At 67.7% G+C, this 81453-nt stretch carries 82 protein-coding genes; 41 read left to right on the top strand and 41 right to left on the bottom strand.

From position 1 onward, the window contains the following. Nucleotides 1–122: 122 nt before the first annotated feature. A complete protein-coding gene (locus QRN16_RS21410; RefSeq protein WP_285189861.1) occupies nucleotides 123–1541 on the bottom strand; it encodes a DUF1254 domain-containing protein in 1419 nt (472 codons plus the stop codon). Nucleotides 1542–1649: 108 nt separating this feature from the next. Between QRN16_RS21410 and QRN16_RS21405 the strand changes: the two genes are divergently transcribed. Further along, on the top strand, nucleotides 1650–2699 hold the full coding sequence (locus QRN16_RS21405; protein ID WP_373428318.1) for an ABC transporter substrate-binding protein: 1050 nt from the start codon (nucleotides 1650–1652) through the stop codon (nucleotides 2697–2699). Between the two features lie 24 nt (nucleotides 2700–2723). Here QRN16_RS21405 and QRN16_RS21400 read toward each other — a convergent pair whose 3' ends face one another. Next, entirely contained in the window at nucleotides 2724–3092 is a 369-nt protein-coding gene (locus QRN16_RS21400) for a DUF202 domain-containing protein (protein ID WP_222639995.1), read from the bottom strand. Beyond that, complete coding sequence (locus QRN16_RS21395; RefSeq protein WP_285189858.1) at nucleotides 3089–3463, bottom strand: YidH family protein; 375 nt, start codon at nucleotides 3461–3463, stop codon at nucleotides 3089–3091. The genes QRN16_RS21400 and QRN16_RS21395 overlap by 4 nt, the downstream gene beginning before the upstream one ends. Nucleotides 3464–3544: 81 nt before the next feature. Between QRN16_RS21395 and QRN16_RS21390 the strand changes: the two genes are divergently transcribed. The 3 genes from QRN16_RS21390 to QRN16_RS21380 are packed head-to-tail and all read left to right on the top strand — an operon-like array spanning nucleotide 3545 to nucleotide 6260. Continuing rightward, nucleotides 3545–4891, top strand: a complete 1347-nt coding sequence (locus QRN16_RS21390) for a DUF1254 domain-containing protein (RefSeq protein WP_285189856.1) — start codon at nucleotides 3545–3547, stop codon at nucleotides 4889–4891. Continuing rightward, on the top strand, nucleotides 4888–5229 hold the full coding sequence (locus QRN16_RS21385) for a helix-turn-helix domain-containing protein (RefSeq protein WP_222639982.1): 342 nt from the start codon (nucleotides 4888–4890) through the stop codon (nucleotides 5227–5229). Before QRN16_RS21390 ends, QRN16_RS21385 begins: the two co-directional genes overlap by 4 nt. Further along, nucleotides 5226–6260: an MDR family NADP-dependent oxidoreductase gene (locus tag QRN16_RS21380; protein WP_285189854.1), complete on the top strand. Its 1035-nt coding sequence runs from the start codon at nucleotides 5226–5228 to the stop codon at nucleotides 6258–6260. The genes QRN16_RS21385 and QRN16_RS21380 overlap by 4 nt, the downstream gene beginning before the upstream one ends. A gap of 24 nt (nucleotides 6261–6284) precedes the next feature. On the opposite strand, the gene QRN16_RS21375 is transcribed toward QRN16_RS21380, so the two are convergent. The 6 genes from QRN16_RS21375 to QRN16_RS21350 form a co-directional block, all read right to left on the bottom strand. Then, nucleotides 6285–6998, bottom strand: coding sequence for an alpha/beta fold hydrolase (locus QRN16_RS21375; RefSeq protein WP_285189852.1), 714 nt, complete (start codon nucleotides 6996–6998; stop codon nucleotides 6285–6287). A gap of 58 nt (nucleotides 6999–7056) precedes the next feature. After that, nucleotides 7057–8988: an oxidoreductase gene (locus tag QRN16_RS21370; protein WP_285189850.1), complete on the bottom strand. Its 1932-nt coding sequence runs from the start codon at nucleotides 8986–8988 to the stop codon at nucleotides 7057–7059. Continuing rightward, nucleotides 8985–10586 (bottom strand): MFS transporter, encoded by a 1602-nt coding sequence (locus tag QRN16_RS21365; protein WP_285189848.1) that lies wholly within the window; start codon nucleotides 10584–10586, stop codon nucleotides 8985–8987. Before QRN16_RS21365 ends, QRN16_RS21370 begins: the two co-directional genes overlap by 4 nt. Before the next feature lie 123 nt (nucleotides 10587–10709). After that, complete coding sequence (locus QRN16_RS21360) at nucleotides 10710–11672, bottom strand: type 2 periplasmic-binding domain-containing protein (protein ID WP_350310223.1); 963 nt, start codon at nucleotides 11670–11672, stop codon at nucleotides 10710–10712. A 31-nt stretch (nucleotides 11673–11703) separates the two neighbouring features. Beyond that, entirely contained in the window at nucleotides 11704–12075 is a 372-nt protein-coding gene (locus QRN16_RS21355) for a hypothetical protein (protein WP_222639947.1), read from the bottom strand. Further along, the gene (locus tag QRN16_RS21350; RefSeq protein WP_285189844.1) at nucleotides 12072–12470 is read right to left on the bottom strand and encodes a nuclear transport factor 2 family protein; all 399 of its coding nucleotides are present in this window, start codon (nucleotides 12468–12470) and stop codon (nucleotides 12072–12074) included. The genes QRN16_RS21355 and QRN16_RS21350 overlap by 4 nt, the downstream gene beginning before the upstream one ends. 86 nt (nucleotides 12471–12556) lie before the next feature. Between QRN16_RS21350 and QRN16_RS21345 the strand changes: the two genes are divergently transcribed. From QRN16_RS21345 to QRN16_RS21280, 14 genes are all read left to right on the top strand, one after another. Further along, nucleotides 12557–13711, top strand: a complete 1155-nt coding sequence (locus tag QRN16_RS21345) for an acyl-CoA dehydrogenase family protein (protein WP_285189842.1) — start codon at nucleotides 12557–12559, stop codon at nucleotides 13709–13711. Nucleotides 13712–13781: 70 nt separating this feature from the next. Continuing rightward, the gene (locus QRN16_RS21340) at nucleotides 13782–14570 is read left to right on the top strand and encodes an enoyl-CoA hydratase/isomerase family protein (RefSeq protein ID WP_027504435.1); all 789 of its coding nucleotides are present in this window, start codon (nucleotides 13782–13784) and stop codon (nucleotides 14568–14570) included. Between the two features lie 55 nt (nucleotides 14571–14625). Then, a complete protein-coding gene (locus QRN16_RS21335) occupies nucleotides 14626–15030 on the top strand; it encodes a Zn-ribbon domain-containing OB-fold protein (protein ID WP_027504434.1) in 405 nt (134 codons plus the stop codon). Further along, a complete protein-coding gene (locus tag QRN16_RS21330; protein WP_285189838.1) occupies nucleotides 15027–16178 on the top strand; it encodes a thiolase family protein in 1152 nt (383 codons plus the stop codon). Before QRN16_RS21335 ends, QRN16_RS21330 begins: the two co-directional genes overlap by 4 nt. Before the next feature lie 31 nt (nucleotides 16179–16209). Continuing rightward, nucleotides 16210–17418, top strand: coding sequence for an acyl-CoA dehydrogenase family protein (locus QRN16_RS21325; RefSeq protein ID WP_285189836.1), 1209 nt, complete (start codon nucleotides 16210–16212; stop codon nucleotides 17416–17418). After that, nucleotides 17415–18386 carry a phosphotransferase family protein gene (locus QRN16_RS21320; RefSeq protein WP_285189833.1) on the top strand — a complete coding sequence of 324 codons (972 nt, stop codon included), beginning with the start codon at nucleotides 17415–17417 and terminating at the stop codon, nucleotides 18384–18386. The genes QRN16_RS21325 and QRN16_RS21320 overlap by 4 nt, the downstream gene beginning before the upstream one ends. Nucleotides 18387–18438: 52 nt before the next feature. Further along, nucleotides 18439–19641 carry an acyl-CoA dehydrogenase family protein gene (locus tag QRN16_RS21315; RefSeq protein ID WP_042575773.1) on the top strand — a complete coding sequence of 401 codons (1203 nt, stop codon included), beginning with the start codon at nucleotides 18439–18441 and terminating at the stop codon, nucleotides 19639–19641. Further along, the gene (locus QRN16_RS21310; protein WP_502944035.1) at nucleotides 19638–20399 is read left to right on the top strand and encodes an SDR family NAD(P)-dependent oxidoreductase; all 762 of its coding nucleotides are present in this window, start codon (nucleotides 19638–19640) and stop codon (nucleotides 20397–20399) included. Before QRN16_RS21315 ends, QRN16_RS21310 begins: the two co-directional genes overlap by 4 nt. 13 nt (nucleotides 20400–20412) lie before the next feature. Beyond that, a complete protein-coding gene (locus QRN16_RS21305; protein ID WP_155956915.1) occupies nucleotides 20413–21195 on the top strand; it encodes an SDR family NAD(P)-dependent oxidoreductase in 783 nt (260 codons plus the stop codon). Continuing rightward, entirely contained in the window at nucleotides 21195–22289 is a 1095-nt protein-coding gene (locus tag QRN16_RS21300) for an alcohol dehydrogenase catalytic domain-containing protein (protein ID WP_285189827.1), read from the top strand. The genes QRN16_RS21305 and QRN16_RS21300 overlap by 1 nt, the downstream gene beginning before the upstream one ends. Beyond that, complete coding sequence (locus tag QRN16_RS21295; protein ID WP_027504427.1) at nucleotides 22286–23803, top strand: class I adenylate-forming enzyme family protein; 1518 nt, start codon at nucleotides 22286–22288, stop codon at nucleotides 23801–23803. Before QRN16_RS21300 ends, QRN16_RS21295 begins: the two co-directional genes overlap by 4 nt. 69 nt (nucleotides 23804–23872) lie before the next feature. Beyond that, nucleotides 23873–24496: a TetR/AcrR family transcriptional regulator gene (locus QRN16_RS21290; RefSeq protein ID WP_027504426.1), complete on the top strand. Its 624-nt coding sequence runs from the start codon at nucleotides 23873–23875 to the stop codon at nucleotides 24494–24496. Between the two features lie 92 nt (nucleotides 24497–24588). After that, on the top strand, nucleotides 24589–24924 hold the full coding sequence (locus QRN16_RS21285; RefSeq protein WP_027504425.1) for an EthD family reductase: 336 nt from the start codon (nucleotides 24589–24591) through the stop codon (nucleotides 24922–24924). Continuing rightward, the gene (locus tag QRN16_RS21280; protein ID WP_502944034.1) at nucleotides 24921–25937 is read left to right on the top strand and encodes an MBL fold metallo-hydrolase; all 1017 of its coding nucleotides are present in this window, start codon (nucleotides 24921–24923) and stop codon (nucleotides 25935–25937) included. The genes QRN16_RS21285 and QRN16_RS21280 overlap by 4 nt, the downstream gene beginning before the upstream one ends. Nucleotides 25938–25940: 3 nt before the next feature. Here the strand turns inward: QRN16_RS21280 and QRN16_RS21275 are convergent, their stop codons facing one another. From QRN16_RS21275 to QRN16_RS21255, 5 genes are all read right to left on the bottom strand, one after another. Then, nucleotides 25941–26705 (bottom strand): SDR family NAD(P)-dependent oxidoreductase, encoded by a 765-nt coding sequence (locus QRN16_RS21275; protein WP_222626941.1) that lies wholly within the window; start codon nucleotides 26703–26705, stop codon nucleotides 25941–25943. A gap of 10 nt (nucleotides 26706–26715) precedes the next feature. Then, a complete protein-coding gene (locus QRN16_RS21270) occupies nucleotides 26716–28374 on the bottom strand; it encodes an ABC transporter permease (protein WP_027504422.1) in 1659 nt (552 codons plus the stop codon). 62 nt (nucleotides 28375–28436) lie between these two features. Beyond that, nucleotides 28437–29603: an ABC transporter ATP-binding protein gene (locus tag QRN16_RS21265; RefSeq protein WP_222639902.1), complete on the bottom strand. Its 1167-nt coding sequence runs from the start codon at nucleotides 29601–29603 to the stop codon at nucleotides 28437–28439. Between the two features lies 1 nt (nucleotide 29604). Beyond that, nucleotides 29605–30390, bottom strand: a complete 786-nt coding sequence (locus tag QRN16_RS21260; protein WP_285189819.1) for an SDR family NAD(P)-dependent oxidoreductase — start codon at nucleotides 30388–30390, stop codon at nucleotides 29605–29607. A gap of 52 nt (nucleotides 30391–30442) precedes the next feature. Further along, nucleotides 30443–31477 carry an ABC transporter substrate-binding protein gene (locus QRN16_RS21255; protein WP_285189816.1) on the bottom strand — a complete coding sequence of 345 codons (1035 nt, stop codon included), beginning with the start codon at nucleotides 31475–31477 and terminating at the stop codon, nucleotides 30443–30445. A gap of 603 nt (nucleotides 31478–32080) precedes the next feature. Here QRN16_RS21255 and QRN16_RS21250 point away from each other — a divergent pair. Then, entirely contained in the window at nucleotides 32081–32182 is a 102-nt protein-coding gene (locus QRN16_RS21250; protein ID WP_285189814.1) for a helix-turn-helix domain-containing protein, read from the top strand. Between the two features lie 45 nt (nucleotides 32183–32227). On the opposite strand, the gene QRN16_RS21245 is transcribed toward QRN16_RS21250, so the two are convergent. Then, complete coding sequence (locus QRN16_RS21245; protein ID WP_204866019.1) at nucleotides 32228–32599, bottom strand: VOC family protein; 372 nt, start codon at nucleotides 32597–32599, stop codon at nucleotides 32228–32230. Nucleotides 32600–32660: 61 nt separating this feature from the next. Between QRN16_RS21245 and QRN16_RS21240 the strand changes: the two genes are divergently transcribed. Then, on the top strand, nucleotides 32661–33119 hold the full coding sequence (locus QRN16_RS21240) for a MarR family winged helix-turn-helix transcriptional regulator (RefSeq protein WP_285189810.1): 459 nt from the start codon (nucleotides 32661–32663) through the stop codon (nucleotides 33117–33119). An 18-nt stretch (nucleotides 33120–33137) separates the two neighbouring features. On the opposite strand, the gene QRN16_RS21235 is transcribed toward QRN16_RS21240, so the two are convergent. Next, a complete protein-coding gene (locus QRN16_RS21235; protein WP_056446440.1) occupies nucleotides 33138–33965 on the bottom strand; it encodes a helix-turn-helix transcriptional regulator in 828 nt (275 codons plus the stop codon). Nucleotides 33966–34051: 86 nt separating this feature from the next. Here QRN16_RS21235 and QRN16_RS21230 point away from each other — a divergent pair, with 86 nt between their 5' ends. Further along, nucleotides 34052–34732, top strand: coding sequence for an SDR family NAD(P)-dependent oxidoreductase (locus tag QRN16_RS21230; RefSeq protein WP_285189808.1), 681 nt, complete (start codon nucleotides 34052–34054; stop codon nucleotides 34730–34732). Nucleotides 34733–34785: 53 nt separating this feature from the next. Here the strand turns inward: QRN16_RS21230 and QRN16_RS21225 are convergent, their stop codons facing one another. Continuing rightward, nucleotides 34786–35640: a helix-turn-helix transcriptional regulator gene (locus QRN16_RS21225; RefSeq protein WP_027504415.1), complete on the bottom strand. Its 855-nt coding sequence runs from the start codon at nucleotides 35638–35640 to the stop codon at nucleotides 34786–34788. A 175-nt stretch (nucleotides 35641–35815) separates the two neighbouring features. Here QRN16_RS21225 and QRN16_RS21220 point away from each other — a divergent pair, with 175 nt between their 5' ends. The 5 genes from QRN16_RS21220 (at nucleotide 35816) to QRN16_RS21200 (ending at nucleotide 40675) form a co-directional block, all read left to right on the top strand. Then, entirely contained in the window at nucleotides 35816–36754 is a 939-nt protein-coding gene (locus tag QRN16_RS21220; protein WP_222650895.1) for an SDR family oxidoreductase, read from the top strand. A gap of 80 nt (nucleotides 36755–36834) precedes the next feature. Then, nucleotides 36835–37299 (top strand): hypothetical protein, encoded by a 465-nt coding sequence (locus QRN16_RS21215; protein ID WP_285189803.1) that lies wholly within the window; start codon nucleotides 36835–36837, stop codon nucleotides 37297–37299. Between the two features lie 158 nt (nucleotides 37300–37457). Continuing rightward, a complete protein-coding gene (locus QRN16_RS21210; protein WP_285189802.1) occupies nucleotides 37458–39308 on the top strand; it encodes a putative bifunctional diguanylate cyclase/phosphodiesterase in 1851 nt (616 codons plus the stop codon). A 99-nt stretch (nucleotides 39309–39407) separates the two neighbouring features. Further along, the gene (locus tag QRN16_RS21205; RefSeq protein WP_222639852.1) at nucleotides 39408–39788 is read left to right on the top strand and encodes a BlaI/MecI/CopY family transcriptional regulator; all 381 of its coding nucleotides are present in this window, start codon (nucleotides 39408–39410) and stop codon (nucleotides 39786–39788) included. Next, a complete protein-coding gene (locus tag QRN16_RS21200) occupies nucleotides 39785–40675 on the top strand; it encodes a M56 family metallopeptidase (protein WP_222639849.1) in 891 nt (296 codons plus the stop codon). The genes QRN16_RS21205 and QRN16_RS21200 overlap by 4 nt, the downstream gene beginning before the upstream one ends. 23 nt (nucleotides 40676–40698) lie before the next feature. Here QRN16_RS21200 and QRN16_RS21195 read toward each other — a convergent pair whose 3' ends face one another. The 4 genes from QRN16_RS21195 to QRN16_RS21180 all read right to left on the bottom strand — a co-directional run bounded on the left by QRN16_RS21195 (nucleotide 40699) and on the right by QRN16_RS21180 (nucleotide 47607). Beyond that, on the bottom strand, nucleotides 40699–41181 hold the full coding sequence (locus QRN16_RS21195; RefSeq protein ID WP_222639846.1) for a DUF2231 domain-containing protein: 483 nt from the start codon (nucleotides 41179–41181) through the stop codon (nucleotides 40699–40701). A gap of 48 nt (nucleotides 41182–41229) precedes the next feature. Further along, on the bottom strand, nucleotides 41230–45642 hold the full coding sequence (locus QRN16_RS21190; RefSeq protein ID WP_285189796.1) for a non-ribosomal peptide synthetase: 4413 nt from the start codon (nucleotides 45640–45642) through the stop codon (nucleotides 41230–41232). Between the two features lie 117 nt (nucleotides 45643–45759). Beyond that, nucleotides 45760–47103 (bottom strand): MFS transporter, encoded by a 1344-nt coding sequence (locus QRN16_RS21185; protein ID WP_285189794.1) that lies wholly within the window; start codon nucleotides 47101–47103, stop codon nucleotides 45760–45762. 153 nt (nucleotides 47104–47256) lie between these two features. Then, nucleotides 47257–47607 (bottom strand): VOC family protein, encoded by a 351-nt coding sequence (locus tag QRN16_RS21180; RefSeq protein ID WP_285189792.1) that lies wholly within the window; start codon nucleotides 47605–47607, stop codon nucleotides 47257–47259. A gap of 226 nt (nucleotides 47608–47833) precedes the next feature. Here QRN16_RS21180 and QRN16_RS21175 point away from each other — a divergent pair, with 226 nt between their 5' ends. From QRN16_RS21175 to QRN16_RS21165, 3 genes are all read left to right on the top strand, one after another. Next, a complete protein-coding gene (locus QRN16_RS21175) occupies nucleotides 47834–48070 on the top strand; it encodes a hypothetical protein (protein ID WP_222639806.1) in 237 nt (78 codons plus the stop codon). A 76-nt stretch (nucleotides 48071–48146) separates the two neighbouring features. Then, nucleotides 48147–48359: a hypothetical protein gene (locus QRN16_RS21170; RefSeq protein ID WP_285189786.1), complete on the top strand. Its 213-nt coding sequence runs from the start codon at nucleotides 48147–48149 to the stop codon at nucleotides 48357–48359. A 38-nt stretch (nucleotides 48360–48397) separates the two neighbouring features. Continuing rightward, complete coding sequence (locus QRN16_RS21165; RefSeq protein WP_285189784.1) at nucleotides 48398–49351, top strand: ABC transporter substrate-binding protein; 954 nt, start codon at nucleotides 48398–48400, stop codon at nucleotides 49349–49351. 52 nt (nucleotides 49352–49403) lie between these two features. Here the strand turns inward: QRN16_RS21165 and QRN16_RS21160 are convergent, their stop codons facing one another. Together QRN16_RS21160 and QRN16_RS21155 are read right to left on the bottom strand one after the other, a co-directional pair. Then, entirely contained in the window at nucleotides 49404–50363 is a 960-nt protein-coding gene (locus tag QRN16_RS21160) for a phosphoglycerate dehydrogenase (RefSeq protein ID WP_285189782.1), read from the bottom strand. A 38-nt stretch (nucleotides 50364–50401) separates the two neighbouring features. Further along, entirely contained in the window at nucleotides 50402–51238 is an 837-nt protein-coding gene (locus QRN16_RS21155) for a helix-turn-helix transcriptional regulator (protein ID WP_285189781.1), read from the bottom strand. Nucleotides 51239–51337: 99 nt separating this feature from the next. Here QRN16_RS21155 and ilvD point away from each other — a divergent pair, with 99 nt between their 5' ends. Beyond that, a complete protein-coding gene (gene ilvD / locus QRN16_RS21150; protein ID WP_285189779.1) occupies nucleotides 51338–53176 on the top strand; it encodes a dihydroxy-acid dehydratase in 1839 nt (612 codons plus the stop codon). 13 nt (nucleotides 53177–53189) lie between these two features. On the opposite strand, the gene QRN16_RS21145 is transcribed toward ilvD, so the two are convergent. The 7 genes from QRN16_RS21145 to QRN16_RS21115 all read right to left on the bottom strand — a co-directional run bounded on the left by QRN16_RS21145 (nucleotide 53190) and on the right by QRN16_RS21115 (nucleotide 60064). Continuing rightward, nucleotides 53190–54239, bottom strand: a complete 1050-nt coding sequence (locus tag QRN16_RS21145) for an ABC transporter substrate-binding protein (protein WP_285189777.1) — start codon at nucleotides 54237–54239, stop codon at nucleotides 53190–53192. Between the two features lie 46 nt (nucleotides 54240–54285). Beyond that, nucleotides 54286–54960 carry a hypothetical protein gene (locus tag QRN16_RS21140; protein ID WP_027504400.1) on the bottom strand — a complete coding sequence of 225 codons (675 nt, stop codon included), beginning with the start codon at nucleotides 54958–54960 and terminating at the stop codon, nucleotides 54286–54288. A 137-nt stretch (nucleotides 54961–55097) separates the two neighbouring features. Then, nucleotides 55098–56249: an SGNH/GDSL hydrolase family protein gene (locus QRN16_RS21135; protein ID WP_027504399.1), complete on the bottom strand. Its 1152-nt coding sequence runs from the start codon at nucleotides 56247–56249 to the stop codon at nucleotides 55098–55100. 53 nt (nucleotides 56250–56302) lie between these two features. Next, entirely contained in the window at nucleotides 56303–57226 is a 924-nt protein-coding gene (gene bla / locus QRN16_RS21130; protein ID WP_285189773.1) for a class A beta-lactamase, read from the bottom strand. Next, nucleotides 57223–57492 (bottom strand): metal-sensitive transcriptional regulator, encoded by a 270-nt coding sequence (locus QRN16_RS21125; RefSeq protein WP_027504397.1) that lies wholly within the window; start codon nucleotides 57490–57492, stop codon nucleotides 57223–57225. The genes bla and QRN16_RS21125 overlap by 4 nt, the downstream gene beginning before the upstream one ends. Nucleotides 57493–57552: 60 nt before the next feature. Then, nucleotides 57553–57972, bottom strand: coding sequence for a DUF302 domain-containing protein (locus QRN16_RS21120; RefSeq protein WP_027504396.1), 420 nt, complete (start codon nucleotides 57970–57972; stop codon nucleotides 57553–57555). A 25-nt stretch (nucleotides 57973–57997) separates the two neighbouring features. After that, nucleotides 57998–60064, bottom strand: a complete 2067-nt coding sequence (locus QRN16_RS21115) for an MMPL family transporter (protein ID WP_285189864.1) — start codon at nucleotides 60062–60064, stop codon at nucleotides 57998–58000. Nucleotides 60065–60428: 364 nt separating this feature from the next. Here QRN16_RS21115 and QRN16_RS21110 point away from each other — a divergent pair, with 364 nt between their 5' ends. Together QRN16_RS21110 and QRN16_RS21105 are read left to right on the top strand one after the other, a co-directional pair. Next, nucleotides 60429–60860, top strand: coding sequence for a DUF6153 family protein (locus QRN16_RS21110; protein WP_056446472.1), 432 nt, complete (start codon nucleotides 60429–60431; stop codon nucleotides 60858–60860). Between the two features lie 85 nt (nucleotides 60861–60945). After that, the gene (locus tag QRN16_RS21105; RefSeq protein ID WP_285189770.1) at nucleotides 60946–61578 is read left to right on the top strand and encodes a DUF305 domain-containing protein; all 633 of its coding nucleotides are present in this window, start codon (nucleotides 60946–60948) and stop codon (nucleotides 61576–61578) included. A 57-nt stretch (nucleotides 61579–61635) separates the two neighbouring features. On the opposite strand, the gene QRN16_RS21100 is transcribed toward QRN16_RS21105, so the two are convergent. The 3 genes from QRN16_RS21100 to QRN16_RS21090 are packed head-to-tail and all read right to left on the bottom strand — an operon-like array spanning nucleotide 61636 to nucleotide 63493. Further along, nucleotides 61636–62046: an arsenate-mycothiol transferase ArsC gene (locus QRN16_RS21100; RefSeq protein WP_285189768.1), complete on the bottom strand. Its 411-nt coding sequence runs from the start codon at nucleotides 62044–62046 to the stop codon at nucleotides 61636–61638. Further along, on the bottom strand, nucleotides 62046–63134 hold the full coding sequence (arsB, locus tag QRN16_RS21095) for an ACR3 family arsenite efflux transporter (RefSeq protein ID WP_285189766.1): 1089 nt from the start codon (nucleotides 63132–63134) through the stop codon (nucleotides 62046–62048). The genes QRN16_RS21100 and arsB overlap by 1 nt, the downstream gene beginning before the upstream one ends. Further along, nucleotides 63131–63493, bottom strand: a complete 363-nt coding sequence (locus QRN16_RS21090) for an ArsR/SmtB family transcription factor (protein WP_285189764.1) — start codon at nucleotides 63491–63493, stop codon at nucleotides 63131–63133. Before QRN16_RS21090 ends, arsB begins: the two co-directional genes overlap by 4 nt. 129 nt (nucleotides 63494–63622) lie before the next feature. Here QRN16_RS21090 and QRN16_RS21085 point away from each other — a divergent pair, with 129 nt between their 5' ends. Together QRN16_RS21085 and QRN16_RS21080 are read left to right on the top strand one after the other, a co-directional pair. Beyond that, nucleotides 63623–65128: a SulP family inorganic anion transporter gene (locus tag QRN16_RS21085; protein WP_285189762.1), complete on the top strand. Its 1506-nt coding sequence runs from the start codon at nucleotides 63623–63625 to the stop codon at nucleotides 65126–65128. Between the two features lie 79 nt (nucleotides 65129–65207). Continuing rightward, complete coding sequence (locus QRN16_RS21080; RefSeq protein ID WP_222646663.1) at nucleotides 65208–65591, top strand: MerR family transcriptional regulator; 384 nt, start codon at nucleotides 65208–65210, stop codon at nucleotides 65589–65591. A gap of 1 nt (nucleotide 65592) precedes the next feature. Here QRN16_RS21080 and nhaA read toward each other — a convergent pair whose 3' ends face one another. The 3 genes from nhaA to QRN16_RS21065 form a co-directional block, all read right to left on the bottom strand. Continuing rightward, the gene (nhaA, locus tag QRN16_RS21075; RefSeq protein WP_027504387.1) at nucleotides 65593–66915 is read right to left on the bottom strand and encodes a Na+/H+ antiporter NhaA; all 1323 of its coding nucleotides are present in this window, start codon (nucleotides 66913–66915) and stop codon (nucleotides 65593–65595) included. Nucleotides 66916–66940: 25 nt separating this feature from the next. Then, entirely contained in the window at nucleotides 66941–68728 is a 1788-nt protein-coding gene (locus QRN16_RS21070) for a BCCT family transporter (protein ID WP_374197695.1), read from the bottom strand. 147 nt (nucleotides 68729–68875) lie between these two features. Further along, on the bottom strand, nucleotides 68876–69748 hold the full coding sequence (locus tag QRN16_RS21065) for an alpha/beta fold hydrolase (RefSeq protein ID WP_285189754.1): 873 nt from the start codon (nucleotides 69746–69748) through the stop codon (nucleotides 68876–68878). Between the two features lie 174 nt (nucleotides 69749–69922). Here QRN16_RS21065 and QRN16_RS21060 point away from each other — a divergent pair, with 174 nt between their 5' ends. Continuing rightward, the gene (locus tag QRN16_RS21060; RefSeq protein ID WP_285189751.1) at nucleotides 69923–70282 is read left to right on the top strand and encodes a VOC family protein; all 360 of its coding nucleotides are present in this window, start codon (nucleotides 69923–69925) and stop codon (nucleotides 70280–70282) included. 58 nt (nucleotides 70283–70340) lie between these two features. On the opposite strand, the gene QRN16_RS21055 is transcribed toward QRN16_RS21060, so the two are convergent. From QRN16_RS21055 to QRN16_RS21040, 4 genes are all read right to left on the bottom strand, one after another. Next, nucleotides 70341–71201 carry a helix-turn-helix transcriptional regulator gene (locus tag QRN16_RS21055; RefSeq protein WP_285189749.1) on the bottom strand — a complete coding sequence of 287 codons (861 nt, stop codon included), beginning with the start codon at nucleotides 71199–71201 and terminating at the stop codon, nucleotides 70341–70343. A 62-nt stretch (nucleotides 71202–71263) separates the two neighbouring features. Next, nucleotides 71264–72310 carry an NAD(P)-dependent alcohol dehydrogenase gene (locus QRN16_RS21050; RefSeq protein WP_285189747.1) on the bottom strand — a complete coding sequence of 349 codons (1047 nt, stop codon included), beginning with the start codon at nucleotides 72308–72310 and terminating at the stop codon, nucleotides 71264–71266. A gap of 81 nt (nucleotides 72311–72391) precedes the next feature. Then, nucleotides 72392–73054 (bottom strand): SDR family NAD(P)-dependent oxidoreductase, encoded by a 663-nt coding sequence (locus tag QRN16_RS21045; protein WP_285189744.1) that lies wholly within the window; start codon nucleotides 73052–73054, stop codon nucleotides 72392–72394. A 28-nt stretch (nucleotides 73055–73082) separates the two neighbouring features. Then, nucleotides 73083–74300, bottom strand: coding sequence for an MFS transporter (locus tag QRN16_RS21040; RefSeq protein WP_285189742.1), 1218 nt, complete (start codon nucleotides 74298–74300; stop codon nucleotides 73083–73085). 233 nt (nucleotides 74301–74533) lie between these two features. Between QRN16_RS21040 and QRN16_RS21035 the strand changes: the two genes are divergently transcribed. Genes QRN16_RS21035 through QRN16_RS21010 form a run of 6 tightly spaced genes read left to right on the top strand, consistent with a single transcriptional unit; the run spans nucleotide 74534 to nucleotide 80689 of the window. Next, nucleotides 74534–75700, top strand: a complete 1167-nt coding sequence (locus QRN16_RS21035) for a VOC family protein (protein WP_285189740.1) — start codon at nucleotides 74534–74536, stop codon at nucleotides 75698–75700. Beyond that, entirely contained in the window at nucleotides 75697–76632 is a 936-nt protein-coding gene (locus QRN16_RS21030; protein ID WP_285189738.1) for a fumarylacetoacetate hydrolase family protein, read from the top strand. The genes QRN16_RS21035 and QRN16_RS21030 overlap by 4 nt, the downstream gene beginning before the upstream one ends. Then, a complete protein-coding gene (gene mhpA / locus QRN16_RS21025) occupies nucleotides 76629–78176 on the top strand; it encodes a bifunctional 3-(3-hydroxy-phenyl)propionate/3-hydroxycinnamic acid hydroxylase MhpA (protein ID WP_285189736.1) in 1548 nt (515 codons plus the stop codon). The genes QRN16_RS21030 and mhpA overlap by 4 nt, the downstream gene beginning before the upstream one ends. Continuing rightward, nucleotides 78166–79368: a cytochrome P450 gene (locus tag QRN16_RS21020; protein ID WP_285189734.1), complete on the top strand. Its 1203-nt coding sequence runs from the start codon at nucleotides 78166–78168 to the stop codon at nucleotides 79366–79368. Before mhpA ends, QRN16_RS21020 begins: the two co-directional genes overlap by 11 nt. Continuing rightward, a complete protein-coding gene (locus tag QRN16_RS21015) occupies nucleotides 79365–79562 on the top strand; it encodes a ferredoxin (RefSeq protein WP_027504376.1) in 198 nt (65 codons plus the stop codon). Before QRN16_RS21020 ends, QRN16_RS21015 begins: the two co-directional genes overlap by 4 nt. Continuing rightward, nucleotides 79559–80689: an NAD(P)/FAD-dependent oxidoreductase gene (locus tag QRN16_RS21010; protein WP_285189731.1), complete on the top strand. Its 1131-nt coding sequence runs from the start codon at nucleotides 79559–79561 to the stop codon at nucleotides 80687–80689. Before QRN16_RS21015 ends, QRN16_RS21010 begins: the two co-directional genes overlap by 4 nt. A gap of 60 nt (nucleotides 80690–80749) precedes the next feature. On the opposite strand, the gene QRN16_RS21005 is transcribed toward QRN16_RS21010, so the two are convergent. Continuing rightward, a partial coding sequence (locus QRN16_RS21005; RefSeq protein WP_285189729.1) for a manganese catalase family protein occupies nucleotides 80750–81453 on the bottom strand: 704 nt, incomplete at its 5' end.

Here is an 81453-nt window from a genome sequence, read left to right as displayed (position 1 = left end):
AGTGCGCTCGATCCACTCGCGGACGCTCGGGTCGTAGGTCAGATCGATCGCCATGGTGGTTCCCTTTCACATGGTCCACGAGCGTTCGCTCGGTGGGGTCGTGCTGAGACGTGGTTCGAGGCTCACGGGCCCGCAGGTGACGGAATCCTCGACGGATCGACAGGCGGCGGTGACCAACGTTCGGTCACCGCGTCTTCGTGAGGTCGATACATGCGTAGTACCAGGAAGAACGGACGTGGTGGGGCGGGAAGCCAGAATTCCCGACTATCGAGGTCATCGGGTCTCGCGTACCCGACCACGATTCGAGAGGGAGTGAACACCACACCGTCCGGCGAGGTGGTCGATCCGACGGAGAACACGTCGCCGGGTGCGTCGTACAGCCAGCCGGTATCGGCCTCGTACAGGGTGACGCTCCAGAACGCCTCTGCGGGTGGGGGTTCGGAGAAAGTGATCTCGTAGGTGCGGCCTCCGAGGCCCGTCAGGGCGTTCCCGTCCGAGTCGACGTACGTGTTGTACGAGCAGTTCTCCTCGACGACGTTGGCTCCGAGCCCCACGAAGTTCATGACGGCGCGTGCCACGAAGTTGTGTCCGTGTGCGCCCTTGTCGAGTACCCGCGTCCATCCGGACGCCGTGCGTCGCCCGAGGCGTGATCGGGACGTGTCGAGCAGGGACATGGCGCGTGTGAAGCCGAGGTCGGCGCCTTGTGACACCACCTCGTCGAGATCACCGACCTCCGGCGTACCGGGACCGACGTTCAGCTGACGGAACTGGTGAACGTGCGACACATCCTGCACCGGAACACCGTTGACGGCCACCACGGCATCGAGGGCCGTCAGGAACGCGGCGGCGGACGACTCCACCTCCTCCCGGAGCAGCACGGGCCACGAACGGGAGCGGGGAGGTGGACCGGTGAGGACGACCGAGTCCTGCAGTGTCCTGACCGTGTCGATGTCGGGAGCGCCGTGAACCTGGATGCGCATGAGCAGCCACATCAGCGGGGTGGACACGGGAAAGGACACGACGTCGGACGACCGCGCGGTGTCGGGGTCGTCCTGGCCCGGCGCGATCACCACGATCCTGCGTGGGCCGTCCGGATGCGTCCGCGCGCTGACGTTGCTCACGTTGCTGTGGGCGTCCAGGAATTCGAGGGTGTAGTACCTGCCACCGAAGTCGGGTAGCTCGATGGTCACCGGTCCGTCGGTCAGATCCAGCCAGGCATTGGAGTAGACCGTGTCGACGTTCGGAACCCGGAACTGGCGGAAATCCGAACCGGCCGTGCTTCTCTCGTGGACCAAGGTGTTGACGGACCACGGTGCACCGTCGGCATCCGGAGCGCACTGTGCACACATGCTCGCGTACTGGTAGACGGCGGGCGCGCCGTACAGCACTGCCTGCTGCGCGAGCACGGACGCGAATGTGAGCGCCTCGTCGGGGGCCACGGGTCGGACGTCGTCGGACGTCGATTCCTGGTACTGGTCGGTGCGAGCAGGGTCGTACGGCGTCGGGCCACTCACGGTGGCCGCTTCTCGTCCTCGAGTCATCCGACACTCCTTCACCCGGCGCACCGACCTGTACGCGACCCCGCCATCGCTCTTGACTCTGCCCACCCTACTTGGTGAACTGAGGTCAGTTCAACAAAGGAGATGGACATGAGTGCTCTCGGTAGATCGATCCGGACGACCACGATCGCTGTGGTCGGGGTGGTGGCGCTGACGATGACGGCGTGCGGCAGCAGCGGTGGAGGGGGTACCTCTCCGGTGGAGGGGAGCTGGGACGACGTCGTCGCCGCGGCGAAGTCCGAGGGGTCGGTGATGTTGTACTCGAGCCAGAACACCACGATCCTCGACAGCGTGAAGAAGGCCTGGAGTCAGACGTACCCCGAGATCACTCTCGATTTCGTTCGCGGAACGGACGCGGATCTGAATCCTCGTGTCGAGACCGAGAACAAGACCGGCAAGGGCACTGCGGACGTACACGTGGTCACGGACACGGCATGGATCGCGTCGGCGGCGGAGTCCGGCGCGTACTCCCAGTCTCTGAAGGGCGACGCGTTCGACGATCCGGACTACGGACGGGACCGCAGCGTCAAGAACGACAGGTTCTTCCTCGACGTCGCCGCCACCTTCGGCATGGGGTGGAACACGGGTACCGTGCCGACCGGACTCACGGATCCGCGCGATGTCCTGCGCCCCGAGTACCGAGGCAAGGTGGGCGTGGTCAACCCCGTCGGCATCGCGTCCTACGTGGATCTCTACCGCTTCTACCGCGAGAACTTCGGCGACGATTTCGTGGATCAACTCGCCGAGCAGCAGCCTCGTATCTACCCGAGCTCGCTGGGGGTCGCGCAGGCACTCACCTCCGGTGAGGTCGTCGTCTCCCCCATGGTCCAGCCTCTCGTGCAGGAGGTCGCGTCCGGAGCTCCGGTGAACTGGGCGCTCCCGACGCCGTCGTGGGGAACACCGTTCTACGGTCACGTCACGTCGGTCGCGCCTCATCCCAACGCTGCGCAGGTTCTGGCCGACTTCCTGGTCAGCCCCGAAGGTCAACGGGCGCAGGCGATCGGGGTCGCGACTGCGCTGCCCGGTATCGACGGCGCGACCGCCGACGCCCATGACATCGCCGGGCCCGATCCGACACAACTCACTCCCGAGTTCATCGAGCGGGAATCACGTGAGTGGGAGCAGAAGTTCCAGGGCTGACCGAGCCACGGAACGGCCCCGGGCTCAGTGCCCGGGGCCGAACGTCACGGTGCGGGCCACGATCAGTGCCAGGACGCCGAGACTCGCAGTGAGGACTGCCAGTACGTGAGCGCGCGCCGGGATTCCTCGCGGCGCGTCCGGGCCGGCGTCCGCGCGCCTGCGCTTCCGTCGCCGAACGATGTCGACGACGAGCGCAGCGACGGCGCCGGTCAGTACGACGCCGGCGGCTACAGCCGTCGGTACGTCACCCTGGTGGGTGGCCAGGCGCAGACCCACCAGGGCGCACACCGCCACCGAGCACTCGGTGCGCCGCCAGGCGAGCGCCGTCCGTTCGACCTGGAGACCACCGTCCCCGAGTGCGCCCGCTGGCCTGTCCTCGGGTGGTCCCGTCACGAGAAGACCGACCAGACGACCAGCGCTGCGGCCACCGCCAGCAGGACGGCCAGGGGTGCTCCGACACGAGGGGACGGAAGCGGCCGATTACGGCGCAGGCTCGATTCGACTGCGCCCCAGGCCCACCACGCGTGCAGCGGCAGAACGACGGAGCATCCGATCAGCAGCACCGATGCGATGCGTGCGGGCGTCGTGTCCCCTCCGACCTCGAACACGTCGAGCGCGACTCCGGCTGCCATGAACGCCAACGATGTTCGAATCCACGCGAGGTACGTCCGCTCGTTCGCCAGGCTGAACCGTGCGTCCGGTTCGGCACCGACGGCGTAGACCCGGCGCGGGCGCCGACGATCGTGCGCCTCCTCCTGGGACATGACTTCTCCTGACGGTCGAGGGCTCGCAATGTCACTAAGAATCCCTAGCCTAATCGAACTCACTTCAGTTATGGTCGTGGTGTGACTGCACCCGACTGCTCGGATGGTGGCGACGAGCTGTTCCGCGACGCGCGCGCGCTGCAGATCTGGGGATTTCCGCTCGTCTTCGCTCAGCGACTGCGTCTCCGGTTCACATCCCCGCTGGAGCCTGACGTGGACCGGCCGCTCACATCGGCGGGTGCAGCGCTGAACACGATGGGCCATCAGCGCAGGTTGTCCGATCCCACCCTCACCGCAGGAGTGGCTCCCAACGTGGACACGCTCTACTCACTGGCCTTCGTCGACCTCGATGTCGGGTCGTTCACGCTTCGAATGCCCGATCTCGGTGACCGCTACTACTGCATTCAGCTAGGTGAGGCCGACTCGACGACCATCGCGGTACAGGGTCTGCGGACACACGGGAGCCGTTTGCCGACACTGCATATCGTCCGCTCGGGCAGCGAGGTGGTCATGGCGGACGACGAACTACTGGTGGCCTGCCGAACACGTCATGTCATGGTTGCAGTGCGCATCCTGGTGCGACCGGACGATGCCGAGGATCTCCGGCGAGTGATCGCCGTGCAGGACGCCATCGTGCTGGACGGGCCGCGTGCGCCCGGAGCTGCGTGCGACGCTGCCACCCGCACGCTCGTCCTCCGTGAACGCGATGACGAACTACGCGATCCGGAAGCCTTTCTCGACTCGCTGGACCACGCCGTCGCCGGTGTCGCGGCGGCGGACGTGCCACCCGCGGTCCGCGAGAGCTTGGCGCGACTGCGTAGAGCGCTGCACGCAGGGGAACAGTTCACGCGAGCACGTTCGCAGTTCGCAGCAGGGTTGTCCGACGGCCTGGATGCGATCGCCGACCGGGTGAGGTCGCTGGGCCGGACGACGAACGGCTGGTCGGTCAACGAACTCGGCACGGATTTCGGCGACGACCATCTTCTGCGCGCGGCCGTCGCGTTGTCTCAGATCTACGTCAACCCGGCGGACGAGGCGCTGTACCCGGTGTGTGAGGTGGACGACGGTGGGCGCCCCTTGTCGGGTGCGCATTCCTACGACATCACTTTCGCTGCCGGCGAGGCGCCGCCGGCGCGCTTCTTCTGGTCCCTCACCGTCTACCACAAGCGAGGACTGCTGTGCGAGAACTCGATCGGCCGATATGCAATCACCGACCGGACGCCCGGCGTGACGGTGGCGCACGACGGATCCCTGACCGTTCGACTCGCGTCGACCCCGCCCGCGGAAGGGACGAGCAACTGGCTCCCGACTCCGTCCGGAGACTTCCGGTTGATGCTGCGGCTGTACGGACCCTCGGACCGGGCGTGGAGCCCGCCAGTCGTGCGGCGGACGCCCGCCAGGTCGTCTCGGACCGTGGGGGACCGATGACCGACACGCGATCCGGAGGGATCGAACTCGGACCGGTATCTCGACGGGTGTTGTGCGAGTTCGCATCCTGTGGCCGCGGACCCCTGCCGAGCACCACCGCGGTGGCCCGTGCTCTCCACATCAGCGAGCCGCACCTACGGCGCCTGCTCGCCGGTGAGTCGACCACTCTGGGTGCTCTGCGTGCTCGACACGACGCCGCCCGCGCGGTGGAGGCGCTTCGGCGCGGCGAGGCCCTGGACATCGTGTCGGCCCGATTGGGCTACTCGGAACCACGGGCGTTCCGGCGCGCCTTCCGGCGGTGGACCGGCATGACGCCGAGTGCGGTCGGTGCGGCATGACCGGGGTGACCTCGACCCGTCATGTCGTGCTGCGATCGTGGCCGAACGGCGCACTGACGAGTGGCGATCTCGAGGTGGTGGAGGCGCCGGTGCCCGAGCTCCGGGCCGGCGACGTGCTCGTCCGCAACACGTGGCTCTCGATCGATCCGTCGATCCGCATCCGGCTGTCGAGGCAGACGCCGGGAGGCTACCTCCCCCCCTTCGCGCCGGGGCAGGCACTGGAAGGTCTCGCTCTCGGCGTCGTCGAACGATCGGAAAGCTCCGCTTTCGCTGTCGGTGACATCGTCACGCACACACTGGGTTTCCGGGAGCACGCCCTCATCTCGGCCGACACCGCGACGATCGGCGGCTACGGGTCGCCCACCGTCGTCCGTCCGGGTGGTCTGCCCGAGCAGTGGTTCCTCGGCCCCCTGGGCAGTTCCGGGCTCACCGCGTACGCGGGGATGATCGGCATCCTCGACGTGGGGCCCGCGGACACGGTGTGGGTGTCCTCCGCGGCCGGCGCGGTCGGTGGTCTCGCGGCGGGACTCGCGGTGGCACGAGGGGCCACCGTCATCGGCTCGGCAGGATCCGCGGCCAAGGTGGCTCATCTGCGCGCGGCCGGCCTGGCCGACGCCTTCGATCATCACGAATCGCTGCCGTCGGCGTTGGCCGCCGCGGCGCCCGACGGCATCGACGCGTACTTCGACTGTGTGGGCGGTGATCACCTGACTGCAGCGATCGACGCACTCCGACCGAACGGACGTATCGCGATGTGCGGCCAGATGTCTCAGTACGACGCGGCCGACGCGCCGAGTCTTCCCGGCAACCTGTTCCAGTTCGTGTCGAAGAATCTGTCGATGCGGGGGTACCGGGCCGGATCGTTCCTGCACCTCGAAGCCGACATGCGCGCGGAGATCACCTCCCTCATCGACGCGGGCCGTCTCGGGTACGACGAATGGGTGCTCGACGGACTCGATTCGGCCCCGGCCGCACTGGTCTCGATGCTGGCAGGGGAGAACATAGGTAAGACGCTTGTCCGACTGGGATGACCTCGCGGGCGTCACCGTCGGAACTCAGTCGGCGGAGAGGGAGTCGAGCAGCGTTGCGAGGCGGTCGGGGGCGCTGATCATCGGCATGTGTCCGGAGTCCATGTGCACGACGTGCCCCGACCCGGCTCCGGCGCGGACCAGTGCGGACGAGGCTTCCTGCAGTTCCGGCGGGTAGCACGTGTCCCTCGCCGTCCGGATGTAGGTGCGGGGGACGTCGACCCGGAGGCCGGAGAGATCGACGGCCTCGGTGAGCAGCGCGCCGGAGTCGTCGACGAGCTGCTGGAGTGTCCACGCGGTCTGCTCGTCGTCCATGTCGTTGCACAACATGGCCTGTGCCCCCTCGGGGCCCTGGACGTATCTGCCGTCCACGATGGAGGCCTTCACGATGTCGCGAACCGCAGGATCGATCCCGTCGATCACCGCCGTTCCGTCCGGCGGGACCACCGCGGCCAGGAAGACGACGTGCCGGACACGGTCCTGCAGCCTGTCGAGAACGCGAGGGACCGACACTCCGGCGAACGAGTGGGCCACCAGCACGATGTCGGTGACATCCTCACGCTCCACGTCCGCAACGATTGCGTCGGCGCAGTTTTCCAGGGTGACGGTGCGCAGGTCGATGTCTGCGCGTTCACCGCGGCCGGGAAGGTCGACCGCGACCACGCGACCGGTCAACCGCGGTACGAGGCGGTCCCAACACGACGCGCCCATTCCGGCACCGTGCACGAGTACGAACGACATGATGTGTCTCCATTTCTTTCGTGATGTGCCGCTGCTGCGGTTCAGCGGCATCGGGATTCTAGAGTTCTGCGCCTGTTCGATATCCCTCTGCGATCGCGTGACCGATGCGCCGTGGTGTGACGCAATCTCCGATGACGCTGACGGTGGAGCTCGAGTCCAGTCCGAACGACGACAGTGCCACTCGCGGCTGGTGCCACACGATGGCGGCGTCCTCGTAGGGCAGGTCGCCGGCCCCGAAGATCGGGCGCAAGGTCACCGGATCTGCCGGGTCGTCGGGAACGTGAAGGGCATGCGCGACCTTGACGTCGACCCCTGCGTTACCCAGTCGATCGAGCAGCGGTCCTGCACTCTCGGTGGGGATTCGGGACGCGAGAGCCGTGAGCGTCGTGGCCACGGTGACCTCCCAGCCCCGCTGCGCGAGTGCTTCGGCTGCGCTGTACGCCGGCCAGAAGCCGTCACCGTCGTCGAACACCACCACCCTGCCCGCATCGGCCGAGACGCGGCCGAGCAGAACGTCGTCGACGCTGTAGGCGGTCCGCGTCCGGAGGGATGGGGTCACGTCCGCGGGACGCGATCCGGTCGCCACCACGATGTGGTCCGACGCAGAGCGAATCTCGTCCAGATCGTCCTGGCCGATTCCGGCCGACAGGTGAACCTCGACCTTCAGCCGACGCATCTCCCGTTCCAGATAGTCGACGATGTCGATGAGTGTCGCGCGATGGGGCGCCGAGGCAGCCACCCGCACAGATCCGCCGAGGGCACCGCTCTTCTCGAACACCGTGACTCGGTGGCCCCTCCCTGCGGCCACGCGAGCGGCTTCCAGGCCGGCGGGGCCGCCGCCGATCACGACGACGTCCTTCGTCGCGCGGGCTCGTCGACCGACGTCGACGTGTCGACCGCGCCCGATCTCGGCATTGACCGCGCAGTGCAGATGCGGGTCGAAGGCCCTGCAGTCCTGGTTGACGCCGAGGCAGCCGCGTATCTCGTCGAGGCGACCGGTTCGGGACTTGTTCGGCAGTTCGGGGTCCGCGATCAGCGCCCGCGCCATGCCGACCATGTCCACCTGTCCGGTCTTGATGGCGTGGTCCGCAACGCCCGCATCGCGAATCCGCTGTCCGACGAGAGTCGGTGTCCCGGTCGCCGATCGGACCCTCGCAGCCGACGGGATCGCGACCGCGTCCGCGCCGGTGGAATCCTTGACGTACTTCCCGCGGGTGCCGTGGGTGATGCTGAAGTAGTCGACGCCGACCGCGGCCACGTTCTCGGCGATGCGAACGCAGTCGTCGATCGACATTCCGCCGGGGATCTCCTCCTCCCCGCTCAACCTCACTCCGAGCACGAGCCCCGCGGGCATCTCCGACCGCATCGCCTCGATCACCATGCGGGTGAAGCGCATTCGGCCGTCGAACGAGCCGCCGAAATCGTCCGTCCGTTGGTTCGTGAGCGGGGACATGAACTGAGCGGGGAGGTACCCGTGCGCAGCATGGAGCTCCACCCCGTCGACGCCTGCTCGCACCAGGTTTCGCGTCGAGGTGCGCCATCCCTCGACGATGTCCTCGATCTCCGCGACCGACAGTTCGTGGGGTGGGTAGGCGTCGCGCGCGGTCTTGATCGCCGAGGGCGCGGAGGGTGGCGCATCCGATTCGCCGCCGATGAATTCACGTCCGAGATGGCAGAGTTGGCCGATGAATCGTGCGTCGTGTCGATGCGCCGCCGACACTTTGGCCGCTGTGCTCGGAATGACCTCGACCCGGTAGGCCTCGATCAGCTTGCGCGATCGCAGCGTCGTCGTCGGGTGCACGACCGTGGCACCCCCGATGATCAAGCCCACTCCACCCGCGGCCAGACGCTCGACGTGCTCGGTGTCCCTGTGGGTGGGCACACCGTCGACCGCCATCGACGTGCCCGCCGGGAGCGCGACCAGTCGGTTCTTCAGCGTGAGTCCGCCGATCCGGATCGGTGAGAAGAGGTGGGGAAAGTGGTCGTTCATGCGGACTCGGTTCTGTCGGCGGGTGTTCTGGGGCGGACGAGGACTCGAACACGCGGTTCCTCCGCCAGGTCGAGCGCGAGGTCCGTTCGGACGAGCCGTTCCGGAACGGTGAGACGCACGGTCTCCTGGGCGGAGTACTCGGCCCAGTTCCGGAAGGTGCAGAACTCGACGTACGTCGAGGCGGAGTCGCTCACCCTGGTCAGCGCCCATCGCGATGCGCCGAGGCGCAGGCGCGACGACCTCAGACGAGTCATGGCGTGGACGAAGTGGTCCGCCCGCTGCGGACGGACCACGTACGTCGTCTCGACGACGATTGTCGCGCCACGATGACCCGGTTCGAGTTCCGGCGGTCCGGCGGCACCGGACGGGTCGGGCGCGATGGAGTCGCTGGGCAGAATGCCTCGGCGCAGCAGTCCGATCGACGACACCGACATCGCGACGGCGGAGAGTGCGACAGCGGAGACGAGCCCCATCGTGTCGGCGAGGAGCCCCCACAGAAGGGCACCGACCGCTTGGCTGCCCTGGAACGTCAGCATCACGACGGCGATGACTCGGGCCTTGATCCACGGTGGCACGACCGCGTGCGTCGCGATCATCCACGTGCTCTGCACGCCGACCCAGGCCGCGCCGACCATCACCAGTAGAGCGACCACGACCGGCATCCACGGCACGAAGGCGAGACCGAGCAGAACCAGTGCGTACGCGGCAGAACCCAGGGCTGCGAACACGTTCCAGCTCAGGCGTCGTCGCAGCGGCATCGAGGCGATGGTGCCCGCCACCGCGCCGACACCGATCGCCCCGGACAACACTCCGAACTCGAACGTCGTCACGTGGAGCATCTCGTACGCCACGAGCGGCAGCAGAGCCCACAGGCAGCTCGCCGGCAGGCCGAACATCACGACACGGAACAACAGTCTCCGCGTCCATCGCGAATGACGGATGAACCGCAGACTCGTCGCCACCGATTCGAGAACCGACTCGGTCCTGGGAACTCGCCCGGACCGAGGCGGGATCTGACCGGCCGCCAGGACGACGCAGATCGCGAACACGACCGTGACGAGAGCGAAGGTGGAGGTGGCGCCCCATGCGGCCAGGAGTGCCCCGCCGAGTACCGGACCGATGGCGCGTGCACCGTTGAAGATGGCGCCGTCGATCGCGGGCACGACGGTCATCATCTCGCGGGTCGCCAGCGTCGGCAGCAGCGATTGCCAGACGATCGCCACCGACGCCAGACCGCACCCCGACAGGAACACGGCCGCCATCAGAACCGGCATCGTCGCGAGGTCGAGGACCTGGAGCACCGTGAGCACTGCCGACGTGACCAACAGACCGATCGCCGTGCCGGTCAGCAGAGTTCGATGGCCGGCGTGCTCCGCTATCGCGCCGAGGGGGAGGGAGAGCAGAAAGAAGGGCAGGCTGGCGGCGAACTGGACGCCCGACACTGCGAACGCGGATTCTCCTGCTCGGGTCAGGGTCCACTGGACCGCCAGAACCAGGATCCAGATGCCGATGGCGGCGCCGAGTTCGAAACCCAACATCATGCGTAATCGGCGCACACGCAACGGCGTCAGGAGTGTGACGGTCGGTGGTCGTGTCATGGCCTGTGCCCCTTCGCCGCCCGCCGGCATCACCGGATGAAGCCCGACGTCACCGGATGAAACGCTGTTCCCACTCCGCCTGGTACTCGGTGACCGCTGCGGGGTCGAGGTCCGCGGGGTCGGTCAGTGCGATGTCCTGTGCGCGTCCGACCGACTCCGGGATGTTCGGCAGCACACTCGCGTACCCCTTCGACAACGCCTGCTGGCCCTCGGGGGAGACGAGGAAGTCGGCGAGAAGTTGCGCTGCATTCGGGTGCGGTGCGGACGCGAGAACATGGGAGTAGTAGGGGGCCCCCACGCCGGGTCCGGCCTGAACCACCCGACGGGTGCGCCTGCCTCCTGCTCGCGCACGAGGGGTTGGACCATCGGCGTGGCGATGATCTCTCCGGACCCGAGGCCCTGTGCGACGGCCAGAACACCGGGATAGACACGTGGCTCGTTCTGCGCGAGTTCGTCGGTGTAGTCGGGTGACCAGTTGCGGTCGAAGAACCGGAACTGATCGGTCACGGCGGCGAAGCCCGCAGGATTGACGACGCCGACACGTCCCCGCAGTTCGGGAGCCAGGAGATCCTCCGGACTGTCGAGACCGTCCGGCAGTGCCGTGGTGTTCCAGCCGAGCCCCAGAACGGCGGCGCTGGTGAGGAAGAGCTTGTCGTTCACCACGCTGGTGTCTCGACCGTAGTCGGGGTTGTCGAACGAGGGGCCGACGACGTTCACCGAGTACTCGCCCGAGTCGGCGGCCGCGCGGATCCACGCGGGGTCGGTGGTCATGTGGACGTCGCCGATCCCGCGCCCGGACTTGTGCTCCGCGTCCACGCGGGGGTTCAGCTCGACGTCGGAACCTCGCGTGAACTCCACCGTGATGCCCGGATACGTCGCTTCGAATCCGGCTTTCACCGAGGCGAGGTTCTCGGGGTGCTGCGACGAGTACAGGTAGACGGATCCCTCGTCCTTCGCCGCGGCGACCACGTCGTCCCACGTGCCCGACACCGGTCCGGTCGCTGTCGCCCCACCGCTGCAGGCCGCCGACAATCCGACTGCGGCTGCCGATGTCAGCGCCGCGAGCGTACGACACCACGTGCTCATGAGGGTCTCCTGTCAGTTGTGGTCGACGGCGTCAGTCGAATGCGAGTTCCGGTGTCCGGCAGATGAGCAACCGGCGTATCGAGCCGGCCGCGTCGACCGACGCGGTCGCGTTGAAGGACGCCTCGAAGTCGCCGTCTCGCGTGGTCCGCCCCAGTACGAGTTCCACGTCGCCCACCCGGGATCCGACGTCGATGTGATGAACGAGGGTGCTCTTCTCACGCTGGGCGAGGTAGAGGACGAGTCCCTCTCTGTCGCCGACGAATTCGGCGGACGCTCCCTCCCCACGGGAGAACTGCACGGACATCCGGAAGTCGTCCGTGATCATGGTCAGCACCCGGTCGGGATCTTCGGAGTCCATGTACGAGAACCATGTTCGCAGGATTGCTGTCGCATCAATCGTCATCGTCGTGCTCCCGTCGGGTCGGTCGAGGGCGCGTCGGAACCGGCCCACGGCACCAGTGCGTGGTCGGGATCGAACGACACCTGGTAGCGGTCGATCAGTCCGTTCTCGTCGAGGTGCATCGCCGCGACGAAATATCCCGTCACGACATCGCCGTGCTCGGTGACGGCTCCCTGGGCGAACTGGACGTCGCCGTCCTGTGCGCGTCGCAGCAGCCGATGCTGCCGGCCGACAGGGGGACGTCCGGTGAGGTAGTCGAGCATCGCGGCGCGACCGGTGCCGGCTCGGGCTCCCGTCGGGACGATCATCACGAAGGAGACGTTCTCCGCCAGCATGTCGGTCGCCTGCTCGAGCTCACCGCTGTCGAGGGTGGCGTAGTAGGACTCGATTCGAAGCATGAACCGAACTTAGTTCAAGAAAAGTCCGCATGTCTTCCATTTCGCCGATACTCTCGAAACAGAACTGAACTCGACTCAGGAGTGTTATGTCTGCAGCGATCGACGACGTCACCTACTCGCCCTGGCCGGAGGCGGAGCCCGCGGGCCTGATTCCCGGGCCGGAGCAGACCGATCTCCGGTCCGCGATGCGCGCAATACTGGCGCGGCACCGTGGGCGAGACGAGGGGGACCCGACGGCACTGTGGCGGACACTCGTGGACGACATGGCCGTGACCATGCTGTCCGTTCCCGAGGATCGTGGCGGCCTCGGGTACGGGATGACGGACATGGCCGTGGTCCTGGAGGAGTGCGGCCGAGCGCTCGTGTCGGAGCCGGTGCTGTTCGCGGCCGGTGTCGGCGTGCACGCGCTGCTCCGAGCTCCGGCCGGAACTGTGGACGAGATGCTGTCCGGTGCCCTCGCCGGTGAACTCCGCGTCGCGGTGCACCTGCCCGTGTCGCAGACGCGACGAGCTGCCACGCAGGTGATCACGGCCGACCAGACGGCAGACGGGTGGCGTCTGAGCGGTGTCGCGACCGACATCGTTCACGGTGCCTCGGCCGATGTCGTCGTGGTCGGGGCGCACACGGCGGACGGCGCCCGAGTGTTCGCCGTACCCCTCTCCGACGCGGTGCGCGCCGTCCCGCGGACGGTCATCGACCCGACGCGGCCGCGCGCCGACGTGCACCTCGACTCGGCAACGGCGTCCGTGCTCACCGAGGTGGCGGACACGGCCTCCGCTCTCGACGACCTGACAGCGCGAGCGACGATCGGGCTGGCGAGCGAGCACACGGGAATCGCCGATCGCATGCTGGAGATGACCGTCGAGTACGTCACCACCAGGCAGCAGTTCGGTCGGCCCGTCGGCTCCTTCCAGGCCGTGAAGCACCGACTCGCCGACCTGCTCCTCTCTCTCGAACGAGCGCGATCGGCATCCCGCTTCGCTGCTGCGCTCCACGACAGCTCCCCGGACCGTGCCGCGCTCGCGGTCGCGATCGCCGGCGCCGTGTGCACGGAGGTCGCGTCCGAGTCGGTCGCCGAGGCGGTGCAGCTGCACGGTGGCGTCGGCTTCACGTGGGAGCACCAGGCGCACAGATACTTTCGCCGAGCTACCGGTGACGAGGCGCTGCTCGGCGATGCGGTGTACCACCGCCGCCGCATCGCCGACCTCATCGGGCTGAACCCGGTTCGATTCGAGGGTTGACGCGCTCGACCCCATGCCGTAAAACTGAAGTGAATCCAGTTCAAATCGTGACGCAGCCCAAGGAGATCCCATGATCGACACCGACCACATCCTGCTCGAGAAGGACGGCGACGTCGCTCGCGTCTGGCTCAACCGCCCGCACAAGAAGAACGCGGTGACTCCGGAGCTGCTGTACCGACTCGACGAGATCATCGCCGAGGTCGACGCCGACCCGAACCTCAAGGTCCTGGTCCTGCGCGGTGTGAACAACACCTTCTGCTCGGGGTTCGACCTCGACATCCTGCTGTCCGACTACGTCGGCAGTACCAACGCCATGGACGTGGCCGTGCTCTCGGCCAAGGTCTGCGATCGCCTGTACTCCATGAACACTCCGTCCGTCGCGGTCCTCGAGGGCTACGTCACCGCCGGTGGGTTCGAGCTCATGATCTCCTGTGATTTCGCCATCGCCGACGACGACGCCAAGATCGGCGACTTCCACATCCGCCGTGCACTGTTCGGCGGTGCGGGCCCCATCTACCGCCTCCCGCGCATGATCGGCATCCGCAAGACCAAGGAACTGATGCTGACCGGCAAGCTGCTCTCCGGTGTCGAGGCTGCGGACTTCGATCTCATCAACGCGTCCGCGCCGGCAGCCGAGCTGGACAAGACCGTCGAGGAGTTCATCGCGCAGCTCACCGACAAGAGCCCGTTCATGATGAAGCTGACCAAGATGACGATCGACCGCGGCCTCGACGCGGACATCCAGTCCCTCATGGTCATGGAGCATCTCGCCGTGGGCAACGCCCTGCAGTCCGAGGACGGGCGAGAAGGCGTCACCGCGTTCCTCGAGAAGCGTGAGCCGAAGTGGGTCGGTCGCTGATCCTCAGCGAGACACGAACGAGGAACGACGGTCGGCGGGGAGCGGGAGGATCACGATGACGAACGGTCTCGGGACACAGCGGGTGGTGTTGCAGGGCAGTAGATGCACTGTGTGCGGCACGGTCGCGTACCCGGCGTCGAGTCTCTGCTCCCGGTGCGTCACGCCCACGGCAGAACCCGTCGACCTGAGTACGTCGGGCACCGTGTGGGCCCACACGGTGCAGCGCTTCCCGCCCAAGTCGCCGCCGTACGTGCCACCCGCGGGCGGGTTCACCCCGTTCGCGGTCGGCTGGGTCGAGTTGAGCGAGGGCATCCGCATCGAGGCGATTCTCGACACCGAGAACGTCGACGATCTGCACGGAGCGCTCGTCCACCTCACGGCCGTCGTGCCGGTTCCCCGGTTCGAGGTCGTCGCGGCCGGCCCGTCGTCCGCACCGAGCACACTGGGAGACACCGTATGAGCGAGTCCGTGGTCATCGTCGGAGTGGGATTGTCGAAGTTCGGTCGCCAGCCCGGTGTCAGCGGCCGAGCGATGGCCGTCTCGGCCATCACCGCCGCGCTCGCCGACGCGGGCATCGCCTGGCCGGACGTCGATGTGGCGTTCGGCGGCAGCGACTCCGCGGGCCTCGCCGACACGCTCGTCAGTGAACTCGGTTTCACCGGACTGCCGTTCACCAACGTGCGGAACGGCTGCGCCACGGGCGGCAGCGCCCTGTTCTCGGCGGTCAACGCCGTTCGTGCAGGATCGGCGTCGATCGGCCTGGCCGTGGGCTTCGACAAGCACCCGCGTGGTGCTTTCGATCCCACGCCCGCGGAGTGGGGTCTGTCCGAGGGGTACGGCGAGGCGGGTCTGATGGTGACCACGCAGTTCTTCGGCGCGAAGATCTCCCGCTACATGCGGCAGCACGGCATCACCCCGGACACCCTCGCGCGCGTCGCCGAGAAGTCCTACCGCAACGGCGCACTCAATCCCAATGCGTGGCGCCGCGAACCCATGTCGGCCGAGGCGATCGCCTCCGCCGACATGGTGAACGATCCCCTCACGCGGTACATGTTCTGTTCTCCCGGCGAAGGCGGTGCGGCCGTGATCGTGGCCTCACCCGAGGTGGCCGAGCGGTTGACGGGCCGGCCGATCCGCTTGCGCGCCATCACCCATCGGACGCGGCGATTCGGCTCGTTCGAGGTCTTCAGTCCGTCCGTCCAGGGCATCGGCGAGCCGACCAGCGTCAGCGCGGATGCCGCGGCAGCCGCGTTCGAGCAGGCCGGGATCTCCCCGTCGGATGTCGACGTGGCCCAACTGCAGGACACCGAGAGTGGCGCCGAGCTCATGCACATGGCCGAGTGCGGCTTCTGCGAGCACGGCGAGCAGGAGCAGTGGATCGCCGAGGGAGCCACCGAGATCGGCGGACGTCTACCCGTCAACACCGACGGTGGGTGCATCGCGAACGGTGAACCGATCGGCGCCTCCGGTCTGCGCCAGGTGCACGAGGTGGTCACCCAGTTGCGCGGGGAGGCCGGCGATCGTCAGGTGCCGGGCGGGCCGTCCATCGGCTTCACCCATGTCTACGGGGCACCGGGCATCAGCGCCTGCACCGTTCTGTCCGTCTGAACCAGTCCGATCCGACCAGCGAGGTCAGTCCATGAGTACCAGCACCGTGTCGTCTGACGTCCGAGCATTCACCGCCGAGGCGACGGCGTGGCTCAGCAGCATGGCCGCACCGCGGACCAGCACGACGTGGGGCGAGGGCTCCGACTCGGTGGCCGTCTTCGAGAACTGGACGCCCGAGGAGGAACGCCGGCACACGGACGTCATCCGCGACTACGAACGGCGGAAGTTCGACGCCGGCTGGGGTCCGCTCGACTGGCCCGCGGAATACGGTGGACGAGATCTCCCGCTGTCCCACGTACTCGCCTTCCGCCGCGCGGAGGACCGGTTCGATGTCCCGCGCCGCACCGAGATGTTCTCCGTGACACAGCAACTGGTGGCGCCCACGATCGAGAAATGGGGCACGCCGGAGCAGCGCGCCACGTACGTGCGAGCGATGCTGCGCACCGACCTCATGGCCTGCCAACTCTTCTCGGAGACCGAGGCCGGTTCCGACCTCGCGGCCGTCCGCACCCGCGCGGTCCGTGACGGCGACGGGTGGGTGCTGAACGGCCACAAGGTCTGGACGTCGGGAGCCACGGTCTCGGACATCGGGGTGGCAGTGTGCCGCACCGATTCCTCGGTGCCTAAGCACAAGGGCCTCACAGTCTTCCTGGTCCCGATGGACGCGGAGGGCGTCTCCGTCCGCCCCATCCGGCAGATGACGGGTGGCAGCTCGTTCAACGAGGTGTACCTCGAGAACGTGCGGCTGACCGATGCGCACCGTCTCGGCCCGGAGGGGCAGGGGTGGCAGGTCGCTCTCACCGTGCTGGCGGCCGAACGACTCGACGGTGGCAACCTCGGACTGGCGAACGCCGACCGTGCCGTGGAACTGGCACGCAATCTGGGTCGGCCCCTCACCGAGATCGAGCTGGATCAGGTTGCCGATCTCGTCGTGCACAGCCATGTTCAGCGCGTCACCGCCATGCGCGTCGCCGGCGTCGTCGTCTCCGGACGCGATCCCGGCCCCGAGGCGTCCGTCGGCAAACTGCTCGCGACCACCACGATGTCCCGGACGTCGGCGGCGGTCCGGCGGATGCTCGGCTCCGATCTGGTGTCCGACACCGGTGAATGGGGCACGTTCGCCTGGACGGAACACGTCCTGGGCGCGCCCGGATACCGCATCGCCGGCGGCACCGACGAGATCCAACACAACATCATCGCCGAGCGCGTTCTCGGCCTTCCCCGAGAGCCGAGGCCGTGACCACCGACGACACGACACACTCCGCACTGCAGCAGCGCGTCGCCGCGAAGCTCGAGACCGGTGGCCTCGGCTCGCTGCGCAGCTTCGATCCACTCCTCGGCGGACACTCCGGCCTGACCTACCGCGTGCGGACCGACGACGCCGAGTTGGTGGTCAAGGCCGTGCCCGCAGGGCAGCGCCCCGTCGGGCGCCACGACATGCTGCGGCAGGCGACCATCATGCGGGAACTCGCGGGTACGTCGGTGCCGGTGCCCACGATCGTGATGGTCGACGACACCGAGCCCTCCTGGTACGCCATGACATTCGTCCGCGGTGAGTCGCTCGAGCCTGTTCTGGACGATCCGGCCGTCGACCCGGAGCTGGCGGCCGCGCGCATGCGGCGTGCGGCGGCGGTCCTGCCCGAGCTGCACGCGGTCGATCACCGAGCTGTGCCCGACGCCGGTCCCACGCTCTCACCGGGTGACGAACTCGCCCGGTGGGCTCGCACGCTCGGCGCCGTTCCACCGGAACTGGTCGAGGGCGGAGACAGACTGCTGAGCCTTCTCGGTGCCCGCGTCCCGGATGCGGTCTCGTCGACGCTGGTGCACGGTGACTATCGCCTGGGCAATCTGATCGCGGACGGTACCGAGCCGGTCGCGCTCATCGACTGGGAGATCTGGAGTGTGGGCGACCCCCGTGTCGAGCTGGGGTGGTTCCTCGTCTTCGCCGATGGCGACAACTTCCCCGGTGTCGGGCGGTCCGTCCCCGGTCTGCCGAGCGCCGACGAGTTGGTGGAGATCTACGCCGGTGCGGGACGCGACCTGCCCGATCTGCCGTGGTTCGACGCCCTGGGACGACTCAAGATGGCCGCCATCATGGGGCACAACCTGCGTCGTCACCGGGAGGGCCGTCATCACGATCCGGACCAGGAGAAGCTGCCCGCCACCATCTCTCGGCTGATCGACACCGGAACCGCCCTGCTCGCCTGAGCTCCCTCGTCCTCGTATTCACCCGCTCGATCCGCCCTCCAGGAGGCCAACCGTGGACTTCTCCTACAGTGCTCGTACCGACGCGCTGCTCGAGACCCTCGAGACATTCATGACCGATCATGTTCTGCCCGCCGAGAAGGTGTACGACGCGCAGATCGCGGCGAACACGAACAAGCACGAGCAGCCGGCGGTGATGCGCGAACTGCAGGAGACCGCGCGCTCGCAGGGACTGTGGAACCTGTTCATGACGCACGACGGGCTCGGGGCCGGACTCACCAACCTCGAGTACGCCCCTCTCGCCGAGGTGGTCGGGCGCTCGATCATCGGCAACGAGGCCATCAACTGCTCCGCCCCGGACACCGGCAACATGGAGATCCTCGCCATGTTCGGTACCGAGGAGCAGAAGAAGGACTGGCTCGAGCCCCTGCTCGACTGTCGTATCCGGTCCGCGTTCGCCATGACCGAACCGGCCGTGGCCAGCTCCGACGCCACCAACATCACCTCGACGATCCGGCGCGACGGTGACGAGTACGTGCTCAACGGCCGAAAGTGGTACACCTCCGGCGTTCTCGACCCGGACTGCAAGCTCATCATCTTCATGGGCAAGTCCGATCCGGACGGTCCGACCTACCGCCAGCAGAGCATGATCCTGGTTCCCGCCGACAGTCCCGGCATCGAGGTCCTGCGCGATCTCCCGATGTTCGGTTTCCACGACCGTCTCGGGCACGGCGACGTCCAGTTCACCGATGTCCGAGTGCCGGCCTCGAACATGCTCGGAGCCGAGGGCGACGGTTTCGCCATCGCGCAGGGTCGTCTCGGCCCCGGCCGGATGCACTACGCCATGCGCGCCGTCGGCATGGCCGAGCGCGCTCTGGAGATGATGTGCCGCCGTTCGCTCGACCGAGTGGCCTTCGGTGCCCCGCTCGCCGATCGCGGTGTCGTGCGTGAGTGGATCGCACGCAGTCGTATCGAGATCGACCAGATCCGACTGTTGGTCCTGAAGTCGTCCTGGATGATGGACACCCGCGGTAACGCCTCGGCGCGCTCCGAGGTCGCCGCGATCAAGGTCGCGGCGATGGAGGTGGCGCACAAGGTGGTCGACCGAGCCGTTCAGACGTTCGGAGCGGCCGGCGTCAGCGACGATTTCGTCCTGGCCCGCCTGCACGCCATCACCCGCGCCCTCCAGATCGCAGACGGACCGAGCGAGGTCCATCTCCGGACCATCGCCCGCCTCGAGACGAAGAAGTACCGATGACCGACATGCATTCCCTCACCGGCAGAGTGGCCCTCGTGACCGGCGCGAGCCGCGGACTCGGCCTCGCCATCGCTCGTGGACTGCGCGACGCGGGAGCCACCGTCGTGGTGTCCAGCCGCAAACTCGAGGCGTGCGAGGAGGCAGTCGCCTCACTCGGACCGTCGACGGTGGGCAGCGCTCACGCCCGCGCTCTGCACGTCGGTCGCTGGGACGAGATCGAGCCCGCGGTCGACGCCATCGTCGACGAGTTCGGCTCACTCGACATCGTGGTCAACAACGCCGGCATCGCACCGCTGTCCGAGAACCTCGTCGGAGTGACGGAAGGGCTGTGGGACAAGACCATCGAGGTCAATCTCAAGGGTCCGTTCAGGCTGATGGCGGTGGCCGGAGCGCGGATGGCGGCCGCCGGGCGCGGGTCGATCGTCAACATCTCGAGCATCGGCGCCGTACGACCGAGCCCGCCCGAGGCCATGTACGCCGCGGCGAAGAACGGCCTCAATGCGCTGACCATGGCGTTCGCGCAGGAGTACGCGCCGCACGTGCGAGTGAACTGCGTGATGCCCGGGGGATTCGCGACGGACATGGCCGAGCACTGGGACGACGAGTTCGTCGGCAAGATCGTCGACCGGCTGCCGTCGGGACGTCTGGGTCGTCCCGAGGAGATCGCCGGTCTCGTCGTACATCTCGCGAGTGACGCCTCGTCGTACACGACGGGTGCCATCATTCCCGTCGACGGCGGCCGCACCGCGGTCTACTGAGGAGGGCGTGGACGTGACAGAAGTGAACGACACCCCGAGTCCTGCCGCCTTGTTCGATCTGACCGGCCGAACAGCGGTGGTGACCGGAGCGTCGTCCGGTCTCGGTCTTGGGTTCGCCCGGACGCTCGCCGCCGCCGGAGCCACGGTGTACGCGGCGGCACGTCGCGCGGATCGTCTGGCCGCGGTGGCGGAGACCGTCCCGGGCCTCGTTCCCGTGCGATGCGATGTGACCTCGGACGAGGACCGTCGAGCGCTGGTGGATCGGTGCCGTGCGGAGACCGGGCGCCTGGACATCCTGATCAACAACGCCGGGATGCCCGGCCCACCGGACGCGGAGCAGGAGACCGCGGAGGGTTTCTCCGCGATCCTCGAGGTGAACCTCCTCGCAGGCTTCCACCTGGCGGTGCACGTCGCCTCGACGACGCCGGACTCCGCCCCGGTCTCCATCGTCAACATCTCGTCGGTCGTCGGTCTCGTCTCGACCGCCCCCATCGGCGGTGCGAGTTACGCGGCGTCCAAGGCCGGTGTGCTCGGCCTCACCCGTGAACTCGCCGGGCAGTGGGGACGACGACGGATCCGCGTGAACGCGGTGGTCCCCGGGTGGTTCGACACCGAGATGACCGACGGGCTCTTCGAGAACGAGAAGTCGGCCGGGTGGGTGCGGCGCAACACGATGCTGGGTCGCGGGGGTACTGCGGGCGAGGTGGACGGCGCGGTGCTGTTCCTCGCCTCCGATGCCTCGTCGTACGTCACCGGGCACACCCTGGTGGTCGACGGCGGCTGGACGGCGCGCTGATGCTGGCCGTGCAACTGCTCGAGTGGGGCTCCGCTCCAGAGCTGCGGAGCATTCCCGTTCCCGAACCGACGGGCGAGCAGTTGCTGCTCGAAGTCACGGCGGCGGGTCTGTGTCGTAGCGATCTGTCCGTCTGCGATGCGCCGGCCGGACGGTTCGACTACCCGTTGCCGCTCACGCTGGGACACGAGGTCGCCGGACGCGTCGTCGCTGCCGGCCTCGATGCCGACGGGAGCACGGTGGGATCGTCCGTGGTCGTCCACGGCGTGTGGTCCTGCAGGACCTGCCGTAACTGCCGCCGGGGTCGGGAGAACTACTGTCTGGCACTGCGGCCGGTCGACGGCAGGCTCGCCGTGATCGGCAACGGCCTCGGCGCGCCGGGCGGACTGGCCGAGTACATGGTGGTTCCGCACGGCGGGGTGCTGGTCGACACCGGTTCCCTGGCACCGGAACTCGCAGCGCCCCTCGCCGATGCGGGCGCCACCGTGCATCACGCCGTCAGCGGTCAGGCCGACCTCCTCGACTCGAACGCCGTGGTCGTGATCGTCGGTGTCGGCGGTCTCGGTCACCTCGCGGTCCGAATGGCGTCGCTGCTGGGAGCCGGCCACGTGGTGGCCGTCGATCCGCGCGACGCGGCTCGGAGATCCGCGACGACCATGGGCGCCGCCGCGGTGTACTCGTCACTGGCCGACGCGGCCTCTGCCACGAGAGATCTCGGGGGCGTCGACGTGGTGTTCGACTTCGTCGGCAGCGACGACACGATGGCCGAGGGGCTGGCCACGCTCGTACCCGGAGGACGCCTCGTCGTGGTGGGGGGCGCCGGAGGGTCCGTGTCGGTGGCCAAGAACCGGGGGATCGCCGCCGGGTGGCAGGTCTCGGCCCCCTTCTGGGGCAGTCGGGCGGATCTGGTGGAGGTGGTGGCGCTCGCGGAGTCCGGGGCGCTGCTGCCCGAGGTGACCACGCGACCTCTCGACGAGGCGATCGACGCCTATGCGCGTCTGCGTGCCGGGGAGGACGCCGGCCGAACCGTGCTCCTGCCCACCACGTCCGACGAGCCCACCCCAGAACGTGATGCCGGAAAGGACCACCGTCAGTGAAGACTCTCGCGCTCGAACTGCGAGACCGCGTCCGGGAACACCCCGACGCGATCGCCGTGATCGACCTGCACGGCACCCATCGACTGGCCGACGTGATGGCTGCCGCCGAACGCGGAGCCGAGCACATGGCACAGCACGACCCCACACCTCCCACTGTGCTGATCCAGGCGGACAACACCTGGCAGACGGTGGCCACCGCACTGTCGGTCGGTCTGCGCGGAGGCGTGGTCGCCGTGCTCAGCCCGCATGCCACAGCATCGGAGTTCGTGCTCGCCGTCGAGGACGTCGACCCCGACATGGTGGTGGCCGACCTTCGCACACTCGAACAGTGGGGGGTGTCCGACCAGGACTTCCCGTCGGGCGACGCGGCGGTCGGTGACCGTCATCTGCGTGCTCGCCGTGGTGATCCGCGAGGTGTGTCGCGCTGGAACGGAGGCAGTGTCATCGCGATGACCTCCGGATCCACCGGTCGCCCGAAGTGCGTCGTCCAGTCCGAGGACGCACTGCGCTACGCCTGTTCGTGCACGAGGGACGCCGTGGGTCTGCGGCCGGGCGACGCGGTGGGCGCCTTCGTCCCCCTGTCCTCCGTCGCCGCAGCATGTTTCGGGATGTATCTGCCGCTGTTCGTGGGCGGACCGATGGTGTCGATCGGCAAGTGGTCACCGGCGGCCGCACTCGACGCGATGGCCGCCCACGACGTCCGCTGGACGATGCTGGTGCCGACGATGGCGCTGCAGCTGTCCCTCGTCGAGAACGGGGCCGGTCGACTCGCGGGGATGCGGGCGATGACGGTCGGCGGCGGGCCCATGAACGCGTCGGCTCTCGAACGGGCCGAGCAGTTCCTGGGAACGACGTTCCTCCGGGTGTTCGGCATGTCGGAGTGCCTCGGTCACACGACCGCGACCCCGGACGACGATCCTCGACTTCGCCTCGGTACGGACGGACGGCCGTTCCCCGGCACGATCGTGCGGGCCGTGAACGGTGCGGGGGAGGACGTGGGCACCGGGGAGATCGGTGACGCGCAGGTCCGCGGACCCTCGATGTTCGTCGGGTACGCACGGGGAGGACAGGTCGCGGCACCGACACTGACCGACGACGGATACCTGCCGACCGGTGACCTCGTCGAGGTGGCGACCGACGGCACCATCACCGTGATGGGCAGGCAGAAGCAGATCATCATCCGTGGTGGTCGCAACATCGACATCAACGAGGTCGAGGCGGCGGTGGCCGGCGTCCCCGGCATCGTGCAGGTCTGCGTGGTGCCGATCCCGGACGAGCTGCTGTCCGAGCGCGCCGGAGCCCTCGTGGTGACCGACGGACGCGCTCTCGGCCTGGCCGAGGTGACGGACGGATTGTCCCGTCGCGGCGTGCCACGACACAACTGGCCGGAGTACGTCTTCGCTGTGGACGATCTGCCGCAGAACCGTGTCGGGAAGCTCTCCCGACCCGATGCCGTGCGGATGGCAGCGCGTCTCGCCGGTGTTCCCGATCCGAATTCACCTCGGGACGAGTAACATGAGCACGATGCTGACACGTTGCGGGGAGGCCGGAGGCCGGCCGGGCCAGTCTTCGAGGGTGCCGCGATGAGCGTCGGAACGACGGCACGCCGCGAGAGCCCGCGCTCCAAGCGGTCTCGTATTCTCACCGTCGCCATCGAGCAGTTCGGCAGGGTGGGCTACGACCACACCAAGTGGGCGTCGGTGGCGGACGAGGTCGGAATAGGCCAGACCGCGCTCTACCACTACTTCGAATCCAAAGCGCACTGTCTGCTCACCATCATGCGTCTGGAACTGGCGGATTCCGTCGAGCGCTTCGACGCGGCCACGGCCGACCGGAGCGACCCGGAGGCGGCACTGCGAGCCGCCGTCGCGGGAGCTCTCCAGGCCTCGCCGCTGGACGCTCTGCAGCGCCGGATCCTGCAGAACCACATGGACCTTCTGGCGACGGAGCGGCAGTCGGGGAAGGAGGAGGCCGAGCGTCTCCAGTCCCGAGAGCTGGTCCAGGAGATCGAGCGTCGGTGGACGAGATTGATCGCCAGTGGCATGGACGACGGGGTTTTCGCCGAGGGAGATCCGAAGACGGTGGGACGCCTGGTCCTCGCCCTCGTCATCAGCGTGTGGCGGTGGTACCGGCCGAACGGCCCCGCCACCCTCGACGAGATCGCCGAGACCGTCACCACCGCGGTGCTCAAGATGGTGCGCCCCTGACCGCTGGGCGCTGAGCCCGGCTCGGCCATTCGTGTCGATCACGTCCACCCATACCGAACCGAATTCATGTTGACCACACCCTGGAGGAAATCATGTTCGATCTGATGGTTCTCGCCGCCCGTCCGAACGACTGGACGCACGAGCAGTTCATGACGTGGTGGCGCGGTGAGCACGCGGAGGTGACCTACCCGCTCCCGGGCCTGCTGCGGTGGCAGCACATCGACATCGTCCACTCGATAGACGAGCGCAGCGCCGGGTGGGACGGACTGTCCATTCTGAGCTTCGCCTCGCGCGACGATCTCGAGACCGCGCTCGCCAGTCCGGAGTGGAAGGTCGCCGTCGAGCACGTCGGAACCATGCGTGGGCGACGGATGATCTGGTACGGCGACGAGCGGACCATGGTCGCCGACACGTCGACCACCTCGTGACCGCCCGGTGGTCCGATCCGGGATCCGTTCGGATCGCGGACGGCATCCACCGGGTGCCACTGCAGATGCCGTCCGACGGACTCCGTGCCATCAACGTCTATGTCCTGGAGACCGACAGGGGCCTGGCGCTGATCGACGGCGGATGGCGACGGCCGGGTACGTACGACGAGTTCTCCACCGCGCTGGCCGAATTCGGTTGCCGACCGGACGACGTACACGACGTGTTCGTCACTCACGTCCACCGTGACCACTACACCTTCGCCGTCGACCTCCGCCGTCGACACGGCTGCCGCATCCACCTCGGGTCGGCCGAGGCGCCGGGGATCGTCGCCATCGGGGAGCTGGCCTCCAACATGCCGACATCGTCACTGCGTGAGCTGGAACGGGCCGGCGCCGACGACATCGCGCGAGCGGTTCGCCTGGACACCAGCGACGAGGACTTCGACTCGGACGACTGGGAGCCGCCGGACGCGTGGCTCACCGAGGGTGCCCTCGACATCCCCGGACACCGGTTGACCGCGGTGCACACGCCCGGCCACACCAAGGGCCACATGGTGTTCCACGATCTCGACCGAGACATCAGCTACACGGGCGACCACGTTCTGCCGACCATCACCCCGTCGATCGGATTCGAACTCGGTGAGTGGGACCTGCCCCTGGGGCACTACCTGCAGTCGTTGGAGATGATGCTCGACGATCGGGATCGCACCGTGCTGCCCTCTCACGGGGACATCGGTGTCGGTCTGCACGCGCGCGTGCGCGAACTCCTCGATCACCACGCCCGCCGCTTGGCGGCGACCCGTGCGGTCGTCGCCGACCTGACCCGGGCGACCGGCCTCGATGTCGCCGAACGCCTTCCGTGGACCCGTCGTGATCGCCCGTTCGCGGATCTCGGAACGTTCGATCGCATGGTCGCGGTCTGCGAGACCCTGGCCCACCTCGATCTGGACGTCCACCGGGGCGTGCTGCGTGTGGAGAACCAGGACGGCGTCGACGTGTTCAGCGTCGCCTGAGACTCAGGCGGCGGTCCACCCGCCGTCGACGTACAGCTCGGTACCGGTCACGAAGCGTGCATCGTCACCGGCCAGGAACGCCACCGCGGCAGCGACTTCCGCGCCGGAACCCAGTCGTCCCATCGGCGTGCCGGCCAGCATGGCCTCGTGGCGCGGCGTGCCCTCGTAGCGCGCGAGCAGTGGCGGGGTCGCGATGAAACCGGGGTGGATCGAGTTGACCCGCACCCCGAGGCGGGCCCAGTGCAGCGCCGCGTTCTTCGTCATGGTCCGCACGGCACCCTTCGCCGCGGCGTAGGCGATGCTGTTGCCCAGTCCGCCGACGCTGCCGAGGATGGAGCAGATGTTGACCACCGATCCGCCGCCGGTCCGCTCGATCAGGGCGCCGGCGTGCTTCATCCCCAGCCACGTACCGGTCTGACTCACCTCGACGACGCGGCGATACTGCTCCACCGTCTCGTCGACGACGGTGGCGAGCGATCCGATCGCACCGTTGTTGACGACGGCGTCGAGCGTGCCGTGACGGTCCTCCACGAGGGCGAGGGTCGCCGCCCACTGCTCCTCGTCGGTGATGTCCAGCGCGCACGCCAGATGCGAGTCGGGGCGTTCCAGCGCGTGCACCGCTGCGTCGCAGGCGCTCTGGTCGACATCGGTGACGATCACGCTGGCTCCCTCGGACGCCAGCCTCGTCACGATGTCGACACCGATCCCGCCGGTGGCGCCGGTCACGAGGACCACCTTGTCGGTCAGACGGGTACTGCCTTCGGGCATGGTGGGCCTTTCAGAGCTTGCTGAGGACGTTGCGACCGCCGACGAGCATGGCGATCGCGACTCCCGTGGTGGTCACCGCGGTCATGAGCAGCGCCATCGCCGCGACGAGCGGGTACGAGCCGTTCTGCCACATGTCGTAGAGCAGGGTGCCCATGACCTGGGTCGTCGAGGCGCGGACGAGCAGCGAGGCGGCGAACTCGTGAGTGAGAAGGATGAACATCAGGGCGACGGCGCCGAAGATGGCTCCTCGCATGAGTGGTAACAGAATCCGAAGATTGGTCACCACGGGCGAGGCGCCGCTGGTGGCCGAGGCCTCGGTGTAGGTGTTGCCCAGCGCGAGCATCGCCGTCATCTGCAGTCGCACCGAGAACGGCAACATCAGCACGATGTAGACGAGCACGATCACCGTGCGAGTGCCGTAGAGGATCAACGGAGGTTCGGTGTACGTGAGCAGGAACCCCACACCGAAGATGACCGCGGGGATACCCAGTGGCAGGGCGGTGATGAAGTCGCCGATCATGCCCAGGACGCGGAAGCGTCGGCCGCGGACCAACAGGTTGGCCATGACGTACCCGATGGGGATGCACACGGCCACCGCGGCGAGGGACGTGAGGATGCTGGTGAGCACGGACGAGACGATCGCGTCGTCGGAGATGAGGGCCCGGAAGTTGTCGAGCGTCAACAGATCCAGGGTCAGGGTGTCCGACCAGTACGGGGTCAGCGACACGATGACGAGTCCGACGATGGGGATCAGCAGCGCGAACAGGGCGTACACACTGATGGTGACGGCCGCCCACGTTCCGCGGCCCGAGGGTGCGGAGAACGCCTTGCCGCCGTGAGTGACGAACCGGCTCTGATTGCCCAGCAACATCTTCTGCACCAGAACCAGCGCCAGTCCGAACAGGACGAGGGGTGAACCGGCAGCTGCGGCGGCCGCGAAGTCGGACGGTGATTCCGACACCCGCCGGTACATCTCGGTGGTGAGGACCTTCACTCCGCTGTTCTGACCCAACAGGAGTGGTCCGGTGAACTGGCCGAGACCGAGGAGGAACGCGATACCACCGCCGTAGATGAGCGACGGACGGAGCAGCGGGAGAACGATACGGAAGAACACACCCATCGAGGACGATCCGCTGATCCGAGCGGCCTCGAGGTGCTCCGAACTGATGTTGTCCATCCCCGAGGACACGAAGAGATAGACGAACGACGTCAGACCGAATCCGGTCAGGATGACGATCCATGGCACCGTGTAGACGTCCACGGGGCCGCTCTCGAGATCGCTCCACCAGGGCAGCGCGCGCAGTACGACATTGAGGTAGCCGGGTCCCGGTGACAGCAGGAAGGCCCAGCCGACGATGTTGGCGACCGCGGGAAGCACGATGGGCAGGATGGGGATCATCTTGAGGAACCCCAGTCGTGCGGGAAGGCGGCTCGCGGCGTAGGCGAGCAGGGTGCCGAGAACGAGCGCGATGACGAGCGATCCCAGCGCCAGAATCACTGTCGTCCAGAGCGTCTGGGCGATGTCGAACCGTCCGTACTGGCTGCGGTAGCCCCGCGCACCGTCCTCGAACGCGAGCATCTGCAGACGCACCATGGGGAGGACGACCAGATAGGCGAGAACGGCGAGAAGAATGCCGTAACCGAGCCGGGCACGCCAGGGGCCGGTCAGCCGTGACCGTCGTCCCGCCGGCGGCGGCGTCGTGTCGGTGTCGGGGGGTGTGAGGGTGGCGGTCACGATGCGCTCCCCACTGCTGCGGCGACGGGTGCGGTGTCCGCGGCTGTCGCGGTGGAGGGCGCCGAGGGGAACACCCGCAGCGCTGCGGGGGAGAAGGAGACGACCACGGCGTCACCCGGCTCGGCCGAACGCAGCGCGAGGCCGTGCTCGGCGGCCGACGCACGCAGGGTGAGTGTCTCGGCGCCGGACCGCACGGTCACATCGAAGTGCCGACCTCCGTACTCGTGATCGACGAGGGCAGCGTGCAGTCCGACGTGGCCGGGCGGAACCTCGGCCATGCTGCGGTGCAGGAGCAGGTCGTCCGGACGCAGCCGTGCGACCGCGGAATCGCCCTCGTCGGCACGATCGCGGACCACCGAGTCGCGGAGATCGATCGCGTCACCCGCGGAGGTCTGCCAGCCGTCGTGCGCCCTGCGCAGTTCGAGCTTGTTGGCCATGCCGATGAATGCCGCGACGTAGTCCGAGCCGGGGTTCTCGAACACGCTCGACGGCGTGTCGAGCTGCTCGATGCGGCCCGATTTCATGATGGCCAGACGATCGCCCAGTGCGAATGCCTCGGACTGGTCGTGGGTCACGAACACGGCGGTGAACCCGAGTTCGCGGTGCAGGCGGTGGATCTGGGACCGGACCTGATCGCGCAGCCGGGCATCGAGGTTGCTGAGCGGCTCGTCGAAGAGGATGAGGTCCGGACGCGCGACCAGCCCGCGGGCGACCGCCACGCGCTGCTGTTGGCCACCACTGAGTTGCGACGGATACCGGTCGAGCAGTGCGCCGCAGTCCACCATGTCGGCCGCTGCCTCGACGGCTCCCGGTCCGAACGACTTGGTGAGTCCGCGGACGTCGAGGGGGTACTTGATGTTGCGGCGCACCGTCATGTGCGGCCACAGGGCGTAGGACTGGAAGACCATGCCGATGTTGCGCTTGTGCGCGGGGACGTCGACTCGCTGGTCCGCGTCGAAGACCGTCCTGTCCTTGAACGAGATACGCCCGCCCTGGGGCGTCTCGAGCCCCGCGAGGCACCGCAGCGTGGTGGTCTTTCCACAGCCACTCGGGCCGAGAAGAACCAGGAACTCGCCCTGCTCGATGTCGATGTCGAGACCGTCCACGACCTTCGTGCTGCCGTACGTCTTGGTCAGTCCGGAAATGGTGAAGCGATCGGTCATCTCATGCCTTCTGTCCAGAGGTGTGTGTGGGTGTTCGCGCGCCGGCCGCCAGACCACCGTCGACGACGAGGTCGGTTCCTGTGATGTAGCTGCTCTCGGATCCGGCGAGGAACACCACGGCGTCCGCGACGTCGCCGGTGGTGCCCCGCCGCTGCATCGGAATGGTGCGCACATAGCCGGCGACATCGTGGTCGGCGAAGTCCTCGCTACCGGTGATGCCGGTGTCGATGCTTCCGGGGCACACCGAGTTGACTCGGATCCCCCGCTCGGCGAGCTCGAGCGCAGCCACTCGGGTGAGGGCCCGCACACCGAACTTCGAGGCGCCGTAGGCGCCGAGCTTCGCTGTCGCGAGGATTCCGCGCAGGGACGACACCGTGATCACGGAACCGCCGGACTTGACGGCGGTGCTCGCCGTCCTGAGGGCGAGGAAGGTGCCGACCAGGTTGATGTCGAGCATGCGGCGGAAGTCGGCCAGTGAGGTGTCGGCGATGTCGCCGCGGTGCGCCGCCCCGGCGTTGGCCACCAGCACGTCGAGGCCTCCACCGTCCGCTTCGATTCTCTGCACGCACGCGTCCCACTCGGCTTCCGACGCCACGTCCAGATGCAGGTAGCGAACCGACGGTCCGAGGGTGTCGGCGACCGCGCGACCACCCTCGTCGTCCACGTCCGTGACGTACACGGTCGCTCCGAGAGAGGCGAAGCGCGCGGCACATGCCGCACCGATGCCGCGCGCGGCGCCGGTGACGAGCACACGGGAGCCGTGTGAAGGCGCTGTCCGAGCGTCCATGATCACCTCCCTGGATGACGAGTTCGGATGGTCGAGAGCGGTCGCGTCCCCGTCACTGGAAGAGCTGCGACCATTCCTGCGAGTACCGGTCGACGTTCTCGGGGGTCAGATCGGCGGGATCGGGTGAGGCGATGTTCTGTGCCCGCTCGACGGCGCCCGGAACATCCGGCAGCGCGGCGGCGTAGCCACCGTTCAGCGCGGCCTGTCCCTCGGCGGTCACCATGAAGTCCGCCAGGACCTGAGCCGCGTTCGGATGCGGCGCCGCACTCAGAACCTCGGTGTACCACGGTGTGCCCCAGGGGTTCTCCGGCAGCACCCAGTCGACGGGAGCGCCCGCGTCGACTTCGGTGACGAGCGGCTGGACGCTGGGCGAGACCACCACTTCAGCCGACGTCAGGGCCTGCGCGACGGCCAGTGCGCTCGGGTAGACACGCGGCTGCAGTTCGGCCAGCTTGTTCCAGTAGTCGTCGCCGTAGTTCTCGGCGTAGTGCCGATACAGGTCGACGTACGACGCGATGCCCGTCGGATTGACGATGCCGATGCGGCCGCGGTAGGCCGGGTCCAGAATGTCCTGCGGGGTCTCGAGACCGTCGGGCACCGCGGCGGTGTTCCACCCGAGGCCGAAGACAGCGGCGGACGAGAGGAAGAAGCGGTCGTTCTTCACGCTGGCCGCGCGGTCGTAGTCGGGTGCGTCGAAGTCGGGACCCACGATCTCGGTGGAGAAGGTGCCGGACTCGGACGCGCTGGCGATCCACGACGCGTCGGTCACCATGTGGACGTCGGCAATGCCTGTACCCGTGCGGTTCTCGGTCTCGACACGGGGATTGATCTCGGAATCCGTTCCGCGCACGAAGTCCATGGAGATCTCCGGGTACTTCTGCGTGAACGCGGCCTTCAGCGCGTCGAGGTTCGCAGGCTTCTGGCTGGAGTAGAGCATCACGCTGCCCTCCGTCTTCGCCGCGGCGACGACGTCGTCCCAGCTGCCCTCGACGGGCCCGGACGGGGTGGTGCTGCCGCCGCACGCTGTGAGCGCGAACGCCGACGCTGCCACGGCAACGGTGGCGATGGCTCGGGGAATCCTCCGCATGGTCAGACCTCTCTCGGACTCACAGGGCCGCTCGGCTGTCGGTGCGAGTGGACTTCCTGAACTGATGTCAGTTTGAAAGTAGTATGACGTCCTTGTGATGTCAATCACGCAGGTGAGGGCAGTGCGACGACGGGCACGACGGGGTCACCGACGCGGACACGGTCGGACATGGTGCGGTGCTCCGGGGGCTGCGAGACAGTCGGCGTCGCGGTCGGCGGGCACCCGAGCGAGCAGGGCACCTCCGCCGGTGCCGACGCACACGGCCATTCTCTCGTCGACCATGGACGCGAGCCCGGTTCGCCAAGATGATGTCGTAGGCCATCTCGGATCGCCTCACCCTGTGATCGGACGTTCGACCGTCTCCTCGTCGAAGCCGTGCGGCAGGCGTCGCGCAAGGGGTGGGCCCGATGGTGGGGGCACCTGTGGAAGTGGAGTTTCTGCGCCGCTCGGTGGCCGGATCGGCGGGATCCCGCACGAAGCCGCTCCGAGTGGAGCAGAAGCACCACTCGACACCCGACAGAAGTTCCCCGATGAGTCGCACGATCGCCCGGGCACGAGCCCGCTGTCGTCGACGCCGGCTCTGTCACCGCGGGAGCAGCCTAGTTGCCTCTGTCGCAACCTGCGCTCTCCCATCACCTGTCGTCGTTGGAGACCGAGATCGGCAGTCCTGCGCTGGAGCGGCGTCCGCGAGGAGTGCGGGGGTGAGCGGAGAGCATGATCGTCCCGATGCCGGCGCTGAGCGACGACGGATCAGTCGGCGCGATCGTGGAGTGTGATTCGATAGCCGTCCGGATCCGCGAAGGTGAAGGTGCGCCCGAAGGGCCCGTCGATCGGTGCCGAGACCACGGTGTGTCCATCGGCGACGAGGGCGTCGTGAATGCCTTGTACGTCGGTCGCATGCAACCAGATCGAGGTGCCGACACCGGGATGCGGTGCGGAGTCCAGGACGGTGCCCGCAGCGACGTCGCGCAACGCGAACGCGATCGGCGTCGTCTGGAACACGACGGCGTGCGGCGGGCCGGTGGGCGATCGAACGAGCCCGAGGTACTGCTCGTAGAACGATCGGGACGCGTCGAGATCACGAGCCTGCAGCGAGATGAAGTCGGGGCCGGTGACGGTCATGGGGTGTCCTCTCGTGTGTGTCAGATTCCTGACACGTCGAAGGTTATGTCAGAATGCTGACATGAGTCAAGACGGCGTGGGTATCGACCTGGAGACGTCGATCGGTTACGCCCTCAAGGAAGCCTCCAGCGCACTGCGAACGGCGATGGAGGAGGTGCTGCGCCCGCTCGACATGACCGTGACGCGCTACTCGTGCCTCGAATTGTTGGCCCAACGGCCGGGGTCGTCGAATTCCGAACTCGCACGCGGTGCCTTCGTGACCCGTCAGTCGATGAATGTGCTTCTGCAGACGCTCGAGCGGGAGGGTCTCGTGACCCGGCCGACGGAGGCTCCCGTCGGGAAGGCGCTTCCGACGCGTCTCACCGCGCGTGGTCGCCGCAGCCTCGAACAGGCGACCGCGGCGGTCCGGTCGGTGGAGGTCAGGATGCTGTCCGGAATGACCGACGCCGAGCGGGACAGTGCGTTTCGAAGTCTGCAGAGCATCGTCCAGGCTCTGCGCGGCGACGAGAACCGCGCGTAGTCGCTCCGCCCGACCGGCTCATACCAGAGTCTGCGTGCCCACGACGCGCAGCAACTCCAGACGTTGCTCGTCCTCGGAGCCGGGAACGGTGGTGTAGACCACGATGCGCAGATCGCTGCCCGGTGCCGTGAGCACATCGCAGTCGACGGCGATCGGTCCCACCGGCGTCGTCATCACCTTGCGGCTTGCCTTGTGCACCGACATGGTGGCGCGACCCCAGCGAGCGTCGAAGTCCGCACTCCTCGCCCGGAGTCGGGTGACGAGGGTGGTCAGATACGGGTCGTCGGGATAGCGGGCGTGTGCCGCTCGGAGATCGGCGACGAGGTCCTCGCCGAATTCCTCGTGATGGCGGTCGTCGTAGCCGACGCCGGTGAAGTCGTCGGTGAAATGGCGCCACACCACATTGCGGTCGACACCGTGTCGCAGTGCGGGGTCCCCGCTGATGGCTGCCCAGAGGCCGTTGTGATGGACGATGTCCCACGCGGCCGTGAAGACCGCCAGTGGCACGTCGTCCAGGCGGTCGACCATGCGCCGCACTCCGGGCCCGATGTGGTGCGGTACGAGGCGCCCGTTCGGTGATGCCAGTCCGGCCACCCGATACAGGTGATCCACTTCCTCGTCGTTCAGTCGCAGCGCTCGCGCCAACGCGGCGACGGTCTGCGCCGACGGGTGCCGCGCCCGCCCCTGCTCGAGGCGGACGATGTAGTCGACGCTGATGGACGCCAACGTGGCGAGTTCCTCACGGCGCAGTCCGGGTGCTCGTCTGCCGGGGACGGCGGGCAGGCCGACCTCCTCCGGTCGAGTCCGGTCCCGCCAAGCCCGGAGCACCGTCGACAGTTCACTCATGCACACCATCGTGCACCGCGTCGCCGGAGCGCGGGTGGTACCGGCAGTACCTGGACCTGCACGTCACCGGGCCACAGGATCGAGACATGACAACAGCACTCATCACGGGAGCGAACAAGGGCCTCGGACTCGAGACGGCGCGACGACTCGTCGACTCCGGTGTCGACGTGTACGCCGGCGTCCGCGACCCCGACAGGGCAGACGACGTCCACGCACTCGGCGCACACGTGGTACGGCTGGACGTGACGGACACCGACTCGGTCACCGCGGCGGTGTCGTCACTTCCCCGACTGGACGTCCTGATCAACAACGCCGGCGTCATCGGACACGGCGGCGGTGTCGACGACCTGGACGCCGACTCCATGGCGGACACCCTCGACACCAACGTCGTCGGCATCGTCCGGGTGACGCAAGCAGCGCTGCCGCTGCTGCGGCAGTCGTCGAACCCGGTGATCGTCAACGTGGCCTCGGGTGTGGGAATGGGCCGCTTCCTCCAGGATCCCGGTCGGGACGAGTTCCCCGTCGCCGCCATCCCGTACGCCGCCTCGAAGGCAGCCGTCATCGCTCTCACCGTGCAGTACGCCAAGAACATCCCCGAGATGCGAATCAACGCCTCCGACCCCGGCTACACGGCCACCGACCTCAACGGGAACACCGGGCATCAGACCGTCGCGGAGGGAACCGACGCCACCGTTCGCCTGGCCCTGCTCGGCAGCGACGGACCCACGGGGGAGTTCCACGACCGCACCGGGCGGATCGAGTTGTGAGCAGGCGGTCGTTCGGCTGATGGCACAGATTCCTCGACGTGACTGCGTGTTCGTCACGGGCCCGGTGTCGTGGACGTTCGTGTTCCCAGCGCGGGGAGCAGCTGAAGCTTCTCGTGACTCGGGCTGCCGGGAACTGCGGTGTAGACCAGAAGGAAATGGGACTGCAGCGGATCGACGAGCGTCTGGCAGGACAGTTCGAGGCGGCCGAGATCCGGGTGGACGAATCGCTTCGTCTCGGCCGGCCGCACTCCTACTTCGTGCCGCTCCCAGACGGTGCGGAACTCGTCGCTCTCCTGAAGCAGCGTCGCCGCGAGACGCGCAGCGCGCGAGTCGGGTCCGCGAAGAGTGGCGACCTCGCGTAGGCCGGACACCCATGTTCGGGTGAGGTGCGCGTGATCCTCGGGGGCGTACAGGTTCCTGCTCGCCGGGTCGGCGAACCACCGATACCCGATGCTGCGCGAGGGCCCGGTGCGGCCGGACTGATCACCGGTGAGCGCGACACCGAGTGCCGTCTGCCGCAGCGTCTCTCCCAACTCTGTGACGATCTCGGCGGGAGTGTCGTGCAGTCGGTCGAATATGCGCAGCAGGCCCGGACCGATGTGATCGCCGACGGCCCCGCGCGTCGGTGGGGTGTGGCCGGCGAGCCGGAACAAGTGGTCGCGTTCGGGTAGTGAGAGATGCAGTCCCTGTGCGATCGAGGCGACCATCTGTTCGGACGGTTGGGGTCCTCGCTCCCGCTCGATACGGGCGTAGTAGTCGGTCGACATGTGGCTCAGTGCCGCGACCTCTTCGCGCCTCAGCCCGTCGGTCCGACGTCGCAGCCCTCGTGGAAGACCCACGTCCTCGGGTTGCAGTGCGCTGCGGCGACCCCGGAGAAACTGGGCCAGCCCTGCTCTGTCGATCTCCATTGCTTCTTCCTATCGCGTGGCGCGTGCGCCGACCAGGGTCTGTCGATCCCCCTCTCACGCGCAAGGGGCGACCCGCCATCGGGGGATCGACGAGTCCTGGTTGTCGGGGGAGGACCCCGGCACGGTGAGGTCACACGTCGTCGACACGACACCTCACACCCATCAGGAGCGACCCATGAGACACACCATCGACATCGCCGTCCCCGATCTCTCCGGTATCCGAGCTGTCGTCACCGGCGGCAGTGACGGCATCGGCCTCGTCCTCTCCCGTCGCCTCGCGGCAGCAGGGGCGGAGGTGGTCCTGCCCGTTCGCTCGCAGAGCAAGGGGGAGGCGGCGATCGACGCGATCAGGCAGGCTCATCCCAGCGCCGACGTCTCACTCCGGCGCCTCGATCTCTCGTCGCTCGACTCCGTGTCCGCACTCGCGGACACGCTGTCGTCGGAGGGCAGACCGATCGGCATCCTCGTGAACAATGCCGGCGTGATGACTCCACCGTCGCGACGGACGACGTCGGACGGATTCGAGCTGCAGTTCGGCACGAACCACCTCGGCCACGTCGCGCTCGTGGGCCGTCTGCTTCCCCTGCTGCGAGCAGGGCGCGCCCGCGTCGTCTCACAGATCAGCATTGCCGCGAACAGCGGATCGATCAACTGGGACGACCTGAACTGGGAACGGTCGTACGACGGAATGCGCGCCTACAGCCAGTCGAAGATCGCCTTCGGACTGTTCGGCCTCGAACTGGGACGGCTCAGCGCGCAGCGTGGCTGGGGTATCTCGAGTCATCTGTCGCACCCCGGAATCGCGCCGACAGGTCTGCTCGCCGCGCGACCCGAGCTCGACCGGACCTCGCAGACCACGAGCCGTCGCGTGATCGCGGCCCTGTCCCGTCGCGGAATACTGGTCGGCACCACCGAGACCGCTGCGCTGCCGGCTCTGTACGCGGCGACCGCCGTCGATATGACGTCCGGAAGTTTCCACGGGCCGGCGGGACCCGGGCACCTCGGTGGGCGTCCCGGACCGCAGAAGCTGTACTCGCGGCTGCGCGATCGTGCGGAGGCGCGACGGGTCTGGGAACTGTCGACCGAGCTCGCCGGAGTCGGGTTCCCGGACTGACTACCGGGGCGCCGGACCCTCACCACGCGTGGTGAGGAAGAGCACGCATCCCGATCGGCGATCGTGTGCGAATGTGTTTCATGGTTCATCGCACTCAACCGACGCCGCGCTCGTGTGACTTCCTCGAGGTGATGGGCACGTCCGACATCGAACCCTCGAGTCGGTTCCTGGTGTGGTTGATCGACGACCGCGACACCGTGGTGGTGCGGGCAGCGGCCGACGTGTCGTCGGCGGTGCGGACGGCTCGCGCGTACTGCGCGGCCTGGGGAGCACGGGTGCAGTACATCGAGGGTCCGGACGGCCGGGTAGTCGACCGCGCGGACTGGGAACCATCGATGACCGGCCCCCATCCGTTGCCGTACGTGTACACGGTGGAACTGCGATCGCCGCGCGCGACGGGACGTGACGAACTGGTGTCGGCTCTGTGGACCAGTACCGACCTCGACGAGGCGCTGCGATGGCGTGACATGCTCCCCGACGACCTTCGGGGTCGCAGCCTGGTGGTCAGCAACGCACCCGACGGTCACTATCCGACCGCCCCCTGACACGAGTGCATTCGGCTCCGTCGGCGTTCGCACGGCCACGGAACGATCGACGTGCGATGCTGGACGGGTCATAAGCCGTGAATGTCGGGGTTTGTCGCTCGTGACGTGTGCCCGTGGTCGAACCGACCATCGACTCACAGACGCCGAACGGAGTGATGGTGACGATCCCCGCCCGTGTCCTCGCGGACGTTCGTGCATCCCGACGCTTCGCGCTGGCGCAGACCGCGCTCGCCAGGCTCAGTGGGCTCGCCGTCTCCGCCGACCTGGACGAGGTGTCCGCCGCAGCGACTCCCACCGCGGCGACCCTGGTGGGGGTAGCGTCCGCGGCGCTCGCTCGGCACGAGAGTCCGGAGGATCCGTTTCTGCGCATCGACGCGGTCACCCATGTGCTGCGCACCGATGTCGAGGTGCGGTCCGGCGCCGGCTCCCTGGCCGGATTCGCTCTGGCGCACGGTCGATTGACCGTCTGCTCGGACGGCGAGACAGAGACACGGTTCGACACGTCCACCATGTCGTCGGTCGGCTTTCGCAGCGGCGCCGCTGTGCCGATCACGACGAGCGCCGGGGTGTGGGGCGCGCTGATCGTGTTCGGGGCGGAACCGAATCTGTTCGACGACACGGACATCGCGTTCCTGTCGGCGGTGGCCGGAGTGTTCTCCGCAGCGCTCGAACGCGTCGACCTCTCGCGGCTTCTCCGGGAACAGACCGATCACGATCCACTCACGGGACTTCCGGACCGCACGCGGGCCTACTCGGCGGTGGGCGATGCGTTGACTCGCGCGCGTGCGCAGGGCGACGAGGTGGCGTTGCTCCTCCTCGACGTCGACGATTTCGCGATCATCAACGACAGCCTCGGACACGACACCGGCGACCGCGCGTTGGTCCGGTTCGCCGAGCGTCTCGTCGCTGCGGTCCGAACGCGGGACGCGGTGTATCGCTTCGGAGGTGACGAGTTTCTCGTCGTCTGCGGGGGCTTCGACGACGCCCGGAACGCCGAGGATCTCGCGTTCCGTGTCACCGTTGCGCTGGCCGCGCCGCCGTCCGCGGCCGATGCCCCCATTCCGATGAGTGCCTCGATAGGTATCGCGGTGTCCGAGCCCGGCGTCACGGTGCGGGAGTTGCTGCGGCGCGTCGATCTGGCGCTGCACCGCGCCAAGGACGGCGGCGGCGGAGCGCATGCCGTCTTCGACGCCGAGGACGATCACTACGACGCCGACCGTGTCCGCTCCCTGTCGGTCGACCTGCGGGCTGCCCTGGCCGAGGACGAGTTGACCCTCGCGTACCAACCCTTGGTGCACATCGCGACAGGGGAGGTGGTGTCCGTCGAAGCACTCGCACGCTGGAATCACCCGACGCTCGGGCAGATCGAGCCGTCCGAGTTCGTAGCGGTGGCCGAGCGCACCGGTCTGGCTGCGGTACTGGGGGATTGGGCGCTACGCACTGCGTGCCGCCAGGCGGCGACATGGCGCAGGGACTTCTCGATCACCGTGCGGGTCAACGTCAGCGCGCTCCAGTTGCGAGATCCGGCGTTCCCCGGCCGGGTCGCGTCGGTGCTCCGGGAGACCGGCCTACCGCCACAGGCCCTGGGGCTCGAGGTGACCGAGACGGTGTGGCTCGCCGACACCGGACGCGTCGCCCGGAACCTCAGCGCGGTGACCGAGATGGGCGTCGCGCTGCTCCTCGACGACGTCGGCGCCGGTCACAGCAGCCTGGCCTACCTCGAACGGTTTCCGGTGTTCGAGTGCTTCAAGATCGACAAGGGATACATCGACGCACTCGACACCCGGCGGGGCCGTGCGGTCGTCACCGCCATCGTCGCGTTGGCCAAGGCGTACGAGATGACCGTCGTGGGAGAAGGCGTCGAGACCCGCGCGCAACTCGAAGCACTCGCCGAGACGGGATGCGATCTGGCGCAGGGGTTCCTGCTCGGCAGACCCGTCGACGCCGAGCGCACCACCGCCGTGCTGGAGCTCCGTGCGCCACGGGCGGGGACGGTTCGCGAGGTCTGACAGTCGCCGCGAGCCGAACTCGGACGGCCATGCGTCGGCAGTCGGAAACGCGAGGTGCCCACTACACTCGCTGTATGTCGAGGCAACGCACCCGGGCCGATGCGTAGGGAACCCGGTGCATTGGAGAAGGCGGTCCTCCGGCTTCTCGGTCAGCACGACGAACTCTCGGTGTCCGCAGTACGCACACTCCTCGAGGACGATCTGGCCCACACGACGGTGATGACCGCGTTGGTCCGACTTCACGGGAAGGGTCTCGTGACCAGGGAGCGACAGGGTCGATCGTTCGTCTACCGCCTGACCGCGCCGTACGAAGATCTGCCGGCTCTGCGTGCAGCGATGCGGATGCGTTCGGAACTCGACGCCGGTGAGGCTCGGGCGGATGTTCTCGCCAGTTTCGTGTCCGGTCTCGACCCCGACGACGAGCTCGTGTTACGCGAACTGCTGTCTCGTCACGGTTCCCCGGACACGAACGAATCGTGATCGGGTTCGTCGTGGTCGCGGCAGCACCGTGGACACTGTCGGTGATGGTGAGGCTCTGGTGCCGCAGGGTCGATCGTGACGTGTCCCCGGCCCGGGCGGTCGTGGTGCTCGCATCGTTGACGACCGTGGCGGCGTGTTCGGTGACCGCGTCACTGGTCGCTGTCGCCGCTGTTCTCCTCTCGTCGTCGACGTGGCCGGCGACCGTGATCGGTGCAGCCGTGATCCTGTGGTCGGCGTGGCGAGCAGTGCTCGTCGTGCGCCATCTTCGTCGGGTCGTCGCCAGTGCCCGTCGCACCGCACGGTTCGGCAGGGTCGCTGCGCGCTCCGACGGAGTGGTCGTGGTCGAGACGTCCGAGCCGGATGCTTTCGCGGTCCCCTCGGGTGGGGGTGCCGTGGTGGTGACGACCGGTCTACTGGACGCCCTGTCGGATGCAGAGGTCCGCGCAGTCCTGGACCACGAGCGGGCACATCTACGTTGTCGCCACGCTCTGTGGACCCAGGCCGTCGAGGTGTCCGCACTGCTCGACCCCGTTCTGTGTCCGTCCGTGGCACGGGTGCGACATGCCGTCGAACGGCACGCGGACGAATGTGCGGCAGAGGCCTCCGACAGGGTCACCGTCATGACAGCACTCGCCCGAGCGGCGCTGTTGCGTGGCGGCGTCGATCGGGAGACGGTCTCCTACACGGTGCCCGGCGCCGGCGGCGATGTCGTCGCCCGGGCTCTAGCTCTCAGCGCCCCTGCTCCCCGCCCGCGGAACGCGCCCGTCATCGCTGCGGTGGCCGTCGTCGTCGTGGTGATGGCCATGGTGATCGGCATTCTCGCGGACGTCACACAGGACGTCGTGGCGCCCGAGAGTGGAGAGACAGCCACCTCGGTCCTGCACTGAGTCAGGGGCGACGGACCTGTCTGTCACTCGCTGCTCTCGACCCCTGCTGCGGGCACGTCGCTCCACGTCGCGCGGGCGCCCGACTCACCGATCCGGTACACCTGGACGATGGTCGCGCCGCCCACGACGATCGCCAGGACCGCCACGGCGATCGTGAAGGGGTGTCGCACGGACCCGCCCCGGCGTTCCCTCAGATGGACGGCGACCACCAGGGCCGCCACGACGGCGAGGGCGACCGAGAAATAGATCATCGCGTCACCCAGCTCTGTGTGCGCGTGCACCTCCGGTGATCGCGGCACCCGCTTCTCGAGCCACTCGCCGGCGTCGGTGGTCAGGGGCGTCAGGATCAGGGTGAGGGCGGCCGACACAGCGATCAGCCACACCAGGCGTGATCGGACGGGTCGTGCGACAGCGGCGAGAATGGCGAGCACGGCAGTCAGCGGCGCGAGAACGACGATGAAGTGGACCAGCAGGATGTGGGCGGGCAGACCGTTGATCGTCGACACTGGAGCTCCGATGGTCGGATGCGCGGCGCCGTGCCGCACGAACACATACTACAGATCGTGTAGTAACTGGTCGGTCTGCTGGTCGACCATGGTCTCCCGGCGCCACGACGCTCCCGGCTCGTCGATCAGGTCCTGCAGTGCGCGGGCGAGTTCCCGGCCGAAATCCTCGATCGTCGAGGCGTCGTACACCGCGGTGGGATACACGATGGCCACCTCCAGTCGATCGCCAGGCGACTCGCGATGCTCGACGACGTGAACGTGCAGATCGCATTTCGCGGTGTCGAGGGGGCGAGGCTCAACCGTGGCTCTGGTCGGCGTCCCGTCCGGTGTGGTGTCCAGCGTGACGACGTCCGCCTGCATCACGTCGTAGGAGAGTGCGATCTGAAAGAGAGGGTGCCGCAACGGGTGTGGTCCTGGATCGAGTTGCGCTGCGATGGCGTGGAGAGGTACCGACGTGTGGTCGAGCGCCCGTGTCTCGCTCGCGTGCGCGGACCGCACGACATCGGACATCGAGAACGTCGACGTCAGATCGGTACGAACGGGCACCGTGGTGGTGAACGTGCCCACGATCTGTTCGAGCGCCGGATCGTTCCGTTCGGCGACCGGCGTGCCGACGACGATGTCCTCGGCTCCCGTCGCTCTGCTCAGTGCGACGAGTAGTGCGGTTCTGAGAACCGTGAAACGTCCGACGCCGCACTGTCGCGCCACGGCGTCGATGTGTCGGACGGTCTCGCTGTCGACGTGGGTGGTGTCTCGCGCCGCGGTGTAGGACCAGACGCAGGGCAGGGGGCGGCCGGCGGGCAGAGTCGCGGTGAAACACGCTCCGCGTAGTTCGTCGGCCCAGAAACTGAGATCTCCGCTCGTCGGACGGGCCGCCGCCCAGACGCTGTAATCGCCATAGCTCAGAGGTATCGACACGAGATCCGGTGAACGACCTCGGGTTCGAGCGCGATAGGCAATGGTGAAATCGGCCGCGAGGATCCCGAGTGACCACCCGTCCGCAGCGATGTGGTGCACGACGCACGCGAGTACCGCATGGTCCGGCGCGACGTGAAGAATCGCAACTCGGAAGGGGCGTCGGTACCGGACGTCGAAGGGAGCGGCGAGAATGTCGCGCATGGTCGTCTCGGTGAAGGGAAGCGCGTCGATCGTGACAGGCTCCGGGTCTCGCTCGACGACCTGACGGGGCCCGTCCGGTGAATCCGGGTACGTCGTCCGCAACGTCGGGTGTCTCTCGATCAGATCGTCGAACGCTCGCGATGCGGCATCGACGTCGAAAGGTCCTGTGATGTCGAGGGTGAACGGCAGATTGTAGAGGGGGAGTGGCGAATCGCGATCGATGTCCCGTTGCTGTGGAGCCAGGGGAACTCCGTGCGCAGCGTTCGCGAGACCTTCTCGTGCACGGGTCACGCGCTCTTCCGGTGAGCCTGAGACTCTGGAGTCCAGGACTGCAGCGAGCGCACGGACTGTCGGCGCGTCGACGATGTCCCGTACCCCGACGTCCGTCCCGGTGGCGGTGCGCAGACGCGACACCACGCGCGTGGCTGCCAGTGAGTCCCCACCCATGTCGAAGAACGAGAGTGCGACATCGACCGTCGTCGACTCCAGTACCTCGCAGAATGCTCGAGCGACGAGCGTCTGCATCGCGCCGGACGGCGCGGAGGTCGAGCTCACGGGAACCTCGGGTTCGGGAAGGGCCTCCCTGTTCACCTTGCGATTGGCGGTGAGGGGCATGGCCTCGACGACAGTGATGGTGCTCGGAATCATGTGTGCAGGGAGACTGCGTGACAGGAACCGACGCATGTCGTCGACATCGACGCCGGCACCCACCGGAACGAGATAACCGTCCAGTCGAGCAGTGCCGTCGGACCTCCGGCCGACCCGTACCGCGGCAGCGGACACGGCGGTGTGCCGACGCATCGCGCTCTCCATCTCACCGAGTTCGACTCTGTTGCCGCGGATCTGGACCTGATCGTCCGTTCTACCGTGGTATTCGAGAGTGCCGTCCACGAGACACCGCGCGAGATCGCCGCTTCGGAAGAGACGTGAGTCGGACGAGAACGGATCGGCTACGAAGCGAGCCGAGGTCATCGCAGATCGTCCGAGATAGCCGCGTGCCAGACCAGCCGCCTCGATGTAGATCTCACCGATCGCGCCGGGAGTGACGGGTCGAAGCTGTGCATCCAGCAGATGAATGCGTACACCGGTCATGGCGCGCCCGATTCCAGATGGATCCCCGTCGGCGAGGGGCCCGGTCATCGTGACACTGCACGTGGTCTCGGTCGGGCCGTATGCATCGAGAAGCACTCGACCTGAACACCATCGGGTCATGAGGTCATCCGGCGCGTCCTCTCCGCCGACGATGACGGTACCGATGGACCCAGCCCGGTCGATGTCGAGTGTGGCGAGAGCGGAGGGGGTGACGAAGAGATGCGTGACGCCGGCACGCACTGCGAAGTCGGTGAGTTCCGGTCCACCGAACACGTTCGGCGGCGCGACCGCCAGGGCACATCCGGTCGCGGCGGCTGCCAGGAGTTCGACCACCGCGGTGTCGAATCCCGGCGCGGCCGACAGGCAGACACGCGAGGAGGTGTCGAGGCCGTAGTGCGATCGGATGTGATCCACCAACGACCCGATACCGCTGTGTGTCACGACGACTCCCTTGGGGGCGCCGGTCGAACCGGAGGTGTAGATGATGTACGCGGCGGTCCTCGGATCTCGGCGGATCGACCCGACCAGGGCACCCGATCTGGGTGTCGCGGCACGGTCGACGAGTGGAATCCACACCGGGCCGACGCCGTTGCCGACGTGTGGCCCGGCGTCTCCGAGTGCCGTCGTCGCCCGGCTGTCCTCGAGAAGAAACCGGGCGCGCGCGACCGGGAGGTCCGGATCGATCGGCACGTACGCGGCGCCGACACGAATGACTGCCCAGAAGGCCACGACCGCCTCGACCGAGCGCGGAACCCGAACAGCCACAGGATCTTCGGGTCCGAGCCCGCGTTCGCGCAGTATGCGCGCGAGCGCATCGACGTGGGTGGCCAGTTCCGCATACGTGACGACTCGGCCGTCTCCCGTGATGGCCGGCGAGTTCCCGTGATGCAGGACGGCGGCATCGAACACGTCGGCCAGTGTCGTCGGCGCGCTCGCGGTCGGTCCGACCGATGCGGGTGCCGAGTCCATCTCTCCGGGAAGTCGGATGTCGAGTGCGGAGACGAGGGTGTCGGAGGTTTCCGGGCGAGCGAACTCTGCCGACAGTCGGAGGTAGCGACGACGCAGCCTGTCGAGATCCGCGGCGGTGTGGGCAGCGGGATTGCCTTCGATGTCGACGCGGGGTGCGCCACCGGAGACGGCGGGATGAATGTTGACCGCGAGGTCCGACACCGGACCCGTCGTCAGAATCTCCAACGTGCCGCACAGGTCGCCGATGGGCAGGTCCTCGGCGAACATCATGATGTTGACCGTCGGACCGAAACTTTCGTGCCCCGGGGCGCCTGCCGCGGCGACTCGTCGGGCCGTCACAGCGGTCCTGGACCGCCGCAACACGGCGCTGAGTGACTTCTCCGTGAGAGCGATCGCGTCGCCGACTGTCCCGTCACCGATACCTGTGAGAACGAGCGGTGCGACTGCCGACATCGTGGACCCCGCGCGCCTACTGATCGCATCGGCGCGCACCGAGATCGGGAGGGACAACCGGATGTCGCGAGCACCGGTCATGTGGCAGAGCAGGACGGCGAAGGCGGCGATCATCGTCGCCGTGGTCGCATATGACGTCGAGGGGCCGGCAGCCTCGGGCGTGTCGGTAGGAACTGCCGACCCTGGTCCCGTCCGGACTGAGACCGGGCGCGGACGATGGACGCGCCCGAGTCGAACGGCGGATCGCGCGGACACCGCGTCCAGTTCGGCCCAGAATGTCTCGTCGCGTGTCGAGCGGGCCGACGCGCGAAACCGAGTGTCCTCGTCGAGCAGCATCTCCGGTGTGGGAATGTCGATCGGGGGAACGGCTTTTCCGTGCACGCTCGCCGCGTAGAGGTCGGCGGTGCGCGCCAGCACCAACATGCTGGTGTGTCCGTCCTGGGCGATGTGGTGCGCGCGGGTGAACCAGAGGACGCGGTCGTCCTGCACGCGGAACACGGTCGAGGTCACGAGGGGCCCGTCGAACGGGAGGAGGTCGTCACAGGCGCTGCGCATCGCATGGCGGGCGGCGTCGGCGGCGTCGTCGAGTTCTCGGAGATCACGCACGTCGACGTCGGGCGTCGCTTCCACGAAGGTCTGACACGGCCGGCCGTCGATGTCCCGGACGCGCAGGGTGGACGACCGATACTCGGCCAGGGCGGTGGTGGCGCTGAGGCGCAGCGCGTCGACATCGAGGTCACCCGTGATCTCGACGCAGTAGGCGATCGTGAACGGCAGATCGGGGGTCACGTGCTGGGCGTACCAGACGGCAGCTTGCGCCGATGTCAAGGGCAGGGGTCCGTCGATGTCCCCTCACCCCCCGTCCCACTCGTGACTACTACTCATCAAGTAGTACCACGAGCGGCGGCTCCGACGGCGGCACGGAATGCGCGATGGGGTACTGATTCACGTCCTCCCCACGACCGACGTCGCGGACAGATGCAGGTCTTCCTCGCGAATGAGCGCCGTGGCGATGACGCTGATCACCGACGTGCCGACGAGGAAGGCGCACGCGAGCCAGGGTGACCCGCTCGCCGCGGCGATCAGAGCGGTGAGAACGAGGGGCGTCACGCCCGAGGCGTAGATCCCGGAGAACTGGTAGACCACGGACAGGCCGGTGTAGCGGATCTCGGTCGGATACAGGCTCGCGTACAGCGTGCCCTGTGCTCCGTAGAAGGTGGCGTGGACGATGCCGAACACCAGGACCAGTCCGAGTCCGAAGGGCCACAGGCTGCCCGTGTCGAAGAGGGCGAACACGGGAAACACGGCCAGCCCGTAGACCGCGATGCCGGTGATGTACACACGCTTGGCGCCCACCCTGTCCACGAGCACCCCGGACACCGGGATGAGCACCGCCATCACCACTGCCGCCACGGTGACCACGAGCAGGACCGAGACCTTGTCGAACTTCAGTTGTGTCGTCGCGTAGGTGATGGCGAAGACACCCCACGTGTTGAAGGCGGCACCCTCGCCCCATCGCGACAGCAGTCCGAGGACGGTGCTTCGCGCATGGCGCCGTGCGAACACCTCCTTGATCGGTGCGCTCGATCGCTGCTGGAGTTCCGACACCTCGCGGAACGCCGGCGTCTCCTCCACCTTCAGGCGCACGACCAGACCGACGATCACCAGAACGAGACTGACGAGGAACGCGATGCGCCAGCCGTAGGAGAGGAATTGCTCTTCGTCGAAGATCACCTGCAGCAGGGCGAACATTCCGGTGCCCAACGCGAGGCCGAGCGCGAGACCCACCTGCGGGATGCTTCCGAACAATCCACGCCGACGCGCCGGGCTGTGCTCGACGGCCAGAAGCACGGCACCGGCCCACTCGCCGCCGAGAGCGAAACCCTGTGCGATGCGCAACAGCAACAACAGAATCGGAGCCAGCAGACCGACGTCCTCGGTCGTCGGCAGGACGCCCATCAGGGTGGTCGCCACACCCATGATCAGCATCGACAACGCCAGTGTCTTCTTGCGGCCGATACGGTCTCCGAAGTATCCGAAGACGACTCCACCGATGGGGCGCACCACGAATCCGACGGCGAAGGTGGCGAAAGACAGCATGGTGCCGACGAAGGACGACTGATCCGGGAAGAACAGGCGATTGAACACCACACTCGCCGCCGTGGCGTAGAGGAAGAAGTCGTACCACTCGACGGTGGTGCCGAGGAGGCTCGACGCCACGACCGTGCGAAGGCGCTTGCTCCGGTCGGCATCGGGTTCGAACGAGGCCGAGTCCGTGAGGGCAGTCATGTACTCCGACACTGGCGTACGAGCTGTCCCGCGGTCACCCGTTGTGCTCGAGCTGATCCGAACGTCCACAGGACATGGGCACCGTGGATGACTCTGACTTTCGATCGCATCGTGTGACTCGGCTGCACACATTCGTCCCGATCGTCGGGTCGGTCAGTACACCGTCCGGAAACCGCCTATCAGGGTGATGACGTTGCCGTCGGGATCGGTGATCGGCGTGAGCCGAACTCCGTTGGTGGCGTCCGTGGTGTCGCCGACGGCGAGTCCGCGGCCCGCGAGCTCGGTGGTGTGAGCGTCGAGGTCGTCGACGGCGAGGTTCGACCGCGTCCGGCCGGCCCGGTCGGCATCGAGGAACACCTGCATCCACGCCCCCGGCACGATCTGCCACTCGATCAGACCCGGCATGGGGTTGTTGTCGGGTTCGCGTCCCAGCAGGCGCGTGTACCACTCGCGTGCGACATCGATGTCGCGCACGGGTACGACGGTCAGTACGTGGTCGATCATGGGCTCGTCCTCTCGTCGGATGTCACTGATGTGGACCGGCGCTAGGTCGGGAACTCATCGACCACGCGCCCGCTGTGCGTGATCCGGTGCAGCTGACCGTGCTGTACACGGTTCACTGCACCGGATCGTCCGGTACACGGGAGTTGTGAGGGGTGTGGCAGCAGGCTCGGCTCGCTATCGTGAGTGACTGGACCGGCACGGTCGATGACGATGGAGGCGAACCGGGGTGGCGGACGATTCGGACGTGGCGCAGGCGCGGGTGTTTCTCGCGGCGCTGGACGACGAGATCGCGACCGTATCGGTTCAACTCGAGGACGCGCGTCGGCTCGCCGCAGAAGCTCGGGCCAGGGGGGACGCGCCCACCGGTACGTGGCACGAGCAGCAGGCCGCGACACACAAGCGGACTCTGCGAGAGCTGCACCGGCAGACGCAAAATTTGCGCACCCGGTTCGCGCTGGCCTGAGATCCGAACTCTGGAACCTCCGCGAACGGGATCGACGCGATCCGGTGCGGTGGACTCGACGTCGTAGGGTCGACGTGTGAGGACACGACTCGGTGCTCTGGACCGTCGCACCCGCACAGCGCTCGGCGGCCCCGGGCTCGGGGTGGTCGCGCTTGCTGCGCTCGTCGTCCTCGGTGCCGTGATCCTCGTACACGCGGTGGACCCGGATGCGTGGGTCGTGGCGGTAGTGCTGGCGCTCGTTGCGCTGGTCGTCAATCTCGGAGGGGCCCGCCGTTCACGCAGACGGTGACTCACTGAAGTGAGGTAAGCCTGCGCTAACATTCGGACATGTCGACCATCTCCGCCGGGCGCGCCGGCGCTCTCCTCGCTGCCCTCGCTCTGGCTGTCGCCGGGTGTTCCACCGAGTCCGGGAGCAGTTCCGGTGGGGAAGGGTGGTCTCACACCACTGCCTTCGGCAACACCGTGTCGCTGGACGCACCGCCGGACACGGTGGTTGTCGACGCGTACTCGGCTGCCGCACTGTGGGACTACGGTGTTCGCCCTGCCGGGGTCTACGGCTACGGCATCACCAACGGGCTGGGTCTCGGTGACGCGGACCTCGATTCCATGACCGTCGTGGGTACGGATGCGGTGTTCGAGACGGAGGTGGCGGCGACTATGGGCGCCGACCTCGTCGTCGGCTATTCCGCCGAGACCGATCCCACGTCCTGGATCTGGTGGGAGGCAGCGCAGGCCGAGCAGATCAACGTCGTCGCTCCCTTCCTGGGCATCGATCCGTCCTCGTCGCTCGACGGAACGCTGGATCAATACCGTTCGCTCGCAGCATCACTGGGCGCCGACGTGGACTCCCCGGAGATCGCATCCGACCGTGCGGACTACGACGCGGCGAAACAGCGGGTGCGCGATGCTGTCGCCGCGAGTCCCGGCGTGACGGTGCTGCCCGTCAACGCGGCCGCCGACGCCGTGTACATCGGAACGGAACAGTTGTCGGTGCTGGGACTGCTCTCGGACCTCGGCGTGGGTCTCGCGGGTCCGGGATTCGACGGACCGTGGGCGACGGTGAGCTGGGAGAACGTGGCTCAGTACCCTGCCGACATCGTTCTCGAGTACCCCGCGAGCCGCGAGGTGCTGGACGCCTCACCCGTCTACGGTTCCATTCCTGCGGTCACCTCGGGCCATGTTCTGGACTGGGACGACAAGCGTCCCACCACCTATGCCGAGTACGCGGACTGGCTCGACCGCCTTGCGGACGCCGTCGACCGCACGAGCTCGTCGACCTGACGCCGACCGGGGGGTACTCCTGCATGGTCCAGGGGCCCCGTCCGGCGGCGGCTCAGGGTCGTCTCGTCGCCACCGCCGACTCGTTGATCGCACCCGCGGCCGGCCGACCGGCCAGTGCTGCGACGACGGACTCGGCGGCCGCGGTACCCGCATCGGTGCGCGCCTCGCGGGTCTGACCGGCCAGGTGTGAGGTGGCCACGACCGTGGGCATGGCCAGGAGCGGGTTGTCCGGGTTCGGTGGTTCGGTGGCGAAGACGTCGAGCGCCGCTCCCGCGATGGTGTGGTCGCGGAGCGCGTCGACGAGGGCATCCTCGTCGACCATCGATCCGCGGGCCGTGTTGACAAGGTAGGCAGAGGGTTTCATCTGGGCCAGTGCCGCGGCGTCGATGACGGGTGCGCCGCCGGCACGGGCGTGGAGGCTGACGAAATCGGACTCGCGGAGCAGAGTGGTTCTGTCGACGTAGGTGACCTCGAGTGCGGGGTCGGGATGGCCGGTGGAGATCAGGACGGTCATGCCGAACGCGTGAGCGAGGTCCACGACGGCCCGTCCGCTCGGCCCGAGGCCGATGATGCCGAGAGTCGCGCCCCGTAGCTGTCGAGTGTCGTGGCGTGGCCACTCTCCGCGCCGCACACCGTCGGTGGTCTCGCCGATCCGCCTCGCGCACATCAGGAGCAGAGCGAGGGTCATCTCGGCCACCGCATGGCGGTTGGCTCCGGGGGTGTTGCAGACGAGGACGCCGTGAGCGGTGGCGGCCTCGATGTCGATCGAGTCGTATCCGACTCCGCTGCGCGCGATCACGCTGAGGGACGGGGCCGCGCGCAGCATGGCGGCGGTGACGGGTTCGCTGGCGATGATGGCAGCGTCACTCGCGGCGAGGAGCGCGGCCATCTCACCGTCGGGGCGGGGCCCGACGGCGGGGGAGTGGACGGTCTCGTGACCGTGCGCACGGAGCAGGGTGTCGACGTCGTCGCCGGGGTGGAGGTAATCGGTGGTGATGAGGACGGTAGCCATCTGTCCCTCTTTCATGTCCGTGCCGATCCGGATCGGCGTCACTCGCCGATCAGGCGCTGCACCTTCTCGCGAGTGTCGGTGCCCGCGACAGGAAGGTAGACGACGATGTTCAGGTCCTTGTGATCGGTCGGCGCCAACTGGTGGTGCTCGAAGCGCAACTCTCCGACGACAGAGTGCCGGAAGACGCGCTCACGCGAGGCGAATCCCTCGATGTCGCGGTTGTCCCACCCGTCGGCGAACGTGTCACTCGTCGAGCGGAGCCGATCGACCAGGTCCGTGAAGGAGGGAGTGCCGAGGGCGGCGCCTCCGTCCGCCCGGAACTCTGCGAGGAAGCGTCTGCTGTCGGACTCCCAGTGCGGGAGCAACTCGCGCACGTACGGGTCGGTGAAGACCAGCCACAGAAGGTTTCGGTCCGCTGCCTCCACGGTCTCGATGCGGGGGAACAACGCACGGTACGCACGATTCCATCCGGCGATCGTCCACTCCGGACGGAGAGCGAACGCGGGGAAATCGGTGAGGGCATCGAGCAGACGTTGCACGGCCGGAGGCGTCGTCTCCGCGCTCGACGGGGTCGGCGTCGGCGGGTGTCCCGCGAGGTCGAGAACGTAATCGTGCTCGGCAGGCGTGAGGTGGAGCGTCGCGGCGACGGCATCGAGGACTTGGCGTGACGGGTGGATGTCCCGCCCTTGTTCGAGCCAGGTGTACCAGGTGACGCTGACATGGGACAGCGACGAGACGTCCTCTCTACGTAAGCCTGTCGACCGGCCCCGCGGAACGGGCGGCAACCCGAGCCGCGACCGTGGCAGTGCCGAGCGGCGGGCGCGCAGGAAAGCTCCCAGCTCACGGCGCGCGGCGAAGTCCCGGTCGGTGGTCACACGGCAACTCTACGATCGTCCATGCGTGAAGGTGGTGGTGGTGATACCAGTACCGGAGCTGTCTTCCTGCGGCGGCACTCGACCGGCATCGTCGTCCCCATGCCTGCACTTCGATCGAGAACCGTCACGCACGGACGCAACATGGCGGGGGCCCGCGCGCTACTACGCGCCGCGGGGGTGAACGGCGACGATTTCGGTAAGCCGATCATCGCCGTCGCGAACAGCTTCACCGAGTTCGTTCCCGGCCACACCCATCTCCAGCCGGTCGGCCGCATCGTCTCGGACGCGATCACCGCAGCCGGCGGCATTCCGCGCGAGTTCAACACGATCGCGGTCGACGACGGCATCGCGATGGGACACGGCGGGATGCTCTACTCGCTGCCCTCCCGCGATCTCATCGCCGACTCCGTCGAGTACATGGTGAACGCACACTGCGCGGACGCTCTCGTGTGCATCTCGAACTGCGACAAGATCACCCCCGGGATGCTCATGGCCGCACTGCGACTGAACATCCCGGTGGTGTTCGTCTCGGGCGGTCCGATGGAGGGTGGCACCGCAGTGCTCGTCGACGGCACCGTGCGAACCCGACTCACCCTGGTGTCCGCCATGTCCGATGCTGCCGCCGGTGACGTCTCGGACGAGGACCTGGAACGCGTGGAGGAGTCAGCGTGCCCCACGTGCGGGAGCTGCTCGGGCATGTTCACGGCAAACTCGATGAACTGCCTGACCGAAGCGCTGGGGCTCGCTCTGCCGGGCAACGGGACCACGCTCGCCACGCACACGGCGCGTCGGGACCTCTACGAGAATGCCGGGCGCACCGTGGTCGATCTGTGCCGTCGGTGGTACGACCACGACGACGAGTCGGTCCTTCCTCGGCAGATCGCCTCACGCGCTGCGTTCGACAACGCCATGGCCCTCGACATCGCGATGGGTGGATCGACGAACACGATCCTGCATCTCCTGGCCGCGGCACGCGAGGCTGAACTCGACTACAGCCTCGACGACATCGAGAAGCGTTCGCGGATGGTCCCATGTCTGTGCAAGGTGGCACCCAACGGGCACTACCTCGTCGAGGACGTGCACCGCGCCGGTGGAGTGCCCGCCATTCTCGGTGAGCTCCGCAGGGGCGGGCATCTGCACGATCACGTGCACACGGTGCATTCGGAGTCTCTCGCCGACTGGCTCGACCGGTGGGACGTCCGGTCCGGGTGTGCCGACGAGGCCGCGATCGAGTTGTTCCACGCCGCACCGGGATGCGTGCGTTCCGCCACTGCGTTCTCGCAGTCCGAGCGTTGGGAGACGTTGGATCTCGACTCCGCCGGCGGATGCATCCGCGATGTGGAGCACGCGTACTCGGCCGACGGCGGCCTGGCGGTTCTGCGCGGCAACCTGTCCGCCGACGGGTGTGTGGTGAAGACGGCGGGCGTCGACGACTCCATCCTCACCTTCACCGGCCCGGCCGTGGTCGTGGAGTCGCAGGAGGACGCATGTGACGCCATCCTGTCCGGACGGATCGTGGCCGGCGACGTGCTGGTCGTGCGGTACGAGGGTCCGCGCGGTGGGCCCGGAATGCAGGAGATGCTCTATCCGACAGCATTTCTCAAGGGTCGCGGCCTCGGGGCATCGTGTGCGCTGATCACCGACGGCCGCTTCTCCGGCGGGACATCGGGTCTGTCGATCGGGCACGTGTCTCCGGAGGCGGCCGCGGGTGGCGTGATCGCTCTGGTCGAGGACGGGGACAGCATCACCATCGACATCCCGCACCGCTCGATCACACTGGACGTCGCCGACAGCGTGCTCGCGCAACGGCGTTCTGCCCTCGACGGCTTCCGGCCCCGCCACAGGCAGCGCGAGGTGAGCGTCGCTCTCCGTGCGTACGCCGCGCTCGCACTGTCCGCAGACAAGGGTGCGGTGCGCGACGTCGATTCGCTCCGGTGAGTCCCGTGGTTCGTCACCGCTCCGTTGCGTCGACCGCCGTCGCCAAGCCGTCGACGAGAGTCGGGAGGAAGTAGGGAATCGTCAGTGCCGTCGGGCCGATGGCGGCCCCGGCTTCCTGGCCGACGAATCCGGCGACGGCACCTGCCGCCACAGCGGGGATCTGCCGCGACACGTCGGATGACAGGAACTCCCGGAGTGCCGCGTCCGTGTCCACCTGTGTGAAGACGACAGAGGCATCGATTCGGGAGATCTCCTCGGACGACACCGCGGTCGAGAACGTGGAATCACCGGTCGCCAGTTCGGTGACGGACGGATCGGACGTGAATCCCAGGTTCTCGAGCAACTCGACGCGCGGGTCCGAGGGAAGCAGGACGTAGTAGACGTCGTGCGCCTCGGACACGTAGGCGATGGTTCGGTCTCGGAACTCGGGGTGTCCTGCGCCGGCATCGACGACCTGCTGGTCCAGTTCTGACACGAGTTCCGTTGCCTCGACGCTCTTTCCGAGAACCTCACCGGTGACACCGATCGTGTCTCGCCACGGAGTCGACCAGAGCTCGGACGGCGGTGCGACCACGGGAATGCCGGCCGATGTGACCGCGTCGTACTCGCTCCGAGTGAGGCCGGAATGTGGTGCCAGCAGGACGTCGGGGTCGGCTGCGACGAGCTTCTCGACCGACAGGGGACCCAAAACGTCGTCCAGGAGAGCCGGTGCCTCACCGCCGTTCCGGGCGATCGACTCGGCGATCCACGGGTACGTCAGGTCGTCACCGCCGCCGTACGTGGTCGACGGCATGGCCACCGGCATCACCCCGAGAGCCAGCACGGCATCCGTGGCGCCGGCACCCCAGGTGGCCACGCGGGCGGGTGTCGAGTCGAGGACGGTCTCGCCGTACATGTGCCGCAACGTCTTCGGGAACGACGCATCGGCGGTCGTCGCCGAACCGGGGTCAGCGGAGTCCGACGAGCTGCAGCCGACGAGGTGCGCGGTCACCGCCACGGCGGCGATGAGAACTGTGATCGAGCGTCTCGTCCATCGTGGAACGCTGCCGGGAATACGCATCATGCCTTGATGCTAAGGGTAGGCTGCCCTTATGACGCAATCAACGAGGTCAGGTGCCGGTTCCCCGTCGCCCGACTGAATCGACGATGACCCGTGCCTGCGCCACCGACGAGCGCCCGTGAGAATCAGCGACCGCGCGCAGAAGTGCGGATGCGGCGGATACGGAAAGCTCGTGCCTGGCGGCCATCATTCCGATCGCCGTGTGCACCACGTCGGTGTCGGGGCCGGGCTGTGCACCGTTCTCGGCGGCGAAGTCGGTGGCGCACAGAGTGCCGAGAGAGTGCGCCAGTCGGCCGAGAGGGCCGTCGAGCTCCGTCGACCACCCTCGACCTCTCCAGGTGCGTCGGTGAAGTTGCAAGGTTCCCGACGGTCGGGCGCGGGGGCCCACAGGGAACACCCGTAGCCACCCGACGCCCAGGACGCTAAGGGCGCCGGTCACCTGCGGCCACCGCAGGCGATCGAGTGAATCCTCCACCGCGGCATCGTGGACCGCACCGTCGGCGAGAGCGTCGACGACCGGACCGAGCCCGATTGCCTGGAGTTCCCGTGCGACGCGGGCCGCCGTCGTGTCTGTCACGTGCGCGACATTCTGCACCGACCAGTCGCCGGGCGGGACCAGAACCAGGGCGGCGCCGTCGGCGCCCGTCAGATCGACACAGACATCCACGATGTCGGTGATGATCGACGTGCGAAGCCCGCCGTCGTGGTTCCCCGCGCTCACCATCGAGGGTCGTCCTCTCTCGGTGCGCGGGTGCCGCGCTTCACTCGGGACTACCCCCATTTTCGCCACCCCACGCGCATTCCGTGAGAATGCACCGACTGGTCACACTCACGTTCCCCGGTCGGGCCCACGCCCCGTGATCACCCCGGCGCGAACGGCCCTGACGGGCCGAAGGCGATGTCCGCGAAACGCTGTCCCATGACGGCGTGGGCGTCGGTGTCGGGATGCAGGTTGTCCGGAAGTGGGTGGCGCCGTTCGTCGTCCTCGCCGAAGAGCAGCAGTCCGTCGAGGTGGTGGAGGTTCGGGTCGTCCGATCGACTGTCGACGATCTGAGCGAGCGCGTCACGGATCACGCGAAGTGTCAGGCGTCCGAGCGCGATGTCGCCCTCCGTGCCCGTCGCGCGAAATCTCGCGGAGCCGGCGGCGAACGAGTCGGGATCGATCGCCCCGGGTCCCGGAGTGTTCTCGTGGATCGCGCAGTGGATCGGCGAGATCAGCAGCAGCGGTGTGGTCGGGTGCCCGTCGCGGACGGTGTCGAGGAACCCGTGAACTGCGGGAACGAACGAACGAAGGCGCATTGCATCGAGGTTGACGACGTTGATGCCCAGCTTGACGCTGATGACGTCCGCGGGGGAGTCCCGCACGACGCGAGCCATGAACGGATCGACGAAGGCGCTGCCCCCGAAACCCAGGTTGCGCAGCCGAACGCCGGCACGACGGGCCGCGACGACAGGCCAGATGCGCGTGGGGCTCGCGGCGTTGGATCCCTGGCTGATCGAGCTGCCGTGGTGCAGCCACCTCGGTCCGCTCGTCGGCGCCGGGTGCAGAACGGCATCAGCGGACAGCGAGACCAGATCCACCTGTTCGTTGTGGGGGAGCCAGATCTCGACCGTCTTCTCCCCGGCCGGCAGATCGGTGAGGGTGATGCGTTCCGTCGTTCCCGGGTGGACCGTGCTCGTCCCGGTGGTCGGATCGATCTCGACGGTGTCACCGCCCGAGAGCACGTGCGACTGAAGAATCGAGTCGTTCACCACCACGTCGACGGCGCCCCGGTCGCGCATCACACCCCGGTAGGTCATGCGCGTGGTGTGGACCTCGAGGACCATCTGGACGGCGGTCGTGCGCGCGGCGATACGTACTCCGGACGGTTGCGCCTCCATCATCGCGAGCTGCGGGTCCGCATCGCGTTGCCGGACGGCACGGGGGAGCCGGTGTGGGCGCACGCCCCGATCCACGCGTTCGAGCTCGGCTGCACCGAGGACGATGTCGTCGTTGAGTGGTGCGGTGATCATACTTTCCGAGACTACCTAACGGTGTTCAGGGGCTACCGAACGGTGTTCAGGGGCTACCGAACGGTGTTCAGGACGACCGCGGCGCTCTCGCTCACCGCGGCGTCCTCGTACGGTGCCGAGGCGTCGTTCTTCCGTGTCAGCACCGTCAGTACCAGCGGGGGACGGCCGGGTGATGTGACGACGGCGATGTCGTTCCGCACGGCCCCGGCGCCACCCGACTTGTCGGCCACCGTCCATCCGCTCGGCGCCCCCGCGCGGACGAGTGCGTCGCCCGTGGCGTTCCCGCTCATCCACTCGGCCAGGGTCGCTGCGTCGGCATCGGTCGACGAGCCGGCACCCCGCAGTGCGGCCAGACTCGTCGTGAACGCGTCGGCGGTGGTGGTGTTTCCGGTGCTGTCGGGTCCGACCGTGTTGAGGCCCGGCTCCACGTCGACGATGTCCGTGACATCGTCGCCGAGTCGGGACAGAGCCGCATCGAGCTCTGCGGGACCGCCGATTTGGTCGAACACGAGGTTGGTCGCCGTGTTGTCGCTCTCCCGCACGGCCGCTTCCGCCAACTCGGCCGCCGTGAGTCCGGTGTCCAGACGTGCCGTGGTCACCGGTGAATATCCCGCGCGCTCGATGTCGGCCGCGGTCCACCTCACGAGGTCGTCCCGAGCGTCCTCAGGGGTTCGTCGCAGGAACTCGGCTGCCAGGAACACCTTCACTGTCGAAGCGAAACCGAAACGTTCGGCTCCGCGATAGCTGATCGTCTCGCCGGTCCCGGTGTTCAGGAGGCTGACACCCACCGTCACGTCGTAGCGTTCCTCGACAGCCTGCAGTCCGGTCGAGACGTCGTCGCGCTCTGCTCGACTCGACGTGGGAGCCGGCGAGACGGGCACACCGCCCGAGGGAGCGCACGCGGTGAGGGCCAGGGCGACGACAGCGAGCGCGACGCGCGGTCGGGCCGCCGTGTGCAGGAGTGCTCGTCTCGTCACGCGAGTGCGAGGAACAGCTTCTCGAGTTCCGCCTCGGTCATGGGTTCCTTGTTGTCGGCGGTGGCACCGGTCATACATTCGCGCAGGCCGGTGGCGACGATCTTGAACCCTGCCCTGTCGAGCGCGCGCGAGACGGCGGCGAGCTGGGTGACGACCTCCTTGCAGTCGCGGCCGTTCTCGATCATCGAGATGACCCCGGTGAGTTGGCCGTTGGCGCGCCGGAGTCGGTTGAGTACCAGTGCGATGCTGTCGTCGTCGCCGACCATGATGAACTCCTGTCAGAACTGCCGTGAGCTGTCGATGGTACCCCCGGGGGCATCAGAGTCTCAGTGTCCGGGTGCCGGTTCGTCGGCGAGCGTGGCGATGGCAGCGCGGAGCTTGGTCGCTGCGTCGTGGGCGACGTCGCCGAGCGCCGGCACTCCGGTCGACTGGACCATGATGTCGGGGTTCATGGCGTCGACGATGATCACGTCGGCGTTGTCCGGGTCCTCGCGGACGACGACGTTGCAGGGGAGCAGCAGGCCGATCTGTCGCATGACGCCGACGGCGCGGTGGGCCAGGGGCGGGTTGCACGCGCCGAGAATCAGGTAGCGCTCCATGTCCTCACCGAGCTTGGCTTTCAGGGTGGCCTGCATGTCGATCTCGGTGAGCACGCCGAAACCCTGCTCTGCCAGGGCGTCTCGGGTGCGCTGGACGGCGGTGTCGAAGTCGGTGTCGGTCAGGGTGGTGGTCAGAGCGATGGTCACGAGTGTCGTCCTTCGGTCGGGGGTGTCAGTGGGAGAAGCTGATGGACGGGAGGGCCTTGCGGAGCCAGGCCGGTGACCACCAGGCGGCGGAGCCGGTCAGTCGGAGCAGGACGGGCAGCAGGATCAACCGAATCAGGATGGCGTCGAGAAGCACGGCGACGCCGAGGATGATGCCCATCTCCTTCGGCGGCAGCGGGTCGGCGAGGGCGAAGGTGAAGAACACCGCCACCATCACCGCGGCCGCGGCGAAGATGACCCGCCCGGAGTGGGCGAGACCGTCGATCATCGCCGTCGTCGCGTCGCCGGTGCGCTCGACGTGCTCCTTGGCGGTGCCGAGGAGGAACACGGTGTAGTCCATGGCGATGGCGAAGATCATCGCGAAGAAGAACACCGGTCCCCACCCGTTCAGGAAGCCCTGCGGAGTGAAGCCGAGCAGCGAGGCGCCGTGCCCGTCCTGGAAGATCAGCTTCGCGACGCCGAACGCGGCGGCGGTGGAGAGCAGGCTGACCGCGGTGCCCAGGAACGCGATCAAGGGTGCTTGCAGTGCGACGAGGAGCAGCACGAACCCGAGGATCAGGATGATCGTGACGACGAGCGGCAGGTAGTCGTTCAGGGCCTGCTGCAGGTCGAGGTTCTCCGCGGGTGCGCCGCCGACCAGCGCCGACTCCGGAAGTTCGCCGCGCAGGTCGGCGAGGATGGTGCCCATCGACTCGTCGGAGGGGTCGACCGCCGGAATCGCCTGCAGCAGTGCGTAGCCGGAGCCGTCGGCGGCGGGTTGCGGTGGGGTGACCATGGCGATGCCGGGCACCTGCGCCGCGGCGGCGGCCGTGTCGGCGGCGTCGGCCGAGGGGACGACGATCTGCAGTGCGCCGGGGGCGCCGTCGCCGAACTGCTGCTGGACGAGGGCGTAGCCCTGCCGCACCGGTGCGTCCTCGGGGACCACGGAGATCGACGGCATCGCGACCTTCAGGCCGAGAACAGGAAGTGCGAGTGCGACGAGGACGCCGATCGAGGCGAGCGCGAACGGCCACGGGTGCTTGTGCAGGAGAGCGCCCCACGCGGCGAACATCGGCGAGCGGTGCTGCTGACGCTTGGCGTAGGGGAGGGACGCGGCGTTGACCTTCGAGCCGAGCGCGCCGAGGGCGGCGGGGAGCAGGGTGAGCGTGGCGAGCAGGACGAAGGTGACGGCGAGCATGATGCCGACGGCCATGGTCCGCACCGCGGGGGCGGGAACGATCAGCACGGCGGACAGGCTGACGAGGACGGTGAGTCCGGACAGGACCACGGCTTTGCCCGCGGTGTCCATGGTCTCGGCGACGGCCGCGCGGGGATCGCGGGAGCGCAGGGCGTCGCGGAAGCGGGCGACGAGGAACAGTGCGTAGTCGATGCCGAGTGCGAGCGCGAACATCATGGCGAAGTTCATGGCCCACACCGAGATCGGGGTGATCTCGTTGAGCAGGACCAGCCCGCCCGCGGAGGCGACGAGACCGGCGATGGTCAGCAGCAGCGGGAGTCCGGCGGCGACGAGTGAGCCGAACGCGAGGACCATGATGGCGAGGGTGACGGGCCAGGAGATGAGTTCGGCCTGGATCATCGCGTCGTGGTTGGCCTTGTTGAAGTCCGACCACAGCGCCGACGCCCCGGTGGGGTAGACCTCGACACCGTCGCCGGAGAGTGCGGTGAGCTGGTCCTTGACGTCGTCGACGGCGGTGACCATCTCGTCGGTGGTGCCGTCGGCGCCGGCGATGAGGATGCCGGTGCGTCCGTCCGGGCTGATCGTCATCCCCGGCTGCGGGGGCACGATCTCACCGAAACGCGGGTCCGCGTTCAGGATGTCGGTCGCGCCGGTGAGCGCGGCGGTCGCTGCCGGGTCGCTCAGCGCACCGGAGTCGCTGTGGACGACGACCTGCACCGCAGCGGAGGAGTTGCCGCCGAAGTGTTCCTCGGCGAGCTCGCGGACCTGCACCGATTCCGATCCGTTCGCCTGCCACCCGGCACCCGCGAGGGACGAGAACACCGACGGTGCAGCGGATCCGAGGGCGATCAGCAGAATCAACCAGGTGCCGAAGACCCAGCGGCGGCGGGTGACCATGGCTGCGCCCCACCGGCCGAGGCGGCCGGGGGCACTGTCGTGGTGGTCGCCTGGCAGGGATTCGGCGACGGTGTCGGACTGGGACACGGTGGACTCCTGTACGGGTGGGGGTATCTGAGCGGCCTGGATCGGCCATCGTCGAGAAGTGGTGTGAGGGTGTGCTCAGCGGTGGAACTGTGAGCATTCGGCAACGGGGCCCACAGGACACTCCTTCCTCGTTCGATCCGCTGTACTGCGCACACCGTGTCACATACGAGGGGGGGTATGCAAGTACCCCCTGGGGTATCTGAGCGAGGTTGCCGGGTTTCGGTGCGACGACCGCCCGACGTACCCCCAGGGGGTACTCGTCGGTACGCTGGGGCCCGTGTTGCACAGTCTTCGGCAGCGACGTTCGCTGACCCTCGCTGTGCCGATGGCCTGGTGGGCCGTCTCGATCGCACTGGGCGTGGTGCTGATGCACATGGTGGTGCCCGTCCAGACCGCCGCGGCCCATGAAGCGATGCCGAACCACCACGCGTCGATGGACGCGGAGGTCCACGCTGACGCCGCCACGCACATCGCGGAGCCCGGTCCGGCGGCGGAGCGACTGCCGTGTCCCGGCGGTCACGACATGATGCATCCGTGCATCGGGACGGTCACCTCGTTCCCGCCGATGTCGGTCCCGATCGGGGCCGTCGAGTGCCTGCCGGCGCTCGATGACGCATCCGACCGTGTCGTCGTGATCGTCGCCCGCGCAGGTCGAGCTCCACCATGGGCGCTGTCCTCGCTGGACGACTCGGTACTTCTGCGGGTGTGACGGGGAGCCCGGGGCAGTGATGCCCCGGCGGATCGCACGTCGATTCAGACCCCTTTTCCGTTCGACACACCTCAGGAGTACGCCCATGCATGTCAAGAACACGACAGTCACCACACTCGCCGCTGCCGCGATCGGAGTCGCCCTCGTCGCCGGTTGTGGCGACGACGGGTCGTCCGCGTCGATGGAGGGCCACTCAATGGGTTCCTCGTCCATGGAGTCCGCGCCGTCTCAGGATCCCGCTGCGGACTTCGCCGACGCCGACGCCGACGTCGCGTTCGCATCGATGATGTACCCGCACCATGCTCAGGCTGTCGAGATGGCCTCCATGGTCGACGGGCGGTCCACGAACCCGGACGTGGTCACGCTCGCCGACGAGATCGCGGACGCGCAGGGACCCGAGATGGACCAGTTGGCCTCCTGGCTGGCGGAGTGGGGTCAGCCGTCTCCGTCTGCATCGCCCGACGACATGCAGGGCATGGATCACGGGTCGGGGAGCGGAATGATGAGTTCGCAGGACATGGCCTCCCTGACGGCCTTGTCCGGCGACGAGTTCGACCAGCGGTGGCTGACGTTGATGATCGACCATCATCGAGGTGCGGTCGCCATGGCGGAGACGGAGATCGAGGAGGGCTCGAACGACGACGCGGTCGCGATGGCCCGCACGATCGTCGAGACGCAGAACGCCGAGATCGCCAGGATGGAACAACTTCTCGGTTGACCTCCGGCCGACGGCCGCCACTCCGACGGGAGTGCCGGCCGTCGGGTGCGGCCCGTGTCAGTTCCGGAGGCGCGCCGCGAGTTCGTCGACGCGCGTGGCGATGTCGTCGCGCACCAGGCGCATCCGCTCCATGCCCTCGATGCCTCGCGTCGACGGCTCGTCGGTGTCCCAGTTCAGGTAGGTCGGTCCCTCGACCGGGTCGACGGTCGCCTCGGTGCCGAGGGTGACGACGTAGTCCATCCGGGACATCAGATCCGGATCGATCGGCTTGGGGTGCTCACCGGTGAGATCGACTCCGACCTCGCGCAGCGACTCGGCGGCCAGAGCGTTGACTGCACTGCCGGGGGCAGTCCCGGCGGAATGCACCTCGACATCGTCACCGGCGACCGTGCGCATCAGCCCTGCGGCCATCTGCGATTTGCCGCCGTTCTTCACGCAGACGAACAACACACTCGGCTTGCGGGACATCAGGATTCCTTCGTCTGTCGGGTGGGTGAGAATCGTCTGCGCAGTGCCAGCGAGACGTAGACCAGGCCCACGAGCACAGGGACTTCGATCAGGGGTCCGACGACGCCGGCGAGGGCTTGACCGGACGTGGCGCCGTAGGTGGCGATCGCGACAGCGATGGCGAGTTCGAAGTTGTTGCCCGCCGCGGTGAACGCCAGGGTCGTCGTGCGCTCGTAGCCCAGTCCCATCGCTGCGCCGAGGGCGTATCCGCCGCCCCACATCACGGCGAAGTACACCAGCAGCGGGAGCGCGATGCGAACGACGTCCAGGGGCTGGGAGGTGATGCGGTCGCCCTGCAGGGCGAACAGGACGACGATGGTGAACAGCAGTCCGTAGAGCGCCCACGGCCCGATTTTTGGGATGAACGAGGTCTCGTACCAGTCGCGGCCCTTGGCGCGTTCGCCGAAGTACCGAGAGGCGAATCCGGCGATCAACGGGATGCCCAGGAAAATCAGCACGGACTTCGCGATCTGCCACGGTGATGCCTCGATGGTGGTCTGGTCGAGACCGAGCCAGCCGGGGAGCACGGAGAGGTAGAACCAGCCGAGGACGGCGAACATGATCACCTGGAACACCGAGTTGATCGCCACGAGAACGGCGGCGGCTTCGCGGTCGCCGCAGGCGAGGTCGTTCCAGATGATGACCATCGCGATGCAGCGGGCGAGTCCGACGATGATGAGTCCGGTGCGGTACTCGGGCAGGTCGGGGAGGAACAGCCAGGCCAGCGCGAACATCAAGGCCGGGCCCAGGATCCAGTTGAGAGCGAGAGAACCGAGCAGGAGCTTTTTGTCACCGGTGACGGTGTCGAGGCGGTCGTAGCGGACCTTGGCCAGCACCGGGTACATCATGATCAGCAGGCCGATCGCGATCGGCAGGGACACGCCGTCCACGGAGATGGACGACAGGGCGTCGTTCATCCCGGGGATCAGTCGTCCGAGCAGGAGCCCGACGACCATCGCGACGCCGATCCACACCGGCAGGAAGCGGTCGAGGGTGGAGAGCTTGCCGACGACGGCGGGGTGGCCGCTGGTGTTCGCCGCGGTGCTCATGCGGTCACCAGCGTCGGGTCGACGGTGGCCATGACGGCCGACAACTGCTGCAGCGCAGCGGGAATCACGCGGTAGTAGACCCAGGTTCCGCGCCGCTCGGAGTCGAGCAGGCCGGCCTGGCGAAGCACCTTGAGGTGGTGGGAGATGGTCGGCTGCGACAGGTCGAAGGATCCGGAGATGTCGCACACGCACGCCTCACCACCGTCGTGACTCGCGATGAGACTGAGCAGGCGCAACCGGACCGGGTCGCCCAGCGCCTTGAACATCGACGCGAGGATGTGCGACTGCTGCTCGGTCAGAGGTTCACGAACCAGGGGCGAGCATCGGACACCCGTGTCGGGCTCTGACTGATTCGACATTCTTCTATATTGACGGTTGTCGATGGTCTCGGTCAATTCGCACTCTACTCTCCGGTGAGAGTAGAGTTCCGCCCCAGCGGAGGGCCGTGCTCGGCCTCCGGCAGTCCCGCACCGTGAAAGAGGCTCGTCATGTCCCACGCCGGCTCGACCGTCGCCCCACCCGAGGACACCTCGGTGCTGGCCGCGCTGCGCTCACCTCGTCGACTGAAGACCGAGGTGCTGGCGGGCCTGGTCGTCGCGCTGGCGCTGATCCCGGAGGCGATCTCGTTCTCCATCATCGCCGGTGTCGATCCCCGCGTCGGACTGTTCGCGTCCTTCACGATGGCGGTCATCATCTCGATCGTCGGCGGTCGTCCGGCCATGATCTCGGCCGCCACCGGAGCGATCGCCCTCGTCGTCGCGCCACTGTCACGCGAGTACGGCCTCGACTACCTCATCGCCGCCGTGATCCTCGGTGGCGTCCTGCAGATCGTGCTCAGCGTCGTCGGAGTGGCGAAGCTGATGCGCTTCATTCCGCGCAGCGTGATGGTCGGGTTCGTCAACGCGCTCGCCATCCTCATCTTCACGTCGCAGTTGCCCTACCTCATCGGCGTGCCCGCCCTGGTGTATCCCCTCGTGGCAGTGGGTCTCGTGGTCATGGTGTTCCTTCCCAAGCTGACGACCGTAGTGCCCGCACCGTTGATCGCCATCGTGATGCTCACCGCCGCCACCCTCGTGTTCGCGCTGCAGGTTCCCGATGTCGGCGACGAGGGCGAGCTGCCGTCCTCGCTTCCGACGCTGCTGCTCCCGAACGTGCCGTTCACCCTCGACACCCTGTCGATCATCGCGCCGTTCTCGCTCGCCATCGCACTGGTGGGTCTGCTCGAATCACTCATGACCGCGAAGCTGGTGGACGACATCACCGATTCGCGCTCGAACAAGACCCGCGAGGGTTGGGGCCAGGGTGTCGCCAACCTCGTCACGGGCTTCACCGGCGGCATGGGCGGCTGCGCGATGATCGGCCAGACCATGATCAACGTGAAGGTCTCCGGCGCACGTACCCGGATCTCGACCTTCCTCGCCGGAACGTTCCTGCTGATCCTCGTGGTGGGACTCGGCGACATCGTGGCACTCATCCCGATGGCCGCGTTGGTCGCGGTCATGATCATGGTCTCGGTGGGCACGTTCGACTGGCACAGCATCCGTCCGTCGACCCTGCGGCGCATGCCCAAGAGCGAGACGCTGGTCATGATCGCCACGGTGGCCGTGACCGTCGCGACCCACAACCTGGCCTACGGCGTCGTCGTCGGTGTCGTCACCGCGATGGTGCTCTTCGCGCGGCGGGTCGCGCACCTCACCGAGGTGGTCGACGTGGCGCACCCGGACGAGAACACGCGCGTCTACAAGGTCCTGGGAGAGCTGTTCTTCGCCTCCAGCAACGATCTGATCCACCAGTTCGACTACGTCGGTGACCCCGAGAACATCGTCATCGACATGTCGGAGTCCCACATCTGGGACGCCTCCACGGTCGCGACGCTCGATGCCGTCACCACGAAGTACGCGGCGAGGGGCAAGAAGGTCGAGATCGTGGGGCTGAACGCGTCGTCCGTGGAACGACGGGACCGGCTCAGCGGAAACCTCGGCGCAGGACACTGATCGGGCCCGGTCTCCGGGTCGGAACTAGAGTCGACGCACACTCGACGTACGACGAAGGAGCGGGACAGTGGGCGAGAGCATGCAGATCGGTGAGGTCGCCGAGCGCACGGCACTGTCCATTCGCACACTGCGCCACTACGACTCGGTGGGTCTCGTCGTCCCGTCGGCGCGATCGGCCGGCGGATTCCGGCTCTACACCGAGGCCGACGTCGAGCGGTTGTTGGTGATCCGGCGGATGAAGCCGCTGGAGTTCACGCTGGCCGAGATGGGCGAGCTGCTCGCAGCCCTCGACGTCCTCGGGAACGGCGATGCCGACGACGAGGACCGAACTGCCGCAACACAATTCGTTGACCAGTGCCACGACAAGGCGCTGGACCGGTGCGAGACGTTGCGACGCCATCTCGCCTACGGCGAGGAGTTCGCAGCTCTGCTCGCGGCCCGCAGGCCGGTCACCGAACTCTGAGTCAGCTCTCCTCGCGGCGCTGATACACGTCGGGGATGCCGTCGTGATCGTCGTCGCGGGTCTCCTCCTCGTGGATCAGCTTGTACGCGCGGTTGCGGCTGCGCAGAATCGCGGCGGCGATGCACGCCGAGATCACCGATCCGGTCAGCACTCCGACCTTGACGTGATCGTCTCGCTCGGTGCTCTCACCGAAGGCGAGGTCGCCGATCAACAGCGAGACGGTGAAACCGATGCCGGCGAGAACGGCGACGCCGAACACGTCACGCCACGCGAGTCCGGCATCGAGAGTGGCACGGGTGAAGCGGGACACGAGATACGTGGTGCCCAGCACGCCGATGGTCTTGCCGACCACCAGTCCCGCGACGATGCCGATGGCGATCGGGTCGCCGAGCGCCTCGAAGAAGCCCGACACGCCGCCGACGGTCACGCCGGCGGCGCAGAATGCGAAGAGCGGCACTGCGACACCGGCAGAGAGAGGTCGGATGCGATGTTCGAAGTGTTCGGCCATACCGGGACCGGCCTCCGGACCGCCGGCGGCGCGGCTGCGGATCACCGGCACCGCGAATCCGAGCAGCACGCCGGCGACCGTGGCGTGAACGCCGGACTCGTGCATGAGAACCCAGGTGACGACCGCGAGGGGAATGAGAATCCACCACGACCGGATCCGTCGCTGCACGGCGACGGCGAAGAGGGCGAGCGGGATCATCGCGGCGCCGAGCGCCACGAAGTTCAGGTCGGCGGTGTAGAAGATCGCGATCACCGTCACCGCGAGGAGATCGTCGACGACGGCCAGCGTGAGCAGAAAGGTGCGCAATGCGAGCGGTAGGTGCGTGCTGACGACGGCGAGAACGGCGACCGCGAAGGCGATGTCGGTCGCGGTGGGAATGGCCCACCCCAGCAGTGCGCCGTCACCGGTGCGCAGATTGACGACGACGAAGATCAGTGCGGGCACGGCCATGCCGCCGATCGCGGCCGCGATGGGCAGGGCCGCACGCGCCGGGTCGCGGAGGTCGCCGGCGACGAACTCGCGCTTGAGTTCGAGGCCCACGACGAAGAAGAAGATCGCGAGCAGGCCGTCCGCGGCCCACGTGGAGAGAGTGAGATCGAGGTGGAGCGCGGACGGGCCCACTCGTGTCGCCATGAGCGTGTCGTAGGCGGCCGACCACGGGGAGTTGGCCCAGACGAGAGCGATCACCGTGGCGACCAGCAACAGGGCACCCCCGACGGTCTCCTTGCGCAACACGTCGGTGATGCGCGAGGCTTCGGACCACGACCCCCGCGAGAGCAGACTGCGACGCGTGGGAGGTGGCGAGGATGACGTCATAGGGTGCCCTTCGGTGCTCTGACGATCAGGAGTTGTCGTACGCGGTGGCGTCGGTACGGCGTTGGTGGGCTTCGCCTTCGGCGGAGTCCGCGAACTCGGGGGTGTCGAAGACCTCGCCGCCGAGCGGATCGACCGGCTCGTCGTGCTCCGAGTACTGAACGGCGCCGGTGTCCGGGTCGATCTGAAGTCGGCTCTGCGGTACCGACTGGACCGCGAGCAGCCCGGACGGAGTGGACAGGCCGTCCTTCGACGGGGACAGACCGGCGAACGTGGTGGAGATACCGCCGCGCTCCGGCCGTCTCGCCGGTGTCGTGCCGTCCACGGGCGGTGCATCTCCGGCAGGGGTGATGCGGACGTAGGACGGCGTGGTGGCCACCTCGTAGCGGAAGGCCTTCAGGAGTGACACGCACGCCAGCACCATGATGATCGAGAACGGCACCGCGGTCGCGATCGACGCCGTCTGCAAGGCCGTGAGTGATCCGGATCCACCGATCAGCAGCAGAACGGCGGCAGCGACGCCCTCGAGCACGGTCCAGTAGACGCGGGTGATCTTGGGTGTGTCGAGATCACCACCGGTGGAGAGGATGTCGATGACCAGCGAGCCGGAGTCCGAGGAGGTGACGAAGAAGAACACGATCACCGCGATGGCGAGAACGCTCGTGACGGTCGCGAGCGGAAGACCGTCGAGAAGTTGGAACAGGCTCGTGTCCGTGCCGACGGTTCCGTCGTCGGCGAGCATGGTGCCCTCGTTGCGCTGACGGAGGATTCCGGAGTCACCGAAGATGGTGAACCACAGCGAGCCGACGAGAGTCGGTGCGAGCAGCACGCCGAAGACGAATTCGCGGATCGTGCGGCCGCGCGAGATCCGTGCGATGAACATGCCGACGAACGGTGCCCAGCTCATCCACCATCCCCAGTAGAAGATGGTCCAGGCGCCGGCCCACCCGTCCTCGGCGAAAGGCGATGTACGGAGCATCAATTCCGGCAGCGCCTGGACGTACCCACCGAGGTTCTGCACCCACGACTGCATGAGGAACAGCGTCGGTCCGGCGATCAGGACGAACACAGCCAAGCCGGCGGCGAGTGCCATGTTGATGTTGGAGAGCCATTTCAGGCCCTTCGACACACCCGAGACGACGGAATACGTGGCGAGCAACGTGACGAAGGCAATGAGGGCGATGGTCAGCCAATTGTTCGTCTCCACCCAGCCGAGGTAGGACAGACCGGCGGAAATCTGCTGAACACCGAAACCGAGTGAGGTCGCGACGCCGAACAGCGTTCCGATGATGGCGATCGCGTCGATGGCGTGACCGATACCGCCCTCGATCCGTTGCCGTCCGAGCAGTGGCTCGAGGAGCCAGCGAACCGACAGGGGGCGGCCCTTACGGTAGGTCATGTACGCGAGTCCGAGACCGACGACGACGTAGATCGCCCATGCGTGCAGACCCCAGTGATAGAGAGTGAGCTCCATGGCCTGGTTGGCGGCCGCGTCGGTCGATCCGTCGACACCCCCGGCAACCGGGGGAGTGATGTAGTGCGACAACGGTTCTGCGACGCCGTAGAACACCAGTCCGATGCCCATGCCGGCGCTGAAGAGCATCGCGAACCAGGAGAGGACGCCGAATTCGGGGCTCTCGTCGTCGCGGCCGAGGCGAATGTTGCCGATACGACTGGCGCCGCAGTACAGAGCGAAGACGACGAATCCCGTCGCCGTCAGGATGTACCACCATCCGACACCGTCGGTGATGGCCCCGTTGAGGGCCTCGAATGCGTCGGCCGCGGTACCCGCGAAAATGACGGAGAAAACGATCATGGCGACGATGATCGCGGACGCGGGAATGAATACCGGTTTGCGTATTCCGCGCCAGGCGGATCGTACTGAATTCACTTGTTCACATCCTGAGAAATAGACGATCGGTCAGTCGATCATGGCGGTGAGGCCGGGGTGGACGCGAATCCGCTACGTCCGGACCAGTCGGTCGACCCGCTCGATCGCGGCGGTGAGCGCCCGCGGGCATTCGTGTTCCGGGAGGTGACCGCAGTCGTCGAGCACCGTCGTGTCCCGACCGGTGATCTCCCACACCTGGTCGTCCAGTCGACGGTGGTCGAGCACCGGATCACACGATCCCGCCACCACTTCGAGCGGCACCGCGCGGCTCCACTCCGCGAGCCGCCGCTCCGAGATGTGGCGATCCGCGCGCGTTCCGGCGCAATGTGTCGACACCAGAAGTCGCCATTCCACCAGGTCGTCGTCCGGACGGAAATGCTGTCCGCAGAGTGCGGCCACCGCCCTGGAGGTGCTGTGCGCTGACGTGCGGCGTCGCAGGAACCGCCCATCGGGGCGAGAGACCGGGACGATGCCTTCGGGACGGACCAGCACCATCGCGCCGACCGACGATCGGCAGGTGGCGGAGAGGGCCGCCGCGGCGCCGCTCCCGATGCCCAGCAGAACCGGCCGCGGGCCGCCGATCTGCGTCAGGGTGTCCTCCAGCCAGCGACCGTAGTCGGCCGAGGCCCGGCCCCGGCGCGGGCGCACCCCCGAACTGAGCCCGGGCTGGCCGGGCATGTCGGCGACATGCACCGTGGCGTCGGGCATCGCATCGATCAGCGGCGTCAGAAGTGCCGCGCAAGACAGCTCGCCGGGCACCACCACGACGGTGCGCTGCGCGTCGGGTCGAACGACGGACGTGACGACGGTCGAGCCGAGCGAGGTGTCGATCCGGCGAACGGTGTGCGGCGTGGACCAGTCGGCGAGTCTGCGTCGGCACCATTCCTGCACGGCGTCTCGGCCTGCTGTGGTCCGGTACGTGCCCGTGTCGACGGCGAGCATCATGTCGAGGTGCCTCTTCCTGCTGGACGTCGTTCGGGGTCGCGGAAGCGACCGCCGACCAGACTTCCCGGCACACCGTGGGAGGACACTACTCGTGCGGTCGGCGGGTTGCCACTCGGCGACAGAGGTCCCGCGGAAGGACACGCGCCGGGCGTGCTCGACCGGCATGATCGGGCAATGGCGACGACCAGGCACCACCGCATCGACTACATCGAGCTGTCGGTCACCGACCTGACGGTCGCTCGGGCCTTCTACGCGGGTGCCTTCGGATGGACGTTCGTCGACTACGGCCCGACGTACGCCGGCATCGTGGGAGCCGACGGCGCCGAGGCCGGTGGACTGGCCGTGGTCGAGACCCCCGCGCCGGCGGGAGGACCACTCGTGCTGCTCTACTCCGACGACCTGGACGCATCGGCCGAGGCGGTCGAGGAGGCTGGCGGATCGGTGGTGTCCGGCCCCTACGACTTCCCGGGTGGACGACGCTTCCACTTCGCCGATCCGAGCGGCACCGTGCTGGGTGTGTGGGCGGCGTCCTGAACCACGCGATGACGACAGTGGAATCGAGACCCCGGATTCCGGGGTCGGGAGTACACGATCAGCGGGCTGCTTCAGTCGACCAGGACCCCAGCAGTCGCAGTCGATCCGCGCTCGGGGATCCGGGCTCCGCTGTGTAGACCATGAGTACGGAACCGGGGTCCGCGGTGATCACCAGTTCCTCGTAGGCGAGGTGGACCTCGCCGACGACGGGATGGTGGAAGCGTTTGGTCCCGGCGCCGTGAGTGCGGACGTCGTGTGCTCCCCACAGCCTGCGAAAGGTCTCGTCGCGTGTGGACAGTTCGCCGACGAGGTCCTGCAGGCCCTTGTCGTGTGGGTCCCGGCCGGCCTCCGCACGCATGATGGAGACGCACATCTGCGCGAACAGGTCCCAGTCGGGATAGAACTCCCGCGACATCGGATCGAGGAACTGGAACCGAGCCAGGTTGGGCACCCGGCCGCCGTCACCGATGACGGGCGCGTAGAACGCTTTTCCCAGTTCGTTGGTGGCCAGCAGATCCTGCCGTCGATTGCGTACGAAGGCGACGCCGTCGGTGATGGAGTCGAGTGCCCACTGCAGGCTGATGCGAGGTGGGGTGATGCGCTCCGCCCTGCGACGGGGGCGTCCCGACGTGGGGACACCGTCGGCCGCGCGAGCCAGATCGAGCAGATGCGCATGTTCGGTGTCGGTGAGCTGCAGGGCGCGCGAGAGCGCGTCGAGCACCGACGACGATGCGCCGCCGATGGCGCCGCGCTCGATGCGGGCGTAGTACTCGACCGACAGGCCGGCCAGCGACGCCACCTCGCTGCGACGCAGGCCGGCCACCCGACGGGTACCACTGGTCGTGATGCCCGCTGCCTCCGGTGTCAACCTCGCGCGGCGGGTCATGAGGAACTCGCGAACCTCGGCCTTGGTGTCCATGAATTCAGCGTAGGACGACCGGAGGCGATGAGGGAGGCCCTGTCATGACACCCCTCGCGCGGTCAGGCCAGCGTCGCCGTGTCGATGACGAACCGGTAGCGAACATCGGAGGCGAGCACGCGTTCCCACGCGTCATTGATCTTGTCTGCGGAGATGACCTCGATCTCGGCTCCGAGACGATGCTCGGCGCAGAAGTCGAGCATCTCCTGAGTCTCCGCGATCGAGCCGATGGCGGATCCTGCGAAGGTACGGCGGTGCGGGATGAGCGAGAAGACCTGCAGGGGGAGTGGTTCCGCCGGCGCGCCGACGTTGACCATGGCACCGTCGACGGCCAACAGCGACAGATGTGCGTTCAGATCGATCGACGCGCTGACGGTGTTGATGATCAGGTCGAACGTGGAGGCGAGCTCGGTGAACGTGTCCGGATCGCCGGTGGCGAAGTAGTGGTCCGCGCCGAGACGTAGTCCGTCTTCCTGCTTCGCCAGCGACTGCGACAGGACCGTGACCTCGGCTCCCATGGCGTGCGCGAGCTTCACGGCCATGTGCCCGAGTCCACCCATCCCCACGACGGCGACCTTCTTGCCGGGTCCTGCGCCCCAGTGGCGGAGCGGTGAGTACGTGGTGATGCCGGCGCACAGCAGCGGCGCCGCAGCGTCGAGCTCGATGCCCTCGGGGATCGTGACGACGAAGTGCTCGGTGACGACGACCTGCTGCGAGTAGCCACCCTGAGTGACCGTGCCGTCGCGGTCGGTGCTGCCGTAGGTCTGAATGTTGCCGACGAGGCAGTACTGTTCCAATCCCTTGACGCACTGGGCGCACTCGCCGCACGAGCCGACCATGCAGCCGACGCCGACGCGGTCGCCGACCGCGTGCTTCGTGACCTCGGAGCCGATCTCGGCCACGATTCCCGCGATCTCGTGGCCGACGACGAGGGGGTACGGAACCGGGCCCCATTCGCCGCGGGCGGTGTGGATGTCGGAGTGGCAGATTCCGGCGAACGCGATGTCGATCCGGACGTCGTGAGGTCCGACATCGCGGCGGTCGATGGTGTAGGGAGACAGTGGCTCGTCTGCTGCGGTGGCGGCGTACGCCTTCACGGGAGTGGTCATGTCTCCAGTCGACACCCGCATCGGCGGTCGAGGGAGTCCCTGACGAAGGGTGTACCCGCAGGGCACCTCTCGTCGAGACGGTCAGTCCAGAGGTGCTGCGAACGTGCGGAATTCGCCGCGCTCGGTGTGCATGGTCCACAATAGTTCCGCGAGCGCGTCCGGTTCGTGCGACGGCTCACCCGCGCCGATGCCCCGCGGAATGATCAGCTGGCCGACGTGCAGCCCCTCCGGTGCGAGTGCGTCGTGCAGCAGTTGGGCGTAGGCACTCTCGCCGGCGAAGGCGACTGAGGTCCCGGCGACGGTCGCGCCGGGACGAACTGCACTGCCTCCGTTCACGAACAGCACGGTGCCGCGTCCCAGCGACCGCATTCCCGGCAGTGCCCAGTTCACCGCGGTGACGGGTCCGTAGATGGAGAACTCGACCGGACCGACGAGATCGGCCACGCGTGTCTCGAGGACCGGCTTCATGAATTCCCTTGCCGGGACAGGGCTGTACTGCAGCACCTCGATCGGTCCGAGTCGCTCGGCCGCCGAGTCCAGCGCGGTGGTCAGGGACTCGGGGTTCCGGACGTCGGCCGCGAAGCCCGCGGCCGTGATCCCGGCATCGCCCAGCGAGTCGGCGATGCGGTCGACATTGCCCTGCTCTCGTGAGATCAGGGCGACCGAGAACCCCACGCGGCCGAAGCGGCGAGCGACGGCGGCTCCGAGTCCCTCACCCGCACCGATGATGGCGATCGTGGTCATGGTCGTTGCTCCTCTGATCGAGTGGAAGTCAGGACACCAGTGCGTCGTGCTGCCGGGTGGTGCCGGCGCGGTGGCCGTGTCCGGGCCTGGCCATGATCACGAGGGTAGCCAGCGGAACGAGCAGCGCGGCGGCGAACGCTGCGCCGACGACCGGGATCGAGGCCGGGCCGAACACGCCGATGGCCCGCGCGGTGACCGCACTCCCCATCGCGGTGCCGAGGTTGAACATGGACGTGCACAGCGACGTGGCCAGGGTGGGTGCACCCTCGGCGAACCTGAGGGCCATCGACATGAGGACCGGGTTCATACCGAGACCGGCGAGACCGGCGATCGCGAGAAGTGCGATCGACGGTGCGGCGTGGCCCGACACCGCGCCGAGCAGGGCGAGTGCCGCCACGACGGCCATGCCCCCGCTCAGAGCAGTCCCGTACGGCGCGCGGCCTGCGAGCCGGCCACTGCCGAGTGTGCCGGTGACGGCACCGACGCCGAAGATCGCGAGACCCACCGGGAGGAGTTCGGCGGACAGGCCCGCACGCTCCGTCAGCAGCGGGGCGATGAACGAGTAGGTGGACATCACGGCCGAGGTGACGAGGACGCAGGCAGCCATGACCACCCACAGGCGCCGCGACATCAGCGCCGCCGTCTGCTCTCGCAGCGGGACGGTGGTCGAGGCGGAGCGACCGCCGGGAACGATGCGAGCGACGGGAACGGTCGCGAGCAGCGCCAGCCCGGCGAGGATCCAGAACGGGCCGCGCCACCCGACGAGCTGACCGGCGACGGACCCGAGGGGCACGCCGATGACGGTCGCCAGGATGCCGCCGCTGAGGACCATGCCGATGGCACGCGCGGCGTCGTCCGGGCCGGACACTCGAGCACCGACGGACGCTGCGATCGACCAGAACGCCCCCGTCACCAGCGCGGTCACGAAGCGGGCGACGAGGACGACGGAGAGCTCGTCGGTGAGTGCCACGACGACATGTCCGGCGGCGAACACGGCGAGCGAGAGCAGCAGCGTCGTGCGCTCGGGAACTCGCAGCACCGCCACCGCCACCGCCGGCGTGGCGATCATGCCGATCGCGAATGCCGTGACCAGGAGACCCGCCTCGGAGATCCCGATGGCCAGGTCGCCGGCGATGTCGGGCAGCAACCCGGCCACGACGAACTCGGACGTGCCCATGAGGAACGTGCCCATCGCCAGGACGGAGACGAGGAAAGGCAGCGGTCGACGTTCGGTGGTGGAAGGCATGGTCGTCGACGCTATCGACGTCCCCGCGGCGCAACGAGACCCTGACAGGGAACCTCTCGCGCCCGAGCCACCTGTGTGCAGTGATCCGCGGATACCGCGGATCACCGCACACGAGTCAGCGCTCGAGCACCGTGCTTCCCACTCGAACCCCACCTTGTGATGATTTCATCAGAAAGTCTTGACGGGCGATCCGATCATGAGTGATGATAGGATCATCTACTTCAGGAGCGGCCATGACGATCGATCACGCGCACCGAACTCGCGACGTCGACGGGCATCAGGGGATGCACGTCGATCAGGGTGCGTTGCCGGGTGAGCATCCCGGTCGTGCGATGAACCCGGTGATCAAGGTCCAGGACATCGCCTGGCTCGAGTTCCGCAAGCCCGACCTGGACCGCGCGCAGACGTTCGCGGAAGCATTCGGCTTCGGAGTCACCGTGCGGACCGATGACGAGTTGCATCTGCGCGGGCTGGCTGACGGAGCGCCGTGCGTCATCATCCGCAAGGGGCGCCGGACGTCCTACGTCGGTGCAGCGTTCCGTGCCGCCGAGTCCGCCGACGTGCTGCGCCTCGCCCGCGCGACGGGTCATCGCGTCGAGCGGCTGCCCGAGTCGATCGGGGGGATCGGGGTGACCGTGACGGATCCGAGCGGCCAGCCGGTGCGGGTGGTCGCCGATCTCGACGACGGTCGCCCACTGCCGGGTCAACGCACCCACGACTACAACTTCGGGGCGCTCGACGACGCGGGAATCACGCGCACCAATGCCACGCAGCGGCCACCGCACGAGCCCGCCCTCGTGGAACGGCTCGGTCACGTGGTGCTGCAGCGCACGCGCTATCTGGAGAACCTGACCTGGTATCTCGAACACCTGGGGCTGATCGTCAGCGACTTCCTCTACTACGACGGGCAACGTCACCGCGGACCGGTCATGAGTTTCATCCGCTGCGACCGGGGGTCCGAACCGACCGACCACCACACGCTCGCGATGACGCTGGGGCCGTCGGACCGCTACGTCCACTCGGCGTACCAGGTGTGCGATCTCGACGCCATCGGTGCGGGGAGTCGCTATCTCACCGAGCGCGGCTACCGGCACTCGTGGGGGATCGGTCGGCACATCCAGGGCAGTCAGATCTTCGACTACTGGCGCGACCCGGACGGCTTCCTCGTCGAGCACTTCAGCGACGGAGACCGCTTCGACGCCACGCTCGAACCTGGCTGGGCGCCGATGACGGCGTCCGGTCTCGCGCAGTGGGGACCACCCGCGAGCAAGGACTTCCTGGGGATCGCACCGAACAAGCGGTCCCTGTCGGAACTGCGATCGATCCTCACCGGACTGCGCAGCGACAACGAATTCGACTCCGAACGCCTTCTCGGCCTGATGAAAGTAGCCTCGACATGAGCATCGCCGTTCTCCGCACCGCCGACGGATGGTGGGTGCAGACCCGCGAGGGTGCCGTTCGGGTGGACACCACAGCGACCACCACCGCGGACCTGCTCGCAGACCGGTCGGCCGTCGATGCTGCCGCTGCCGGTGGCGAGACCGTCCCCGTGGCATCGCTCGAGCTAGTCTCGCCCGTCACCGCGCCGTGTCGAGTGGTGGCACAGATGACCAATTACGTGTCGCACGTGAAGGATTCCGGTATGAATCCGGAGACGGTGCCACTGACCTTCTTCCGGAAGTCGTCGGGGTCGATCAGCGGACCGACCGCCGACATCGTCCGGCCGCCCCATGTCACCCTGCTCGACTACGAGGTGGAGATCGGGCTCGTGGTGGGGACGACCCTTCCCGTCGGATCGACGATCGACGACACGACGGTCGCCCGCCACATCGCGGCACTGGTGATCACCAACGACGTGTCGGCCCGCGACGTCCAGCTGCCCAAGACCCAGTTCTACGAGGCGAAGTCGTACCCGACCTTCACCCCCGTCGGCCCCGTCCTCCTTGTTCTCGAGGACGGCGACCTCGATCGTTTCGAGCAACTGCGGTTGATGCTGCGCGTCAACGGGGAGATCCGGCAGAACAGTACGGTGCGAGACATGATCTACCGACCCACGGAAGCGCTGCGGACCCTGACGGGGTTCCAGCGCGTCGACCCGGGCGACCTGATCCTGACCGGCACTCCGGGAGGCACGGCCCTGAAGGCGCCACCGAAGCCCATCGAGATCATCGGCGCTCTGCTGCCGCCGGCCGTGAAGTGGAAGACCTTCTTCAAGCGTCAGGCGAGCAACCCGGCCTACCTGCAGGACGGTGACGTCGTGGAGGTGACCATCGCCACCGACGACGCGATGCTCGACCTGGGGATGCAGCGCACGACGGTGCGGTACGCGTGACGCACCACCCGGCCGTCGTCGTCGGCGCGGGACCCACCGGAATGGTGGCAGCCTCACTGCTCGGTCGGCACGGCATCGAGTGCCTCGTACTCGACCGGTGGGAGGACATCTTCCCGCAGCCGCGTGCCGTCCACCTCGACGACGAGGTCCACCGCATCCTCGGTGACCTCGGCGTCGCGGAGGCGTTCACCGAGATCTCCCGCCCCGGACGCGGCCTGCGCCTGGTGGACCCCGCCATGGACACCATCGCCGAGTTCGAGCGTGATCCCGATTCCCGTCCCCACGGCTTCCCTCCGGCCAACATGTTCGACCAACCGGAGCTCGAGCGCATCCTGCGATCGGCGATGACGCGGAATCCTCACGTGCAGTTTCGCGGCGGCGTGGAGATCACCGACGTGGCCACGATGAGGGACCACGTGCAGGTGATCGTCCAGGACGTCGCCACGGGCGAACGCAGCGCCGTCACGGCGGACGTGGTGCTCGGGTGCGACGGTGCGAACAGCGCGGTGCGGGCCGCGCTCGGAACGACGATGCGGACTCTCGCGCCCGAACAGCGGTGGCTGGTGGTCGACGCGTCGAGTCCCGTCGACCCCGGCCTGTGGGACGGGGTGCATCAGCTGTGCGATCCGCACCGCGCGGGCACGTTCATGCGCATCGGCGAGACTCGCTATCGGTGGGAATTCGAACTTCTCGAACACGAGACCGTCGACGACTTCCCGGATCTGGATGCACTCGCACCGCTGCTCGACCCGTGGCTGCGCCGAGCATCGCGCACCGATCTCGAGCTCGTCCGGGTCACCGAGTACACGTTCCGGGCCCAGCTCGCAGACCGGTGGCGTGATCGACGGGTGTTCCTGCTGGGCGACGCGGCGCATCTGACACCGCCGTTCATCGGCCAGGGGATGGGCGCCGGTCTGCGCGACGCCTACAACCTGACCTGGAAGGTGGCCGGGGTGCTGGGCGGATCTTTGCCCGAGGCTGCTCTCGACAGCTACGAGCAGGAACGAATACCGCACGCGCGCGCCATGATCCGCCAGGCAGTCGCCGTCGGATGGGCCATGAACGGCGGCGGTGAGAGGGTCGCGGGTCTGCGTCGCCGGGTGTTCCCGGTGGTGACACGTGTTCCCGGACTGAGTTCCGTCGTCACGGACAGCGCGACTCCGCGTCTGCACCCGTCGATGTTCGTGCGACGTGGATCGATGTCGCCGCGCCGGCTCGAGGGAACGCTGTGCCCCAACGCGCCGACCGAGCGCGGTGTTCGCTTCGATGCCGTGGCACCGTACCGGTTCACAGTGGTCACCACCGTGAAACCCGAACCAGCGCAACGTCAGGAGATCGCCCGCCGCGGCGCGGAGGTCCTTCTGGTCAGCCCCGGCTCCGACCACGGCAGATGGTTACGCCGCGGACGGGTGTCCGCCGCTCTGGTCCGCCCCGACCGGACGGTGATGGCGACAGCGCGGTCACTGTCCGCACTCCACACCCTTGTACCGCCGTCGCCGAGCCCGTTGCCCCCGAACACGATCGGACGCGCCGATGAGAACTGACACGGCACTTCCTCGCTACACCGAGGACATCTACTCCACCGCGGCCATTCTCGATCCGTACCCGCACTACGCGGAGATGCGGGCTCTGGGTCCGGTGGTGTGGCTGACTCGCCAGAAGGTTCACGCGATCACGCGCTACGCGGAATGCAAGTCCACGCTGCTCGACGACGGCACGTTCGTCTCCGGCGACGGTGTCGCGCTGAATCCCGTCGCCAACAGACTCGGTCGTGGAACGACGCTCAACAGTGACGGCGACGAGCACGCGTTGAAGCGATCCGTGCTCGCACATCGTCTCACTCCGAAGGCCGTCCGGAAGATGGCGTCGGCGGTGCAGGACAAGGCCGAGCAGATCGTCGACGCGGCGCTGACGCAGCAGTGCATCGACGGAGTCGACGACCTGGCCACCGCGCTCCCGACGTCGATCGTTCCCGATCTCGTCGGGTGGCCGGAAGAAGGCCGTGACGACCTGCTGCGCTGGGCCGGAGCGACATTCGATGCGCTCGGTCCCCTGAACCGGCACGCGGTGACGGCGACCCGAGCAGCGTCGGAGATGATGGCCTACTCCCGTCGGGTGGTCCGTGAACGCTCGGTGCTGCCGGGCAGCATGGGTGCGGACGTTCTCGCCGCGGCCGACGAGGGGCGCATCGAGAGATCGCAGTGCCCGGCGTTGATGATCGACTACCTCGGACCGTCGCTGGACACGACCATCGGCGCCATCTCCGGCGCACTGCACCTGTTCGCGACCCATCCGGACCAGTGGCAGGCGGTCCGCGAGGATCCGTCCCTGATTCCCAACGCGGTCAACGAGGTCGTGCGATACGAGTCGCCGATCCGTGCGTTCTCCCGCAGGGCGGTGCGCCAGGAGACCATCGGCGACGCGATCATTCCTCGGGGCGCGCGAGTGCTGGTGCTCTACGCGTCGGCGAACCGTGACCCCCGCGAGTGGCACGACCCGGACTCCTTCGACATCACCCGCGATGCGTCCCGTCAACTCGGCTTCGGATCGGGCGTGCACGGATGCGCGGGTCAGGGGCTCGCTCGTCTCGAGGCGTCCACGATGCTGCGAGTGCTGGCCGAGCGCGTCGAGCGCATCGAACTCACGGGCACACCGTCGCGTGCGGTGAACAACGTCATCCACCGATTCGACCGCCTCCCACTGAGGTTGGTCGCAGCAGAGAGGAGATCGTCATGATCGTCGATGTCGACTGGGATCGATGCGAGGGACACGGCATCTGCGCAGAGCAGGCGCCGGAGGTGTTCAGCCTCGACGACGAGGGCGAGCTGCACCATGCCTACGACGGCGCGGACGTCCCGGACGAGTTGGTGCCCGGTGCTCGATCCGCCGTGAGTGTCTGTCCGGTCGCGGCGCTGCGTGAGCGCGCGTGAGCGGTGCCGCACGCCGGGTGGTGATCGTCGGTGATTCCATCGCCGGATGTACCGCCGCACGTGAACTCCGAGCGCTGGGTCACGACGGTCCGATCACCATGATCGGATGCGATCCCGACGGCTGCTATGCCCGGCCGCCGCTGTCCAAACGCGTTCTCGCGGAGGGCATCGGTGCGTCCGATGTCTGGGACCTGTCCGATCTCGACCTGACCGCCGTCACCGCGCTGGCGACCGGAGTCGATGTCGGGCGACGACTGATCACTCTCGCGGAGGGTGACGACGTTCCGTACGACGCTCTCATCGTGGCGACGGGGGCGGACGCTCGCAGACTGGCTGCACCCGACCAGAGCGGTGAGCTGGTGGTGCGCAGCCTTGCCGATGCTCGTCTGCTGCGGGAGCGGCTGGAGAATGCGACGTCCGCGATCGTGGTCGGCGCAGGGTTCCTGGGGATGGAAGTGGTGAGTGCCTGTGCGGCACGCGATGTTCCGGTCACGGTCATCGACGTGGATCCGCCGTTGCAGCGGATACTCGGCCCGTTCCTGTCCGAGGCGATCACCGCACGGGCGGCTGCACGCTCGGTCGACGTCCGCCGGGTGGACCGGCCCGTCGAGTTGATCGGCGATCCGGTGGGTGGGGTCCGGATCGACGGCATCGAGTCGACGGCCGATCTCGTGGTCAGCTGTGTCGGTGAGGTCCCCGGCACGCACTGGCTCGACGGCAGCGGGATCGGTGACGGCGGCGGCGTGGACATCGACGACCGCTGTGCGACCGCGGTGCCGGGAGTGTTCGCTGCGGGAGACGTCACTCGTGGCTCGGACGAGAACGGCCGGGTTCGCCGTACCCCGTTCTGGTCCACTGCGATCGCGCAGGGCAGGGTCGCCGCGGCATCGGTGTTGGATGTGCCGGCCCGGTGCGCACCGACGGACGACTACTTCTGGACCGAGGTACTGGGATTGTCCATCAAGGTCGTCGGTCCGCTGCCTCTCGTCGGTGCACCCACCGTGTTGGAGGGATCGGTGAAGGACGGCTCGGCTCTCCTCGAGTGGACGCACGACGACGGTCGCAGGACCGTCGTGGCCTACGGGATGAAGAAGGCTGTCGGGTTGTTGCGACGCATGGTGTCGTGATCACCGATGCGGCACTGCGCGAACGAGAGTCGCGCAGTGCCGCATCGGTGAACTGTCAGATCACTTCCCGAGTTCGCCGAACGTGGCGTCGATGTCGGCCATCTCCATCTCTGCGGTCTGCTGGATCAGCTCCATGAGCTCCGGATCGAGCCCGGGTGCGAACTCCTCCGGTCGCTCGGGCGCGATGTCGAGGGGTGCACCCGCCGGCGCCTGTTCGCTCGCGTCGAGATCCGTTCCGTCCTTCGACGGCGACATGCCCTGGTAGATACGGCCCGCCTCGGACGCGCCGGTGAGGTCGAAGGTGTACTGCTTGCTCTGCAGGCCCATCTCCACGAGCTTCTTCACCTCGGGGAACTGCTCGGCGTTCGTCTTCGGAATGGGCAGCGTCTTCTTCCAGTCGACACCCAGTGTCTCGAGTGCCTTCGCGTAGCCGTTCTCGTGCGCCTGGTCCCGAACGATGAGGTAGGAGATGGTGGACCGGGCGGTCTTGTTGTCCGTCATCTCGTACATGCGGCACTTCTGCAGGCGGCCCGTCGATTCGAGCATCAGGTTGTACAGCAGATCGAGCACGAGGTTGCCCGAGTTGTAGACGTAACTGCCGCTCCACGGGTTGCCCACCGAGTCGACGGGCATCGCGCCCTGAGCACCGACGAGGTAGTGGTGGATGTTGCCCTCGGACAGGGCGATGTTCAGCGGCACGGCGCCGCCCGCGCCCGGTGTGTCGAGCGGATCGTTCTGCTTGCCCTGGTATCGCGGCGACCCGT

Source organism: Rhodococcus sp. MEB041, assembly GCF_030208955.1.
GTDB lineage: Bacteria > Actinomycetota > Actinomycetes > Mycobacteriales > Mycobacteriaceae > Rhodococcoides.
The sequence above is the reverse complement of the archived record's forward strand: the minus strand, read 5'-3'. Positions and strand labels throughout refer to the sequence as shown.

What these genes read in the sequence shown, in the direction of transcription:
- QRN16_RS21355 (WP_222639947.1), bottom strand. Translation starts at nt 12,075, where the DNA reads ATGACGATTGATGCGACAGCAATCCTGCGAACATGGTTCTCGTACATG.
- QRN16_RS21085 (WP_285189762.1), top strand. Translation starts at nt 63,623, where the DNA reads ATGTCCCACGCCGGCTCGACCGTCGCCCCACCCGAGGACACCTCGGTG.
- QRN16_RS21125 (WP_027504397.1), bottom strand. Translation starts at nt 57,492, where the DNA reads ATGGTCGGCGACGACGACAGCATCGCACTGGTACTCAACCGACTCCGG.
- QRN16_RS21040 (WP_285189742.1), bottom strand. Translation starts at nt 74,300, where the DNA reads ATGCCTTCCACCACCGAACGTCGACCGCTGCCTTTCCTCGTCTCCGTC.
- arsB (WP_285189766.1), bottom strand. Translation starts at nt 63,134, where the DNA reads ATGAGCACCGCGGCGAACACCAGCGGCCACCCCGCCGTCGTCGGCAAG.
- QRN16_RS21215 (WP_285189803.1), top strand. Translation starts at nt 36,835, where the DNA reads ATGGTTCATCGCACTCAACCGACGCCGCGCTCGTGTGACTTCCTCGAG.
- QRN16_RS21080 (WP_222646663.1), top strand. Translation starts at nt 65,208, where the DNA reads ATGCAGATCGGTGAGGTCGCCGAGCGCACGGCACTGTCCATTCGCACA.
- QRN16_RS21205 (WP_222639852.1), top strand. Translation starts at nt 39,408, where the DNA reads ATGCGTAGGGAACCCGGTGCATTGGAGAAGGCGGTCCTCCGGCTTCTC.
- QRN16_RS21325 (WP_285189836.1), top strand. Translation starts at nt 16,210, where the DNA reads ATGAGTACCAGCACCGTGTCGTCTGACGTCCGAGCATTCACCGCCGAG.
- QRN16_RS21255 (WP_285189816.1), bottom strand. Translation starts at nt 31,477, where the DNA reads ATGCGGAGGATTCCCCGAGCCATCGCCACCGTTGCCGTGGCAGCGTCG.
- QRN16_RS21385 (WP_222639982.1), top strand. Translation starts at nt 4,888, where the DNA reads ATGACCGACACGCGATCCGGAGGGATCGAACTCGGACCGGTATCTCGA.
- QRN16_RS21060 (WP_285189751.1), top strand. Translation starts at nt 69,923, where the DNA reads ATGGCGACGACCAGGCACCACCGCATCGACTACATCGAGCTGTCGGTC.
- QRN16_RS21105 (WP_285189770.1), top strand. Translation starts at nt 60,946, where the DNA reads ATGCATGTCAAGAACACGACAGTCACCACACTCGCCGCTGCCGCGATC.
- QRN16_RS21370 (WP_285189850.1), bottom strand. Translation starts at nt 8,988, where the DNA reads ATGAACGACCACTTTCCCCACCTCTTCTCACCGATCCGGATCGGCGGA.
- QRN16_RS21225 (WP_027504415.1), bottom strand. Translation starts at nt 35,640, where the DNA reads ATGGAGATCGACAGAGCAGGGCTGGCCCAGTTTCTCCGGGGTCGCCGC.
- QRN16_RS21115 (WP_285189864.1), bottom strand. Translation starts at nt 60,064, where the DNA reads ATGGTCACCCGCCGCCGCTGGGTCTTCGGCACCTGGTTGATTCTGCTG.
- QRN16_RS21345 (WP_285189842.1), top strand. Translation starts at nt 12,557, where the DNA reads ATGTCTGCAGCGATCGACGACGTCACCTACTCGCCCTGGCCGGAGGCG.
- QRN16_RS21070 (WP_374197695.1), bottom strand. Translation starts at nt 68,728, where the DNA reads ATGATCGTTTTCTCCGTCATTTTCGCGGGTACCGCGGCCGACGCATTC.
- QRN16_RS21340 (WP_027504435.1), top strand. Translation starts at nt 13,782, where the DNA reads ATGATCGACACCGACCACATCCTGCTCGAGAAGGACGGCGACGTCGCT.
- QRN16_RS21100 (WP_285189768.1), bottom strand. Translation starts at nt 62,046, where the DNA reads ATGTCCCGCAAGCCGAGTGTGTTGTTCGTCTGCGTGAAGAACGGCGGC.
- QRN16_RS21160 (WP_285189782.1), bottom strand. Translation starts at nt 50,363, where the DNA reads ATGGCTACCGTCCTCATCACCACCGATTACCTCCACCCCGGCGACGAC.
- QRN16_RS21145 (WP_285189777.1), bottom strand. Translation starts at nt 54,239, where the DNA reads ATGATGCGTATTCCCGGCAGCGTTCCACGATGGACGAGACGCTCGATC.
- QRN16_RS21335 (WP_027504434.1), top strand. Translation starts at nt 14,626, where the DNA reads ATGACGAACGGTCTCGGGACACAGCGGGTGGTGTTGCAGGGCAGTAGA.
- QRN16_RS21230 (WP_285189808.1), top strand. Translation starts at nt 34,052, where the DNA reads ATGACAACAGCACTCATCACGGGAGCGAACAAGGGCCTCGGACTCGAG.
- QRN16_RS21050 (WP_285189747.1), bottom strand. Translation starts at nt 72,310, where the DNA reads ATGACCACTCCCGTGAAGGCGTACGCCGCCACCGCAGCAGACGAGCCA.
- QRN16_RS21165 (WP_285189784.1), top strand. Translation starts at nt 48,398, where the DNA reads ATGTCGACCATCTCCGCCGGGCGCGCCGGCGCTCTCCTCGCTGCCCTC.
- QRN16_RS21240 (WP_285189810.1), top strand. Translation starts at nt 32,661, where the DNA reads ATGAGTCAAGACGGCGTGGGTATCGACCTGGAGACGTCGATCGGTTAC.
- QRN16_RS21180 (WP_285189792.1), bottom strand. Translation starts at nt 47,607, where the DNA reads ATGATCGACCACGTACTGACCGTCGTACCCGTGCGCGACATCGATGTC.
- QRN16_RS21360 (WP_350310223.1), bottom strand. Translation starts at nt 11,672, where the DNA reads ATGAGCACGTGGTGTCGTACGCTCGCGGCGCTGACATCGGCAGCCGCA.
- QRN16_RS21395 (WP_285189858.1), bottom strand. Translation starts at nt 3,463, where the DNA reads ATGTCCCAGGAGGAGGCGCACGATCGTCGGCGCCCGCGCCGGGTCTAC.
- QRN16_RS21350 (WP_285189844.1), bottom strand. Translation starts at nt 12,470, where the DNA reads ATGCTTCGAATCGAGTCCTACTACGCCACCCTCGACAGCGGTGAGCTC.
- QRN16_RS21045 (WP_285189744.1), bottom strand. Translation starts at nt 73,054, where the DNA reads ATGACCACGATCGCCATCATCGGTGCGGGTGAGGGACTCGGAGCCGCC.
- QRN16_RS21275 (WP_222626941.1), bottom strand. Translation starts at nt 26,705, where the DNA reads ATGCCCGAAGGCAGTACCCGTCTGACCGACAAGGTGGTCCTCGTGACC.
- nhaA (WP_027504387.1), bottom strand. Translation starts at nt 66,915, where the DNA reads ATGACGTCATCCTCGCCACCTCCCACGCGTCGCAGTCTGCTCTCGCGG.
- QRN16_RS21300 (WP_285189827.1), top strand. Translation starts at nt 21,195, where the DNA reads ATGCTGGCCGTGCAACTGCTCGAGTGGGGCTCCGCTCCAGAGCTGCGG.
- QRN16_RS21220 (WP_222650895.1), top strand. Translation starts at nt 35,816, where the DNA reads ATGAGACACACCATCGACATCGCCGTCCCCGATCTCTCCGGTATCCGA.
- QRN16_RS21290 (WP_027504426.1), top strand. Translation starts at nt 23,873, where the DNA reads ATGAGCGTCGGAACGACGGCACGCCGCGAGAGCCCGCGCTCCAAGCGG.
- QRN16_RS21405 (WP_373428318.1), top strand. Translation starts at nt 1,650, where the DNA reads ATGAGTGCTCTCGGTAGATCGATCCGGACGACCACGATCGCTGTGGTC.
- QRN16_RS21265 (WP_222639902.1), bottom strand. Translation starts at nt 29,603, where the DNA reads ATGACCGATCGCTTCACCATTTCCGGACTGACCAAGACGTACGGCAGC.
- QRN16_RS21030 (WP_285189738.1), top strand. Translation starts at nt 75,697, where the DNA reads ATGAGCATCGCCGTTCTCCGCACCGCCGACGGATGGTGGGTGCAGACC.
- QRN16_RS21245 (WP_204866019.1), bottom strand. Translation starts at nt 32,599, where the DNA reads ATGACCGTCACCGGCCCCGACTTCATCTCGCTGCAGGCTCGTGATCTC.
- QRN16_RS21330 (WP_285189838.1), top strand. Translation starts at nt 15,027, where the DNA reads ATGAGCGAGTCCGTGGTCATCGTCGGAGTGGGATTGTCGAAGTTCGGT.
- QRN16_RS21260 (WP_285189819.1), bottom strand. Translation starts at nt 30,390, where the DNA reads ATGGACGCTCGGACAGCGCCTTCACACGGCTCCCGTGTGCTCGTCACC.
- QRN16_RS21035 (WP_285189740.1), top strand. Translation starts at nt 74,534, where the DNA reads ATGACGATCGATCACGCGCACCGAACTCGCGACGTCGACGGGCATCAG.
- ilvD (WP_285189779.1), top strand. Translation starts at nt 51,338, where the DNA reads ATGCCTGCACTTCGATCGAGAACCGTCACGCACGGACGCAACATGGCG.
- QRN16_RS21090 (WP_285189764.1), bottom strand. Translation starts at nt 63,493, where the DNA reads ATGTCGAATCAGTCAGAGCCCGACACGGGTGTCCGATGCTCGCCCCTG.
- QRN16_RS21375 (WP_285189852.1), bottom strand. Translation starts at nt 6,998, where the DNA reads ATGTCGTTCGTACTCGTGCACGGTGCCGGAATGGGCGCGTCGTGTTGG.
- QRN16_RS21015 (WP_027504376.1), top strand. Translation starts at nt 79,365, where the DNA reads ATGATCGTCGATGTCGACTGGGATCGATGCGAGGGACACGGCATCTGC.
- QRN16_RS21020 (WP_285189734.1), top strand. Translation starts at nt 78,166, where the DNA reads ATGAGAACTGACACGGCACTTCCTCGCTACACCGAGGACATCTACTCC.
- QRN16_RS21310 (WP_502944035.1), top strand. Translation starts at nt 19,638, where the DNA reads ATGACCGACATGCATTCCCTCACCGGCAGAGTGGCCCTCGTGACCGGC.
- QRN16_RS21065 (WP_285189754.1), bottom strand. Translation starts at nt 69,748, where the DNA reads ATGATGCTCGCCGTCGACACGGGCACGTACCGGACCACAGCAGGCCGA.
- QRN16_RS21365 (WP_285189848.1), bottom strand. Translation starts at nt 10,586, where the DNA reads ATGACACGACCACCGACCGTCACACTCCTGACGCCGTTGCGTGTGCGC.
- QRN16_RS21380 (WP_285189854.1), top strand. Translation starts at nt 5,226, where the DNA reads ATGACCGGGGTGACCTCGACCCGTCATGTCGTGCTGCGATCGTGGCCG.
- QRN16_RS21285 (WP_027504425.1), top strand. Translation starts at nt 24,589, where the DNA reads ATGTTCGATCTGATGGTTCTCGCCGCCCGTCCGAACGACTGGACGCAC.
- QRN16_RS21185 (WP_285189794.1), bottom strand. Translation starts at nt 47,103, where the DNA reads ATGACTGCCCTCACGGACTCGGCCTCGTTCGAACCCGATGCCGACCGG.
- QRN16_RS21055 (WP_285189749.1), bottom strand. Translation starts at nt 71,201, where the DNA reads ATGGACACCAAGGCCGAGGTTCGCGAGTTCCTCATGACCCGCCGCGCG.
- QRN16_RS21235 (WP_056446440.1), bottom strand. Translation starts at nt 33,965, where the DNA reads ATGAGTGAACTGTCGACGGTGCTCCGGGCTTGGCGGGACCGGACTCGA.
- QRN16_RS21135 (WP_027504399.1), bottom strand. Translation starts at nt 56,249, where the DNA reads ATGATCACCGCACCACTCAACGACGACATCGTCCTCGGTGCAGCCGAG.
- QRN16_RS21140 (WP_027504400.1), bottom strand. Translation starts at nt 54,960, where the DNA reads ATGGTGAGCGCGGGGAACCACGACGGCGGGCTTCGCACGTCGATCATC.
- QRN16_RS21410 (WP_285189861.1), bottom strand. Translation starts at nt 1,541, where the DNA reads ATGACTCGAGGACGAGAAGCGGCCACCGTGAGTGGCCCGACGCCGTAC.